This window comes from Pedobacter sp. AW31-3R, from assembly GCF_052180285.1.
Lineage (GTDB): Bacteria > Bacteroidota > Bacteroidia > Sphingobacteriales > Sphingobacteriaceae > Pedobacter.
Map to the genome: position 1 here is coordinate 2,710,563 of NZ_CP197475.1, position 115,343 is coordinate 2,825,905.

Annotated in this window: 95 protein-coding genes and 1 riboswitch (2 of these 96 cut by a window edge); of the genes, 65 read left to right on the plus strand and 30 right to left on the minus strand. The window is 43.1% G+C overall.

The genetic code is table 11. The annotated features are described in order from the left end of the window. The 3 genes from ACSBL2_RS11100 to ACSBL2_RS11110 form a co-directional block, all read left to right on the plus strand. Positions 1 to 570, plus strand: partial view of a GNAT family N-acetyltransferase gene (locus ACSBL2_RS11100; protein ID WP_442591763.1) — the 3' portion only. The gene continues 12 nt to the left of window position 1, outside the view; 570 of the gene's 582 nt are visible here — the last part of the coding sequence; its start codon lies beyond the left edge, outside the window; its stop codon occupies positions 568 to 570. Between the two features lie 216 nt (positions 571 to 786). Beyond that, positions 787 to 1,419 carry an ABC transporter ATP-binding protein gene (locus tag ACSBL2_RS11105; RefSeq protein ID WP_442591764.1) on the plus strand — a complete coding sequence of 211 codons (633 nt, stop codon included), beginning with the start codon at positions 787 to 789 and terminating at the stop codon, positions 1,417 to 1,419. Between the two features lie 26 nt (positions 1,420 to 1,445). After that, positions 1,446 to 2,546, plus strand: coding sequence for a hypothetical protein (locus ACSBL2_RS11110; protein WP_442591765.1), 1,101 nt, complete (start codon positions 1,446 to 1,448; stop codon positions 2,544 to 2,546). A gap of 35 nt (positions 2,547 to 2,581) precedes the next feature. Here ACSBL2_RS11110 and metE read toward each other — a convergent pair whose 3' ends face one another. Continuing rightward, entirely contained in the window at positions 2,582 to 4,888 is a 2,307-nt protein-coding gene (gene metE / locus ACSBL2_RS11115; RefSeq protein ID WP_442591766.1) for a 5-methyltetrahydropteroyltriglutamate--homocysteine S-methyltransferase, read from the minus strand. Between the two features lie 190 nt (positions 4,889 to 5,078). Next, positions 5,079 to 5,261, minus strand: a riboswitch (cobalamin riboswitch). Positions 5,262 to 5,436: 175 nt separating this feature from the next. Between metE and ACSBL2_RS11120 the strand changes: the two genes are divergently transcribed. Further along, positions 5,437 to 5,898: an Lrp/AsnC family transcriptional regulator gene (locus tag ACSBL2_RS11120; RefSeq protein WP_442591767.1), complete on the plus strand. Its 462-nt coding sequence runs from the start codon at positions 5,437 to 5,439 to the stop codon at positions 5,896 to 5,898. On the opposite strand, the gene ACSBL2_RS11125 is transcribed toward ACSBL2_RS11120, so the two are convergent. Continuing rightward, positions 5,888 to 6,613, minus strand: coding sequence for a Crp/Fnr family transcriptional regulator (locus ACSBL2_RS11125; RefSeq protein ID WP_442591768.1), 726 nt, complete (start codon positions 6,611 to 6,613; stop codon positions 5,888 to 5,890). The two genes, ACSBL2_RS11120 and ACSBL2_RS11125, sit on opposite strands and share 11 nt — an antisense overlap. Before the next feature lie 432 nt (positions 6,614 to 7,045). Next, positions 7,046 to 7,651 (minus strand): Crp/Fnr family transcriptional regulator, encoded by a 606-nt coding sequence (locus ACSBL2_RS11130; RefSeq protein WP_442591769.1) that lies wholly within the window; start codon positions 7,649 to 7,651, stop codon positions 7,046 to 7,048. Between the two features lie 194 nt (positions 7,652 to 7,845). Here ACSBL2_RS11130 and ACSBL2_RS11135 point away from each other — a divergent pair, with 194 nt between their 5' ends. After that, a complete protein-coding gene (locus tag ACSBL2_RS11135) occupies positions 7,846 to 8,433 on the plus strand; it encodes a hypothetical protein (RefSeq protein ID WP_442591770.1) in 588 nt (195 codons plus the stop codon). Positions 8,434 to 8,516: 83 nt separating this feature from the next. On the opposite strand, the gene ACSBL2_RS11140 is transcribed toward ACSBL2_RS11135, so the two are convergent. From ACSBL2_RS11140 to ACSBL2_RS11160, 5 genes are all read right to left on the minus strand, one after another. Then, positions 8,517 to 9,692, minus strand: a complete 1,176-nt coding sequence (locus tag ACSBL2_RS11140; protein WP_442591771.1) for an NRAMP family divalent metal transporter — start codon at positions 9,690 to 9,692, stop codon at positions 8,517 to 8,519. After that, positions 9,676 to 10,449, minus strand: coding sequence for a 5-oxoprolinase subunit PxpA (locus ACSBL2_RS11145; RefSeq protein WP_442591772.1), 774 nt, complete (start codon positions 10,447 to 10,449; stop codon positions 9,676 to 9,678). The genes ACSBL2_RS11140 and ACSBL2_RS11145 overlap by 17 nt, the downstream gene beginning before the upstream one ends. A 6-nt stretch (positions 10,450 to 10,455) precedes the next feature. After that, positions 10,456 to 11,445, minus strand: coding sequence for a biotin-dependent carboxyltransferase family protein (locus ACSBL2_RS11150; protein WP_442591773.1), 990 nt, complete (start codon positions 11,443 to 11,445; stop codon positions 10,456 to 10,458). Between the two features lies 1 nt (position 11,446). Then, entirely contained in the window at positions 11,447 to 12,157 is a 711-nt protein-coding gene (gene pxpB / locus ACSBL2_RS11155) for a 5-oxoprolinase subunit PxpB (protein ID WP_442591774.1), read from the minus strand. 190 nt (positions 12,158 to 12,347) lie between these two features. Beyond that, on the minus strand, positions 12,348 to 13,295 hold the full coding sequence (locus tag ACSBL2_RS11160; RefSeq protein WP_442591775.1) for an ornithine cyclodeaminase family protein: 948 nt from the start codon (positions 13,293 to 13,295) through the stop codon (positions 12,348 to 12,350). 298 nt (positions 13,296 to 13,593) lie between these two features. On the opposite strand from ACSBL2_RS11160, the gene ACSBL2_RS11165 reads away from it, so the two are divergent. The 4 genes from ACSBL2_RS11165 to ACSBL2_RS11180 all read left to right on the plus strand — a co-directional run bounded on the left by ACSBL2_RS11165 (position 13,594) and on the right by ACSBL2_RS11180 (position 17,200). Then, entirely contained in the window at positions 13,594 to 13,974 is a 381-nt protein-coding gene (locus ACSBL2_RS11165; RefSeq protein WP_442591776.1) for a DoxX family membrane protein, read from the plus strand. Between the two features lie 356 nt (positions 13,975 to 14,330). Beyond that, positions 14,331 to 15,500 carry a hypothetical protein gene (locus tag ACSBL2_RS11170; RefSeq protein ID WP_442591777.1) on the plus strand — a complete coding sequence of 390 codons (1,170 nt, stop codon included), beginning with the start codon at positions 14,331 to 14,333 and terminating at the stop codon, positions 15,498 to 15,500. A 51-nt stretch (positions 15,501 to 15,551) separates the two neighbouring features. Continuing rightward, positions 15,552 to 16,697, plus strand: a complete 1,146-nt coding sequence (locus ACSBL2_RS11175) for a cytochrome-c peroxidase (protein WP_442591778.1) — start codon at positions 15,552 to 15,554, stop codon at positions 16,695 to 16,697. Next, entirely contained in the window at positions 16,694 to 17,200 is a 507-nt protein-coding gene (locus ACSBL2_RS11180; RefSeq protein ID WP_442591779.1) for a molybdopterin-dependent oxidoreductase, read from the plus strand. Before ACSBL2_RS11175 ends, ACSBL2_RS11180 begins: the two co-directional genes overlap by 4 nt. Positions 17,201 to 17,355: 155 nt before the next feature. On the opposite strand, the gene ACSBL2_RS11185 is transcribed toward ACSBL2_RS11180, so the two are convergent. From ACSBL2_RS11185 to ACSBL2_RS11205, 5 genes are all read right to left on the minus strand, one after another. Beyond that, positions 17,356 to 18,345, minus strand: coding sequence for an aldo/keto reductase (locus tag ACSBL2_RS11185; protein ID WP_442591780.1), 990 nt, complete (start codon positions 18,343 to 18,345; stop codon positions 17,356 to 17,358). Between the two features lie 78 nt (positions 18,346 to 18,423). Next, positions 18,424 to 19,314: an AraC family transcriptional regulator gene (locus ACSBL2_RS11190; RefSeq protein WP_442591781.1), complete on the minus strand. Its 891-nt coding sequence runs from the start codon at positions 19,312 to 19,314 to the stop codon at positions 18,424 to 18,426. A gap of 266 nt (positions 19,315 to 19,580) precedes the next feature. Beyond that, the gene (locus ACSBL2_RS11195) at positions 19,581 to 21,740 is read right to left on the minus strand and encodes a molybdopterin cofactor-binding domain-containing protein (RefSeq protein WP_442591782.1); all 2,160 of its coding nucleotides are present in this window, start codon (positions 21,738 to 21,740) and stop codon (positions 19,581 to 19,583) included. Between the two features lie 24 nt (positions 21,741 to 21,764). Further along, positions 21,765 to 22,322, minus strand: coding sequence for a hypothetical protein (locus tag ACSBL2_RS11200; protein WP_442591783.1), 558 nt, complete (start codon positions 22,320 to 22,322; stop codon positions 21,765 to 21,767). Positions 22,323 to 22,429: 107 nt separating this feature from the next. Next, positions 22,430 to 22,903: a (2Fe-2S)-binding protein gene (locus tag ACSBL2_RS11205; RefSeq protein ID WP_442591784.1), complete on the minus strand. Its 474-nt coding sequence runs from the start codon at positions 22,901 to 22,903 to the stop codon at positions 22,430 to 22,432. 419 nt (positions 22,904 to 23,322) lie between these two features. Between ACSBL2_RS11205 and ACSBL2_RS11210 the strand changes: the two genes are divergently transcribed. Further along, entirely contained in the window at positions 23,323 to 24,354 is a 1,032-nt protein-coding gene (locus tag ACSBL2_RS11210; RefSeq protein WP_442591785.1) for a sulfite exporter TauE/SafE family protein, read from the plus strand. A gap of 28 nt (positions 24,355 to 24,382) precedes the next feature. Here ACSBL2_RS11210 and ACSBL2_RS11215 read toward each other — a convergent pair whose 3' ends face one another. Then, complete coding sequence (locus ACSBL2_RS11215; protein ID WP_442591786.1) at positions 24,383 to 25,276, minus strand: helix-turn-helix domain-containing protein; 894 nt, start codon at positions 25,274 to 25,276, stop codon at positions 24,383 to 24,385. A gap of 258 nt (positions 25,277 to 25,534) precedes the next feature. Between ACSBL2_RS11215 and ACSBL2_RS11220 the strand changes: the two genes are divergently transcribed. Together ACSBL2_RS11220 and ACSBL2_RS11225 are read left to right on the plus strand one after the other, a co-directional pair. Next, positions 25,535 to 26,659 (plus strand): alpha/beta hydrolase, encoded by a 1,125-nt coding sequence (locus ACSBL2_RS11220; RefSeq protein ID WP_442591787.1) that lies wholly within the window; start codon positions 25,535 to 25,537, stop codon positions 26,657 to 26,659. A 396-nt stretch (positions 26,660 to 27,055) separates the two neighbouring features. Then, entirely contained in the window at positions 27,056 to 27,535 is a 480-nt protein-coding gene (locus tag ACSBL2_RS11225) for a cupin domain-containing protein (RefSeq protein WP_442591788.1), read from the plus strand. A 106-nt stretch (positions 27,536 to 27,641) separates the two neighbouring features. Here ACSBL2_RS11225 and ACSBL2_RS11230 read toward each other — a convergent pair whose 3' ends face one another. The 4 genes from ACSBL2_RS11230 to ACSBL2_RS11245 all read right to left on the minus strand — a co-directional run bounded on the left by ACSBL2_RS11230 (position 27,642) and on the right by ACSBL2_RS11245 (position 31,163). Beyond that, positions 27,642 to 28,562: a helix-turn-helix domain-containing protein gene (locus ACSBL2_RS11230; RefSeq protein WP_442591789.1), complete on the minus strand. Its 921-nt coding sequence runs from the start codon at positions 28,560 to 28,562 to the stop codon at positions 27,642 to 27,644. Between the two features lie 73 nt (positions 28,563 to 28,635). Then, positions 28,636 to 29,472, minus strand: coding sequence for an SDR family NAD(P)-dependent oxidoreductase (locus ACSBL2_RS11235; protein ID WP_442591790.1), 837 nt, complete (start codon positions 29,470 to 29,472; stop codon positions 28,636 to 28,638). Positions 29,473 to 29,608: 136 nt separating this feature from the next. Then, on the minus strand, positions 29,609 to 30,070 hold the full coding sequence (locus ACSBL2_RS11240) for a nuclear transport factor 2 family protein (protein ID WP_442591791.1): 462 nt from the start codon (positions 30,068 to 30,070) through the stop codon (positions 29,609 to 29,611). Between the two features lie 10 nt (positions 30,071 to 30,080). After that, on the minus strand, positions 30,081 to 31,163 hold the full coding sequence (locus ACSBL2_RS11245) for an alkene reductase (RefSeq protein ID WP_442591792.1): 1,083 nt from the start codon (positions 31,161 to 31,163) through the stop codon (positions 30,081 to 30,083). Between the two features lie 250 nt (positions 31,164 to 31,413). On the opposite strand from ACSBL2_RS11245, the gene ACSBL2_RS11250 reads away from it, so the two are divergent. The 11 genes from ACSBL2_RS11250 to ACSBL2_RS11300 all read left to right on the plus strand — a co-directional run bounded on the left by ACSBL2_RS11250 (position 31,414) and on the right by ACSBL2_RS11300 (position 46,694). Further along, the gene (locus ACSBL2_RS11250; RefSeq protein ID WP_442591793.1) at positions 31,414 to 31,794 is read left to right on the plus strand and encodes a winged helix-turn-helix transcriptional regulator; all 381 of its coding nucleotides are present in this window, start codon (positions 31,414 to 31,416) and stop codon (positions 31,792 to 31,794) included. Positions 31,795 to 31,967: 173 nt separating this feature from the next. Then, on the plus strand, positions 31,968 to 33,920 hold the full coding sequence (locus ACSBL2_RS11255; RefSeq protein WP_442591794.1) for a glycoside hydrolase family 97 catalytic domain-containing protein: 1,953 nt from the start codon (positions 31,968 to 31,970) through the stop codon (positions 33,918 to 33,920). An 83-nt stretch (positions 33,921 to 34,003) separates the two neighbouring features. After that, positions 34,004 to 34,576, plus strand: a complete 573-nt coding sequence (locus ACSBL2_RS11260; protein ID WP_442591795.1) for a TetR/AcrR family transcriptional regulator — start codon at positions 34,004 to 34,006, stop codon at positions 34,574 to 34,576. A gap of 325 nt (positions 34,577 to 34,901) precedes the next feature. Then, positions 34,902 to 35,909 carry a saccharopine dehydrogenase family protein gene (locus ACSBL2_RS11265; RefSeq protein ID WP_442591796.1) on the plus strand — a complete coding sequence of 336 codons (1,008 nt, stop codon included), beginning with the start codon at positions 34,902 to 34,904 and terminating at the stop codon, positions 35,907 to 35,909. 203 nt (positions 35,910 to 36,112) lie between these two features. Then, positions 36,113 to 36,940 carry an SDR family oxidoreductase gene (locus ACSBL2_RS11270; RefSeq protein ID WP_442591797.1) on the plus strand — a complete coding sequence of 276 codons (828 nt, stop codon included), beginning with the start codon at positions 36,113 to 36,115 and terminating at the stop codon, positions 36,938 to 36,940. Between the two features lie 46 nt (positions 36,941 to 36,986). Next, the gene (locus tag ACSBL2_RS11275; protein WP_442591798.1) at positions 36,987 to 37,904 is read left to right on the plus strand and encodes a helix-turn-helix domain-containing protein; all 918 of its coding nucleotides are present in this window, start codon (positions 36,987 to 36,989) and stop codon (positions 37,902 to 37,904) included. A gap of 63 nt (positions 37,905 to 37,967) precedes the next feature. Next, positions 37,968 to 38,306, plus strand: a complete 339-nt coding sequence (locus ACSBL2_RS11280; protein WP_442591799.1) for a nuclear transport factor 2 family protein — start codon at positions 37,968 to 37,970, stop codon at positions 38,304 to 38,306. 193 nt (positions 38,307 to 38,499) lie between these two features. Further along, the gene (locus ACSBL2_RS11285; protein WP_442591800.1) at positions 38,500 to 40,446 is read left to right on the plus strand and encodes an LTA synthase family protein; all 1,947 of its coding nucleotides are present in this window, start codon (positions 38,500 to 38,502) and stop codon (positions 40,444 to 40,446) included. A 171-nt stretch (positions 40,447 to 40,617) separates the two neighbouring features. Beyond that, positions 40,618 to 43,071, plus strand: a complete 2,454-nt coding sequence (locus ACSBL2_RS11290; RefSeq protein WP_442591801.1) for a TonB-dependent receptor domain-containing protein — start codon at positions 40,618 to 40,620, stop codon at positions 43,069 to 43,071. 189 nt (positions 43,072 to 43,260) lie between these two features. Beyond that, positions 43,261 to 43,983 (plus strand): hypothetical protein, encoded by a 723-nt coding sequence (locus tag ACSBL2_RS11295; protein ID WP_442591802.1) that lies wholly within the window; start codon positions 43,261 to 43,263, stop codon positions 43,981 to 43,983. 305 nt (positions 43,984 to 44,288) lie between these two features. Next, the gene (locus ACSBL2_RS11300; protein WP_442591803.1) at positions 44,289 to 46,694 is read left to right on the plus strand and encodes a TonB-dependent receptor domain-containing protein; all 2,406 of its coding nucleotides are present in this window, start codon (positions 44,289 to 44,291) and stop codon (positions 46,692 to 46,694) included. A gap of 190 nt (positions 46,695 to 46,884) precedes the next feature. Here the strand turns inward: ACSBL2_RS11300 and ACSBL2_RS11305 are convergent, their stop codons facing one another. Next, positions 46,885 to 47,520 carry a hypothetical protein gene (locus tag ACSBL2_RS11305; protein WP_442591804.1) on the minus strand — a complete coding sequence of 212 codons (636 nt, stop codon included), beginning with the start codon at positions 47,518 to 47,520 and terminating at the stop codon, positions 46,885 to 46,887. A gap of 543 nt (positions 47,521 to 48,063) precedes the next feature. On the opposite strand from ACSBL2_RS11305, the gene ACSBL2_RS11310 reads away from it, so the two are divergent. The 10 genes from ACSBL2_RS11310 to ACSBL2_RS11355 all read left to right on the plus strand — a co-directional run bounded on the left by ACSBL2_RS11310 (position 48,064) and on the right by ACSBL2_RS11355 (position 60,783). After that, a complete protein-coding gene (locus ACSBL2_RS11310; protein WP_442591805.1) occupies positions 48,064 to 48,678 on the plus strand; it encodes an RNA polymerase sigma factor in 615 nt (204 codons plus the stop codon). Positions 48,679 to 48,808: 130 nt separating this feature from the next. Then, positions 48,809 to 49,849 carry a FecR family protein gene (locus ACSBL2_RS11315; protein ID WP_442591806.1) on the plus strand — a complete coding sequence of 347 codons (1,041 nt, stop codon included), beginning with the start codon at positions 48,809 to 48,811 and terminating at the stop codon, positions 49,847 to 49,849. A gap of 353 nt (positions 49,850 to 50,202) precedes the next feature. Continuing rightward, positions 50,203 to 53,394 carry a SusC/RagA family TonB-linked outer membrane protein gene (locus tag ACSBL2_RS11320; protein ID WP_442591807.1) on the plus strand — a complete coding sequence of 1,064 codons (3,192 nt, stop codon included), beginning with the start codon at positions 50,203 to 50,205 and terminating at the stop codon, positions 53,392 to 53,394. A 10-nt stretch (positions 53,395 to 53,404) separates the two neighbouring features. Next, a complete protein-coding gene (locus tag ACSBL2_RS11325; protein ID WP_442591808.1) occupies positions 53,405 to 54,811 on the plus strand; it encodes a RagB/SusD family nutrient uptake outer membrane protein in 1,407 nt (468 codons plus the stop codon). Between the two features lie 70 nt (positions 54,812 to 54,881). Beyond that, positions 54,882 to 55,370, plus strand: a complete 489-nt coding sequence (locus ACSBL2_RS11330; protein WP_442591809.1) for a TlpA disulfide reductase family protein — start codon at positions 54,882 to 54,884, stop codon at positions 55,368 to 55,370. Next, positions 55,349 to 55,909 (plus strand): hypothetical protein, encoded by a 561-nt coding sequence (locus ACSBL2_RS11335; protein ID WP_442591810.1) that lies wholly within the window; start codon positions 55,349 to 55,351, stop codon positions 55,907 to 55,909. Before ACSBL2_RS11330 ends, ACSBL2_RS11335 begins: the two co-directional genes overlap by 22 nt. Before the next feature lie 8 nt (positions 55,910 to 55,917). Further along, positions 55,918 to 57,327 carry a redoxin domain-containing protein gene (locus ACSBL2_RS11340; protein ID WP_442591811.1) on the plus strand — a complete coding sequence of 470 codons (1,410 nt, stop codon included), beginning with the start codon at positions 55,918 to 55,920 and terminating at the stop codon, positions 57,325 to 57,327. Positions 57,328 to 57,474: 147 nt separating this feature from the next. Continuing rightward, entirely contained in the window at positions 57,475 to 58,587 is a 1,113-nt protein-coding gene (locus ACSBL2_RS11345; RefSeq protein ID WP_442591812.1) for an acyltransferase family protein, read from the plus strand. A gap of 167 nt (positions 58,588 to 58,754) precedes the next feature. Continuing rightward, positions 58,755 to 59,957, plus strand: coding sequence for a glycosyltransferase (locus ACSBL2_RS11350; protein WP_442591813.1), 1,203 nt, complete (start codon positions 58,755 to 58,757; stop codon positions 59,955 to 59,957). Between the two features lie 13 nt (positions 59,958 to 59,970). Next, positions 59,971 to 60,783: a galactosyltransferase-related protein gene (locus ACSBL2_RS11355; RefSeq protein ID WP_442591814.1), complete on the plus strand. Its 813-nt coding sequence runs from the start codon at positions 59,971 to 59,973 to the stop codon at positions 60,781 to 60,783. Here the strand turns inward: ACSBL2_RS11355 and ACSBL2_RS11360 are convergent. The 7 genes from ACSBL2_RS11360 to ACSBL2_RS11390 form a co-directional block, all read right to left on the minus strand. After that, positions 60,773 to 61,831, minus strand: coding sequence for a glycosyltransferase (locus ACSBL2_RS11360; RefSeq protein WP_442591815.1), 1,059 nt, complete (start codon positions 61,829 to 61,831; stop codon positions 60,773 to 60,775). The genes ACSBL2_RS11355 and ACSBL2_RS11360 overlap by 11 nt on opposite strands. Continuing rightward, the gene (locus ACSBL2_RS11365; RefSeq protein ID WP_442591816.1) at positions 61,821 to 63,167 is read right to left on the minus strand and encodes a bifunctional PIG-L family deacetylase/class I SAM-dependent methyltransferase; all 1,347 of its coding nucleotides are present in this window, start codon (positions 63,165 to 63,167) and stop codon (positions 61,821 to 61,823) included. The genes ACSBL2_RS11360 and ACSBL2_RS11365 overlap by 11 nt, the downstream gene beginning before the upstream one ends. Continuing rightward, a complete protein-coding gene (locus tag ACSBL2_RS11370; protein ID WP_442591817.1) occupies positions 63,160 to 64,302 on the minus strand; it encodes an acyl-CoA dehydrogenase family protein in 1,143 nt (380 codons plus the stop codon). Before ACSBL2_RS11370 ends, ACSBL2_RS11365 begins: the two co-directional genes overlap by 8 nt. Then, positions 64,299 to 65,393: a glycosyltransferase family 4 protein gene (locus ACSBL2_RS11375; protein WP_442591818.1), complete on the minus strand. Its 1,095-nt coding sequence runs from the start codon at positions 65,391 to 65,393 to the stop codon at positions 64,299 to 64,301. Before ACSBL2_RS11375 ends, ACSBL2_RS11370 begins: the two co-directional genes overlap by 4 nt. A 353-nt stretch (positions 65,394 to 65,746) precedes the next feature. Further along, positions 65,747 to 66,937 carry a GAF domain-containing sensor histidine kinase gene (locus ACSBL2_RS11380; RefSeq protein WP_442591819.1) on the minus strand — a complete coding sequence of 397 codons (1,191 nt, stop codon included), beginning with the start codon at positions 66,935 to 66,937 and terminating at the stop codon, positions 65,747 to 65,749. 295 nt (positions 66,938 to 67,232) lie between these two features. Continuing rightward, positions 67,233 to 68,390 (minus strand): zinc-dependent alcohol dehydrogenase, encoded by a 1,158-nt coding sequence (locus ACSBL2_RS11385; protein ID WP_442591820.1) that lies wholly within the window; start codon positions 68,388 to 68,390, stop codon positions 67,233 to 67,235. Between the two features lie 142 nt (positions 68,391 to 68,532). Continuing rightward, entirely contained in the window at positions 68,533 to 68,712 is a 180-nt protein-coding gene (locus ACSBL2_RS11390) for a hypothetical protein (RefSeq protein WP_442591821.1), read from the minus strand. A gap of 877 nt (positions 68,713 to 69,589) precedes the next feature. On the opposite strand from ACSBL2_RS11390, the gene ACSBL2_RS11395 reads away from it, so the two are divergent. The 6 genes from ACSBL2_RS11395 to ACSBL2_RS11420 all read left to right on the plus strand — a co-directional run bounded on the left by ACSBL2_RS11395 (position 69,590) and on the right by ACSBL2_RS11420 (position 76,533). After that, the gene (locus ACSBL2_RS11395; protein ID WP_082035969.1) at positions 69,590 to 69,667 is read left to right on the plus strand and encodes a potassium-transporting ATPase subunit F; all 78 of its coding nucleotides are present in this window, start codon (positions 69,590 to 69,592) and stop codon (positions 69,665 to 69,667) included. Positions 69,668 to 69,675: 8 nt separating this feature from the next. Next, positions 69,676 to 71,394 carry a potassium-transporting ATPase subunit KdpA gene (kdpA, locus tag ACSBL2_RS11400; RefSeq protein WP_442591822.1) on the plus strand — a complete coding sequence of 573 codons (1,719 nt, stop codon included), beginning with the start codon at positions 69,676 to 69,678 and terminating at the stop codon, positions 71,392 to 71,394. Between the two features lie 6 nt (positions 71,395 to 71,400). Beyond that, the gene (kdpB, locus tag ACSBL2_RS11405; RefSeq protein WP_442591823.1) at positions 71,401 to 73,431 is read left to right on the plus strand and encodes a potassium-transporting ATPase subunit KdpB; all 2,031 of its coding nucleotides are present in this window, start codon (positions 71,401 to 71,403) and stop codon (positions 73,429 to 73,431) included. A 75-nt stretch (positions 73,432 to 73,506) separates the two neighbouring features. Continuing rightward, the gene (locus ACSBL2_RS11410) at positions 73,507 to 74,073 is read left to right on the plus strand and encodes a K(+)-transporting ATPase subunit C (RefSeq protein ID WP_442591824.1); all 567 of its coding nucleotides are present in this window, start codon (positions 73,507 to 73,509) and stop codon (positions 74,071 to 74,073) included. 126 nt (positions 74,074 to 74,199) lie between these two features. Continuing rightward, a complete protein-coding gene (locus ACSBL2_RS11415) occupies positions 74,200 to 75,270 on the plus strand; it encodes a porin (RefSeq protein ID WP_442591825.1) in 1,071 nt (356 codons plus the stop codon). 132 nt (positions 75,271 to 75,402) lie between these two features. Continuing rightward, positions 75,403 to 76,533: a sensor protein KdpD gene (locus ACSBL2_RS11420; protein WP_442591826.1), complete on the plus strand. Its 1,131-nt coding sequence runs from the start codon at positions 75,403 to 75,405 to the stop codon at positions 76,531 to 76,533. Positions 76,534 to 76,623: 90 nt separating this feature from the next. Here the strand turns inward: ACSBL2_RS11420 and ACSBL2_RS11425 are convergent, their stop codons facing one another. Further along, positions 76,624 to 77,511, minus strand: coding sequence for a LysR substrate-binding domain-containing protein (locus ACSBL2_RS11425; RefSeq protein WP_442591827.1), 888 nt, complete (start codon positions 77,509 to 77,511; stop codon positions 76,624 to 76,626). 109 nt (positions 77,512 to 77,620) lie between these two features. Between ACSBL2_RS11425 and ACSBL2_RS11430 the strand changes: the two genes are divergently transcribed. Further along, positions 77,621 to 78,172 (plus strand): hypothetical protein, encoded by a 552-nt coding sequence (locus ACSBL2_RS11430; protein ID WP_442591828.1) that lies wholly within the window; start codon positions 77,621 to 77,623, stop codon positions 78,170 to 78,172. Between the two features lie 10 nt (positions 78,173 to 78,182). Here the strand turns inward: ACSBL2_RS11430 and ACSBL2_RS11435 are convergent, their stop codons facing one another. Then, on the minus strand, positions 78,183 to 78,533 hold the full coding sequence (locus tag ACSBL2_RS11435) for a winged helix-turn-helix transcriptional regulator (protein WP_442591829.1): 351 nt from the start codon (positions 78,531 to 78,533) through the stop codon (positions 78,183 to 78,185). Positions 78,534 to 78,626: 93 nt separating this feature from the next. Between ACSBL2_RS11435 and ACSBL2_RS11440 the strand changes: the two genes are divergently transcribed. The 14 genes from ACSBL2_RS11440 (at position 78,627) to ACSBL2_RS11505 (ending at position 95,341) form a co-directional block, all read left to right on the plus strand. Continuing rightward, complete coding sequence (locus ACSBL2_RS11440; RefSeq protein WP_442591830.1) at positions 78,627 to 79,391, plus strand: MBL fold metallo-hydrolase; 765 nt, start codon at positions 78,627 to 78,629, stop codon at positions 79,389 to 79,391. A gap of 49 nt (positions 79,392 to 79,440) precedes the next feature. Then, the gene (locus ACSBL2_RS11445; RefSeq protein ID WP_442591831.1) at positions 79,441 to 80,304 is read left to right on the plus strand and encodes a helix-turn-helix domain-containing protein; all 864 of its coding nucleotides are present in this window, start codon (positions 79,441 to 79,443) and stop codon (positions 80,302 to 80,304) included. Between the two features lie 203 nt (positions 80,305 to 80,507). Then, positions 80,508 to 81,104 carry an NAD(P)H-dependent oxidoreductase gene (locus tag ACSBL2_RS11450; protein WP_442591832.1) on the plus strand — a complete coding sequence of 199 codons (597 nt, stop codon included), beginning with the start codon at positions 80,508 to 80,510 and terminating at the stop codon, positions 81,102 to 81,104. Between the two features lie 111 nt (positions 81,105 to 81,215). Then, entirely contained in the window at positions 81,216 to 81,530 is a 315-nt protein-coding gene (locus ACSBL2_RS11455) for a hypothetical protein (RefSeq protein ID WP_442591833.1), read from the plus strand. Positions 81,531 to 81,654: 124 nt separating this feature from the next. Beyond that, positions 81,655 to 83,280 (plus strand): PAS domain-containing sensor histidine kinase, encoded by a 1,626-nt coding sequence (locus ACSBL2_RS11460; RefSeq protein ID WP_442591834.1) that lies wholly within the window; start codon positions 81,655 to 81,657, stop codon positions 83,278 to 83,280. 188 nt (positions 83,281 to 83,468) lie between these two features. Next, positions 83,469 to 84,032 carry an RNA polymerase sigma factor gene (locus tag ACSBL2_RS11465; protein WP_442591835.1) on the plus strand — a complete coding sequence of 188 codons (564 nt, stop codon included), beginning with the start codon at positions 83,469 to 83,471 and terminating at the stop codon, positions 84,030 to 84,032. A gap of 92 nt (positions 84,033 to 84,124) precedes the next feature. Next, positions 84,125 to 85,255 (plus strand): FecR family protein, encoded by a 1,131-nt coding sequence (locus tag ACSBL2_RS11470; RefSeq protein WP_442591836.1) that lies wholly within the window; start codon positions 84,125 to 84,127, stop codon positions 85,253 to 85,255. A 303-nt stretch (positions 85,256 to 85,558) separates the two neighbouring features. Then, positions 85,559 to 88,915 carry a SusC/RagA family TonB-linked outer membrane protein gene (locus tag ACSBL2_RS11475; protein WP_442591837.1) on the plus strand — a complete coding sequence of 1,119 codons (3,357 nt, stop codon included), beginning with the start codon at positions 85,559 to 85,561 and terminating at the stop codon, positions 88,913 to 88,915. A 116-nt stretch (positions 88,916 to 89,031) separates the two neighbouring features. Further along, positions 89,032 to 90,468 carry a RagB/SusD family nutrient uptake outer membrane protein gene (locus tag ACSBL2_RS11480; protein ID WP_442591838.1) on the plus strand — a complete coding sequence of 479 codons (1,437 nt, stop codon included), beginning with the start codon at positions 89,032 to 89,034 and terminating at the stop codon, positions 90,466 to 90,468. Positions 90,469 to 90,493: 25 nt separating this feature from the next. Next, positions 90,494 to 91,252 carry a DUF4843 domain-containing protein gene (locus ACSBL2_RS11485; RefSeq protein ID WP_442591839.1) on the plus strand — a complete coding sequence of 253 codons (759 nt, stop codon included), beginning with the start codon at positions 90,494 to 90,496 and terminating at the stop codon, positions 91,250 to 91,252. 26 nt (positions 91,253 to 91,278) lie between these two features. Continuing rightward, positions 91,279 to 92,793: a PKD-like family lipoprotein gene (locus ACSBL2_RS11490; RefSeq protein WP_442591840.1), complete on the plus strand. Its 1,515-nt coding sequence runs from the start codon at positions 91,279 to 91,281 to the stop codon at positions 92,791 to 92,793. A 69-nt stretch (positions 92,794 to 92,862) separates the two neighbouring features. After that, positions 92,863 to 94,107 (plus strand): redoxin domain-containing protein, encoded by a 1,245-nt coding sequence (locus ACSBL2_RS11495; RefSeq protein ID WP_442591841.1) that lies wholly within the window; start codon positions 92,863 to 92,865, stop codon positions 94,105 to 94,107. 130 nt (positions 94,108 to 94,237) lie between these two features. Beyond that, positions 94,238 to 94,630, plus strand: a complete 393-nt coding sequence (locus ACSBL2_RS11500) for a cupin domain-containing protein (RefSeq protein WP_442591842.1) — start codon at positions 94,238 to 94,240, stop codon at positions 94,628 to 94,630. 87 nt (positions 94,631 to 94,717) lie between these two features. Beyond that, complete coding sequence (locus ACSBL2_RS11505) at positions 94,718 to 95,341, plus strand: carbonic anhydrase family protein (RefSeq protein ID WP_442591843.1); 624 nt, start codon at positions 94,718 to 94,720, stop codon at positions 95,339 to 95,341. Between the two features lie 56 nt (positions 95,342 to 95,397). Here the strand turns inward: ACSBL2_RS11505 and ACSBL2_RS11510 are convergent, their stop codons facing one another. Further along, positions 95,398 to 96,063, minus strand: a complete 666-nt coding sequence (locus ACSBL2_RS11510) for a hypothetical protein (protein WP_442591844.1) — start codon at positions 96,061 to 96,063, stop codon at positions 95,398 to 95,400. A gap of 261 nt (positions 96,064 to 96,324) precedes the next feature. Between ACSBL2_RS11510 and ACSBL2_RS11515 the strand changes: the two genes are divergently transcribed. The 11 genes from ACSBL2_RS11515 to ACSBL2_RS11565 all read left to right on the plus strand — a co-directional run bounded on the left by ACSBL2_RS11515 (position 96,325) and on the right by ACSBL2_RS11565 (position 114,659). Then, positions 96,325 to 96,912, plus strand: a complete 588-nt coding sequence (locus ACSBL2_RS11515) for an RNA polymerase sigma-70 factor (protein ID WP_442591845.1) — start codon at positions 96,325 to 96,327, stop codon at positions 96,910 to 96,912. Positions 96,913 to 97,047: 135 nt separating this feature from the next. Then, positions 97,048 to 98,175: a FecR family protein gene (locus ACSBL2_RS11520; RefSeq protein ID WP_442591846.1), complete on the plus strand. Its 1,128-nt coding sequence runs from the start codon at positions 97,048 to 97,050 to the stop codon at positions 98,173 to 98,175. Positions 98,176 to 98,392: 217 nt separating this feature from the next. Continuing rightward, positions 98,393 to 101,734, plus strand: a complete 3,342-nt coding sequence (locus ACSBL2_RS11525; protein WP_442591847.1) for a SusC/RagA family TonB-linked outer membrane protein — start codon at positions 98,393 to 98,395, stop codon at positions 101,732 to 101,734. A 1-nt stretch (position 101,735) separates the two neighbouring features. Further along, complete coding sequence (locus ACSBL2_RS11530; RefSeq protein WP_442591848.1) at positions 101,736 to 103,127, plus strand: RagB/SusD family nutrient uptake outer membrane protein; 1,392 nt, start codon at positions 101,736 to 101,738, stop codon at positions 103,125 to 103,127. A 21-nt stretch (positions 103,128 to 103,148) separates the two neighbouring features. After that, the gene (locus ACSBL2_RS11535) at positions 103,149 to 105,215 is read left to right on the plus strand and encodes a TlpA family protein disulfide reductase (protein ID WP_442591849.1); all 2,067 of its coding nucleotides are present in this window, start codon (positions 103,149 to 103,151) and stop codon (positions 105,213 to 105,215) included. Between the two features lie 293 nt (positions 105,216 to 105,508). Next, complete coding sequence (locus ACSBL2_RS11540; protein WP_442591850.1) at positions 105,509 to 107,164, plus strand: M16 family metallopeptidase; 1,656 nt, start codon at positions 105,509 to 105,511, stop codon at positions 107,162 to 107,164. Beyond that, positions 107,165 to 108,343, plus strand: coding sequence for a M16 family metallopeptidase (locus ACSBL2_RS11545; protein ID WP_442591851.1), 1,179 nt, complete (start codon positions 107,165 to 107,167; stop codon positions 108,341 to 108,343). A 407-nt stretch (positions 108,344 to 108,750) separates the two neighbouring features. Further along, the gene (locus tag ACSBL2_RS11550) at positions 108,751 to 110,412 is read left to right on the plus strand and encodes a hypothetical protein (protein WP_442591852.1); all 1,662 of its coding nucleotides are present in this window, start codon (positions 108,751 to 108,753) and stop codon (positions 110,410 to 110,412) included. A gap of 325 nt (positions 110,413 to 110,737) precedes the next feature. Next, positions 110,738 to 112,036, plus strand: coding sequence for a paraquat-inducible protein A (locus ACSBL2_RS11555; RefSeq protein ID WP_442591853.1), 1,299 nt, complete (start codon positions 110,738 to 110,740; stop codon positions 112,034 to 112,036). A 34-nt stretch (positions 112,037 to 112,070) separates the two neighbouring features. After that, on the plus strand, positions 112,071 to 113,384 hold the full coding sequence (locus tag ACSBL2_RS11560; RefSeq protein WP_442591854.1) for a paraquat-inducible protein A: 1,314 nt from the start codon (positions 112,071 to 112,073) through the stop codon (positions 113,382 to 113,384). Positions 113,385 to 113,441: 57 nt separating this feature from the next. Then, on the plus strand, positions 113,442 to 114,659 hold the full coding sequence (locus tag ACSBL2_RS11565; RefSeq protein WP_442591855.1) for a glycoside hydrolase family 130 protein: 1,218 nt from the start codon (positions 113,442 to 113,444) through the stop codon (positions 114,657 to 114,659). Positions 114,660 to 114,757: 98 nt separating this feature from the next. Here ACSBL2_RS11565 and ACSBL2_RS11570 read toward each other — a convergent pair whose 3' ends face one another. Continuing rightward, positions 114,758 to 115,343, minus strand: the end of a protein-coding gene (locus ACSBL2_RS11570) for a TonB-dependent receptor plug domain-containing protein (protein ID WP_442591856.1). Its footprint extends 1,280 nt past the window's final position; 586 of the gene's 1,866 nt are visible here — the last part of the coding sequence; the start codon falls outside the window, past its right edge — the gene reads right to left on this strand; the stop codon is at positions 114,758 to 114,760.

A 115,343-nucleotide genomic window follows, 5' to 3' on the forward strand; every position in this document is an offset into this window, starting at 1 on the left:
GCCTTAAGGGAAGATAAAGATTTGGTAATTGATATCTTGTCGAAAGCCTTTGAAGACAATCAAAGTGTAAATTATATCGTTCTTCAGGACCATAAGGGACTTCGGCGTATTCGTTCTTTGATGGATTATTCCTTTGAAGTTTGTTACCGCTTTGGTGATGTGTGGTTAGCTGAAAATAGAAAATCCTGTGCACTGGCATTATATCCTTATCAAAAAAAAACCTCAATTATTTCGATTTGGCTGGATATCAGGCTCATTCTTCAGGTTGTCGGACTGAGAGGAATCAGTAAAATGCTCAGGAGGGAAACCAGAATTAAACACCTAAAATTCAAGGGGAAAATGCTCTATCTCTGGTTTATTGCTGTTGACCCTTTGTATCAGCATCAGGGAGTTGGAAGTCGGCTCCTGACGGAAGTCATGACAATAGCAAAAAAGAAAGATTTACCAATATGTCTTGAAACATCTGTTAACCGGAATATGCTCTGGTATCAGCATTTTGGTTTTCAGGTATATGGAGAATTAAAATTATCCTACTCACTGTACTTTTTGAAACGAGAAACAGACAAATAAAGCTTATGTTCAATAGCAGGACAAATACCATTTATTGGGTACTTCGTCAGGAATATTTTAGCACGATTCATTATACTGCCTGATAATTTACAGCTTTTAAAAGACTAATTATTTGTAATATTTTTTGAATTTTAGACTCTAAGTAACTGAAAGGGAACGATATCTTTGATTCAGGTCTCTTCTCTTGTTATTAACTGAGTTAGGAAACAACCTTGTATGCTACATTTTAATAAGTTCCGGAAGTCATATGGTCATCAAACGATATTGAGCATTGATGATCTGATTATACAAACAGGTATTTACTGGATCAAAGGAGTAAACGGATCGGGTAAGAGCACCTTATTGAAATCTGTGGGTGGTTTTCTCTTTTTTAATGGCGAAATATTGCTGGATAAGATTAGCCTTAAAAAGAATGGGGTTTCTTATCGTAGAAAAGTAAACTTCGCTGATGCTGAACCTGTTTATCCGGAGTTTTTAACCGGCTGGGAATTGATAAAAATGTTCAGGGATGCGAAAGGTGGGCGAGCACATCAGGAGGATTATTTTATTGAAAGTATGAATATGAAAGAATACTTATCCCATCCTTTAGGTACATATTCAAGTGGGATGCTGAAAAAACTTTCCCTGGTCCTTGCTTTTTTAGGCAAGCCCAGGCTAATTTTATTGGATGAACCTTTAATTACGATTGATGAAAATTCATTAAACACTTTATATGAATGGATAAGAAAAAAGAATAAAGAAGACAATATCACCTTTTTCCTCTCATCCCACCAACCTTTGGATACCCATATGTTATCCGGGCTACGGGAAATTTCCGTACAACAGCAAACACTAACACTTGAATTTTGATGTTTTCTTCGCTGACGAATATATTAATGAAGATATTTGCAGCCGGTTTCTACCGGATGCATTCCGGTATGCTTGTATTCCTGTTTGGTACAGTAATCTGTTATTGTTTTTTTATCAATACGCTTGGTAGTGTCCCGGTCTGGGCATTCGAAGAATGGAATCTGGTGATCACTTTATCTTTGGTTAGAAATCCGTTGATTGTCACTATTTTTTTTCTGATTTGTTTGGGATACGCATTCAAAAGTGTGCAGTATATTGCAGGGCAGCTGAACTTAAATAATAGTGAATTTTTGTATTACAGCACTTCTTCATTTGGTCTCATCCAGCAATTCAAAAGCTGGTTTGTGGTTCAATTTAATATTTTTCTTCCACTGTGGATATATACCTGTTTTGCAGCTGTTATTGGTATAAATTATGGACATTATTTCATTCCTGCTGGTTTATTTATCTTTCTGCTGGCCCTTACCTGTACCTGTGCATTCATTTATATAAAGTTGGTCAATAGACAGATTGAGCTCAGCAAGCATACGGTGGTGATGAAGTTGATGAAAAACTGGAATAAGCCCTTCATTTTCCTATATACTTACCATGTTTTTAATAACCTGAAGCTGACTTATCTAATGACCAAGATAGTTTCCTGGGTTTTTATGATCGGGATATTTTCTTTGTTTATTCAGGAGAGGAATGGAATCCTTGTTCCTGGAATGATCATGCTAGTTGTGGTGACTGTGCATAGTATTCTTATCTATCAGGAATACCGGTTTAATGAGACTTTTTTATATTTTTCTCATAATTTCCCCTATTCCAGGGGTAAATTATTTTTAAGCGTTTGTGTTAATTTCCTTGTATTGATGCTTCCGGAATTGTTATGGTTTGTTACCACCTACCCGCTGTTTCAAACTGCCTTTTTATTATACTTTGGACTTTCTGCATTACTGCTTTTTAGAAGTTTGATGTATTGGTTCGGTTTAAACATGAAACGTTTCTTATGCTGTGTATTTGTATTGTTTAATATATTTTTTTTAGGGATTTTATACAAGATAATGTGGGCTTTACCATTGTTCAATATGGTTATAGCCTACCTGGTTTTTGATCGGAATTATTTAAATCAGTATTTGAAAGATTAACAACTGCGGGCGGTTCCGCCCGCAGTTGTTATCCATTAAATCACACCTTCTACACTGATTTGCTCTCTTGCCAGTTTTGCGGCAGCAACCATGTTTTCCAGTGCGGCTTTTGTTTCCGGCCATTTACGCGTTTTCAGTCCGCAATCCGGGTTCACCCATAAGTTCTCCGCTGGCAATAAATCGGCCGCTTTGCTCAACAGTGCAACCATCTCTTCAGTAGTGGGTACCCGTGGTGAATGGATATCGTATACTCCAGGTCCGATTTCATTCGGATATTCAAAGTGGGCGAAAGCCTGCAGTAATTCCATTTGCGATCTTGATGTTTCGATCGTGATGACATCAGCATCCATTGCAGCAATATGTTCAATAATATCATTGAATTCACTGTAGCACATATGTGTATGGACCTGTGTTTTATCCTGAACGCCACCTGCGGTAATCCTGAATGCGCGTACTGCCCAATCCAGGTAATGCGGACGTTTTGATTTCCTTAAAGGAAGACCTTCACGGATTGCCGCCTCATCAATCTGAACAATGCCAATGCCGGCTTCTTCCAGGGCTAAGACCTCATCACGAATGCCCAATGCAATCTGGTTGGTGGTCACCTCACGTGGTTGATCGTCACGTACAAACGACCACTGCAGAATCGTTACCGGACCGGTCAACATTCCTTTCATCTGTTTTTCTGTTTGTGCGGCGGCAAACTTGCTCCAGCGTACCGTCATATCTTTTGGGCGACTCACATCACCATAAATCACCGGTGGTTTCACACAGCGGCTTCCGTAACTTTGTACCCAGCCATTTTTGGTAAACAGGAACCCATCCAGTTGCTCACCGAAATATTCTACCATGTCATTGCGTTCAAATTCACCATGCACAAGTACATCAAGACCGATTTCTTCCTGCCAGCGGATGGCTTCAATGGTTGCCTGTTCTATGGCCTGCTCATATGCTTCAAGGCTAAGGTCGCCTTTTTTGTACTTTGCACGCAGCTGACGAATGTCATCTGTCTGTGGGAATGAACCTATCGTTGTGGTAGGGAAGGCAGGGAATTTAAAGCGTTCCCGGTGTAATTGCTGGCGTACAGGGAAAGCACTGCTACGGGTAGCATCAGCTTCGGTAATGGAGGCAATACGATCTTTCACTGCTTGTTTATGTACCTTTTCTGATGATCTTCTACTGGCTATAGCCGCTTTATTCAATTGCAGTAAATCCGCATTCCCTTCAGTGATTTGTTGGAGTGCTGCCACCTCATCCAGCTTTTGACGGGCATAAGCCATCCAGTTTCTGATCTCAGGATCAATCGTGCTTTCCAGTTCCAGGTCTATCGGACAATGTAATAGCGAGCAGGAGGGAGCAATAATTACCCTGTCTGTACCTAGTTTTTCTACCGCTTTATTGATCAGCTGCAATGATTTTTCGTAATCATTCTTCCATACATTACGTCCGTCAACTATACCCAGCGAAAGCTGAAGATGGTCTGGTATTAAGGCAAGAACTTCATCCAGTTGTTCCGGTGCGCGTACCAAATCTACATGAAGTGCCGCAACAGGCAGGTTCACTGCTAAAGCTGTATTATCCAGCAGGGATTCGAAATAGGTAGCGACTAAAAGTTTAACACCACTTACGCGGTTGGCAATGCTGCGGTATGCGAATTCGAATGCTTCTTTTTCCTTTTTAGAAAGATCAAGCGCAAGGCAAGGCTCATCCAGTTGTATCCATACCGCGCCCTGTAACCTGAGCCGGTTGATGATCTCCACATATACAGGGACCAATTGTTTGATCAGGTCAATGCGTTCAAATCCCTGTTCTTTTTCTTTACCCAGTAAGAGGTAACTTACCGGGCCAATTAATACAGGTTTCGCCTTTGTACCCAGTACCCGTTTGGCGGCATTGTATTCGCCGAATACTTTCTCAGAAAATATACTAAACTTTTGTTTTGCCGTAAATTCCGGTACCAGGTAATGGTAATTGGTATCCAGCCATTTCGTCATTTCCATGGCGGTGATGTCCAGGCCATCTTTCTGATAACCGCGTGCCATGGCAAAATAGAGGTCGGTTTCCTGGTTGGTTTTTACTTCCGTAAGGACCTGTGAATAGCGCTGCGGAATCACACCCAGCAATAAGCTCATGTCCAGCGTCTGGTCATAAAAACTAAAATCGTTGCAGGGAATAAGGTCAATTCCGGCATCCAGTTGTGTCTGCCAGTTTTCTTCTTTCAGCTTGCGGGCTACCTGGTTCAGTTCATTCAGGTCAATTTTGCCCGTCCAATACTGCTCACAGGCTTTTTTTAATTGTCTTTGGCTACCAATCCGCGGGTAGCCCAGGTTTTGTGTTTTCATGCTTTTCAACTTTTTAAATGGTTAATAATCATTGTAAAAATCTCCTGGTTGATTTCTGGATGTGCTGCGGAAGATTGCCGGGAAAGAAACATACGGATGTAACGAACAGCATTACAAACACCTGACAAAGGGTGTATGGCTGCAGCATACGTAGCATTTCATTCTGACAATAGGCTTCAATCGCGAAAGCATCGTCAATTCGAAATAGGCAGGTATCCTGACTTGTAACAGCTGCTATCTTCCTTCCCGCTTGCGCCTGGACGTACATGGATAGCTTTATTGATGTTACTTACAGTTGCGCGACAGTCCGTGATTTACACACGATTCCCCTTTTCATTTACAGCCAAGTAAAACCATTTCCGATTGTTGAAATATGTAAAGAAATTAATTATTACAAATCAGTTTTTAATTCCTTACAAAGGTATAAATGAAGATTTTAATTCGATACATATCTCTTTTAATAAGATAAAATAACTTTTATATTAGGAAATCGAAGCGAATTTTGCTGTTTATGTAGTATTTTTACATGTGTAAACAAAAAATATTCTATGAACGAGTTAGATGAGACGGATTTATTGCTGTTAAAAATCCTGGGTGACAATTCAAATCAGACGACGAAGGAGCTGGCCAGGCAGGTCAATCTTTCCCCTTCTCCGGTCTTTGAACGGGTAAAAAGACTGGAGAGCAATGGATACATCAAAAAGTATATTGCGGTATTGGATGCCGAGAAATTTAATCAGGGATTTATTGTTTTCTGCAATATCAAGCTTAAACAGCACGATAAGAAAATAGGGCATCATTTTGTAGCGGACATTATGAATATTGAAGAAGTTGTGGAATGTTATAACATTTCCGGCGATTATGATTTTATCCTTAAAGTTTATGCCAGGGATATGAAACATTATCAGGATTTTGTGTTTAATAAACTTGGCTCAGTAGAAAGTATAGGAAGTACGCACAGTACCTTTGTCATGGCTGAAATCAAAAATACACATAACATTAATTTTTAATATTTTCGAATGGAGCGTTGGCAAGATCAATCAGTTTTGGAATGTCCAGCAACCTTATTTTACTGCCTGTGCTGGTAATCAGCTGTGAAGCTTTAAACTGGCCTAAAATGCGGCTTACATTATCCCCGGCAATATCGATCAGATTAGCCAGATTGTGTCTGGAAATGCTGATCTCCATTACACGCTTATCAGTGTTGTCATAATTACATTTATAGCCAATAACGAGCAAAGCTCTGGCCAGATTTGCTTCGGAATGACCTGATTTCCCAAGGGAAGCATAATTGCCGATAATACTCAGTTCCTGGCCCGATAATCGATTATAGGCCTGTGCGAATGCTGCAGAGCTATTCTTCATGTGATAGAAGGCTTCCAGGGGAATAAAAGCAATTTTACTTTTCTCCATCGCTATTGCAGAATCCGGATAAGGGTCGCCAGTGGGGATGCTGTGGTAACCCAACAACTCACCGGCTGTAGCAATATAAAGGATCTGTTCTTTACCTCCTCCTGCATCTTTAGATTTCTTGACCATTCCGTTCAGCATCAGGTATAATCCATCCAGAGAATGGCCTTGCTGAAAGATTACTTCTCCCTTTTTATAATCCTTGATATGTTGCTCAATGACCAGAAAATTGTATTGATCCGGAGATAAGGTCTCCATCACATTCCTGGTGGCAAAACTCCATTTTTCATATGGAAATTTTTCAAATAGGATCATATAGGTTTAGTTTAGCGGTTAGAGATTTAAATTTAAGATTATTTACGGTGATTGCTATAGTTTGGATCAGTCAATTTTCTTAATTAATTCGGCGGATAAGATACGCTTACTGATACCCAAACTTAAATTTACATTGCCTGGATCTTTAAATGTTCATCTTTATCTGTTTTTCATCGGCTCTTATTGTTCTTTATTTGTATTCAAGAACTCGCAAGCTCGGTTTTCATTGCTGGTTGTAAGCGGTAAGCTTATGATGGTTTCATGATACAAATGGTATAGCCGCGATCCTTCCTAAATTGCTTTTTTTACCGTTGTGCATTTGTTATGCTTGCATGGGTATGTCCTATGGTAAATAATGAATTTAAAAGCCAGTCCACTTTTGAAAATGGTCCTCATCACGCTTGATGAGGAATTTAGCAAGGGGATCCTTATTTATTTGCGATCATTGCCCTTTTCAAGTAACCGTTTTCTAATCCGGCTAAGGGAAGGGTTTTTAATTCCCAGGAAAGAAGCGATATGATAAGACTGCACACGGTTCAGGATATTGGCATGCATTTCCACCAGATTCAAATACCTCGCTTCGTGACTGAGGAATAACAGATCTTCTGTGCGGCCCTGCGATTGGTTAAAGAAATGTTCTGCCAATAACCGCCCGAATTTTTGCCATTCTTTAGATTGATCGTATAATTGCTGGAGATCCTGATAAGGGATATACAGGATCTCGGCATCCTCAAGGGCTTCTATATAGTATTTGCAGGGAAACTGATAAATGAAACTACGGAAGGAGACGATAAACTGGTTCTCCGAAAAAAAGAAAATATTTTTCTCTTCATTCGTCGTTTCATCATAATAATATACCCTGAAAATGCCACGGATGACAATACCCAGATCTTTGCAAACTACGTTTTGCTTGTTATAAAAATCACCCTTAAGGATCTTTCGTTTCTTCCAGTAGGAAGAACCCATTGACAAATCCGTATCCCTAAACCCCGTTAAATTCTTTGCTGCCTCCTGCAGAAGTTGTAGTCTATCAGGCATATTCGTCTTATATATTTAAGGTTTAAAGGTAATTAAATTTGAACGTTTCTTATCGCTGGGTATTTAGATACAGAAAAAGCTTCAGGGTCATTCCAAAAAAAATGAGCTTATTTCGTTATATTTTAACTTAAGTGAAAAAGCGGCTTGTTTATACTGTGGATCTTTGAATCAGGAAATTTTAAAAAATCAAAATCATGACTTCAACTCTTCAAAAACACACAGAAACAGCTGGCCAGGTCGCTGAAACTGCCAAATCATTACGTAGACTTTATTTTTTGAGGGCTATATTTTCGATTACCTGGGTGATCCTTGTAGCTCTGTTCGCTAAAACGTCATCTGGTATCGCCTTTGCGTTGCTGATTATTTATCCTGCCTGGGATGTGGTAGGAACTCTGCTTGACCTCCGGGCAAACAAAGGGAGTTTATCAAAAATGCCGCAATATGTTAATGCTGCTATTAGCACAATCACCACTGTGGCGGTAGGTCTGGCCTTACAAAAAGGAGTTCCTGAGGCGCTGATTGTTTTCGGTTCCTGGGCGATCCTCACAGGGCTGATCCAACTGGTACTGGGCTTAGGCCGCAGAAAATTGTTGGGCGGCCAGTGGCCGATGATCATCAGCGGTGGGCAGTCAGTTCTCGGTGGAACTTCATTTATTCTGCTGGCCCATGATCCGACAATGGGCATCACCAGTTTGGCGGGTTATGCCGCTTTTGGTGCCTTTTATTACCTCCTGGCTGCATTCCGTTTGGGCAAAAAGGCAAATGAGATTGTTGCTGAATAACAAAGAAAGGCTAATGGTTAGCCGGCTTTTTAACAGTCTCTGGTTGAGTTTATTGTGGTTCAGCCAGAGACTGTTGGTCCTGGTCATATCATCTGCATCATTGTTCCATACCCCATCCAGACCATTATTGCCACGACACCTATACCAGCAATGGTTAGCCACAGGGGTTGTTTATAATCGGCAATGATCTTACTGCGGTAAGCAGCGACCAGCATCACACCCAGTGCGATAGGTAGAATCAGGCCATTAATTGCGCCGACAGCCAACAGGATCTTTACGGGTTTGCCAATCAGGATAAAGATGATACAGGAAATCAGGATAAATATGATAGTAATCGCCTTGTTGTATTGCAGGATTTTTGGGTGAAAGCTTTTGATGAACGAGATCGACGTATAGGCTGATCCTACAACGGACGATATTCCGGCTGCCCATATGACAACGCCAAATACTTTATAGCCAAACTGACCTGCGGCAAGTTGAAATACAGATGCTGCAGGGTTGTCCGGATTAAGCGTTACACCGGTACTCACCACGCCCAGGGCAGCAATGAACAATAACAACCGCATCAGGGAGGCCAGGCCAATGGCAGTAAGTGCGCCCTTGTTTACCGATCCAAGGTTTTCAATGCCTGTCTGCCTGGCATCAAGTAACCTGTGTGCACCAGAAAAGGTAATGTATCCCCCTACAGTTCCACCGACAATGGTCAATACCGCGCTGAAACTGAACTGGGTTGGGTTAACCGATCTGATGGCTGCTTCGGCAATTGGTGGATCGCTCACGTAGGCAATAAAAAGTGCCAGTCCGATTTTGAGCAGGCCCATTGTCTTGGCAAAGGCATCCATCGCTTTACCCGCTTCCCTGTAGATAAATATTCCGACAGCAATGACAGCACTGATCATTGCACCTTGTGAGATACTGATGCCAAAGAGTACATTGAGGCCTAGTCCGGCTCCGGCGATGTTTCCTATATTGAAGGCCAGTCCGCCCAGGAATACCAGGAAGGAGAGGAAATATCCCGTACCGGGGAATACCTTATTGGCAATGTCCTGTGCAGGTTTATCTGCCACTGCGATAATTCGCCATATATTGAGCTGTGCCACTGCATCCAGGACAATAGAAAGCAGGATCACGAAAGCGAAACTGGCACCCAGTTGCTCGGTAAAAACGGCTGTCTGCGTTAAAAAACCAGGGCCGATAGCTGAAGAGGCCATGAGGAATGCTGCGCCGATCAGGACGCTCCAGTTATGCTTTTTCTTCATGCCCTGCAGCCTTTAAAACTATTCCATCATTCTTTAATGTATCTGCTACCATTTTTGCAAATTCCAGTGCATGTCTTCCATCCCCATGCAGGCAGATGGTCTCTGCTACAAGTGGAATATTCTTTTCACTGACCGTTCTTACCCTACCTTGCTGGACCATCATCAGCAGTTGTTCCTTTACCGCAAACTCAGTGCTTAATACCGCATTCGGTTGATTTCTGGGAGTAAGGGATCCGTCATCCTGATAACTCCGGTCTGCAAATACTTCAGCAGCTGTTTTAATTCCTGCCTGCTGTGCAGCAATGATCATCTCGCTTCCTGACAAGGCATATAAGATCAGGCTGTCATCAAAATCTTTGATGGCCTGAACAATCGCCCCTGCGAGAAGGATATCTTTTGCCGCCATATTGTACAATGCTCCATGTGGTTTCACGTGATTCATCCGCCCGCCTGCAGCTCTGATAAAGCCCGCTAAGGCACCAATCTGATAGAGTGTCATCTGGTAAGCCTCTGATGGGGTGATTTTGATTTCTCTTCTGCCAAACCCTTGCAGGTCAGGAAGTCCAGGGTGCGCGCCGATAGCTATTCCTTTGCTGACCGCAAGCTCAACAGTACGCTGCATCACTCCGTAATCGCCGGCATGGAAACCACAGGCAATATTCGCAGAGGTAATATAATCCATCAATTTCCCATCATTCGGCATCTGGTAGTTGCCAAATGCTTCACCCATATCGCAGTTCAAATCTACTGTTTGCATCTTATTTTATATTTTAGTGTGTATAGCCCGGACAAGTCTTTTCAGTTCTTCCTCCTGTTCGGTGTATAAATCTTCCGCTTCCTTAAGGTCAATCAAGTGGAAACAGATCTGGTCATGCGGCTTAAGTTGAGCACACAAAGGGAGGTCGGCCATCGCAACATGGGCTATCCTTGGATAGCCGCCGGTGGTTTGGCAATCTGCCATGAGCAGAATCATTTCCCCATTTCCTGTTACCTGTATGGTTCCCGGGCACACTGCGGTACTCAGCAGTTCCTCTCTAACTTTTCTTTTCATTTGAGGCCCTTTGAGAGCCATGCCCATTCTGTTGCTCCGCAGGTCCATCCGGAATGGTTCGGCAAAGAGACTAACGATTGAGTTTGCCTCGAACCAGTTGATTTCCCTGCCTGGAAATACCCTTAGAGTATTTTTTTCTCCGGGTTTTAAAAACCGGTCGGATATGCCCCATGAGGTACTCCTGACAGATTCACCCCTGAGTTCATGGAGCATTCTTAACGTGGCCGAAGTACAAGTATTGCTGCTGCTCAGCAGGTCATCTTTTTTTAACAGCCTGCCCTCATATCCGCCAAATGCTGCAGGCAGATAGGTACTCCTGCTACCAAGAACCTGTGGAACATCCCAGCCACCGGCTATGGACAGATAGGTACGGACTCCGTTATCGTTATGGACAAGGCTGACTACAGTACCTGCAGGAAGAAATATTGCCCTCCTGGAAGGAAGTTTTTCCCCAGAAGCCATCAGTACAGCGCCGCCGCCGGCATAAGCGATCAGTATATCCGTCAGGCAGCTGAATGAAGCATTTGCATAGCTGAATTCCAAAACAGCAGTAGTCTCCGGATTGCCCAGGGCTAGGTTGGCTATCCTTGCTGATAGGGGATCCAGTGCCCCGGAAATAGGTACGGCCTGTGATAAATATTGAGTCCTGCCCAAATCCTGTATCGTCGTATGTAATCCTGGCTTTAGTATTCTAATCTGCATATCAAGACAATAAAGAGTAGAATTCTTTAACAGAGACCGGAATGAAGCTCAGCTCGTCTCCGGCCTTTAGCAAAGAGGGCTCCGGACGAGCGGCATCAAAAAGACGCAGGGGAGTCTGTCCGATAATCTGCCATCCCCCGGGGATATCAAGGGAATAAATGCCTGTCTGCCCACCCGCAATCCCAACTGAACCGGCGGAAACATTACTCTGTGGCTGTTCTTTTCTAGGGGTCGCGAGACGTTTGTCCATTCCACCCATGTAAGCAAATCCCGGTACGAAACCAATCATGTAAACCATATATCTGGCAGCACTGTGAATGCTTATAAGTTCTTCCCTGTTTAAATTACAATGAGCAGCTACCAGATCTAAATCCGGCCCGAATTCGCCTCCGTAACAAACTGGGATAGCCATCTTTCTTCTGTTATTTTGCTGTTTTAAAGTACCAACAGTCAGCGTGGAAAGGTACCTGGCTACCTTTTCATAACCAGACTCAGCTCCTGGCAAAGTATTAAAAACGATTTTCGGGTCATAACATACGGTAAGTGTAGCATAAGCAGGAATTGTGGTCATAAACCCCTCAAAAGGTGCCGCATGTATAGCCCTGTCAAATAATAAGACCTTTTCCGCAAGATCCTCACTGATGGTATTTCCGAAGACCATGGTCAGGGAGCTTTCATTCAGTGCATAAATTTCGGTATACTGCGCTGTCATTTTTTGAGGTAATTGGCTTTTTGTTTTTTAACTGGTGTTCCAGGGCAATTTCAACAACATTGCAGATAAAAACAAGTGAATATGAAATACAGTTAATCTCTGCTGCTTTAAATCTCATTTTTAACTGCAATGCAATTCTAAAGTTGACCGAGCTCAGGCAGTACGCTATCTAACCGGAATTGAAAAAATGTTACGCTGGTTTGGGATTGAAATTCCTGTACACTAACAATGCTGCTGCAAGATCCTCCACGGCTAGTCCGGCAGATTTGAATAAGGTAATTTCTTCCGGTGTTTTCCTTCCCTGATGGGTACCTTTTACCAGTTCCACTATATCGGCCTGTACATCATTTTCAGTGATAATACCGTCAGCGATAGGCAATGCAAGCTCTCCGGTTTCGTGCAGTGCACCCATCCTGGAGTCTACAAATATCAGGCTTTTTCGTATTGCATCATTGTCTGTCTCACGGGTATCGGGCTTGTGTGACCCAATCATATCCAGGTGTGTTCCCGCTTTGATCCATTCTCCGCAGATGACCGGCGTTGCAGCTAAGGTGGCACAGGAAATCACATCTGCATTGCGGGCGGCTTCTTCCAGGTTTGTTACCGCCTCTACCTCAATACCCAGGTTTCTGTGCAGTTCTGCATAGGCAGCCAGCTTATCCGGATTTCGCATCCATATACTCACTTTTTTGAATTTTCTAACCGCTAAATGGGCTTGAACCAAGTGCATGGCTACGCTTCCGCCACCAACGACCAGCAGATTTTCGGCATCCTCTCTGGATAGGAAAGAGGAGGCAAGGGCAGAAGTGCAGGCGGTTCTTCTGGAAGTCAGCTGAGCAGCATTCATCAATGCCAGTGCCTGTCCGGTTTTGGCATCGCTGAGAATGTACTGGGCAAGGACGGCCGGCAGGTTTTTTTCCTTGTTTCCAGGAGCTACCGTTACCTGTTTCATCCCTATGTATTCTTCATTCCATACCGGCATGAGAATAAGTGTATTCTGGTTACCTTCGGCATTGGTATAGAAATGATGATGACGTAGGGGTAAAGTATAATTGGAAAGGAATATCTCACGCAATGCCTCAATCAATTCCGGATAGGTTAAATATTCGCTTATTTTATCTTCAGGTATCACTAACATATTTGCAGGCTGGTTAAAATGTAAATTTCAAATATACTGTAATAAGCCTGACAGGCTATTCGGTTTTTAACCATTAACAACCCTATTTTGTCTAATGAGGACATTTCGATGCAGACCCTTGATTCGCATACCATCTTCAGCACTTTTTACAGCATGGGGATATGACACGAACTGAAGAAAAACAAACAGGGACACATGAATAATGCACTATCATTTTGAATTCATTATTGGGACATCAGGTCTCTTTATAACACATGAATTAAAATAGATGTGACAAATTATACTATAGCTGCAAATTATGAAAAACAAGATCACCTTCCTGCTGAGTCTTTTGTTTGGAATCATGTTCATCAATGCCGGACTGAACAAATTCTTTAATTACATGCCTGTTCCAGATGACCTGCCCGGGAAAATGCTGAAGGTGATGACAGCAATGATGGAGATAGGCTGGCTGATACCTTTAGTTGCAGTGGCAGAAATCCTGGGCGGCATATTAATTATTATTCCTAAGACCAGGGCATTAGGAGCATTAATCATTTTTCCTGTAATGGTTGGGATTATACTGATGAATACCTTAATCGATACGGGCGGATTGCCAATTGCACTGGCATTCAGTGCAGTTTTACTCTGGATTATTTATGATAACAGGGCAAAGTTTCTGGCAGTAGTCAGGGGATAAAATATTGTTATAGTGACTGAAGATCCTGAATGCAAAAATCAATGATACGCTGATGAAACCATCATAGGCCTACCGCTTACATAAAGTAATGAAAACCGAGCTTGCGAGTTCTTGAATGCAGATGAAGAACAATAAGAGCTAATGAAAAACCAAGCCTTAGCGTAGTTTGGCTGAGATTGATTTTGTCCCAAACCATACCAATTGATGATGGTTACAGTTTCGATAGCTGATTAATTATAAAAATTTGCATATTCAGGTGTGATAAGATGGTGAAACTTGGTTATATTGGACCTTAAGTTTCATAGCATTATTGCATAGATACCTCGCAGGCTTTATATTCCCTTTTTTTTAATTTTATGGAACAATGCATTTGTACTAAAGAAATCGCAGAAGCGGCTAATCGTTGTTTTGAGCGGGAGGTTTTCCACTTTCTGCTGGAATGGGTCAGCAGCCATGAAGATAAAACACTGCTCCAGTTTGAACAGACGCTGGATGAGTATTTGGCAAATGATGCCTTGCGGGATTTCTTTTTAAATACGCAACATCCTGTCCAGAAATTGTTGAAGAACAGGTTCATTGCCTGCCATTTGGGGCGACGTGTTGAAGCGGTTTACTTTGATCCCATTAGTGGAGATCCATTATTTGCTGCTACGGAACAGCGGATTTATAATCTTTCCCGCAGGATGGAGAGCGAACGGATGCATGTTCCGTTCAGGTCGGTTTATCCCAATAAGCAGACGGAAGCAGGTGATACTGCAGATATCAGTACCTATCCCATCGAATCAGAAGAAATCCGTTACAATAGTGGTAATCACTTTAGCAGCCGCCCGGCAAATGGAAATGTCTTCGATGAAAATAGTAAGCGCTGTACGGCGAAATCGGCGGGGCATCTCCATGTTCTTTTCAGGCGCGGATTTTTGGAGGACCGCTTAAAGGAGGTAAAAGAACTGACAGCAGCCCTGTATGAGGCGGGGGAGAGGGGGGCACAATTTTTCGTCATCTATAGCAGACATTCTGCAAAAGAGGGTCATTTTGGCACTTCATTGGTCATCATGGATCCTGCACACCCTAATTTCCCAAAGCGGGTGATGGTCTGTGATACTTTACTCAAGGAACTGCCGCAACATCCACGCTGGTGGAATCATTTTATGTCGGAATATACCCATGTCTTTGGCGATGCCATAGTGGAGATCATCGAAGATCTTTCCCATCCCTTACAGAAGGTAAATGTAAAAGGTGATGATCCTTACCGCCATGATTGGAATTGCCCTTATTATGCAGCCAGTATGGCGGATGCACTGGCGGATTTAGCGAAGAACAATCCGGAATTTACATTACAGGGAAGTGCACATGAAATCCATCATGCGATGAAAGATATCATGTCTGATTATTACCTGCACAACCACGAAATTAAAGACCGTACCGGTATCCAGCAAGCCAATAGGTTAAAACGCTGGAAGAGCGGACGCGAAGTGATTAAAGATCTGCTGCTGGAAATTAGTCGCAAATCATCCTACGAACTTTAATTGGGTTTAAATTGGGTACCTGATTTTTAATGATTATCTTGAGGGGGTAAAATGACAACAATTGAAAAAATCGGTGAAAAACAGTCGCATAAACTTAGAGGTTTTTGTCTTCTGCTGATGTTTTCAATCTTTATTCTTGGGCTTTCCTCCTGGAATACAGCGGAAGAAATTCCAAAAACTGCATATGTACTCCGGTACCCATCTTATTTCGGAAACCGTATCAATACGACAGCTGATAATCCAATGACTGAGGAGGGGGTGGATCTGGGGCGACGGCTCTTTTATGAAACTCTTCTTTCAGCCAATAATTCACTCTCCTGTGGAAGTTGCCATATGCAGGAAAAAGCATTCACCGACGGAAAGAAATTGAGCAGGGGGGTAGATGGTGAACTTTCCGAAAGAAATGCAATGTCTCTGGTTAATCTGCTTTGGGCAAGGAAGTTCTTTTGGGATGGTCGTTCTGTTTCACTGGAAGAACAGGCCAGTATTCCTATGGTTAATCCACATGAGATGGGGCAGTCACTATTGGTTTCTGCCAGTAAATTGCAGCAGACAAGTGCATATCCGGAGCTTTTCAGCAGTGTATTTGGAGATGAACAAATTACAGGAAAAAGAATTGTTATGGCAATTGCCCAGTTTGAGCGTACGTTGATTTCAGCGAATTCCAATTATGATAAATACCTGCAGAAGTCCTACCAGCTATCCAGGGAAGAGATGAACGGTATGATCTTGTTTAATACGGCACCCAATCCGGAAAAAGGGATAAGGGGAGCCAACTGTGCGCATTGTCACGGGGGACCAAAAAATTACCTTGAACTTTTTCATAATAACGGACTTGACCGTGTTTCGGCAGACCCTGGAATCCAGCAACTCAGTGGACAAAGAAATGACCATGGAAGATTTAAAGTTCCCACTCTTCGTAACATTGCATTGACCGCTCCTTATATGCATGACGGCCGCTTCAATTCCCTGGAGGAAGTGATCGATCATTACAGCGAACATGTGCAACAATCGGAATCGCTGAGTGCTTTTTTGCAGCATGAATCAAATATCAGGAATGGTACTTCGCTAAAATTAAGGCCACAGGAAAAAAAAGAGCTTTTGGCATTTTTACATACCCTGACAGATACAGCCTTTATTTCCAACCCTAAATTCTCCAATCCTTTTTTAATCAGAAAAATAAATAAAACCAAATGAAAACATACCTCATCCAGGCTGTTGTGGGATTATTCCTGCTCTCTGTTTATCCATCCAGAGTAAAAGCGCAAACTTCAGCTGAGCCGGGCATTACAATAAGTGGCGAAGTGGATACTCCCCTTGTTTTTCATGCTTCAGATATGCCAAAATTCAAAAGTACAGCCGTGGTAAGGAAAGACCGTGATGGCAAGGACCATATCTACTCTGGGGTAAAGATATCTGATCTTCTCTCCAAAGCCGGGGTAACAATGGGGAAAGATCTCCGTGCTGAAAACCTGACAAAGTATGCCTTAGTAGAGGCCAGTGATGGCTATCAGGTTATTTTTGCATTGGCAGAATTCGACCAGGAGTTTACAGACAGGGTAATTATTCTCGCCACGGAGATGGACCATAAAGCTTTGCCCGTTGCTGACGGGCCTTTCCGGATTATTGTTCAAGACGAGAAAAAACCTGCACGGTGTATTAAGCAGGTTACTTCCATCCGTATCTTATTTGCTAAATAGAGCGATTTCTGGTACTTTCCATACAGTTTGCTTGAACAGTGTTTTCGATTTTTGGAGAATACGTTGTCCAATGAGGGCTGAGGTAGTTTCGATGGATATCTCCTTGAGAGCGGTGTTCAGGGGATATCCATTCTAAAACAGCAGCCACTCAAAGTTTAGTCTTCTGACATGGATAATAGTCCCTCGTCAAGTCTTGCACCTTGTACCAGTATTTTTGCCATTTTACGATCGATTTCACTGAGATCTTCTGCAGTTAATTCTACATCAATTGACCTGAGGTTATCTTCAATATATTCGATCCTGTCCATGCCCGGTATCGGAACAATCCATGGTTTTTGTGCCATCAACCAGGCCAGCGCTACCTGAACGGGCTTGGCATCCTTCGCGGTTGCTATTTGGCGAAGCATATCTACCACAGGCATGTTTGCTTTCATCGCCTCCGTGGTAAATCTCGGGAAGTTTGCACGCAGGTCGGTTGCACTGTCAAATTTAGTATCGGCGGTGATATTGCCGGTAAGGAAACCCGTACCCAATGGTCCCCATGGTACGAAACCTATGCCGAGTTCTTCACAAACAGGTAATACCTTTTCTTCCGGTTCCCTTGTCCAGATGGAATATTGATTTTGGACGGCTGCAACAGGATGTATTCCATGTGCTTTGCGTATGGTCTCAGCACCTGCTTCGGAAAGTCCGTAATGCCTTATTTTTCCCTCCCAAATCAATTCTTTCAATGTGCCTGCAACTTCTTCAATGGGCACATGCGGGTCAACCCGGTGTTGGTAGTAAAGATCAATGTAGTCGGTTCTGAGTCTTTGCAAAGATTCTTCTACAACTTTTCTGATATGTTTTGGACGGCTGTTGATTCCTGTCTTTGAGATCATACCAAATTTGGTAGCTATGATGACATCTTTACGAAAGGGTTGCAACGCTTCGCCAACTAACAATTCATTAGTGAATGGCCCATAGGCTTCGGCAGTGTCAAAAAAGGTGATGCCTTTTTCAAATGCAGCGTGTATGGTACGGATACCATCCTCTGTATCTACAGCTTTGCCGGTACCAAAACTGAGATTCATGCAGCCCATGCCTAGCGCCGATACTTCAAGTCCGCTTTTTCCCAATTGACGTTTTTCGATTTTCATCATCATATGTTATAAATTACAGGTGCAAAATTACCCCTGCGGCAGACCCGGCTATAACGAAAATGAAACGATTGACTACGAAAATCAAATATTTCTATATTTGAGCGGACTGATTTTCTGATGTTTTTTGAAGAAATTATTGAAGTGTGTAAGCTCGGTGAAACCCAGGGAATAGGCTATTTCAGAAACTGTCCATCGTGTTTTTTTTAGCAAGATCCTGGATTCCTGCATTATTCTTTCCGCAATAAGCTGTGTGGTAGTTTTATCCCCCATTTCTTTAATGGCACGGTTAAGATGATTTACATGTACATTAAGTTTTTCGGCATAGTCTGAAGGCGAACGAAGCTGGACAGTCTGATGGATATTGTCAATGGGAAACTGACGTTCCAATAGTTCCATAAATAATCCGGAGATCCGCTGAGAGGCGTTGGTATAGTGTTTTTCAAGTCCTTCTGATGGATTCATTTTTAAGGCAAAATGAATCAGTTCCTGTACGTGGGTCCGTAATACATCACACTTGTGTACATAATCTGAACTGATTTCCTCAAACATTCGGTTAAATATGCCCTTTATCTGAAATTTCTGTATATCAGTGAGTTCGAATACGTGGTTGCCATCGGGTTGGAAGAGTGAATACTGATGAATGTGACCATATTGATGAAAAAAATTCTGATCAAAGATGCAAAAGCAACCACTGGTAATCCGGTCTCTCTGTTCCCAGCTATAAGGGATTTGCGGATTTGAGAAAACAAGGGCCTGCTTCTGTACCTCAATTTCTTTATCGGCATACATGAACTTACCACTCCCTTCAACAAGTACAATCTTATAATAGTCCCTTCTCTGGTAGGGAGTAGGTCTGGCACCTTCGCCAACATAGGGATCCAATGTGAAAACATTGAAACGACCTGGTTCATCAGGAAATTTTTTGTGGACTAAATCATGTTTACCTTCGTAAAGGTCCTGTAATGTTTCCATTTTAATCATAGGTATAAGTGACGAATTGTTGATAGGATGATTAAATTTTCAACAGGTTATCCCTGATGCGGATCTGGCTTTTACCAAAATTACATCATCAGTTTCAGTTCTCCTTACACTCATCCCCAGATCAGTAATAATGGTAGATAAAACAGTAATTTGTATAATTTGAAAAATATGGTCTTGGACATTTCCCAATCCTAACAGGCTTCTGTTGGCAAGCCCGTTAGATTGGAGGGGTAACATTGGTGTGTAAATTAATGCTTTTACACTTCGTTCATGTCAAAAGGAAGTGTCCTGATTCTTTTTCCGGTGAGATCGTAGATGGCATTGGTCAGTGCCGGGGCAAAAGCGGGCAATCCTGGTTCCCCAACTCCGCCAGCATTGGCATCATTTTCCATGATGTGTACTTCAATGGGAGGGATGTCTGTAATTCTCGGCATCTTGTAGGCATAGAAATTCTTCTGTTCAACCAGTCCGTCTTTAAAAGTGATTTCATGGATCGTAGATGCACCCAATGCCATGACGATACTTCCTTCTACCTGTGCGCTGATAATATCAGGATTGACATACCAGCCACAATCCATTACGGCCCATACCTGGTCAATCTTAACTTTTCCGCCGGCATCTCTGGATACTTTCACAACCTGAGCTACAGTACTCGAAAAACATTCGGTGATGGCTAGCCCAAAGCCTTCATTCGGTTTCCTTCTTTTCCATCCGGATACGGCTTCTATCTTATCCATAAGAAGTTGAGAACGCTCATCTTTCAGATAGGTTCTTCTCAGGTCTAATGGATCCTTTTCTGCTGTTATGGCTACTTCATCAAGGAAACTTTCGTAGGCAAATCCATTGGTTGAGGCATAAACAGATCTCCACCACATGGTGGGAATTGGCGTTTCAAACTGTACCTCAGCAAAGCTGATATTTTTGATGCTTTCATAATAAGGTTGAAGAAAGCCCTCCGATGTACTGCGATTCGCCTGATCTGTTTTTCCGTTTCTCCAGTGGTCGTTGTTCTGACCAGCCATACGAAATTTAAGTGCGGTAATTTGTCCGTCATTCACAGCAGCCTGACACCTGTAGGATATTCCCGGACGATAAGGGCCCTGGGTAGCATCATCTTCACGTGTCCAAATCACCTGTACAGGCGCACCGATTTCTTTTGATATCATGGTAGCCTCATGGGGATAATCCATGAATGCTTTACGCCCGAATCCGCCACCAAGGAAAGTCATGTTTACAATCACCTTTTCCCTGGGCAGCTGGAGTTGTTCTGCTATATAATCCTGTACCCATTCAGGAGCTTGTATCGGCCCCCATATTTCCACCTTGTCACCCTGGAAATGCGCAATGCAGTTTACCGGTTCCATTGCGCTGTGCGACTGATAGGGAGTCTGATAAATGAGGTCTAATGTTTTTCCAGTATGGTTTAGGAACTCATCAGGATTGCCCTGTTTCTTTAAAATCAAGCCTTCCTTGGTATGGAGTTCTTTCTGCTGACGCTTAAAAATGTCGCTGCTATTGATATGTTCAAAACCACTGTCGTCCCATTCCACTTTCAACGCTTTTTTGCCCTGTAAGGCGGCCCAGGTAGAAGTAGCAACGACGGCTACCCCTTCACGGAAAGTCTTGAATACGCCCATACGGACTTTAAAAACGCGTTTTACTCCCGGTACTTTCAATGCAGCACTGGCATCAAAGCTCTTTACTTTTCCACGCAGGCGTGGATTTCGTTCTACTGCTGCATACAGCATGTCCGGCAATTTTTTATCCAGGCCAAAAACAGCGGTTCCGTTTGTTTTTAAAGGGGTATCCTGACGGTGTAAAGGCTTTCCAATGATCTTGTAATCAGCCCTGTTTTTCAGTACAATATGATCAGGTGTTTCAAGTTTTGAAGCCTCAGTAACCAGTTCGCCATAGTGGAATTTTTTACCTGAAATGCGGTTTATGACATGACCTGATTCCGCATAACAGTCCGAACTGGAAACTCCCCATTTCTTGGCTGCTACGGAAATCAGCATGATACGTGCGGTAGCACCCAGCTTTAACAAATTCTTATAAGAGCCTCTGATCGTAGAACTTCCCCCCGTTACCTGATTGCCATACTTATCTCTGTTGCCCTGGGCAAAAACAATGTTGACCTCTTTGAGGTCTACTTCAAGTTCTTCTGCTATAATCTGCGGAACAGACTGATAAGAACCCTGGCCCATTTCTGCACGGTGGTTGAATAAGGTTACCTTTCCATCCGTATCAATATGCATCCAGGCATTAAGTTCTATGTTAGATTTTGCTGCATTACCGAGTCCGTTGACAACCTCAGGTTCTTTGGCATTTGAAGGAAAATAGAAACCCAGGCAAAGTGCTGTGCCTGCAAGACCTGTAACCCTAAGGAAGTCTCTTCTGGATACCTGTTTATTGCTCATAAGTATACATTTTATGGTTAAGGATTACTTTTCCGGAGCATAAGCCCCTGTTTTGATCCATGTAATCCATGCTTTTTTAAACTCTGCATGAGTCATTGGCGGCAAAGTGCGGCCTTCTCCCGGATTCCAGCCAGACAATACTAAACCATCGTCAGCATGTTCGATGAGTTGCTTCATATTTTTATGGCCATTTTGTTTGGGATCTACGATCTGTTTGGCGAGCTCATGGGCAGTTTTTCCCTGGAAAACCATTTTCATGTTTGCAGGCGGCAAATGCCAGTTCGGATTACCGGGAGGCGTATTTAAACCTGGGGTATGGGTTGGCTGGTGACAATTTGCACATTTCATAGCATAAAGACCTTTACCTTCCACACCTCGTTTGGGCAACATGGTATGTAAATGACTATCATCTCCCTGTAAGGGAATATCACCTGAAGGGTGACAGTTCATACAACGCGGACTCATCAGCACTTTGTATACCTCATTAAATGCTTTTACAGATGCTACGCTATCTTTTTTGATTTCAACAGTTTTGGCAGAAACTACAATTGTCGCACTCTCGTCGTTTAGTGCGAAAGCCATTATTGCTATTAGTGTAAGAATAGTCCCCATTACCGTTAAAGATTTAGAAGGACTAAGAAAACGTATCAATTTTTTTGACCGACTGTTTATCATTTTCATCTGATTCTTCATTTTGCACCACCTTCCTTTTTTTGCATCGCTGCTGCAAGATGGATGGCTTTCCGGACACGCAGATACGTACCGCATCTGCACAGGTTTCCTGACATTGCATTGTCGATATCTTCATCAGTAGGAGCAGGGTTTTCCATTAGAAGAACTGCTGCCGACATCAGCTGACCGGAATGACAATATCCGCATTGCGGTACATTTGCCTCATTCCATGCCAGTTGTAAGGGGTGATCATTGTTTGCCGATAATCCTTCAATCGTCACGACCTCCTGATCTGCAACACGGCGTAGTTTTGTCACACATGACCGCACAGCTTCCCCATTGAGGTGAACAACACAGGCACCACACTGTGCTACGCCACAGCCGTATTTTGTTCCTGTAAGTCCGATGATATCCCTTATCACCCATAATAGAGGCATGTCAGGATCTGCGTCGACTTGATAGGATTGTTTATTGATCTTTAAGGAAATCATAGGTTTAGAATTTGATCAATGATCGGTTTGGTAGTCTCAATAGTGGATGGATTTTCATCTTTTACCGCTATTACCAAAGATAAAGTCATCAACACAGCTTTCTTTACGAGAATCAAACATTAACTTACAATATTCAAACTAAAAGGTAACAATTATAGTGTACTTCTGCAGATCCTTGTCAACAAATTTGTAGGTTAACCAACGTACATTTACCTCACCAGGACTGGAATAACTTTTTGGGACAGTGAAAATGGTGCTTTTTACAGGCTCCAGGTTTTCTACAGATTCTATTATTTTCTTTGTGAGGATCTGAATGTATAATGTGGCTGGATGGGACAGTAAAAAGGTGTAAATAAACTGGTGCACCTTATCGTCTTATGGCATGTATAACAGATCTCCTGTTTTAACGATTTGTTTTTATGCTGACACATTATATTCTCCTTTTTCTTATCGCTGTTGTTGCTTTCGCATTAAGTGCCATTTGCGGGGGAGGGGCAAGTTTTTTATTGTTGCCTTTGTTGAATTGGGTATTGGCTGCCGGACAGGTGCCGGCTGCTTTGTCGATCGGAACAGCAACAAGCAGTATATCTAGAATCGTCATATTTTACCGCAATATCCGCTGGGATATTGTAGTTTGGTTTGTACCCTCAGCATTGCCTGCTGTATATTTTGGTGCTAAACTTTTAAGTATTACCGATCCGGTTTTGCTGGAGTTCATTATCGGAATTTTTCTGGTCATCAACTTGCCTTTTATTTTTAGATCTGATATTAAGGCTGATACTACTTTAACCAGGGGGAAATGGGTATTAAGCATTATTGGATTGGCAACGGGATTTTTGTCAGGACTGACGGGAGCCGTTGGGTTGCTTTTTAACAGGTTTTATCTTACCTATGGGATGACTAAAGAGCAGATCATTGCCACCAGAGCTGCCAATGAATTGCTGTTGCATATACTCAAGATTGTGCTTTACGGACTATTTGGACTTCTCACCGTAAAGGCAGTGAGCGTAGGACTGATTCTCTCTGTTGCGGCTATTGCTTCAGCTACGCTGGTAAAGTACTTAGTTAAATTCCTCAGCGAACAGTTATATCAAAAAATAGGCTTTATTGCCATGGTCGTTTCCGGATTAATCATGCTGATCAATTCCGGGTTCACCCTTTATAAGGATCCTACAGTCCAGTTCTCCATTCAAACGGCGGGCGACAAAGTGGACAGTAAAATCAAATGGAAGAAGACAACACTTTTTCTGGAATTTGCATTTCAGGAGGGCTTTGAAATAGAGCGGGTTATCGAATTAAAGGACTTGCCTGTACACCACCACAAAAAAGTGTCGATTTTGAGCAAAGGAGCCGATCAGGTGATTCTGGAAAAGGTTTATAAGTACAAAGATCATTATTATGAACTCTATGTCTATCACGATACCAGATTAACGAAATACAAATTAAGATAATGTCATCCACGCAGACTTGAGGATACAATCAATTCTGCATTCTATATTCATTAGGCGAAATACCCACCTTTTGCTTAAATAACCTTGTAAAGTGCTGCGGGTATCTGAATCCCATATCATAAGCTACTTCACTGATGGATTTATGATAATCGAATAGTTTCTCTTTGGCTATATCCATCGTTTTTCCTTGTATGTACTCCTGAGCCGGTCTTCCGGTTTCTTTCTTAATCAGGTCACCGAAATAATTGGCAGATAGTTGGAGCTGTTCAGCACAATAGGCTACAGTAGGAAGTCCGTTCTGCCGCGGATAGTCTGAATGGAAATAATCGTTCAATAATTTCTCAAACCGTTCCAGAATTCCACTGTTTGCGCTATCCCTCGTGATGAACTGGCGGTCGTAAAAGCGAATACAATAGTCAAGGAACAACTTAATATTGGCGAGGATAAGTTTTTTACTGTGCTTGTCAATGGAACGTTCCAGCTCAAATTCTATTTTATCGAAACAGTCCAGTATAATCTTTCTTTCCCTTTCAGATAAATGGAGAGCCTCATTGACTGCATAAGAAAAGAAAGTATAATTGTTCATACTTTTCCCCAGTGCCGTGCCATGTATCAGGTCGGGATGGAAGACCAGGGCAATGCCCTGGGGCTGGTAGTATTCCTCTCTGTTTTCGCCTATCACCTGTCCCGGAGCGAGGAATATCAGCGTGCCTTCCTCATAATCGTAATTTTTTAATCCGTAACGCAGGTCCCCGCATTTGATCTGTTTGAAGAAAACAGTATAAAAACTGTAACGCAAACGTCTTGCCTGCCGTGGATCTGCCTTGTCCAGATTCACTATGCTCACAAGAGGATGTAGTTTTTCATTGTTATTGAAGGCATTGTATTCCGCTATAGTGTTGAAATTTATGATATCCTCCATTGCCATATTTTTTTAAATTATACTTCTCAAATGTAGTAAAATAGAGTCCATGTGTGATCGAGCTGTTTTCAAATCAGTGATATTGGTAGTCAATCGGTAATAGGGATAATCATTTCAAGAAAAAATAACTGGACTTTTGTAGAGATGAAATCATCACAGTTATCCATATTACCGTCAAGAAAAAGAAAGTGACAAATGCAGTGCTAAACAAGGTATCAAGTAAACAGATGTAAAACTAATCTATACCATCAAAGAAACATGAAAAATATAAGAATTTCAATGATTGCCCTGACAATAATGATTGCAGGTTTCAATACCAGTAATGGACAAACGCTCAAAAAACAACAAGAAAAAACAACAATTTCAAAAGGAAATGTTATGAAAAATGAACAAAAAACAGTTCATGCAAACCCATTCACATTGGTGTATGAGGGTGCAATTACAGAAAACGTAGCAGGAAAAGTAAACATCCATCCTGTCAGCTATAAAATAAACGGAATTACTATAGCAGCCAATGTGTATACGCCAGCCAATTACAATCCTGCACAAAAATATCCTGCGGTTGTAGTCGCTCATCCAAACGGAGGAGTTAAGGAACAGGTTGCAGGTCTGTATGCGCAAAGATTGGCAGAACAAGGTTACATCACAATTACTGCAGATGCAGCTTACCAAGGCGGCAGTGGTGGTTTTCCAAGAAATGTAGATAAACCTGCAAATAGGATTGAAGATATTCATGCGATGGCTGATTTTATTTCGCAGTATAAGGGTGTAGATGTGCAAAAGCTAGGGTTGTTGGGTGTTTGTGGCGGAGGGGGATATTCTTTAAACGCAGCTCAATCAGATAAACGTTTTAAATCAATAGCTACTTTAAGCATGTTTAATTCAGGCGTAGTCAGAAAAAATGGATATGTAAATTCAGCGGTTAATACCATTCAGGACAGGCTTATTCAAGCAGCGAAGGCAAGGGAGCAGGAAGCAGCGGGTGGAGAAGTTGTCTATATAGGAGACATTAAAACCCTCCCAACGGACGAGCAAATTGCAAAGATGCCTTTTGATTTATACAGAGAAGGTACAATTTATTACGGCAGAACTCATGCACACCCAAATTCCTCGGGAAAATATACAGCAAGCAGCCTGATGGATTTAATGGTGTTTGATGCAAGTGCGAATATGGACTTAATTCAACAGCCTTTGTTAATGATTGTTGGTAGTAAAGCTGATTCGAAATATATGACTGACGAGGCCTTTGCTAAAGCAATAAATGCAAAGGATAAAGAGTTATTTGTAATTGATGGTGCAACACATATCGAAACGTACTGGAAACCCGAATATGTAAATCAGGCTGTTGATAAGCTTTCAAAATTCTATTCAAAATCTTTATAAACCAAATCCTTTGTTCAAGGATTCGCGTTAAATTTTTTTATATTCAGGATGAATATGTGATAAAAAATGAGCTTATTGTGAAGGCAAGACTGGAAAAGAAAAGCATAGGGTAACTGCTTACAAACCGTAATGAAAACCGAGCATGCGAGTTCTTGAATGCAAATGAAGAACAATAAGAGCTAATGAAAAACCGAGCATGCGAGTTCTTGAATGCAAATGAAGAACAATAAGAGCTAATGAAAAACCGAGCATGCGAGTTCTTGAATGCAAATGAAGAACAATAAGAGCTAATGAAAAACCGAGCATGCGAGTTCTTGAATGCAAATGAAGAACAATAAGAGCTAATGAAAAATGCTTATGATAGCTTCATCACCTTTAAAAAATAATTATATACTGATGAAAAAGAACTTATTAATGATCGCGGCGGGATTATCCCTATTGTTTATATCGTCCTGTTTCAGTACCAGGAAAGCAGGAAATACTGCCCTTCAGGACAAAATCTTTCCAAAAGGAAATCCGGTAACAGGTGATAATTTTCATGGCAAAGTCTGGTTACAGCCTTTGGTGCAAAGTGACAGCCTTAACCAGGCAGATCTGGGATGTGTCACATTTGCCCCGGGAGCAAGAACCCGGTGGCACTCACATCCAGCTGGTCAGATATTGATGGTTATTGGCGGAACAGGCTATTATCAGGAAAAAGGAAGTGCAAAGAAAATACTTCACAAGGGAGATGCCATCAAATGCCCGCCTGATATCCTGCACTGGCATGGGGCAAGTGCTGATGATGAGTTTTTACAGGTTGCTGTAACCGGCCGGCAAAATGGCCCAACGGTCTGGGCTGAAAAGGTCACTGAAGAAGAGTATAACCATCCATAGTTAAGTTTCTTAAGCCGGCCAGGTTCATGGTGAACCTGTGATTCCATACCCGAATGAAACCGGGGTAGCATAGAAATGATTAATGTGATTGAAGATCAGATACCGGTCAGTTAAATGACCGTCTGTATTCCAGCGGCGAAAGATCGGTCTTGGTTTTAAATAATTTGCTGAACGACTGCGAATGCTCAAACCCCAGGGCATACGCCACTTCACTGACAGAAAGGCTTGTGGTTGATAATTTCTCCTTGGCCTTTTCAATGAGTTTGTCATGAATATGCTGCTGGGCATTCTGACCGGTAAGGGAGCGTAACATATCACTCAGATAATTTGGGGAAAGGTGAAGCTGTTCTGCAAGAAAGTGGACCGATGGTATTCCCTGACTCAGGGAGAGTTCATTGTTGAAATAGTTTTCCAGAACTTCATGCAACCGTTGCAGTAAGTCGTTATTGGCAGCTTTGCGGGTAATAAACTGGCGTTTATAAAAACGGTCTGCATAGTTCAGTAATAACCCGATCTGAGAGATAATGACATTCTGGCTAAAGTCATCCGTCCGTCCGTTCAGCTCTTCCTCCATAAATTTAAAGATCGATAGGACCGTTGCCTTTTCATGATCTGAAAGATGGAGTGTCTCATTTACTGAATAAGAGAAGAATCCGTATTCCTTAATCGTTTTCATTAAGGAAGAACCAATCAAAAAATCCGGATGCATGAGTAAAGTATATTCGGAGCAAACCGCAGCCTCATTGTTATGGCTTCCAATAATCTGTCCTGGGGAAGCAAAGAATAAACCACCCTCATCGAAATCATAATAACTCTGGCCATATTTTAATTTTCCATTGAGTTTTGGTTTGTAGGAAATTTTATAGAAACCCAGTACATGCTGTTGTGGGAGATTATTCAATCCGACCGGAGTATGGGCTCCATTGATCAGACTAATCAAAGGATGTTGCGGCGTTGGTAATCCGAATGCCCGGTGCGCATCTGACAACGATTCAAACCTTTGCAGGCTGTTAGTTTCTTTCTTCATCGGTATGAATTTGAGATTTAAAGATATTAAAATGGTGGCCATTTACACAATGGCCACCATTGATTTACACCAGTTAGCCCTGTGCTGAGCTGGAAAGGTCGTCCCAGGCCTCCCAGGTAGCCAATCTTTCTGCATAAGCCTCACGTACCCAGGGTAAGTTATGGCTGCCAAGATGGAACCTCAGAGGTGGATTTTCTGAATCTACTATTTTGAAGATCGCCTGGGGCGTAGCATCCGGATTTCCTCTTTCCAGTGTTTTTAAACTTTCTATGAATTGTGCTTTGAAATCTGCATAGATGTCCAGGCCTGCTGCAAATTTTAGCGATTCCTGGCTACCGAATTCAGTGGCATAGGCACCAGGTTCGATGATCGTAACGCTGATGCCAAATGCTTTGACCTCTGCCGCCAAACTCTCATGGATAGCTTCAAATGCCCATTTTGAGGAGCAGTAATAGCCAATTACGGGCATCGTTACATGACCCAGGTTACTTGATGTTCCTAGAATATGGCCGTATCCCTGTTTGCGAAGGAATGGTAAAGCTGCTTTAATGACAGCCAGTGGACCGTGGACATTTGTTTCATAAAGTGCGCGGACATCATCTGCACTCGCTTCTTCAATTGTGCCCACCAGGGAATAGCCTGCATTATTGAGTACAATGTCCAGTCTGCCGAAGTGATCATAGGCTTGTGCGATAACTGTTTTTACCTGATCGTGATTGGTAACGTCGAGTTCAAGGGTTAAAACATTCTCGCCATATTTCTCCTTCAGATCGGTTATACTGCTGAGTTGCCTGGCTGTTGCCGCAACAAGATCACCGCGCTTCAGCACAGCTTCTGTCCATACGCGTCCAAATCCACGGGAAGCACCTGTTATAAACCAGACTTTATTTTTTTCATGTTGATTAGCCATCGTGTTATTTTTTAATATTTACCCTACAAATGTCGCCCAAGAGCAGTTTCCTTTTGTAGTCCAATTCAGGGTTTTTGTAGTCTAAACAAGAAAACGCGTTTGCGGGATTTAAGGAAATAACAGGTAACTGTTGGCATTACACATCCATGAAAATGTTATTCCTTTCAGGCCAAACCACGTCTAATCTGCTTTTGCTTATATACCACTTGTTACCGATCAGTACGTATTCATCAGCGTACAAGCCTAAAAGTAGTAAGGGCTTTTCATTTTTCGGCCTGCCCGTTACTAAATCAATGAGGTAACATTTACCTTGTGCCGTGGTCGGACTGGTTATTTCTATCCAATGATTTGTAACCGCATGAAGAAAAGGGTAATTTCCATGATTATTTCGGTCATATTCTTTGAATGCCTTGTCAAGTCCTGCATAAATTCCGGCACGGCCATGCCAGGGATCACGGTCAGTCTGAACAGTCGCATCTTCTGTAAATAACATTGTCAGCTCCTCCAGCTGGTAACTATCCAGATAATGGCTGTATTTTATGCGTAAATTTCTGATCTCTTCGGTATGAAGTAGTTTCTCTATCCGCTCTGTATTCATTAGCTAATAATTATAAGGTTGGATAATCCGTGAATCCCATTGCTCCGGGGGTATAGTAAGTTTCGGAATGGTTACGGTTCAATGCTGCACCAGCAGCAAATCGTTCCACCAGATCAGGGTTCCCTATATACAATTCACCAAAAGAAACCAGATCCGCGATCCCTTCCGCTATAACCCTATTGCCACTATCTGCTGTAAAACCCTTATTGATCATTAAAGTACCTTTATAAATCGTGCGAAAATGTTTTGCCGTGTCAATGACCAGTTTCATTGGATCTGCAACTGAAGCCCGGCTGAATCCCGATAAGTGAAGATAAGCCAGCTGGTAGTCATTGAGCTGGTTGACCAGCCTATCGTAAAGCTCATCTGCCTCATCGTCCCTCGTGATTCCAAAGGTCTGGTCTAATGCCGGGGCAAGACGAACTCCGATCTTAGCAGCATCCATTTTTTCAGTAATCGCATCCAGCACCTCAAAGAGGAACCTGATCCGGTTCTCAATCGCCCCACCGTAATTGTCTTTCCTTAAATTGGAACATTTCGCAAAGAACTGATGAAACAGGTAACCATTGGCTGCATGGAGCTCAACACCGTCGAAACCGGCTTCTATTGCATTAACAGCGGCTTTTTGAAAATCTGAAACCGTTTGCTGAATGTCCTCCCTTGTCATTTCACGTGGAGTAAGGGTTTCTGCAAAACCATTTTTCGTATAGGCCGTGAAGTGAGGATTAATAGCAGAAGGGGCTAGGGGTAACTGACCATTCAATAAATCGGGATGGGAGACCCTGCCTACATGCCATAATTGTGCAAATATTTTTCCACCTTTTTCATGAACTGCGTGAGTGACCTTCTTCCAGGCATCCACCTGCTCTGCCGTATAAATGCAGGGGACGTGGATATAACCATGTGCCAGATCATTAATAAAAGTGCCTTCTGAAATTAGTAAACCGCCTGATGAACGTTGTGCATAGTATTCAGCAATCAGGTCTGTAGCTGTATTGCCGGCATTGTCTGCCCGGCATCTTGTCATTGGAGCCATCACCACACGGTTTTTTAGTTGTAAGGCAGCTGACTTGTATTTTTCCAGTAATTTCATATGCTTATTTTGTTAGGGCACAAATCTACCTGCATTCAGGAAGGCTGGCAATAATGGCATAACGATTCTAATAGGGCATAATTTTGCCATATAACTTTTCCCTACCTGACGCGCAGAGAGGAGCAGGCTTTAGTTTTTTTTATCTTATTTTTGCAGGCGAAGCAAAAATCCTTTAAAGCAATTCCGGATTAATTATAATCCCTGTTTGATCAGCAGGGTATTATTATACATTCACCTTACTGGCTTAGACATGTACGAAAGAAAAATTAAACGCACCTATATTTGTGGTTTAGACATTATTAGTGAAATTATCGGGGGCAAATGGAAACCCTGTCTCATTAACCTGATTCATAAAAACGTATTACGTCCAAGCGATTTGCAGCGTGCTATGCCGCGCGCCTCACGAAGAGCTTTAACCATTCAGCTGAATGAACTGGAAGCACATGGCATTATAACGAAAACCATTTATCCCGTTTTGCCACCTAAAGTGGAGTACCGTTTAACAGAGATTGGGGAGTGCCTTTTGCCGATAACAATAGCAATGGACAATTGGGGAAATGAATACATGGATCAGTTTAAACATCTTCTGGAAGGGAAAGAAACTGAACAAGATGAGGGGGCCAATCCATAAAAAATTCTGTTAAACGTTAGTATGACATTTAATTTATTTTCTATATTTGGTTCTTTAGTGCCTAACCAAATAGTTAATGGACCCGTTATGAACAGCTGATTTTAGCCCAAAGGGCTATAATTTTCAATCATCACAGGGCTTCATCTGACAATTATAAACCCAAGTGTAAATTGATGAAAATTCCTGTAGTACTCCTGTCATTCCTATCTTTCTTTACTTTAGAAACATCTGCTCAAACAGCCGTTTATGCCCATAGTCCTGATAAAAAGATCCGGTTGAGCCTGAATATGCTAAATGGTTCGCCTGTATACAACATATCCTATGCGGGAACTGAGTTCTTAGGCAATTCCCCATTGGGACTTCAGAGTTCTATTGGTGACTTTTCCCGGAATCTTCGGCTGACGAGTCAGAAAACAAGGAAAATAGCTGAGTCTTACACGCTCAACAGATCGAAGGTAAGTGAGGTGAATTATCGCGCCAATGAGTTAACCTGCAGCTTTGTCAATCAGGCAAAAGATACCTTGTCTATCGTATTCAGGATATCGGATTCCGATATAGCTTTTAACTATCTCATCCATGAAAATGGGAGGGGTAAGGTCAAATGTACGATTGAACATGAAGTGACCGGTTTTAAACTCCCTGCAGGAAGTACTACTTTTATTACTCCGCAAGCTCCTGCTTCAACAGGCTGGGAAAAAACGAAACCTTCCTATGAGGAAGAATATACCATAGAAGAGGCTGTTGGTAAGCCGTCGAAATATGGCTTGGGTTATACCTATCCGGCATTGTTCCACTTGGGTGAAAAAGGTTGGATGCTTATCTCTGAGACAGGTGTTGATGCGGACTATGTAGGAACCAAATTAACTGAGGCTTCGAGCAGTGGCCTTTACACGGTAAGTTTTCCTGAAAAAGGGGAAAATGGCAATGTTGGGCCGGTTACAGCAACTGCGACCTTACCTATGCAGACCTCCTGGAAGACCATTACAGTTGGAAGGGATTTAAAACCTATTGTTGAAACCACCAGTGCTACCGATGTTGTCAAGCCATTAACCACGTCTTCAAAGGTATTTCAAACTGGCAGGGCCAGCTGGAGCTGGATTGTATGGCAGGATGAAAGCTGTAATTATAATGACCAGATCACCTATATTGATATGGCTGCTGCATTGAAATTTGAGTTCGTACTGATAGATGCCCTTTGGGATGTTCAGATTGGCAGAACTAAAATGGAGGAACTGATCAGCTATGCGAAGTCAAAAAATGTAGGTGTATTGTTGTGGTACAATTCTAACGGAAAATGGAATACGGCACCGCAAACACCTAAAAACCGCATGGATACCAGAGAAGCAAGGCTGGAAGAAATGAAATGGCTGCAAAAGGTAGGGGTAAAAGGGCTGAAGATAGATTTTTTCGGAGGTGATAAACAGGCAACGATGAAACTCTACCACGATATTTTGATGGATGCGTCGGTGTACGGCCTGTCGATAAATTTTCATGGAACGACTTTACCACGCGGATGGGAAAGGATGTACCCCAGCTTTGTTACCAGTGAGGCTGTTCTTGCTTCAGAGAACCTTGTTTTTCAGCAGTCTTTTAATGACAATTATCCGGTTACAGCAACCTTGTATCCTTTCACAAGAAATGCGGTAGCTGCAATGGATTTTGGTCCGGTTTTTTTGAATAGCCGTATGGACAGATTTCAGAAAGATGGTAAAATCCGGCGCACGACTGATGCTTTTGAGATGGCGACTGCGGTTATATTTTTCTCTGCTGTCCAGCATTTTGGTATTACCCCGGATAACCTAAAGGAGAAACCAGGCTATTTATTTGATTACCTTAAATCTGTTCCTACTGTCTGGGATGAAACCCGTTTCATCGATGGATATCCTGGGAAATATTGTGTCATTGCCCGACGCAAGGGGGAAAATTGGTATGTTGCTGCAATTAATGGAGAATCCAGTGAAAAAATACTGAAGGTCAAACTGCCAATGTTAAAAGGGAAAAAGGTTTCCATCATCAGCGATGGACAGAATGCATCATCGGCTTTCAGTACCTCAGTGTTGGGGAGCAATGCTGATTATGAAATCAAACTGGCAGGAAACGGTGGTACGGTACTGTACTCCTTCTAATTTATAAAGATCTTACCACAGAAATTGAAAATGACATTAATCTAAAACATACATTTCAGATTAATACTATCTTTGAGGAAAAAATGGCGCGTAACGTTGAATTTGATGAAAATAAGGCAATTCAAAAAGCAATGGAGGTTTTTTGGAAGAAAGGTTATAATGGCGCCTCAATGCGTGACCTGACAGAGGCCATGCAAATTAACAGTAGTAGTCTTTATAACACGATAGGTGATAAACATCAGCTTTTTTTAAGGTGTATCACTAATTATGTGCATGGCAGGATGGAGGAAGCTTCAGCACAGGCATCAAAAATTAAGTCCCCCTTAAAAGCAATCATTGGTATGATCAACAATTGTGTCAACACAATTCTTTACAGTGATAACCATTGTCTGGCCATAAAAACTACTTTTGAGCTTGCAGCAACTGATCCGGATGTCATGGCTCTTCTCAAAGAAGACAGTGACTTTACCCATCGATTTTTGTCGGATTTAATTCAGGATGCCATCGCACAAGAAGAGATGGCTGACAGGGTAGAGGCTCATACAATAGCTGATTTCATCATTAGTGCATTTACTGGCTGGCACGAATCTTATATTATTTATAAAGACCCAATCAGAATAAAAAAAATGGCCAGGTATCTGATTTCCCAACTTTAAAGATAAAATTTCTGTTGAGCATTCATCAACGCATCCGGGGTATCGGCGCACTCCTAGCACAAATCCTAAAATGACATTAATCTGAAACGTTTGTTTTATAAAAGATCTACGTTTGTAAAAGAAATGCAGCAATTTTAAGTTTTCTGAAATAGAGGAAATGTTTACTTTGTTTTTATTTTGAAATGAATATTACAGAATTAACTGAATACTCACACTCCTTTTAAAGGATGGATTGACTGATCTGTCAAAAGTGAAGGAGTTATTTTGGTGGATTTATATAATGGCTGAGCACATGTCAATAACAAAAAAATCTTAAAAAAAGTATATGATAGACTTAGAAGTTACCCAGCAGGGGAAATTATTAATCTACGGAGCAACCGGGTACACCGGTACCCTGATTGTGCATGAAGCGGCCCGAAGAGGTCTTGACTTTGAAATTGCCGGCAGAAATGAAGAGAAGTTGGCTGCCCTTTCCACAGAACTAAATGTTCCTTACCATGTGTTTCCCGTTAATGATCTGGGAGGCTGGAAAGCAAGTCTGGAAGGTAAAACTGCTTTACTGAATATAGCCGGGCCATTCAGTGAAACTGCTGAGTACGCGATGGAGGCTGCTATTCTATTTAAAGTGCATTATTTTGATATTACTGCAGAAGTTGATATTTACCGTCTCGCCGAATCTAAAGATGCAGCTGCCAAGGCAGCAGGAATTATGCTGTTACCTGGGGCTGGGTTATTTGCTACCTACGATCCATTGGTTGTACATACAGCCAAGCGGGTGAAAAATCCGATTGCTATGCGTGCGGCTTTTAAATATTCCGGAGGCTTTACACCTGGTTCTGTCGCCAGCAGTTCTAATATAATCAATGCAGGAATGTTAGTTAGAAAAAACGGAAAAATAAAAAAATTAAATGAGGCTCCTTCTGCCACTTTTGATTTAGGCAACGGCCCTGAAGATTTTTCACTTATGCCATTGGGTGGGGTAGTGCTTAGTTTTAAATCGACAGGTATTCCCGATATTGAAGAGTACTTTAAATTGGCACTTTCTGCTGGCAGTAATGTAGAAGGTGCTGTGAAATTTGAAGAGGGACATCCAAAAAAAGAGCTGATTACAGTACGAAGTCAGATCCTTATAGAAATTACAGATGAAGATGGAATGGTAGTCCGATCCATGGCCGACATGCCGGAAGGTTACCTTCCGACAGTTACTTCTGCAGTTGAAGTGGTTAACCGTGCTTTGAAAGGATCTTATCAAATCGGATTTCAGTCCCCCGCCTCTGCATATGGTTCGGCATTGATGACTTCACTATTGGATGTGGTAATTACTGATTTTTAAGCCCATAAGAAGTGGTGGTGTTTCATGAGGAATGAGCAAACCCTGTCTGTTTAAATTAGATCATATTTGTACAGCAGTTGATACCTGTAAAATTACTTACAGCAGATGATTGCTGTTCTCCATTTTGGTTAATACACCATCCATTTTGGTTATTATTCCGATGGTGCTGAACCCCACCTTTGTACGGTAAACAAACAGGAATTATGAAAACTATTTTTATTACCGGTGCATCTACCGGATTAGGCAAAGCCACTGCATTCTTATTTCAGGCTAAAGGATGGAAAGTTATCGCAACCATGCGCAAACCCGAAAATGAGAAAGAATTAAATTTACTGAAAAATGTGATTTTGTTACCTCTTGATGTGACAAATGTCGACCAGGTTCGTCTGACTGTACAAAAAGCAATTGACCTGGGTGATATTGATATTGTTTTCAACAATGCAGGGTATGGATTGATTGGTCCTTTAGAGGCGCATACGGAAGATCAGGTCAGGGCACAGTTTGAGACTAATTTTTTTGGGACGGTTTGGGTGATCCAGGAATTTATTCCGTACTTTAAAAATAAAAAGGCTGGCTTGTTCATTAATACGACATCACTGTGCGGTTTAACCTCAAATCCGCAATCAGCCATTTATAATGCCTCTAAATGGGCGATGCAGGGGCTTGCGGAAAGCATGTCGTACGACCTTGCAGAGTTTGGTATTGGCATCAAAAATGTAGCGCCAGGCGGGATTAAAACTGAATTTATGAAAGGCATGCAAGTGACAGCGGATGAGGGCTATGAGGCAACGATGGCTAAAATGATGGAAGGATTCCAGGATGGTACGCTCATGGAATTTACAACACCTGATCTTATCGCTGAAGTGGTATATCGTGCAGCAACAGATGGGGAAGATCAGCTGATCTATCCGGCTGGGAATGACTCCGTACGACTGTATGCCAAAAGACTTGCGCAGGGACCAGAGACTTATCGTAAAGACTTGACTGCCTACCTTAACCTGAAAAGCCCCTATCAAAAAACTGCTGTTTAAACCAATAGCATGAAGAACAGTCCTTCATGCTATTCAAATATTTAACATGAAATCATCATCAAAACAACCGGTTATTTTCAATTCGATATCGGAATTGCATAAGGCACTTGGATTACCAAAACCACTTCATCCATTAATCAGCCTGGTTAACTATGGAGATGTGACAACTGATACCGCGGAACTTGAAAAAGGAATGGTATTTAACTTTTATAAAATTTCCTATAAAAAGAGTTTTACAGGAAAAATTAAATATGGACAGAATTATTATGATTTTGATGAAGGAGGATTGTCATTTTTCTCCCCTCATCAGGTGATTATGGCAATGGAGGACGAGGCCGATTATGGTGGTTATACCTTGCTTATACACCCGGACTTTATTGCAGGCCATCCTTTGGGACAAAACATGAAGCATTATGGTTTTTTTGCTTATTCGGTTACCGAAGCTTTATACCTGTCCGACAAAGAGAAAAAAGTGATCATCGCATTATTTGATAACATCGGAACTGAACTGGATTCCCCGATTGATCAGATGAGTCAGGAAGTCCTGATTTCACAGGTAGAACTTTTATTAAAGTACAGCAAGCGTTTTTACAGCAGACAATTTATCACACGGAGAACGGCAAGCAATGATCTGCTGATTCGTTTTGAGGCATTGCTTGCCGACTACTTTGATAGTGATCAGCCATCGTTAACAGGATTACCGACAGTCGTCCAGCTGGCCGGTCCCTTAAATGTTTCCCCTCATTACCTCAGCGACATGCTGCGGACGATCACGGGACAGAATACACAGCAGCACATCCATCAGAAGTTAATTGAAAAATCGAAGGAACTCTTATCGACAAGTCAACTGACAATAAGCGAAATTGCTTACAAACTAGGTTTTGAACATCCACAATCGTTTAACCGCACATTTAAAAAGAAAACTAACCAATCTCCACTTGATTTCCGGCAGTCATTTAACTGAAATGGGTGCTACACAAGATTTATTATAACATAGGCGTATACAGCACAGCTAAAACTAATGGACATGGATATAGAAAAATTTATTGAAGAATGGATTGCGGTTAGCAATCGTTATGATACTGAAAAGTATTTGGCCTTTTATGCCGAAAAGTCCGTTCTGGACGATCCGTCCGTTGGAAGAAAATTTAGCGGGAGGGAGGGCATCAGGACCTATTTCGAAAACTATTTCATCGGTTACAAAACGCAGACTAAACAAGTAAATATAACAGTGAGCGATACCAATCGGGCTCATCTGGAGGTTGAATTTACTGGTGATTTTCCCGAAGGTAAGCTTGGTGGGACTTTTGATTTTACCTTCAAAAATGGAAAAATTGAATTTGTATCAGCAGATTTAATCTTGTAAACCATACAATTAATTGTGATCAATGGAGATGAAACATTCCCGATCAGTTTGGCAGAACTTCCGTTTTAGATCGGGTGAATTAATGAATCAGCCTTCTTGTTGATCCGTTAATTTTTAAGCCCAGCAGCCAAAATCCAGAATTCGTACAGAATCAGATAATACCTTTCCCTTTTAATCGATTTAATATTATTAAATGATGTTTAAAGGCAGGTATAGTGTACTGTTTTCTTTTATCGCAATCTTCATTTTATTCTCCTTCCTTATCCGTACGGGATTGCTGATCTTCTCTTTATCTAAAACAGATTTTAGTTTGCTGTCTGTGCTGCAGCTGTATGGCTTAGGTTTTAGCTATGATGTTACCGTTGCCTTATTTTTTGTTGCCCTGTTCAATGTTTATCTGTTGCTGCTGCCTGCCGGATGGGGCAATAGCAAAACAAACCGGGTAATTACTTATGGCTGGTTTTTTCTAATGCTGCTCATTGCTTTCTTTTCTTTTTTTGCAGAACTCACCTTTTGGCAGGAGTTTGAAAGCAGGTTTAATTTTATTGCGGTAGATTATCTGATCTATACCTATGAGGTGATCAGCAATATCAATCAATCTTATCCTTTACCCTTACTGATAGGGGGTATACTGCTGCTGGTGGTGATTACCATCTGGTTTTTTGCCAGAAAAAATGTCTTTGTCCATAGCTTTCAGGACCGGCCACCTTTGAAAAAAAGATTGTTGATATCTGGCGCTTTGCTGCTGCCCACCATTATTTTTCCATTTATCCTGAATAATTCTACCGCAGAGTTCAGTCACAACAGGTACCAGAATGAATTATCGAAAGCCGGTATCTACTCCTTTTTTGCGGCCTTCAGGAACAACGAGCTGAACTACAATGATTTTTACCCAATGTTAAAAAAAGCGGAGGCTTATCGTATCATCAGGAATGAATTGCAGGAAAATAACAGCCATTTTATCCATACGGGATTTTCCATCAAAAGGGAAATTACGAATCCCGGAACCAGGTATAAGCCGAATGTGATCATGATTACGGTGGAAAGTCTGAGTGCAGACTTCATGGGGCATTTTGGGAATACACAGCAGCTGACGCCAGTGCTCGACACTCTGGCCGATGGGAATCTGCTATTTACCAATATGTATGCTACGGGTACCAGAACCGTGAGGGGAATGGAAGCCCTAACCCTGTCTGCACCACCAACTCCGGGGAGTAGTATTGTGCGTCGCCAGGGAAATGAAAACTTAGCTACAGTAGGTTATATCTTCCAGAAACAAGGTTATCTGCGTACATTTTATTATGGCGGAGATGGTTATTTTGATAACATGAACGAATACTTCGGGAGTAACGGTTTTGATATTACCGACAGGGGAAGAAATATAAAAATGGGCGACAGTTACCTGACCAAAAGAACTGTCATAGGCGACGGGCAGGTTCACTTTGAAAATGCCTGGGGAATCAGTGATGAAGATTTATTTGATGCAGTCCTTCGCGGCGCCGATGCACAGTATAAAACCGGCCGCCCATTTTATAATTTCGTGATGACTACGTCGAACCACCGGCCTTATACCTATCCTTCGGGAGCGATCGATCTGCCATCTGGCAGTGGCAGGGAAGGGGCAGTGCGGTATACGGACTATGCTATCGGGAAGTTTATTGCACACCTGCAAAGCAAGCCCTGGTATAAAAATACAGTGGTGATCATTGTAGCCGATCACTGCGCCTCCAGCGCAGGTAAAAATGAAATAGACATCAGCAAATACCACATCCCATGTCTGATATTGAACCTTCCTGTAAAAGGTAAACAGGTGATCAGTAAGATGTGTTCACAGATTGACCTTTATCCTACGTTGTTCAGCTTGCTGGGATGGACTTATCAGAGCAACCTCTATGGGAAAAATGTGCTGGATCCTGGCTATCATCCCAGGGCCGTTTTGGGCACTTATCAGCAGCTTGCCTTTTTGAGCCAGGATAGCCTGGTGATTTTAGGTCCACAGCAAAAGACAGAAACTTTTATCTACAACAAAGAAAAGAATACACAGATCCCTTCAGCGCTGCCTGCAGCCACTATAGCCAAAGCCATTGCGAATTATCAGACAGCATATGATTTATTTAAAAGTGGGGGCATGCACCAATAATCCGCTATACGCCGCTTAAAAAATTAGGTGTCAGCAGAATTGTTCAGTGCAAAACATGATCGGGATTAATCTACATCTAATTATTATCTTTTTTTTGCCACTAATGCCTTCTGTACAGAATGCCTCCAGTTTTGTGCTGTTGATTTGCAGGGTAAACAATATACCCCAAGCATGAAATTTATACTGAGCTCCTTATTCATCGCCTTTTTTTTTCTGACGCTCCATGCCCAGGAAAAAGCAGCAGACGGAAAAATATCCGGAAAAATTATTGATGCAGTGAGCAAACTGCCGGTTGACTATGCAACTGTTAACGTGTACGTACAGGGAGGCACTACCGCCATTCGGGTAGTTTCTTCAGATCCTCAGGGTAATTTCCTGATCACCGGTCTTTCTTATGGAACCTACCGGATGGTGATTGGTTTTGTGGGATATCAGCCATATATTGCTGAGCATGTGTCGCTCAGCCTTCAGCAACGCAAGATCGTGGTGTCAGACATTTTGCTCGTCCCTACGGAGGAAAATTTAAAAGCTGTTCAGATTACCGCAAAAATCCCGGCTGTACAGAATAAAATTGACAAATTGGTTTATGATCCTGTGAACGACCTGAGTGCCCAGGGCGGAACAGCCATTGATGTGCTGAAAAAGGTACCTACCCTTACCGTTGATATTAACGGGAATGTAGAATTGCTGGGTAGTCCTGGGATCAACTTTCTGATTAACGGAAAACCTTCCAGCATTTTTGGATCGAGTGTAACCGAAGCCCTGGCCTCCATTCCCGCAAGCCAGATCAAAAATATAGAAGTCATTTCTAACCCCGGCGCAAAATATGATGCCCAGGGAACAGCGGGTGTGATAAATATTATCTTAAAAGACAATAACATCAGCGGGATAAATGGCACTGTAAATCTTTCTGCGGGAAGCCGTCTGAACAATGGTTCATTTAACCTCAATGCAAAAAAGAAAAACTTCGGTATCAGTACTTTTTTCAGCGGGAATGCCCAGCTGAATACCACTTCATTGAATAGTAAACAGCTGAGCAATGCTGAAGGAATAGAATTACTGGATCAGCATGGAAGCAGCAGGATCAAAAGAAATGGGTACCAGTCGGGGATCAGCGGAGAATGGAATATCAGCCCTCAGGATAATGTGACTGCTTCAATAGGCTATAGTCAGTTTAGCAACAATTCCGCTGATCTGGCCAGTCAGTTGCAAACCAGTTTCGATAGCAATAATCAGTCTTCATCCGTTTATTCCAATCGTGATGCAGAGAATAGCGCCCATGCAAATAACTTACAATGGAGCCTTGGGTACCGAAAGAAATTTAAAAAGGAGAACCAGGAACTCAGCTTCCTATATCAGTCTAATATAGACCATAACAATGCGGCTTACCGTCAGTTTCAGCACTATGAAGATCCGCTTGTTGCAGGTTCCGGCACCAGCAGCAGCAGTCCGGGTAAGGTAAAGGAAACAGGACTGGAGTTCAATTATGCACAGCCCCTGGGCAAAGACTTCAGCCTTGAAACAGGGGGGAGGGCTTTTTTCAAAACCATCAGCAGCCTGGTTAATGCCCAACGCTATGATGGCCCCTCGCAAGACTACCTGCCGGATCCGTCCCAGTCTTACCATTTTAGATATGACAGGAATATCTTTGCCGGCTATCTGTCGGCCAGCTTTAAGGTTTTTGATTTTTTGGCAGTTAAAGCAGGTGCACGTTATGAATATACGGTTAACCATACTGATTTTGCCAACACAGTGATTCCGAATTATGGTGCCTTGAGTCCATCTTTTGTGATTTCCCATCAGTTAGACGACAGCCAGTCGCTCAAACTCAGCTACAGCCGCCGGATTGAGCGTCCGGATTATGATGAACTTAATCCTTTTGTGAACCGCAGTGATCCCTATAATCTTTCAGCAGGCAATCCCATGTTGAGGCCAGAACTGGGCAATAACTTTGAGATTGGTTATAGTAAATCCTTTAAAAATGGGACTTCGTTAAATTTAACCTCCTTTTTAAGGCATAATGGTGATGATATCAAAAGTTATACTGATTTCTACCCCACCTATCCGGAAGGAGAGCTCACTTATGAAAATGTAACTCTCACCAGGCGCATCAATACCGGTGGAGAAAACAAGATTGGTGGGAACCTCTATGTCAACCTGCCCCTTAGCAGTAAGCTCAGCCTCCGAACTAATGTGCTGATCTACCATAAATCAATCGCTTTCGATTACAATGGGTTAAATCAGGATGCCGGAGGAATGGAATACCGGATGAACCTGAATGTCGCTTATGAGTTTCCCAAAAACCTTTCTGCAGAAATATTTGGCAATTATAACACGCCGAAGGTTGGTGTTCAGGGCAGGGGAAATTCTTTTCTTTTTTACACCCTGGCATTAAGGAAACAGTTTCTGAATCGCAACGCCAGTATTGGCTTGAGTGCAACCGACCCCTTTAACCAATATATCAATCAGGGCAGCACCATTTCCCAGTCGGGAAACAAGCAGTATACCTTGAGAAAGGTTCCTTACCGTTCATTCGGCATTACTTTTAGCTATAAGTTTGGTAATCTAAAATTCAGCCATAAGAATGAGGTTAAAGAAGAACCGAATATACCACAGGAATTATAAGATTATTTCTTTGACGGCTTTATACAGGATTTCTCCAAGAAAAACAAAATCATGCCAACAATCCTATTGAAGTTGTAAATCTTCCGAATGACATCTTTGCCATTCGGGCAACAACCTAAAGGTCTTGGCTCTAAATTCAATCAGTAATTACACCTTAAAAAAAAATAGGATATCCTATATTTGTGCCCCATGAAACTCACTCCTTTCTACCTGTTCATATGGCTTATAATTTTTCCGCTTTTAAGTCGGGCCAGTGCATACTGGATGGAGGTAAAAGGATCGGGTAAACTGAATGAGCCTGTGTCCATTAAGCTATATTATGGCAATATTGATGAATCGGGAACCCGTAAACCATTGGCCGGTCCGGAATTGATGCTGACCGGGGAATTTAAGCTCTTTGTGGTAGATGTAAAAGGCAAACGCCTGAATATACCTATTGCGCTGCAGGGAGATTGTTGGGAAGGAACCTTTACACCACATGAAAAAGGTCTTTACCGTGTGCTGGGTATCAATGACAGCCACCCGGTAGTAGACCGTTCAAAAACTGGGGGAGAAAATGTTTTGCCCATCGATTACCTCTGCGCTGCCTATCGGGTAGAGTTCCCTGATGGGCTTGAAAGTCCTTTGCAATTTTTGGATATCATCACTGCTCAAAAAAATCAATCAATTGTTGTTCAGGCTTATAATAATCAGATTAAAGCAGTTAAAGGGACTAAAATAAGAGTTTTTAACCCGGAAAACTGGGAAAAAGAACTTTTGATAGATGAAAACGGAGAAGCTGTTTTTCAACCCACCATGAAAGGTCTGTATATCATCAGGGAAGATTGGACATCCGCTGTAACCGGTACTTATAAAGGTGTTTCATATACGAAGATCAGACATCGTTGTAACTATTTTAAACTGGTTCAGTAAATTTTGTTACGGTGGCTATCGCCAATTAGCGCTCCATCTTTAATCCTGCACACTCTTTCAGTCTAATTTTTTTAATTCAGAATTTCTTCAGAATTCAGCTGAATATTTGCCGCAGCGAAGTCAAAACAGGACGGATTGCAAATTAATCTCATGTTATTTATTCAATTGATGCTAATGCAGTTGTAATACCAGGCCTTAAAATTTACAGGGAAAGCATATTTAATCCGGTTAGGTATTTAGACTTATTATAAATAAAGATGCTACATTTGTGGGCAGATCAGTTAAACTAAAATTCTTTATTATTGATGAAATCTCTATTTGTTATTTTTATCGCCTGTATTTTATCAGGCCCTTTAAGTTCCTTTGCCCAGGCACAGGGAAAAATATCCGGAAGGATCACGCTGGTGGATGGCCAGCCTTATGGATCAGCTTCAGTGTCTTTACTGGAGGTCAACAAGATTACCCTTACAGATGATAAGGGCAATTATTCTTTCGACAACATTCCAGCGGGCAATTATACCGTTAGGATCCAGGTATTGGGAGCGGCACAACAAGACCTGAAAGTTACATTAACCGAGGGACAACATGCAAAATTAGATTACCAATTAACCAAAGAAAACGTACAGGCCCTGCAGGAAGTCATCATTGGTGGTAACAATACCAACAAGTTCCGCAGAAAAGAGAGCGTTTATATTGCACGGTTGCCTATAAAAAACCTGGAGAATCCTCAGGTATATGCCTCGATCCCTAAAGAATTGATTCAGGAGCAAATGGCTACTGATTTGGGGAGTATCGCTAAAAATGTTGCCGGAGCAGGTATTCCGATGATTGCCAACCAGGGCAGGGTTACCTTCCGTTCGCGTGGTTTTGATACGGAACCCAATGCAAGAAATGGAGTAGCTGGTGCTGCTTTCGCGATGATTGATCCGGTTAATCTTGAGCGTATGGAAGTGATCAAAGGTCCATCGGCTACCTTATTTGGGAACAGTATTTCCAGTAGTTATGGTGGTCTGTATAACCGTGTGACCAAAAAACCATATAATGGTTTCGGTGGAGAGGTTGGTTACACCGGGGGAAGCTGGAATTTTAATCGCTTGACGTTTGATATCAACTCGCCTATTAATGAAAGTAAAACAGCATTGTTCCGTTTAAATGGTGCAACAAGTTTTGAAAAAAGCTTTCAGGATTTGGGATTTACCAACAGTGTTACACTTGCCCCAAGCTTCTCTTACCAGATCACAGATCGTTTGTCGCTGTTACTTGATATAGAATTCGGCCAGGCTAAAGGAACTTCCGTAGTTCGGTTTAATCCTTTTGTAAGTACTGTAATCTCCTCAAGAAAGTCAATTGCAGATATGGGATTCCCCTATAACAAAACTTTCCTGAGCAACGATCTTCCTTATACCACACAACTGCTGAATATTTTTGCCCAGGCAAACTATAAGATTTCTGAAAGCTGGACTTCCCAAACGATTGTTTCCCGTGCAAGATCATCTATTAACGGATATATTACTGCGCTCGCAGGACGTACGGATTCTACCATCCGTCCAAATGTGATCACAGGTTACACGCAGTTTATCGCGACCAATATCCAGCAGAACTTTATCGGTGATTTTAAAGTTGCCGGTTTACGCAACCGTCTGGTAGTTGGCCTCGATTTTTATAATAACTATAATGATTTTGACCGCGTACAGGTGAGTACTACTGCCGGTACCGTGGCTTCACCGGATATTAATTTTCTGAAAAGTTATACTGGCCGTATCAGCAAATTCAAAGTGGATTCACTGGCAAGCAGGGGAGGTGCGCTCCGTAAAGAAACCAACAGGGATAATACTTACTCCATATATTTTTCTGATGTCATTAACCTGACAGACCGTTTAAACATTATGCTGAGTCTCCGTGGGAACCGTTTCAAGTACGGAGGCGTATACGATGTGGTTACCGGCATTACTGCCGGTGGTTTAGGTGTTGGCGGGATACAGGCTGGGCCTTATAATCAGAACTCCTTATCTCAAAAGCTTGGTGCAGTGTATGAAATCGCTAAAGACCGTGTCTCCCTGTTCGGGAATTATATGAACGGCTTTTTTAACAAAAGCGGTCAAACAGCTGATGGAACAGCGCTTAAGCCGGAACACGCTAACCAGCTTGAGTTTGGTGTGAAGGCAGATCTGTTTGATCACAAGTTAGCTGGTACAGTGAGCTATTATGATATTCAGGTGGAAAACTCTACCTACAACGATCCCAGTGGCAATGGATACCAGATTCAGGATGGAACACAATTGAGTAAAGGGGTTGAAATTGATTTGACAGCCAACCCTATTGCGGGTTTGAATATCGTTGCTGGTTTTGCTTATAATAACAGCAAACTTACGCAGGCTGCCCCTTTATTAACAGGAAGACGTCCAGGCTTGTCTGGCCCACCGCGCTCTTATAACTTCTGGGTGAGCTACCGTTTTCCTGAAGGTGAGTTGAAGGGACTTGGTGCTGGTTTTGGAGGTAATATCGCAAGTTGGCAATACCATACCAATACATCAGTTACACAGATCATCATTCCGTCTTATGCCATGTTTGATGCCACTGTATTTTATGATCAGCCGAGATACCGTATAGGGTTGAAGGTGGATAACCTGACCAGTGAAAAAACATGGTCAGTACGATTAACCCCGCAAGCTCCGGCAAGGTTTCTGGGCAGTGTGGCCTTGAAATTTTAAACAGAGATTTCTAATGCACTTCAAGCAGATTGTTTTTGCCCAGGGGACACTGAAGATTGAAAAAGTGGCAACTTAAGCGATATGTCTTGTAATGTGTACAGAGGAAATCTACAGCCACAGTGCGACTAACCGAAAATGTCAAAACATACAAAAAACCTGCAAAGTCATTTGCAGGTTTTTTTGTGCTCAACTACATCCCATCAGCTTTCATGGCAACTACCAGTTGTATGTGTCTGGCTGCATTTGTTTCTGACCACTCATTGTCATAATTTAATCCGTAGGGCCAGAAATGTCCCCCGCCAGTGTAAATCACTGCTCCTGCACCATCAAATGAAGCTAAGGTGGCTACGGCATTTGCACCGATAAATTGTCCCCCGGAGATATTTGCTGTCCATCCGGAAGATAAACCAACCCCATAGGTATGGGCTATCTCATGCATTGCAGTTCTGACACCCTGATAGCTGGCGGTTGATCCGAAACGGATATTTCCATTTGTACTTCCGTCTGCAGTGGCCACTCCTGTATTGTACTCGACAGTTAAGGTGCGCGCCGGCCAATTGTAGGCGGCATTGTAACGGGCACAGGCGTCATTCATTGCTGTAGTTATCCTTGCCAATGCAGCGGAAGGAACATTCGTGCTGGTCAGTGTCCAGCTGAGTTGTCCGGCAAGGATAGCATTTACAACATCTGAAGACTGTGGAGTTGAGCTTACTGCTGCAGAAGCAGGTATTGCTGAAATAGTTTCTTCTTTTTTACATCCTGCAATGGCGAAGATGACCAGTAATACCAGTACCGATAAGCGGTGTGTAGTTGATTTGTTTGTCATAATGGTTAGGGTTTTGTTTAGGTGGATATATACATGTTATATATCCTGATTGATGATTTGTTAACAGGTACATGTAGGGATTCTTCTGAAAGGATCCACCTGTTATTTTTTTGTTAATGAATGAGAGTTAATGGTGTTAAGTAGTATTTAATATGTTATGTGTTTTTTACAAAGGCAGATCATTGGTTTAAAATTAGCAACTTGAATATTAAAATATAGGGGGTAATTCCTTATAAAACAGGGGGTATATAGGAAAAAAAGATGTGTCAGGTCAATCTTTTGTAGGTATGTAAATTATTAAATGTTCAATAGGAGTTTATTTTGAATTAATCCCGTGAAGATATTGTCTTTGATTAGTGGTTATTTTCATTAAATTTTTGAAGAATTACTAATGTGGTTTGCGTGTCTTTTATATACTTTGTAAGCTATTCAACAATTACATCAATCCTTGCTGACTTCTGTCATGGGAAGCATAGGGATGAATCTGCAGAATGACGTATCTCCGGCATTTGGAGTAAGAAATTAGTTTATATATTGCTCGGCATGCCCTACCTTAGTATCATGCAGTTTAAAGAGTTGGCAGAGGAAAAAGTATTGTTGATGAAGATAGCGAAGGATGACGAAATTGCATTCGGCCGGCTTTTTGATCATTACAGAAACCGTGTCTATACGTATGCTTTTCGCTACCTGAAATCCAAAGAGCTGGCTGAAGAAATTGTACAGGAGGTTTTTATCAAAATCTGGAGAAAGAGGTCAGAGCTCAGGGAAGTATCCAATTTCGGAGGCTACCTGAGAGCGGTGAGTGTTAACCGTACTTTGGATGCACTGAAAAAAATTAAACTCGACCAGGTAAGTAATACCCTTAGTCTTTCTGGCTGGACTGAAGCAGACCATGAGTCAGAAGCCAATATTATATTAAAAGATACCCAGGATTATATCCGTGTCGCAATTTCTAAATTGCCGAAACAACAGCGTCAGGTATATCAAATGTGTCATGTTCTTGGCATGAAACAAAAGGAGGTCGCTGATCAATTAAATATTTCTCCAAATACAGTGAAAGTTCATCTTAGAGAAGCAGTGAAAAACATGAAAATAATGTTTAACAACAGAGAATCTCTCCCATTGATTTCTTTTTTGTTCCTTGGAATGCTTAAGTAGATGTTTTATTTGCATTTTTTTTTGAAAAAAAACCTTTGATATCTTTTTTTTTCAATGTTGACTAATCCTTTTTTGTTTTCCAGTCGTCATTGTGGTATAGGGCATCACTAAACCTGGCCAACCAGCACATATGGAAAATGAAAAACTCATTTATCTGATAAAAAGACATGTTCAGAACCTGAATACCACCGAAGAACAAACGGAGTTATTTCAGCTGATCCATGAGGCGAATAACCTCACGGAGTTCATTCGCCATATGGAAGAAGTATGGGAGGAGGAGCATGAACTTCTGGTGATGGATGATGCGCTTTCAAAGAGAATCTTCAACAATGTTCTCGCTGCCGACCCAACCTATTCCCAAGGCCAGGATGTACAGCCTATTCAGGTTAAACAGGAGCGTACTGACAGGAAAATGCTGAAATGGTTGACTTGGGCAGCAGCTGTGCTGGTCATTGGATTCTCCATTTTATGGTATCAGTATCCTTCCCACAAGAATCAGGGAAGCATTCCCGCAACTGGTCTGACTAAAGCCGTTGCTGCGCAGGAGCATAAAAAGATTTTTCTTCCCGATGGAAGTACCGTTATTTTAAATGTAAATAGTACGCTGGAATATCCTGAACATTTCAATGGAACAACAAGGGAAGTAACTTTAAATGGAGAGGGGTATTTTGACATCAAAAGAAAACCCGGACAACAGTTTATTGTGCATGCAGGAAAATTGCAGACTGTGGTATTGGGAACCGCTTTTAATATCCGGACCATCAATCATAATAAACAAATTACCGTGACTGTTACGAGGGGTAAAGTCAGTGTGCAGCGTGACCAGGAGGTGTTGGGGGTACTGACCCCTAACCAGCAGATTGTCTTTCATGATGAGCAGAAGGTCACCAAGTCCATGACAGTGAAGGCCAAAGAGGTGGTGGCCTGGCAGGAACATGATCTGTTTTTCGAAGATATCACGATGGAAGAAGCGGCCTCTTTACTCGCACAACGATTTAACGTTACAATCAGATTTAAAGGAGATGAGGGCAAAAAATGCAGGTTCTCTGCCGTATTCCTGAAAAGACAACAGTTGAAAGAAATTCTGGATGTGATCACCGCTTTTAATAATGCCAGTTATATAACCGAATCGGGTATAATTACCATATCCGGAAAGAATTGCAGCAATTAATCATCAATATACCTAAACACTAAACCCAACCACATGAAGAAAAGCTACTACCTGAAGATTTGAGAATAAACTCCCTGTCGCGAAACAGGGAGTTGGAATTTGCCTGCAGAGTCGCCACTCTTACAGGTTGAATTAAACAATTTTTTCCGAATCATTTAATCCCCTAAATTATGAAATTTTCTGCACAACCAGCAGGAGGGATAACCGGTATTTTCCCGTTGTTATGCCAAGTTATGTCCAAAAATGTAATCCTTAAGATAATGCGTATAAGCCTACTCACGGCTGTTTTTCTTTTTTCAGTGATTCAATTGTTATTTGCATCGAACTTAAAGGGGCAAAATTTGTCTCAAACCATGCTTTCTATTGAACTGAAGAATGAATCGGCCGTTTCAGCAATTAAAAAGATCGAAGCACAGACCAGCTTCAGATTCGTCTTCAGGAAAAGTGAGATTGATGAAGTCAATAAACTGACCCTCCAAAAGGGAACCTGGTCACTGGAGAAATTACTCAGCCTGATATTTGATGAGGCCAGATTTAAGGTGACCCGCTTAGGTACCAATATTCTGATCGCAACCCTGGAAAAGTCAGTAGTTGATGCTGCAGAGGTACGCATAACAGGTATGGTGAAAGATGAAGGTGGACTTCCTTTACCGGGAGTTTCCGTGATCCTAAAAAACAATACCAAATATAGTACAGCAACAGACCAGAATGGCCATTTTGGTTTAAGTGTGCCAGAATCAGAAAAGCATGTTCTGGTATTCAGCTATGTCGGCTTTCGGTCGAAAGAGATTGCCCTGGGCACGGAAACAAGTGTGTCGGTGGTTTTGGAACCCAGTTCCAGCAGTCTTGAAGAAGTTCAGGTGATTGGTTATGGTACAACCACCCGTCGTCTCAACACCGGTTCTGTTGGTTCTATTACTTCAGCAGATATTGATAAACAGGTGGTCAATAATCCTCTACAGGCACTGGCAGGTAAAATAGCGGGGATGACGGTCGTGCAGGGAAGTGGTTTGCCTGGGAGCAGTGTGAATATACAAATCAGAGGGAACAATACCCTTGGAGTGAATGGCCTTTCTGGCGCTGTTCCTCTGTATATTGTTGATGGTGTTCCTTTTACAAATTTCAATAGTTCCCAGCCGATCAATGACAATTTAAATAGTACAGGACTAATTGGTGCAAATGGTGGAATGAGTCCTTTCAGCACGATTAATGCAAATGATATTGAACGTATCGATATTCTCAAAGATGCTGATGCCACCGCAATTTATGGGGCTAGGGGCGCAAATGGAGTGGTACTCATTACCACAAAGAAAGGAAAAAGCGGGAAGTCGCAGGTGAATGTAAACCTGTATAAGGGTGTCGGAACGGTAGGTCATTTTATCGATATGATGAATACCGAACAGTATCTGGAACTGAGAAAAGAAGCCTACAAAAATGATGGTGTGGCTCCTAAGGTCACTGATGCACCGGATCTGTTGTCCTGGGACCAGAATGCCTATACCGATTGGCAGAACCTGCTGATCGGGGGAACAGCGAATGTGACTGATGCACAATTGAATTATTCCGGCGGGAATGACAGGGTTAGATTTTTCACTAGCGGAAATTACAGGAAAGAAGGCACGGTATTTCCTGGTGATATGGGAATGGAACGTATCTCAGGGAGGATGAATCTCCAGACTACTTCAGCAAATAACAAGTTTAATTCATCATTTATGGTGAATTATGCCAATGACAATACCAACCTGATTAGTGCTGACCTGACTTCTGCACTGAGTCTGCCACCCAATTATCCATTATATGCAGCGGATGGTAAGTTGTTCTGGGGATCAGGTTTTACGAATCCGTATGCGAACCTGCTAAAAACATTTAAAAATACCACAGGAAATTTTATAGCCAGTGCAGATCTGAAATATACCCTGGTTAAAGGATTGAATCTGAAGGCCAATCTGGGATATACCCGAACCAATTTAAGTCAGAGTCTCCAGAATCCACTTTCTTCGCAAGACCCAAATCTTACCGGAACTTCCAATAGCGCCCGTTTTTCGAATACTGTGACCACCAATTATATTGTGGAACCTCAGGCGGAGTATAGCTTAAATGTGAAAAACAGTACGTTTACAGCCCTTGTCGGAAGTACATTTCAACAGAATGTAAGTGATGCAAATACGGTAAGCGGCAGTAATTACGCTTATGAGGCCTTGTTGAATACCATCAACGGAGCCGGAACAGTGACCTCAACAAATAACTATTCTATCTATAAGTATGCTTCAGTTTTTGGGAAACTGAACTACAACCTGAATAAAAAATACCTTCTTAACCTTACTTTCAGAAGGGATGCCTCTTCCAGGTTTGGCAGCAATTATAAATTTGCTGATTTCGCAGCAGTGGGTGCCGGATGGATCTTCTCAGATGAGAAGCTGATCAGTGAAAATTTTAAATTCCTGAGTTTTGGTAAACTACGTGCCAGTTATGGTACGACAGGAAACGACCAGCTGCCCAACTACTCCTACATGAGTCTGTTTAGTGTAGGTGGCAGCGCTTCAGCTTATCAGAATATTGCTTCCCTGGCTTTAAACAGACTTCCAAATCCAAATTTAAAATGGGAAACTACCCGTAAGATGGAGTTTGGGCTCGACCTGGGCTTTTTGGAAGATAAGATCCTGTTTAAAACCGCTGCCTACTGGCACCGTTCGTCTAACCTGCTGACTTATGCGAATGTTCCGCTGCAAACAGGATTCAATTCCCTCAATGAAAACCTTGGTGCATTGGTGCAAAATCAGGGTTTGGAATTTGAGCTGAATACCACAAATCTGAGTAGAGGTGATTTTAAATGGACTACTGCATTCAATATTTCCTTCCAGACAAACAAATTGCTGAAGTTTGATAATATTGCTGCTTCATTTTATGCCACCAGTTTTGCAATAGGCTACCCCATAACAGTGAATAACCGGTATTTGTATACAGGATTTGACCCTGCAACGGGTGTGCCTGCTTATGCCGATACGGATGGCAATGGTACAATTACACTTGCCGATCGTCAGTTCTTGCCTATAGGAACGCCATATTTCGGAGGATTAAGCAATACTTTCAGCTATAAAAATTTTAGTCTCGATGTTTTCTTCCAGTTTAACCACAGAATGGGGGTGATCAATAGTGTTTTTGGGAGCAGACCAGGAAGTTTAAATAATCAGAATACCTCTGTATTATCAAGATGGAGAAATGCGGGGGATGAAAATGTAGCATTTCCTGCGGCTACAGCTGTATCGGGACCGGTTTACCAGGCATACAATAACTTCGGTCAATCAGATTATTTTTATGGGGATGCCTCATTCATTAAGTTCAGATCGGCGAACCTTTCCTATACCTTACCGGAACGCTGGACCAGATCGCTGAAGCTGGCAAATGCCAGGATTTATACCCAGGGACAAAATCTATTTACCTGGGCTAAGAATAAAAATGCCCTTGATCCAGAGGCTGCAACTACCGGAGGCGTAACACTTCCTCCCTTGAGAACAATTGTTTTTGGCATTAACCTTACTTTATAATACTTTAGCTATGAACTCCTTAAAAATATATTATCAATTTATTCTTTGTTTACTGGTCATCTTCATGCTCTCTTCCTGTGGGAAATTTGTGGAGCTGGATACACCCAATGGAACTATTCCGGCAGCGGCTGTTTTTGAAACCGATGCTTCGGCAACTGCCGCTGTAATGACGCTGTATAATAATGGAAACTGGCGTGATGCGATGCTGTATACGACCTTTCTTTCGGGGATGTCGGCAGATGAACTGGTCTATTTTTCCTCCGGAAATCTTCTGGAATTTCAAAACAATACAATTGATCCCGGAAACCTGAATGTGGCAAATTATGCCTGGTTTTTTCCATATAGTGAAATCACCAATTCGAATATCAACATTGAGGGACTCACGAAATCGCAATCGCTAAGTCCTGCTGTAAAGGATCAGCTGATTGGCGAATCAAAATTCTGGCGGGCAATGGCTTATTTTCAGCTGGTGAATACTTTCGGAGGAGTGCCTCTGGCACTTTCGGCTGAACCCATTGACAATGCCTTTTTACCAAGAAATACTGCACAGGAGGTATTTGATCAGATATTTGCTGATCTGAAAGATGCAAAGGCATTGCTAAAACCAGCATACCCTACAACCGAGCGTGCAAGGGTTAACCAGTATGCCGTCTCGGCTCTGCTGGCAAGGGTGTACCTTTACCAGAAAGACTGGGCGAACGCTGAAGCGGAAGCATCATCGGTAATCGCCTCCAATACCTACAGTCTGTCAGATCCGGCGAATACTTTTGTGAAAACCAGTAATGAAACTATCCTGCAGATTTTTACCATCAATGGATTTACGTCCTGGGGAACAAACTTTGTCCCTGCAACAGCAACGAGCGGTAACCCGAACTATTTTTTGCGTACAGGATTTGTGGATGCTTTTGAAGGAAATGATGCCAGGAGAGCAAATTGGGTGTCGCCAATTGGTACAGGTGTTAACCCGGATTATGCAATCAGAAAGTATAAACTCAGATCGGGTACTACGGCGGGAAATGAATATTATGTAGTGCTTCGTCTGGCGGAGCAATATTTAATCAGGGCTGAAGCCCGTGCCCGGCAGAATAATCTTTCAGGGGCAGGCGGTGCTGAAAGCGATCTGAATGCGGTGCGTTCAAGAGCTTTACTGGAGCCAAGACTTGACCTTTCCCAGTCTGCAATGCTTCTCGCCATTGAACAGGAACGAAAGGTCGAGCTTTTTGGCGAATGGGGACACCGTTGGTTTGACCTGAAAAGATCAGCTGGTATAAGCGATCCTTCGAAAACAAGAGCAGATGAGGTATTGTCTGTTGTTAAAGGTGCGAATTGGCAATCTACCGATATCCTGTTTCCAATTCCGGCAGGAGAAAGAACAAAAAACACGGCCCTGACGCAAAATCCTGGATACGCCAATTAGTCGGTTACCGGAGTTTGCTGAACAGGAAACTCCGGTGAGTTTTACAGTATTACATTTAAAATATATAGTGATGAGACAAATAATTTTATCGATTTCTTTATTAGCTGTTACCTTCCTTGGCTATAGTCAGCATAAGCCTAAGATGCTGGTTTATGGAGATGCTGCTCCGGAATTGAAGGTTGGTGCATGGCTTAAAGGGGCACCGGACGGAGGATTGGAAAAAGGAAAGGTATCTGTTGTAGAATTCTGGGCAACCTGGTGTGGCCCTTGTATTGCGAATATTCCGCATTTGTCTAAACTGGCAGCGCAATATGCACCAAAAGGCGTAAAGGTTTTTGGAGTAAGCATACTGGAACGAAAAGGGGTTGGTATTGATTCTGTACGCAAGTTTGTGGAATCGCCTAAAGGAATGGGCATGCATTATATTGTTGGGGCGGATGATTCGACTGGTTATATGGCCAGCAACTGGCTGAAAGCATCGGGCAGGGAGGGATTCCCTATGCCATTATCGTCAATGAGGAAGGCAGGATTGCCTGGATGGGCCATCCCGTTACCATAGATGAGCCACTGGCACAGATTGTAGCCGGAAAATGGGACATCGCAAAAAGGGCCCTTGAAGTAGAAGAGGAAAAAAGACTGAAAAAAATTGACGGCAGTATCATTCCCCAGTTTAATGCCTATCTCCCCCAGAAGCAGTACACATCTGCCCTGGCGGCGATCGACAGTTTACTGAAAAAAGAACCAGCGCTGAAGTATGCCTATTATACCGGGCATTATACTTTCCTTTCCCTCTTGAATACAGATCCGGAGAAAGCGGTAACCTATGCACGTGAAGCCTGGGCAGCCAATGCTATCCCCAACTGGAAGTCTGTCAGTGATGCCATTTATACCGCAAATAAAAGAGAGGTGAAACTACCTGCACCGGCTTACCTGTTAGGTGTGGAAGCATTACAAGCACAGTTGGATAATTATCCATGGAGTATGAATTTCCCGGAAACTTATAAGGAAATCGCCGGACTATACCTGAAAGCGGGAAATCAGGAAAAATATAAAGCATTTATGAAATTATCAGTAAGTACCACCAACCAGAAGAAATAACTCAATTTATGAAAAAATTATTTATCGCCGGACTTCTGTTGTTCAATACAGCACTCATGGCTCAGAGAACACCAGATCCAAAGGTCGTGGCCCTGCGGAATGAAAAGAATCCTGTATTGTTAAAAGCAAGTCTCCGAAAACTGAGTAATGGCACTGAGGATGACATGAAAACGCTGGTTTTATATTTCAGTAATGATCCTGCAAAACAGGATTCGCTGGTAGAGGTGATTATCAAAAGATTTCCGAAGGGAAACTTTGCTTTTAACCGTGCGCAGAATACCCTCTTTGTAACCAGCAATGCCGCTGAACAGGAATCACAGCTGAAGGATATCATAAAGCGCTTTCCCGCTGAAGAACTAAGCCAGTCAAATTACTCTGTTGCTTATGCGTATGCCCTTGAAAAAAACAGTGCAAAGGCTGTGCATTTTGCTGGAGAGATCAAAAATGCCGCTTTTAAACCCATGGCTATCGGTATCATCGCCAACGAAATGACAAAATTTGACCTTTCTGCCGCGGAATTGATGGTGGCGAAGGAATTGGAAAATGCGAAAAGGTTAATGGCTGATTCCGCTAAAACTAAAGCTGATCCGCTGGCGAAGCCTAAACAGGCCTATTATGATTTTGTGACATTGTATGGTACGATACTGATGAAACAGGGAAAATCGGCTGAAGCGCTGACTTACATGACCGATGCCTTTACCCATGCAGACAGAAAGAATCCGGATCTGGTTCGCCATTACAATTATTTGCTGAGCAAGAATGGTAAATATGAGGAAGCTTTTCCTTTTTTAGAAAAAACCGTAAAGAATGGCCAGGCTGATGAAGACCTTAAGTCTGAATTGCAAAAGGCCTATGCTGCACTTTATCCGGGAAAAGATGTCGCTCTCTATATGAAATCTATGGAAGATACACTGAGGATTAAAATCAGTGCTGAGGTTGCGAAAATGGAAGTCGATGAAACTGCTCCTGATTTTGTGATCACGGATGTCAATGGTAAAAAGGTATCGCTTGCAGACTTTAAAGGCAAAACTATTGTCCTTGATTTTTGGGCAACCTGGTGTGGACCTTGTAAAAAGTCTTTCCCTACCATGCAGATAGCTGTAGACAAATATAAGGATGATCCAAACGTAAAATTTCTTTTCATCCATACCTGGGAGAAAACCGCAGATCCACTAAAAGATGCGACAAGTTATCTGACGGAGAACAAATACAGGTTTGATCTTTTCATGGATACCAGGGATCCACAGACGAAGATGAACCCGGCTGTGTCCGCTTTTGGGGTAAAAGGAATTCCTGCAAAATTTATCATTGACGGGAAGGGACATATTCGCTTTAAAGTAACCGGTTTCTCTGGTGGTCAGGATGCTGCGGTAGAGGAGTTGACAGCGATGATTAACAGGAGCAAACTGGCATCTTAGGTTTTTCCTGTACTGGCGTGTCAGGAGTTTTCATGGACTTATTGTTATAACTGTAATTTTGATTGAAGCATTAATTTAGATAGCTTAGGCAACAGAAGAACAAGACTATTACGATCATCAATTTAATCTGACATCATCATAACGTTAATGGATACGAAGAGAACCGACGCGACAATTCTGCAGACAAAACATCATTTTGAAATTCTCGACGGCTTAAGGGGCATTGCAGCCCTGGCCGTCGTCGTGTTTCATTTTATGGAATGGGTGTATACCGATCCCAGCAAGAACTTTATCGGACATGGTTTTTTGGCTGTCGATTTCTTCTTCTGCCTTTCGGGATTTGTGATCGGATACGCGTATGATGACCGCATCGCAAAAATGGGTGTTTTCAATTTTCTGATATCAAGGATCATCAGGTTGCATCCGCTTGTTGTCGCAGGATCAATACTGGGCCTGCTTGCATTTCTGCTGGATCCTTTTGGCGGGCATCCTGAATTGTATAGTACAGGTAAGGTTATTTTAACTTTTTTTTGTTCGTTATTCATGATCCCCCTGCCGGTCATAGCCGATCGTGGTTTTAATCTTTTCAGTTTCAATGCCCCGGCATGGTCCTTATTTTGGGAATATGTTGCCAATATTGTTTACGGCTTTGTGCTTTACCGGGTAGGCCGAGTTTACCTGTTGGCATTGACGATACTCTCGGCTGTGGCCATTTGTTTTGTAGCTTACCGTTCCGGAAATTTATTGGGTGGCTGGAGCGGACCTACTTTCTGGGACGGCAGTGTCCGGATATCGTATTCTTTCCTCGCAGGATTACTGATTTACCGCTCCAATTGGATCATTAAAACCAAGTTGGGATTTAGCAGTCTGGCTGTATTGTTATTCCTGGCCTTTTTAGTGCCTTTCTCTACGTGGAACTGGTTGTCTGAACCCCTGATCGTATTGTTTTACTTCCCTCTGCTGATCGCTTTGGGTGCCGGGGCTTCGTTAACGCCTGGTTTAAAAAAAGTATGCATCTTTTCGGGGAAAATTTCTTACCCATTGTACATGACACATTATGCTGTACTGTGGATGTTCGGAAATTATTACACCAGCCATAAGCCGGGTATTGCTCAATTGGTACTCATTATCCTGTTTGCGGTGATTCTGCTGCTGGTGGCAGCATACCTGGTCATGGTGCTTTACGATATCCCCTTGAGGAAATATTTAACGGATAAGCGGAAAAAAAGGATGGCCCGGAAAATTGCCGGCAATGTTTAGTGTTATTGTCTTTCTAACTATTTATCTAATGTCAAAAGGATTCTTTAGAATCAAAACCTGTTGGAGCGGTACATAGGATAAATCCTTAGATAGTGATGAAGAACGTCGATTATCAGAACTTTTATAAGATGAGCTTGTTGCATAGGTAGATTAAAACAATCATACTTATGGACAAATATCTTTCCCCAGATGCCTCTTTTCTTTTCAATGTACCTGTTCATCCTACCCTGAAACTTTCGGTGATTGTTCCGGCAAAAGATGAATCTCAGGATATCTCCATGACCCTCGACGCATTAAGGAACCAAACGGACTTGAAAGGGAATCCTTTGTGTCCAAATTCCTATGAGGTACTGGTATTGGTCAATAACTGTAGCGATGATACCTTACAGGTTTGTAAGTCCTATCAGAAAGATTATCCATTATTTGTTTTACACCTGGAGTACGTAGCACTTAATACGGAGGTTGCCCATATTGGCACAGTAAGACGGATGTTGATGGATGCAGCTTATCGTAGGCTGAACATGAGTGTGGGAGAGAGAGGAATCATCGTTTCTACTGACGCAGACAGTCAGGTGGACAAAAACTGGATACAACATATTTTGGTGGAGATGGAAAAGGGCGCAGATGTAGTTGGGGGAAGAATCCTTCCCCGTGATGTTCCACTGCTTTCAAAGCAACACCATCTGCAGGATGTAACTTACAGGTTATTCCAAACCCGTCTGGAAGCGGAAATTGATCCATGCTCTTCGAATCCATGGCCCCGGCATTTCCAATGTTTTGGTCCTAGTTTAGCGGTGACCTGTGATATTTATGACAGGGCTGGTCGATTACCTGTTATTCCCTATCTGGAAGATGAAGAGTTTCGTAAAGCACTGAAACGCATCGATGCAAAAATTAGACATGCACCTGAAGTCAGGGTCTTTACTTCCTCCCGCCTTAAAGGAAGAGTGGAATTTGGGTTTTCTGTACAACTAAAGCATTGGACTGATATGAGCAGTAACCATGAGGAACAAATGGTGGATACATTGGATACTTTAATTTTTAAATTCAATCTTAAAAGCAGCCTGCGTAATATCTGGTTAAATATCGATAATTATAGTGTATTGCATGTAGAAGTATTGCGTCTTGCCCAACTAATGAATAAAGAGTCTTTATCTCTATTGGATTCGCTCAGGTCATCTCAATTTTTTGAATCTTTCTGGGAGCAAATTGATGTTGATTTCCACTCAGTTGGAGCGCAAAAGGATGCTTTGCGGCCAATTTCTGAAGTCATTCGGTCTTTTAGAGTATATTTTTCCGGTTCAGGGAATACTATCATTAAAAAAATAATGGTTGCGCCAATATCAACTGCTGATGCAATTGCAGTTTAAACCAGTATTTTAAATGACATCGGTATTAACATTAGTAAAAGGAAGGGAAATAGCATTAGAAAATCTGTTGAAAGGCTTATCAGCAAATCAGGTAATGCCAGATGAGGTGATCATTGTTTTTATGAATGAACCCATCAGAAAATTACCTTCAATGCCTTTTCCAGTAAGATGCTTTGAAATCTATGCTATGGAGACTCTTCCTCTTTCTGCAGCAAGGAATCTCGCTGCTCATAAAGCATCAGGTGATTTCTTGATTTTTTTGGATGTGGATTGTATTCCGGCAGTTGATCTGATAGGGATATATGAACAGCACCAGTGGAGTGGGCAATTATTGAGTGGTCAGATAAGGTATTTGGGCAAAGAGGTTATGCAGGATAAATATCTCCTGAAAAATCTACACGACCTAAGTATTCCGGATCCGATCAGATCGCATCTGACAGAAGTTCCATTTGAACTTTTCTGGTCGCTGAATTTCGCCTGTTCCAAGCTGGTATATTTTCATATCGGAGGTTTTGACGAAGCTTATAAAGGTTATGGTGCAGAAGATACCGACTTTTCTTTTGCTGCAGAAAATAAAAAGCTAAGTATTCAAGGTGTTCAAGCTTTTGCATATCATCAATACCACGATAGTTATTCGCCGCCACTAAATCATTTTGATGATATCATCAGTAATGCCGGTAGATTTTTTGCCAAATGGGGTGTGTGGCCAATGGAGGGCTGGTTGAAAGCTTTTGAGGATCGGGGATTAATTGAATGGCGGCCAACTGAGATTATAACGATACGTTTCCCTGATCTGTATGAAATTCGGCAGGTACTTAAGCGTTAACATTAAATAATCTATTTCCGGTGTTGATAATAGCGGTAGTGAGGATATCAATTGCATCAAAAGCAATCACACCTTCCCAATCCGGTGCTTGTGACCGCAATTTTTGAAATACCAGATTCCAATCTGTTTTGAATAAATTCTCGGGTAACAAAATGTAAATACCCTGACGGTTTTTGATTACTTCCGCCTTTTCGAGTTGTTCATCAAACGGACGTTGTTCCGGGATGCCAATGAAACGCTTATTGAGGTTCGCCATCTCCATCACCGTATTGTGACCTGTATTTCCAATCACAATTATGCATTTTTCAATCACCTGTTGTGGATTTTCAAGATGACCATGCCATTTTAGATTAAATGGTCCATCAGGTTCAGTGCTTACATTTCCCAATAGATGAAAAAAGTAATCAGGGAAGGTGGATGCAAGTGAAATCACAAAATCACTTGTTAAAGAACTGCCACCCCCACCAATAATTATCGCGATATGATTTGTAAGTTCTTCTACCGGATTTAATGAGGTAGTAAATTTCGAAAAGCCTCCGGTAAATACAGTTTTAGCATATGCTTCATCTTCTTCCCCATGATATAAGGATCGGGGATAAGGAGCAATGAGGAGTTCAGCACTTTGATAGGCCAGTAAGTGCGGCAGATCCGTACGCTTTCCATGCTGACGCATAACTATTGTGGGAATACCGCATAACCTGGCAAGTAAAGTCACTTCTACTGACACATCAACAATCAGTATCATCGGAAATTCATTTTTAAAAACGTCGGTAATTATCGCTGAACGGCTTCTTATACCATGGACATTTAGAGGGGAATAATGTAAACTTTCTACCATATGACCTCTCTTATAGTGAGTATCATCTGCATCCGGTAAATCGCTAGGTAAATGTACCAAACGTACATGCGATGGTAGTGGAGTTTGAATGGGTAACTTACTTCCCATAAGAATGAAATCATAATCTGGAAGCGCATTGACGATGGTCATGGTACGCATGAAATGACCCAGACCATGATGGTGGATATAAATCGCTATTTTAAAATTCATTTGCAATCCGCTCTTTAACGTAAATTTCAAGCCTGTAATCGGCCGTACGGCTGCTACTCTGAAGTTTAAGCTTTGTTTGACCAAAACAGTCGTGTACCTCATCTCCAGTCAGTGGATAATCTACCACAAAATGTGTCCAATGTACGAGTAGTAGCACTCCATCTTCTTCTAGTGCTTTGATTACCTGATCTCTTAGTCTAAGCAAGTCTCCCATACAAAGATAATAACCCACCTCACTGATCACAATGAGATTATATTTTCCATATGGAAAGTCGGAAGGAACACCACCAGCTATAAAATTCACTTTTGGTGAATCCTTAAGCCTTATTCTGGCCTTTTCCAATGCAGTTTTGCTAATGTCCATAGCAGTCAGCCGAATGCATTTTGAAACCAACATTTCAGTCAGTACGCCAATTGAACATCCTATCTCCAGTGCGGATGGATATTGGCCATCCGGGATCGCATCTATTGTTGCCAAGTATTTATTTCTTTCATATGCACTCGTCTCAAAATTCCAGGGATCGATATTTTTCCTATAGAGTTTTTCAAAATAATCACTGGAGAGGGTAGTGCTGGGATTGAGTTTTTCTCTCTCCATAAAATATTCTTTTCCATTGGTAAAATTGGAAATCATTTCTGCAGAAAGCATAAATCCCTTGGGATCATCGCCGATTAGTTTGGTCGTTTGGGATTGATGTGCGTATATGCAGGCTTCTTTTAGGTGGGAGTGACTACTTACATCTACCACCAGTAGCTCATTTCGTTTGAGGTCGGGAATATCATCTACTGAAGCGTTAGCATATAACCAAATGGGATATTCCCAGATCTTTGGCCTTTCAATCTTGTTACGTTCAAGTGCTGCCATCAGAAGCTGCCAGGTTGCCCTGTGGTCGCGGTGCGGATCAAGCTCATAAGGCACAAGGATCAGTTCTGGACAAAAATCCAGGAGGTCTGAAGCTAATCTTTCCTCCAGATCTTCAAAGCCGGCTTCGCCCTTGCCAGGCATGGATGAATCCGTGGAACCATAGCTAATCAAGTGATCTGAAGTCAGACCCAGCAATGTTAAAGCACACATCAATTCAGCATGCCGTAATGCTGAAAGCAACGCTGCGGGATAAGTGTTGGAATTAGGGTGCGACATGCTTCCATCTGTGGTTAAAATGATCTGTATTTTACATTTCTGTGCTATCAATAAGGCGATGAGGCCAGCGCATCCCAGAGATTCGTCATCGGGATGAGGCACAAGCACCGAACAACGCTTTACAGCACTAATGTCCTCTGCAGACACAGGAATAGCTGCTGCCCTGAAGGCGATTTTGTCAAATGGGCTATTCATTAAATGCTGAATTATCTTCGATAAAAAATTCTGCCACTTTTAGTCTGGTTGCATCGGGAGCCGGCTGACGCAGATAAAAACTGAGGTCTCTATAGATTCGTTCCAGCTGATAAGGATGCATCAATCCCCGCGCTCCTACACAGCGGTTGCTTTCATCCATAATCTTCAGGCAAATCTCTTCAATGCTGATCCTTGTCATATTAGCGAAGGTAATTAACTCCTCATCGTGCGTACCACTATTGGCCCATTTATCATAATAAACAGCCGCCTGATTGAGCCATATTCTTCCAGAGATCAGCAGCGTCATGATATTCGATATTCGCATTTGCTGAATCTGATCGGCACTGCGGTTCAGTTCTTGCAGATAAGCAAGTGTGTGTGCTGCGATGGCTTCAGCACCACCGAGTTGCACAGCGGCAAAACGGATTGCTCCTCCGTTGAAATAAGGCTGTCTCAAATACATCCCCGGATCCGCAAGAAATTCATCTTCAGTAATTTCGTAACCACTAAAATCAACTTTATAGCTTCCCGAAGCTTTCATACCTAAAGTCTTCCAGCTATCTCGGTCAATGTTTTGACTATCAACGGACTTCATGTCAAGGATGGCCATTTGCCAGCCGCTTCGATCAGATAAAGAAATGTTGCCAGTGATCAATGCCCGGTTGACTAAAGTTGCTCCGGAACAGAATGTTTTGCTCCCTTCAATGCTGATGATGCCTTCACTTTCAATGAATCTGACGCCATCATTTGCTTGCGTATTCCAAATGCCGAAAAGGTAACCGTGATCCCTCACTTCCTGATACCATTTTTCGCGTTGCCTCTCTCGCGCATATAGGTGGATAAGGTATAATGCATTGATATGTCCCTCAAATATTCGTCCCACAGATAAGTTTGCTTGTCCAATATCTTTCAGCAACTTTAAAAGTTGCAGCGTACGTCCTGCATTAAAATCCATCAGCTCTCCTGGAAGAACAATGGCAAGTGCGCCACAATCCTTGAGCCACTGAAATTCTTCCTGTGGTCCCTCCGGATGATGTTCTGATTTGGAGGAGCGTTGCGCAATTTTTTCCAGCACCTGTGTTAGCATTCCGTTGTCGAATTTCTGATCCTGTCTTATAGTATTCTTTTCTCTCATGAAATTGCATAATTAGAATGTTGCGTTTTGGTGGCAACCGTGGTCAGTAGCTGTTCATATTGTTCGACCATTAAATTCAGATCGAATTTTTCCCTGGCATAGTTGCCAATTGTTTTCCTGTCGAGTTTCATGGCTTTGTCTATCGCTTGTGCCAGTGCCTGGCAGTCGGGATAGTCCACCAATACACCAACTTCTTTAGAAATCAGTTCTGGTAATGCGCCCATATTGAATCCTGCAACCGGCGTACCACAGGCCATGGCTTCCGCTAGTACAAGGCCAAAGGGTTCCTGCCAGCATGGCGTGACCAAGCAAACACGTGCACCGCCGATGAGTTGATTCAATTGTGGTTGTTCCTGTAAACCCAGCAGCGATACGTTCTCATTCAGTAACGGTGTAATACGCTCCTCGAAATACCGTTGATCGGCGACCCTTCCTGCCACCTTTAATTTGATGCCTGCAAGTGTCGCTGCTTCAATCGCGAGATGTAATCCTTTATCAGGATGTATCCGGCCAAACCAGACTGCATATTTTTCCACAGAGGGCTCAACATAGGTTTCCCATTTTTGCAATGATATTCCATTTGGTATGACCTGGCAATTGGGAATGTAATCCTCCCAGTTTATAGCACTCTGGGCAGAGATTGTTACATAATTCACTTTGGGGGAGCTTCTTTCTGCACGAATAGCTAATCCAAGTTCATAAAAGGGTGGGGTGTGAAGGGCTGTAAGCATTGGTGTCTTTAACACGTTTGCCATTGTAATGGGGATATAGTGTAGACTGTTGTTAAATATCACATCCAGATTATAACTGTCAATCTCCTTCATCAGACGGAAGTAAGCATGGTGTTCCGCGATATACTCTGAGGGTAAATCCCGTCGTTTCATACGAATACCGGTATGGCTGTCATAATCCTGATCGGATAAGATAGATATCACAGGAAGTAATGAATCTGAGCTTGAGCTGGCAAATAAGTACACTTCATGACCACGTTCCACAAAAGCTTTTGTAATTTGATGGGTAAACACCTCCAGTCCACCTGCAAAAGGCGCAATAATAGGATGCTTTAGATGGGCGATAATTCCGATTCTCATATAGTAGATTAGGATGTCCTTGAATACATTCCTCTATAGATAGACAGTAAATTAAAAGGTATGTTTTAAAATAGGATCAATAAAATGAAATCTGTCAGTTTTGTTGCCCCTAGGATCATCTTCTATTTTGCATAACTGTTTTAAAATAAAGATCGACATACCTCTATATTTGGTCTAGGCATTCTAATGTTCTTGACCATTAAATTATAGGAAAAAAGATTTACACCAATCCAAGCTTTGAGTTGTGATCGAATGATATGCAGATAAATTCAATTATTTCTACCAGTAGAAATAGCCTTTAGAAATGTAGCGGACAAACTTTAGCTAAAGGGAAAAAGGAGACTAAGAAATATTTATTCACAAGGGATCCGTAAACTAAAACAAGTTTCCTTGTCGGTCGAATTTACTTCTAGTGTACCACCATGTGCCCGGGCAATTTCGGCTGAAATATATAACCCTAATCCCAGACCATTTTTATTGTTCTGATTTGAGCCTGCTCTGTGAAAAGGTTCGAATAGATCTTTCAGCGTTGCTTCCGGTATTTTTTCACCCTCATTATACACTGCCAGTTGAAATTCAACCTCATTGGATATGGCTTTTACAATAATTGGTGCACCAGGCTTTCCGTAACTTATTGCATTTCCTAGAAGATTTGAGAATAACTGTGCAATTCGCTTTGTATCGCATTTAAAATCTGTTTCAAATACAAATTTTGGTACGATTTCTTTTTCAGGTGAAATGATAGACAATTCTGAAATCACCTGATTTAAAGTTTCTTCGAGTTCCTCTGAAGACTCTAGATGAACAGCAATGCCATCTCCTAATTTTCCACGTGCAAAATCAAGCACATTTTCTATAATTCCGTTAATTCTAAAGGAGCTATCTAAGATGATTTTGGTCAATTTTAGTCCCCTTTCATTCAAAGACAATCTCTTCAGCAATTGAGCACTATTTTGAATTGCCCCCAATGGATTTCTTAAATCATGTCCCAGAATGCCAATAAACTGGTCGCGTAGTGTAGAAATCTCTTTTTCCTTTTTCAGTGAATCTTCACTAATTACCAGTTTCCGGGTGGTATCCAGATGAAAAGCAATCATACTGGCATATAGCTGAAACATGGAAAGAATCTCAGGTTTATCAAGTTCGGCAGGAGAGGGGTCTATTGCACAAAGTGTCCCAAAAAAAGACTGGTCTTCCAGGATAATAGGAACAGAAATATAGCTTTTAAAGCCATATTGTTTTGGTGTATGATGATTTGAATATTTAGGATCTTCTTCTACATTGCTGATGACTACAGGATTCCTCGAGCTTTCAATTTCATAACATATCGTGCTTTCAAGTTGCAGTTCATCTCCTGGCTTTAGTCCGAAATTAATTTTATCGACGGTGACACAGGTGATCCATCGTTCTTTGGTAACCCTGGCAACGGCTGCAAATCCCATATGTGTGATTTTTGAAATGACATCAAGGATACTATTTACTTCTTCAATTCTGGATACTGCCTCGATATCTTGTTTGAAGTTATCTGTTAAGGTTTCAGTCATAAGTATAGTCCTTCATGAAATCCAGATTTAGAGATCAGCGTGGTTACTCAAAGATAGAATAATTTTTGGAAGTATGGGTTTCAACAGGTAATCATTCAGAAGTACGCTAGTCTTTTAGGGGAGATTCTGATATACTATCAATCAACTGTCAAACCCATAAGTCGGATGTTGGTGTCATGAGCAAATTGAGTTAGGTGCACAAGAAACTATTGTGATATCCCTACCAAAAAATCTATAAAAATGCAATAATTACATGTTCCAGTTAAAGAACAGGGCATGTAATTATTGAAAATGTTTAAGGTTTTAAAACCACTTTTACACAGTCATCTTTCTTCTCATCAAAGATTTTATATCCCTGAGCCACTTCACTCAATGGCAGGCTATGGGTGATGATATCGTCTAATACTACTTTTTCTTCCTTAACCAAAGTAATCAGGTGGTCAATGTAATTAAGGACTGGTGCCTGACCCTGTTTGATGGTTATCCCCTTATCAAAAATGCGGTACAGCGGAAAATTGTCATAAGGACTGCCGTATACACCAAGAATAGAGACGGTCCCACTTCTTCTTACTGCTTCAAAGCACATTTCCAGTACTTTCATACTTCCTTTCTCAAAGTTGATAGTCGCTTTCAGTTTATCTACAAGCGAGCGTTCCGGTTCAAAACCTACTGCATCAATGCAGACATCGGCACCCCTCCCATTTGTCATTTCCCTTAATGCAGCAACAACATCTACCTGATGAGGATTAAGTGTGTCTACACGATTTACTGCCTTTGCTTTTTCTAAACGATAGTCCAGGGGATCTATGGCAATTACCCGGCCAGCGCCATTGAGCCAGGCTGCCTTCTGTGCCATTAATCCTACAGGGCCTGAACCAAATATCGCTACCACTTCTCCGCCCTTTAGTTGCGCCCAGTCTACACCAGACCAACCGGTAGGGAAAATGTCAGTAAGAAAAAGTGCCTGTTCGTCTGTTAAGTTTTCAGGGATAATTCTTGGGCTTACGTCTCCATAGGGGACACGGACGTATTCCGCCTGTCCACCGGAATATCCGCCGTACAGATCGGTATAACCGAATAATCCTGCGCCTTTCTGATCCATCAAATCACCATTTGGACCGTAGTGTTTGTAATTTGAGTTTTCACAGCTCGGTGAAGCACCATGGTTACAAAAGAAACACTGACCACAGGCAATAGGAAACGGAACAATTACGCGATCGCCTTTTTTAAGGTTCTTCACTTCAGCACCGACTTCTTCAACGATACCCATAAACTCATGGCCCATGACCATGTCTGTCGTTTGTGGCACAGCACCACTTAAGATGTGAAGATCAGAGCCACAAATAGCTGTGGAAGTGACTTTAAGAATGATATCTGTTGCCAGCTCAATACGGGGGTCGGCAACTGTGGTGTAACTAATGTCACCAGGTTTGTGAAATACTGCTGCTTTCATAGAATGGATGTTTTTATAAGTAGATGTGTTGAAAGAACAGGTCGTTTGCTGAGAATGTTTCGAAATCTTGTACCTAAATTATTAAAACAGATTGATGCCTGTCCTGAAAGCTACAGCAAGTCAACAAGGATTAATCTGACTTTCAGTTATCGGTGTATGATTGATCGTCATGGTGCAGCAGTTCTCTTGTGCGTTCCCGAAGATCATCTAGTTTACGGTTGGAATCGGCCGTCTTTTCCAGGAGTTCAATTTGTTTCTTTAGAAGGTCATCGGTAACTTCTTTTAGCTTCTGAGGATTATATTCTTCGTTCGATTCAATCATATCTCTGGATATAGGATAACTTAAAACTATTGTGATCGGTCACTCAATAGGAGGATTGGTCGCCCGGTTGCTTGTGAACAGGAACGTCGCGAGAATTGGCGTTGCCATCAATATTTACGGATGAGGAAAGGTTTCATGGTTCTTTTGCCAACCGTAGCCATTTCATTTGCAATGAGCTTGGTTGTGAAGAAGTAGCTACCTAATGTATACGACTGGTTGCAGCTCCAGGAAGCAAGTATTGACAATAGTGACTTGCGAACGCATATGATATAAATAACCGTTCAAAATACTTTAAAGCACCCTTCCTACAGCCGTGGAAAGGTTTTTTTGTCTTATTAGGGGGCTGATTTAGTAACATATTGTCATGTTTCGTTCCCCCTGGGACCACCATGTATAAAAATCAATGGCGGGTTTTTGCGATCCCCGTAGGCTTTGCTGTATACACTTTGAGCAGATGACGATTGGAAACAGGTGTATACGGTAAAGATGAGGAATAGAGATATTCTTTTAGCAAGCATGAAATGTAGTGTAAGTTGTTCTATTTCCTCATGTCAATAGAGAAACAAGAGGTGTTTATGGGCAGTACCTTTTTTCAAAAATAGCCATAAATCATGAGAAGAATGATTCCAATATGGTAAAGACCCTTCCATTATGGAAAGGTCTTTACCCTGTAAAAGCAGCTGTGATATTTTTTAAAGGCATTAATTGTCTGATAATTAGTGTGTTGTTGTGGTGTTGTGTAAGGTGGCATTCCTATTGGCATAGGGGGATTATAAAATTAAATAATCATGTTAACAACCGTACTATTTCTGGCCCTGCTGATCCTCTGCTGGGTGATTTACAAATCCATCGACTGGTTCGAAAAAATCTAAAATTTATGATCGCACTATTTATTATCGCCATCGCCGTCTTCATTTACATGATCTACGTGCTGATTAAACCCGAAAAATTTTAATTAAAGTTATGAACACAGAATTACTTGGAATTGTAGCGACCTACCTGCTCACGCTGGTCATCGCTATTCCACTGGGCAGGTACCTTGCTAAGGTATTTGCAGGAGAAAAAGTCTGGACGGACTTTCTGAAACCTCTCGAATCCGGAATCTACAAGCTTTCCGGGATAAACCCTAAGGAAGAAATGAACTGGAAGCAACACATGAAAGCCTTGCTTACGATTAACCTTGTTTGGTTAGTTTATGGTTTTTTTGTCCTGATTTATCAGGATAAGCTCCCTCTAAACCCAGACGGAAATCCGGGCATGACACCCGACCTTTCTTTCAATACGATCATCAGTTTTGTGGTCAACTGCGACTTGCAGCACTATTCGGGGGAAAGCGGGATCACTTACCTTACGCAGCACGTGGTCATGATGTTTCTGATGTTCGTGAGTTGTGCTACCGGTATTGCCTCTGCTGTTGTTTTCTTTAAAGCATTCAGGGATAAAACCAGCGTGAAACTTGGAAACTTCTGGGATTTCTTCGTGAAATCAATTACGCGTTTACTGTTGCCTTTATCATTGGTTGTTGCCCTTATACTTGCTTTTAATGGTACCCCAACCAGCTATGAAGCTAAAGACCAGTTTATTTCCCTGCAGGGCGATACGGTCAATGTATCCAGGGGACCAGCTGCCGGTATGATTGCCATTAAACATTTGGGAACAAATGGTGGTGGCTGGTTTGGTGTCAATTCAGCACACCCGCTTGAAAACCCTAATTATATCACCAATACGGTAGAACTGATCGCACAGGTGATAATCCCTATTGCCATGGTGATCGCATTTGGGATTTTTGTCAGACGCAGGAAACTGGCCTGGATTATCTTTGGGGTAATGACCATTGGGATGTTCCTGCTCCTGATTCCAACCATCAGCTCAGAACTGGGCGGAAATCCTGCCCTTGCGAAGATGGGTATCTCACAGACTACAGGTGCAATGGAAGGTAAAGAAGTTCGTTTCGGGCCTGCTATTTCCGGCTACTGGAGTACGGTAACGACGATTATTTCCACAGGATCTGTGAACAGCATGCACGATAGTACAATGCCGCTGACCGGGGCATGGCAATTACTTGGGATGATGATCAACTCCTTTTACGGAGGATGTGGAGTCGGATTGCTAAATTATTTTATCTACCTGATTATTGCCGTATTTATTTCAGGATTGATGGTGGGAAGAACACCTGAGTTCCTGGGACATAAAGTTGAAGCCAGGGAAGTGAAAATTGCAGCACTGATTACCTTGTTAAGTCCATTTCTCATTCTGGCGGGTACAGCCATTGCCAGTTATGTGTTTACGAACCATGGAGATGCGGCATGGGCTGTCCAGCCTCAAAACTGGTTAAACAATCCCGGCTTCCACGGTTTCTCAGAAATGTTGTATGAGGTGACCTCTTCAAACGCAAATAACGGATCTGGTTTTGAAGGGCTGGGCGACAATAATATCTTCTGGAACGTACTTACCGGATTTGTTCTGCTCATCGGACGCTTTCTGCCAATTATTGGCCCGGTGGCCATCGCAGGATTACTGGGAGCGAAAAAATATATTCCTGAATCTGCAGGTACGCTGAAAACCGATACGCTGACATTTGGTCTGATGACCTTCGCTGTGATTATTGTGCTGAACGCACTTTCTTACTTCCCTGCCCTGGCTTTAGGTCCACTGGCAGAATATTTTACTATGCTTAAATAGATTATCATGAAATCTTCATCAAATAAATTATTTGAACCTGCTTTAGTGCAAACCGCACTGAGACAGTCCTTCATCAAGCTTGACCCTCGTGTGATGATCAAAAATCCGGTGATGTTCACCGTTGAGATCGGCACGGTCATTATGGCTTATGTTACTGTTTATTCTTTCAGCAATAGCGGACAAGGGTCTCCGGCATACAATTTTCTAATTTTCTTAATTCTGCTGCTGACGGTATTGTTTGCGAACTTTGCCGAAGCCATTGCCGAGGCGAGGGGAAAGGCACAAGCCGACTCCCTAAGGAAAACAAGGGAAGAGACACCGGCCAAAGTTATTCTTTCCAATGGAAAGATCGAAGTACGCTCATCGAGCCTGCTCCAAAAGGGTGATGTATTTATCTGCGAGGCGGGTGATACCATTCCTACCGACGGGGAGATCATTGAAGGTATCGCTACGATTGATGAGTCTGCCATTACAGGGGAGTCTGCCCCGGTAATCAGGGAATCCGGAGGTGATAAATCTTCTGTAACAGGAGGTACGAAGGTGTTATCTGATCAGATCAAGGTGCAGGTAAATACGCAGCCCGGCGAGAGTTTCCTCGATAAGATGATTGCTTTGGTGGAAGGGGCTTCGCGTCAGAAGACCCCGAATGAGATTGCCCTCACCATTTTACTGGCCAGCTTTACCCTGGTGTTTATCATTGTCTGTGTTACCTTAAAACCATTTGCCGATTATGCAAATACGCCAATTACAATTGCCGCATTGATTTCCTTGTTTGTCTGTCTGATCCCTACAACTATCGGTGGATTGCTGTCTGCAATCGGTATTGCCGGTATGGACAGGGCATTAAGGGCGAATGTCATTACCAAATCAGGTAAGGCCGTAGAAACTGCGGGTGACATTGATGTGTTGCTACTCGATAAAACCGGGACGATCACTATCGGTAACCGTAAAGCAACAAACTTTTATCCTGCACCGGGAATAAGTTTCAATGATTTTATGGAAGCCTGTGTGATGAGTTCCCTGGCAGATGAAACCCCGGAAGGAAAATCTATCCTGGAACTGGCCATCGCTAAGGATTACCAAGTGATGCCTGCGCCAGCCCGATCAACATTCATTAAGTTTACTGCTGAAACACGTTCCAGCGGACTCGATACTGCCGATGGTAAAAGAACACGCAAAGGTGCATTCGATTCCATCCGGAATATGGTCCTTCATGCAGGAAACTCTTTTCCTGTAGAAACTGAAGAGCAGGTGAAAGCCATCTCCAGTAACGGGGGTACGCCACTTGTGGTGGCCCTGAATGAGAAAACAATGGGGGTAATCGAATTACAGGATATCATCAAACCGGGAATTAGCGAACGTTTTGAACGCCTTAGGAAAATGGGCGTAAAAACGGTAATGGTGACCGGAGATAATCCCTTAACAGCGAAGTTTATTGCTGAAAAAGCTGGTGTGGACGATTTTATTGCAGAAGCAAAGCCGGAAGATAAAATGAATTATATCAAGGAAGAGCAGGCCCTGGGTAAATTGGTGGCAATGATGGGTGATGGAACCAATGATGCACCGGCGCTTGCCCAGGCAGATGTTGGTGTAGCGATGAACAGCGGTACACAGGCAGCAAAGGAAGCCGGTAATATGGTAGACCTTGACAATGATCCGACCAAGCTGATCGAGATTGTTGAAATTGGTAAACAATTGCTGATTACCAGGGGTACACTGACGACCTTTTCCATTGCCAATGATGTGGCCAAGTATTTTGCTATTGTGCCCGCTCTGTTTATTGCCTCCATTCCGGCATTGCAAAGCCTGAACATCATGGGCTTACACAGTCCGGAGAGTGCAATCCTGTCGGCTGTAATTTTCAATGCGATCATCATTCCAATCCTGATTCCGCTGGCACTTAAAGGTGTGGAGTACAAACCTATCGGAGCCAGTGCCTTACTTCGCAGAAACCTGCTGATCTATGGTGTCGGCGGGGTGATTGCGCCCTTCATCGGAATCAAGGTGATAGATGTAGTGGTGGGCTTGTTTGTGTAAAACAGCTTTTGATCCCACCATCAGTGGAAAGTCCATTTGAAATAGAATGGAAACATTTATATAACTCATAAAATCATGAAAAAATACATCTTACAATCCATACGTTTAACAGCTGTCTTATTGGTCCTGCTGTGTGTCATCTATCCCCTTATTGTCGCCTTTGCCGGAGGCTTCGCTGAAGGTGGGGGAGGTGGTGAGAAAATCACAAAAAATGGTAAAGTAGTGGGCTATGCCTTGCTTGGCCAGTCTTTTACCAAACCGGAATATTTCTGGGGAAGACCCTCTGCAGTGGGGTACAATGCAGAGGGATCTGCGGGTTCTAATAAAGGCCCTTCAAATCCGGATTACCTGCAACAGGTATCAGACCGGATTGATACCCTACTGAAATACAATCCAGGCCTCAGCAAAGCAGACATTCCGGCCGATATGGTCACTGCCTCAGGAAGCGGACTGGATCCCAATATCTCTGAACAGGGTGCAATCATTCAGATCAGGCGTATAGCGGCTTACCGTAAACTGGAGGAGAGAAAAGTTGCTGAACTGGTCGTTGAAAATACGCAGGGACCATTGCTGGGTCTTTTTGGTCCCAGTTCAGTGAATGTGTTAAAACTCAATCTTGCCCTGGACAATTTAAAAAAGTAAAAAACAATAAACCTTTATACCCTATTCCGGCCTGCTGCCTGGTCCACATGCGTTTGCCAACTCCAGGAACAGGAAGCTTAACGGAAATCGGAATCTTATTTAAGCATAAATAATTACAATAAATATATGAAAAAACTATTAGTACTGGCTGCAGCGTTGACAATTGGATCTGTTGCTTATGGACAGGATGCACCAAAGATCAAAGTAACCGGATACCTGGAAGCATATTATGGATACGATTTTAACAAACCCGCTGATAATAACAGACCTGGCTTTATCTATTCACATAACCGGCATAATGAAATGAACCTTAATCTGGGTTTCATTAAAGGAAGTTATGAGAGTGACAGGGTAAGGGCCAACCTTGGTTTGATGGCAGGTACCTATACCAATGCCAATCTCGCAGCTGAACCAGGCGTATTGAAAAATGTATTTGAAGCCAATGCCGGACTTAAACTTTCCGAATCTGCGAACCTTTGGGTTGATGCGGGGATTTTTTCTTCTCATATTGGTTTTGAGAGTGCAGTTTCTAAAGACTGCTGGGTATTGACCAGGAATATTTCTTCTGAAAATACACCTTATTATGAGTCGGGTGCAAAGATTACCTACGGTACCAACGATGGTAAATTTACTGCGGCTGCATTTTACCTGAACGGATGGCAAAGGATAACCCGTCAGAACGGAAATAGCCAGCCTGCAGGTGGTGTGCAGTTGACCTGGAAACCAACCGGAAAGATTACCCTTAACTACAGTAATTATTTGGGTACCGAAGGAGCTGATTCTATCCGCGTCCGACGTTTCTATCACAATATCTATGGAATATTCCAGCTGACAGACCAGTTTGGATTAACTGTTGGACTTGATTATGGAACACAACAGAAAGAAAAAGGAAGCGATGACAGGAATGAAGTATTATCGCCTGTTGCAATTGCGCAGTATAAAATAAACAGCAAATGGGCAATGGCCGGAAGAGTGGAATATTATGAGGATAAAAACGGCGTTTTTATAGCTACCGGAACAGCAAATGGCTTTAAGACTACCGGTTACTCTTTGAATATAGATTATGCTCCGGTTAGCAATGCGGTACTGAGGCTGGAGGGTAAGGTGTATGACAGTAAAGACCAGGTGTTTGTCAGGGATATGAGTCCTGTAAACCATAATGCGACACTGACTGCCAGTATTGCGGTGTCATTTTAATAACAGCAATAGGATACCCGGGTATTTAAAGACACCTCGCGTAAAAATAATCCTATGCTTTTGCATAGGATTATTCGTCATTGCGGTAGCTTATCTCGTGAGAGAAGGATATGTGATTATAAAATGGTAATTATGGAAGAAGACGATAAAACAGGATCTGTAAAAAAATTCCTTGATCTGGTCAAAAAATCAAGAAGGGGGAAATTTAAAGTGTATATCGGAATGAGTGCAGGCGTGGGTAAAACTTACCGGATGCTGCAGGAAGCTCATGCGCTTTTGAAGAACGGGATTGATATACAGATCGGTTATATTGAGACCCATAACCGTGTGGAAACGCATGCCCTTTTGGAGGGGATTCCAATGATTGGCAGGCGGAAAATATTTTATAAAGGTAAGGAACTGGAGGAAATGGACGTGCAAGCCATTATCAACAGACATCCGGAGGTTGTTATTGTTGATGAACTTGCCCATACCAATGTGGAAGGCAGCAAGAATGGGAAACGCTGGCAGGACGTGGCAGATATCCTTGATGCAGGGATCAGTGTGATCTCCGCCGTCAATATCCAGCACCTGGAAAGCATGAACCAGGAGATTGAAACGATCACAGGTATCCCGATCACGGAACGCATACCCGATAAGATTTTGGAGTCGGCCGACGAGATCGTGAACATCGATTTAACTGCTGATGAACTAATTGACCGCCTGAAGGCGGGTAAAATCTACGACCAGACCAAGATTAAACTGGCCCTGGATAATTTTTTCCAGCCGGAAAGGATCCTGCAATTGCGTGAACTGGCACTTAAAGAGGTGGCGCATCACCTGGAAAGAAAGATCAGTGTAGAAGTGCCGAAGCAAATCAAGCTGCGGCCGGAGAAATTCCTGGCCTGTATTTCCACTAATCACCATACGGCGAAGATCATTATTCGCAAAACGGCAAGACTGGCTTCTTACTACCGCTCTCCATGGATCGTATTGTATGTACAACGCAGCAGTGAAGGCGGCGACAGGATCAAACTGGATTTACAGCGGCACCTGATCAATAATTTCAAGCTGGCCACCGAGCTTGGTGGTGAAGTGATCAGGATTAAAGATGATGATGTGACACAGACCATAGCGCGGATTGCTGCGGAAAAGGAGGTCACCACAATTTGCATTGGTAAACCCCATCTGAACCTCTTCCAGGTGATTATGCGCACAGCTATATTGAGTAAGCTTTTAAAAAACATCGCTGAAACGGAAACTGATCTTGTGATTCTTTCCTAAAACAGGATTACAATACCAACATCATGAAGATAAAATGTGATTGGATAGCTGCACATCATGCCGTGGGTTGTTCCAGACCGACCCCTGTTGCTAAACAGGAAAATCCTTAGCATGATCGGTTAACATGCCTGAAAGTGAAAGTGCAGATTTTTTGCGGTAGGCTCCGGAAGGCCAGGTTATCGTTCCCAGCCGGGTCATGCCCTCTCCGGTAATTTTGATCGCCTTTAAGTCGGGGTGATTAAATATAGACGAGCCCATCAGTACCGTTGCCCACTTTCCACTGTTTACCAGCTGTAACAACATATTGATATCATTTACTTCCATCTTGATATCAAGCAATAAATCGTGTTTCTGCAATATGGAATCCAGGTAGTTTCTGATGCTGTAACCTCCGGAAGGCAAAAGTAAGGGCAGATGCGCTAAGTTCTTAAGATTGATTTGTTTACGGTTGGCCATTGGATGACTTTGATGGACAACAAGTGCTAGGGACGAAGAAAATAAAGGCAGGGTGTGGTAGCTTCCATTCTTCTCTTCCTGGGAGAAGGATAACATCAGGTCAAGATGGCCCTGTTCAAGTTTGACCAACAGCTCCTGAGTTGTTCCGAAACCGATTTGCAGCTGGATATTGGGATATTGTGCGGAAAAATCAAGCACAGCCTTGCTGAGCAAATTGCTGAGCCCGTAGGTCACTCCAATAATTAAGGTACCGGTGTTCAGGTTCATCAAGTCCTTCAGCATACTCTTCCCGTCATCGGCATCTTTTACGGTTTTTTGGGCAAAGGGTAGAAAAGCCTTTCCTGCTTCTGTCAATCTTACCCTTTTGGCAATCCGGTCAAACAGCGGTATGCCCAATTCTTCTTCCAGTTGCTTAATTTGCTGAGACAATGTGCTTTGGGTGATAAATAAAGAATTGGAAGCCTCAGTGAAGTTTTGTAATTCGGCTGCCTTAATGAAGTATTTGAGCTGGCGTAGTTCCATTCCCGAAGGTAAAAAGTTAATCGGAATTTTCGATCAACTATATCGAAAATTAGAGTTTAGACGATAATATATTTAAGCTGAACTTTGGGGTATCAAATCAAAAAGAATTATGGAAATTAAACAAACACCCGAAAATGCGCTTTCACATTCCACCGTAAAAGCGATCATTAATGCACCGATAGAAAAAGTAGATATCGCCGATTGGTTATTCAATCTTCCCGATGCAGAATACCAAAGATGTTCCCCAGCGCATATTGCAGCCGGATTTACACGCACGCTGGACGGTACACCCATGTCGATCAATGTGGAAACCATTGGCAATGCCTTAATTATTCAACACTACGTGGCTACGGAGTATAAGGCTGACTATTGTCGTATGTTATCTGTGTCTGATTCCATTACCGCAAATGGCCGCAGCAAAGTTCAGGTGCTTTGGGAACTCCGCGCCACAAAATTAGACGACAATAGCTGCGTGTATACCAATGAAATTCATGCAACGGCTACCCCCGAATTTTTTGAGTTTATGAAAGTTCATCACCTTAGCCTTGCACAGGCTGCGCATGACCGCCAGCTGGCCTCAGATGCCCACAACCAGGAAGAGACGCCTCTTTTTGCTGCAAGCATAGCGAAGAAAGCACTTACAGGGAACTATGGTATTTAATTGAAATTCGCTATTTTCGACTGCGACGCATCAGGTCTACTTCTTCTGCCGCATGTTCATTTGCCCAGCTTTCCATCGCCGCAAGAGTTGGCCCCAGTGTCCGGCCTTTTTCAGATATCCGGTAATAAACTTCCGGCGGGAAGGTGTGTTTCTCCTCCCTTATGAGAAGACCATGCTGTTCCATTTGGCGCAAATGTTCTAAAAGCACTTTTTTAGCGACTTTTGGAATAATGCGCCAAAGTTCGGTAAAGCGCATTTCCTTGTTATGAAAAAGATGGTAAAGTATAATGGGTTTCCATTTACCCGAAAGCATGCTGAGTGTCACATTTAACCCGCAATGTCTGAACTGCTGATAACTCATAGTTACTTGATGGTGAACTGGTCACCTAAAGGTAACCTGCTTGTTGTTTAAGTGTGATTGATTCATCTTTGCTATCAAATATAAATTATTTCCATGAAACTTCAACTTTTGCGAAACGCTACACAGGTACTCAGGGTGAATGACAAGGTGATACTTATTGATCCGATGCTGGCAAATAAAGGGACTTACGAACCTTTCAGCTTTACCGGGAATGCAGTAAGAAATCCGACAGCGGATTTCCCATTAAATCCTGCAGCTCTTGAAAAATTAATTGATCGTATCGATGCTGTCATTTTAACGCACCTGCACTTAGATCATTGGGATCTGATCGCACAGGAAATGATCAGGAAGGATATTCCTATAATTTGCCAGCCCTGGGATGTACCGCAGATAGAGAAAAACGGTTTCAGCAATTTTTTTCCGGTCGACAAAAAGCTGAATTGGCAGGGAATAGAGATCTTCCGTACAGATGGAAGGCATGGGACCGGCGAGATTGGGGATAGGATGGGACTGGTGTCAGGTTTTGTGATCACTGAAAATGATAAAAAACTATACTTGGCTGGTGATACGATCTGGTGTGAACAGGTTCAGGAAAGTATAGCGACGTATCAGCCGGACTATATTGTTGTGAATGGTGGTGGTGCAGGCTTTGTGACAGGTGATCCGATAGTAATGGATATGGCTGATGTCATTGAAGTTTGCCGGTATGCGCCAAAATCAAGGGTGTTTGTGGTGCATCTGGAATCGGTGAACCACAGTAAGGAAAGCAGGCAGACCATAAAAATACAGTTATCTGCGGAAGGATTATCGGATTATTGTTATGTACCTGAGGATGGTGAAGTTTTCCTGCATACTTAAAATCATCAGGATTTGGATAATGGAGTTCAAAAAAAACTAAGTTTGTACCATGAAACAGTTCAAAGATTTTATTTCATACAACGCATATGTTGGCCTTAATAAACCCCTGGACAATGACCTCGACATCGGATATTATGATCCGCCAAATATGTTACTGAAATCTGAACCTGTAATGGTAGATTTTTACCGCATTTCCATTAAAGTAAATTTTATTGATCAATCCATTCCAGATGCTAAGCCAGTCACAGCGGTTTTTTTCAACAGTCCAGATATCGCTACAGGCTGGAATGCTGCACCTACCTACTCGGGAATGTATGTGCAGCTTTCAAAAAGAATAATTGAAGAACACCGCTTCCTGTTTAAGAATTACCTGGATTATGGGCAGCATGAAGCATTGTACCTGACAGCACAGGAAGTGCAGGAAATCAATACTGTTTTTCGGTTCATGATGCAATACTATAATGGTGAAAAACTGCAGTTCAATGTTCTGCTCTCCTATGTAAATCTGTTGGTCTCACTGGTGGAAGAATTCTATAAACGACAGTTTTCCAATGATCCAAGACAATATAATCGTATTCTAACAGATTTTTTGCAATACCTTAATGAGTATTACAATACACCTGTGCGAAAATTACCCAATGTTCAGTACTTCGCTGATAAACTTGGTCTGACACCCAATTACCTTGGTGATATTATCAAGCATTTTACCAATAAATCCGCTCTTGAGAACATCCATGAGTTTGTGATCAAAAAGGCAAAGGAATTATTGGAAGAAAAGAGGTCAATGAATACGACCCAGGTGGCTTATGAACTGGGATTTGAATACCCTAATTATTTTGCCAGATTCTTCAAAAAGCAAGTTCAGCTCACACCGACCGAATACAGACGCCTGCTCCTCAATAAATCACAATAAATGCCTTTATGAAAGGACATGTATTGTGATCGGTAATTTGTCTCTTTTTTACAGGTAGTCTGTTTCCTTCCCACACCTGACCAGTTTTTAATTTTGTCCCATAAAATTAAGAAATTGTGAAACCATCATAAGCCTACCGCTTACAAACAACAGTGAATAGGCGCATGATCGCTTCATTACCTTTAAAAAACAACTATATTCTAATGAAAAAAGTATTATTGATCAATACACACTTAACTTATCCGAACTGGTCGGAAGGTAAATTGAACAACGCATTTCAACAGATTGCGAAGGAGTTCTTTACAACTATGGGATATCTTGTAGAAGAAACTAGAGTTGAAAAAGGATATAATGTGGATGAAGAGGTGGCAAAGCATCTGGAGACGAATATCATTATTCTGCAGACACCGGTGAATTGGTTTGGCGCTCCCTGGATTTATAAGAAATATGTGGACGAAGTTTTCAACTACGGACTGCATAGCCGTAAATTTCTGTCCGGCGATGGAAGAACCAAAGCTGACCCTTCAAGGCAGTATGGAACCGGGGGACATTTACAGGATAAGCGATTTATGGTCTGCGCTACCTGGAATGCACCTGTTGAGGCATTCAACGATAAGAAGCAACTTTTATTTGAGGGCAGAAGTACTGCAGATTTTTTTATTCAGATCACCAGTAACTACCGGTTTTGTGGTGTAGAGGTTGTAGCAGATTACAACAGTTTTGATATTTTCAAAGATGAGGATGCCTCAGCTGATTTGGCCAACTACCCAGCACATCTGGAAAGAGTTTTTGGACTGTAGAAATGTTCTTCCAGCTTCAGTGAGGTGAAATTTTTTGATCCCTGCTGCTTCAGATCTCGTATGACTATTGAAATGTTTTTATATTTGTAATTAAAAATTAAAAAAAATCCCATGTTTTACCTTCTGATATCAGTATCTATCATCTTTTTTATCATCCATGTGGCTTTGTTACTGACCTCTTTTCCTCAATCACAACTCGCCCGCACGCGTTATTTCTATTCACATCTTACCTTATGGATAACAGGAATTATCGTTTTTGTACTCGCCCTATTGTATAGTGGTTCCGGCCGTTCTTCTTTTCTTGACTATTTCGATAGTACCACTAAAAAAGTGATTATCCTCGGATTTACAGCGGCGCTTTCATTGGTTGCACATAGTATCGTTAAATTCGTGGTGGTGCCGATGTTGGGCAAAAACCATTCATAGGCCTTCATTTCCAATTGGTCAGTAGCTGAAAATAGCTGAGTTTTAGTTGTAGAGTGAGGATAGCGTAAAAAGATCATTCACTTTACGCTATATTTATCCAAAACTTTTTCCAGCCAGATTTTAAATGCAAACCTATAATGCACCATCATCAGACACGCTAAGAGCACTGGAGACTGCGCCAAGCATGTTTCTGGTGCTTTCTCCTGACCTCTATATCCTCACTGCCAGCGACCTTTACCTTGAGGCTACAAAAACGGAACGTGAGTTGATCATAGGCCGGTATATTTTTGATGCCTTTCCTGAAAATCCGGAATTGCCGGATGCTGATGGGGTAAAGAACATTAGCGCGTCTTTGCAAGAGGTATTGCGGACTAAAAAGCGCCACGTGATGAATTTCCAGCGCTACGATGTGCCGGATGTTTCAGCTCCCGGAAAATTTATGACCCGTTACTGGGATCCCAGCCATACACCTGTTCTCGATGATGAGGGGGAGATCAGCTATATCGTGCAGCTGGCAACGAATGTGACCGATCAGGTGCTGCTGGGAAATCAGCTGGCCCAGAGCAGGAGTGCCCAGGCAGAATCTGCTCTGGAAGTATCCTCGCTGACCTCAAAGCTGGACCTTGCCGAACAGGAGCTGCTGTCGCTCAACTTTAATCTGGAAAAGCAGGTCGGACAGCGTACGGTGGAACTAAAAAATAGTGAGGAGAATTTACAGGCGGCTTTTGATGCGGCCGACCTGGGCAGCTGCAGTTTGGACCTGAAGACCGGTCAGGCAGAAATGTCTCCGCGTTACAGGTCTTTATATGGACTTCCTACTTCCGGGGAGATTACCTGGGAAATGGTTACCGCCGCAGTGGAACCTGAGTTCCTGGACGAAGTGAACCTGGCCATGAACAATGCGATGAGGAATGGAACGCCGGTAGACAGCACGTATGCAATCCGTCACTTACAGACCGGAGAAAGGCGATGGATGCGGGTGGCAGGAAAGGTACGCCCTGATGGCGGGGGTGGTTTTTCGCATATCTATGCAGTGGTGATGGATGTAACTGTACAAAAAGAGGATGAGCAACGTAAGAATGACTTTATTGCCATGGTGTCCCACGAGCTTAAAACTCCTTTAACTTCAATCACGGGGTATGCACAGGTGCTGGGAAAAGTATTTGAGAATAGTGGTGATGAGCTGACTTACAGGTTGTTGGAAAAGATGCAGCGACAGCTGAAGAAGATGTCTGTAATGATTAACGGATTTTTGAATGTCTCCAGACTGGAGGCAGGCAAGATCAATCTGGAGGTGCAACGCTTCGATATGGCCGGGTTGATGGCCGAGATCGCCGAGGAATTTGCTGCGACCATCTCTTCCCATGAGATTGCTTTTGCCGATGTGCAGCAGATTTTGGTCGATGCCGACCGTGATAAAATTGGACATGTGATGAACAATCTCATCTCTAATGCGGTAAAGTATTCCCCTTTGGGGGCGCCAATAGTGGTAAATTGTAAAGTGCAGGGCAAGGAAGTGGTTTTTTCGGTCCGTGATCAGGGAATTGGTGTGAATACGCAGGACCTGCCCAAACTGTTCGACCGGTACTACCGGGTGCCAGGGAAACAGATCGATATGGTTTCGGGTTTTGGTATCGGACTCTACCTTTCTGCCGAGATCATCAGCAGACATGGAGGCAGGATCTGGGCAGAGAGCGAAATCGGGAAAGGTTCAACCTTTTATTTCAGTATACCCAGCATCAAAATATAATCCCCATCGCCCCAGGATTGTTATTGGGCCTTATAATCGCCCTAACAATTGTCAATATCTGCTGGTTAACGGAGGAAAGCAGTCAGATTTTTGCGCTTATGCAGGATATTTCCGGTTTTTATTGGAATATCGTTACATTTGGCCTGAAGCCGGGAAGGGATTGAGGTTGTTTTTTGTCAAAAATGGAAATGTATATCACACTTAATGATCATGAACTGTCCTTATTGTTGAAACAGGGGAATGAGCAGGCATATTCAGAAATTTATACCCGTTACTGGCCCTTACTTTTCCGTCATTCTTATAGGATGCTTGCTGATGAAGATCAGGCCATGGATGTGGTTCAGGATATCTTTACCAGTCTTTGGTTGAACCGTGAGGCCATAGATTTTAAAATCTCACTTTCTGCTTATCTATATACTGCTGCAAGAAACCGTACCGTAAATGTGATCAATAAAAGTAAACTACAGCTGACTTATATGGAGTCGTTGCAGAAGTTTATTGATCAGGGAGCTTACGTAACCGATGAATTGGTTCGCTACAATGAGCTGTCTGCCGAAATAGAAGCTGAGATTTCCAAATTACCACCCAGAATGCGGGAAATATTTGAACTTCGGCGCAATGCCGGGTTGTCCTACAAACAAATTGCAACACAACTCGGGCTGAGTGATGAAACTGTAAAAACACAGGTTGCCCGCGCACTAAAGGTGTTAAGAACAAAGTTTGGAGTACTGTTCACCCTTCCATTTATATAAAATCAATAAACTTTAATTTTTTTTTACTGCTTGTCCCCCAAATCATTTTCAGTTTTGTCCTATCATTATAAAGCGATAAAATAAAATTAAACATGGATACCAGGCAGGCGCAGGAATTGATACAGAAATATATAGAAGGAAAATGTACGGAGAGTGAAGCAGCATTGTTCGAAAGCTGGTACAATATGCAGTCGGCCGACAATCCGGAGCCTGAAGAGATTCATCATTATGATGCATTGTATGCACGTTTGATCACCTCATTGCCGGCGGGTCAGCCGATGCCGAAATCATCTTCCCTCAGCCTGAACTGGAAAATGGCATCCGCCCTGGCTGCGGCCATAGCTTTTATTGTCGTTGGTATCTATTTTTTCAGCCCTGCATTGAACAAAAAATCAACGGTTGTGCTTCGTTCGTCGTCCGATCTGATGCCGGGAAAAAATGCAGCTACACTCACACTGTCAAATGGTAAAAAAATCTATATTTCAGCTGCCACCTCAGGTAAATTGGCAGAAACACAGGGAGTGGCTATCTCTAAAACAGCCGGCGGACAACTGTTATATGAGGTTAAATCAAATGATGCGGGTGTTGCAGGTTTCAATACACTGGAGACGAGCAATGGAGAGCGGATGGAAGTGATTTTGCCTGACCATTCAAAAGTATCTTTAAATGCTGCATCATCCATCAGTTACCCATCAAATTTCTCGAACCTGAAAGAAAGAAAGGTCCGGCTTTCCGGAGAGGCCTATTTTGAAATAACAAAAGATAAAATGCACCCTTTTATTGTTAGCACAGTGCATCAGGAAGTAAGGGTCCTTGGAACTCATTTTAATGTGAATGCTTATCCTGATGAACAATTGACCAAAACCACATTGCTGGAGGGCGCTGTGCTGATCAATCAGCAACAGCGGTTAAAACCCGGACAATTGGCGCTGAATGAGGGAGGGAATATTAAAGTCACTCAGGCAAACCTGGAAATGGAAACCGCCTGGATAAGGAATGATTTTTATTTTGACGGGGAGGCTACCGAAAGTGTGATGCGGAAAATCTCCAGATGGTACAACATCTCAGTCATTTATTCAGATAACGATTTGAAATTGATTCCCTTAAGTGGCCATATCTCCAGTACCCGAACCCTCGCATCAGTGCTGGAGCGCATCGGCAAGGCCGCTAACCTGAACTTTGTAGTCTCCGGAAGACAGGTCACTGTAGAAAAGCCCAATTAAATATCACCAAACAAACCCTATCAATCAACTTACAACCAAACCCAAACTCACATGAAAAAATATTTACAACAGGAAAGTTAATAGCAGCAAAGGGAGTTCAAAAATGAAGGAAGGAGGTGCTACCAACACCTCCCTCCAGAGTTTGAGCTAACCTTTCCCATTATCCTGATACAATCAGGCCGGGAAGAACTTATTAGTGCCAGTACACCAAGCTTCAACTCAAACCATTACAAAAGTATGCAACTATACGCTTTTAACCAAGGCATGTCACGGCTGTGGCTGCCACCTAAATTGCTATTAATTATGAAACTCGTCATAATTATGATGATTGCTGTCCTGACGCAGGTGTCTGCAGCAGGATTCGCCCAGAAAATTTCTTTGCATGAGAAGAATATTTCAATTAAAGCTGTTATTGAAAAGATAAGAATCCAGACCGGTTATGACTTTGTTTTTGATTCCAGGCTGATCAACCCACAGTCCCGGCTCAACCTAAACCTGCAGCATGTGGAACTGGAGGATGCCCTGACTATAGTATTCAGAAATCAGCCTCTTGATTTTACCATTAAAGACAAGATCATCGTCATTGAAAGAAAGGAAAATAAGTTCCTTGACCAGCTCATGAGTAGTTTTAGTGCGGCCAATACGATCAGCGGGATTGTCCTCGATGAAAAAGGGAATCCGCTGTCGGGTGCAATCGTATCAATCAAAGCAACGAAATTTAAACTGGTCACCACTGCCGATGGTAAATTCACGCTTACCGGTGTAACGGATAAAATGGTACTGGTCGTTTCCTATATCGGCTATAAAGATAAAGAGGTGGAAATCAATTCCAAACAAACAGAGCTGACCATCCAGCTGGAACCTGACGTGAAATTAATGCAGGATGTGGTGATCACCGGTATCATCAACAGAAAGAAGGAAAGTTTCACGGGAACCAGCAAAACAGTTACCGGAGAAGAGCTTCGGTCGGTCGGTAACCAGAACGTGATACAGAGCCTTCGCACCCTGGATCCATCTTTTCTGGTCATCGAGAACAATCTGACTGGCTCAGATCCGAATACCCTGGCTACGATTGAGCTCAGGGGGAAAACGAGCTTACCCGGTTCCGGATCGGGCAGCTCGACCGAGCTTGCTGACCGTTTTGCTACGGATCCCAATGCACCGCTGTTTATACTGAACGGATTTGAAGCATCGTTGCGGCAGATCACCGATCTTGATATTAACCGGATTGCCAGCATCACGGTATTGAAAGATGCCGCATCTACGGCTATATATGGTGCAAGGTCTGCCAATGGAGTAATTGTGGTAGAAACAGTGAAACCAAAGGCAAGTGCACTTTCCCTGCGTTATACCGCCGACTTCCGTATCGATGTACCAGACCTGAGTGGATATCACCTGATGAACGCCAGGGAAAAGCTGGAATTCGAGAGACTGGCAGGCCGCTACACCGTAGAAGATGATAATCCAGCTTACAATACGCTGGCCAGTTTTTATAATATTCGCCGCAGGCAGGTGGAAAGAGGTGTGGATACCTATTGGTTGAATGAACCATTGAGAACAGCTGTGACCCAAAAACATTCCATTTATGCTGAAGGTGGGGCAGAGGAGTTTCAATATGGCGTAGGGGCCAATATCCAGAAGATTCCGGGAGTCATGAAGGGATCCGGCAGGGATAATTGGGAAGGGGTTGCGGATCTTTATTACCGTAAAAATAAACTGAATATCTCCAACAGACTCCTGATCGGAGGATACAAATCTACGCTGTCCAATTATGGAAGCTTTTCCACTATTGCAGGTATCAATCCTTACTATGAAAATGGAAACTACAATAAATACCTGGAGTCGATTCCCATACCATTTACAGGAGTGGGCAGCAGTGGTGGTATAATTTATCAAAACGTTCCGAATCCGCTCTACGATGCACAGCTTAATTCTGAAAGTTACTCAAAGTCTACAACGATCCAGAACAGTACCAATCTCATCTGGGATATCAGCCATGAACTGCGGCTGACCAGTGCCTTTCAATTGACAAAATCGTTTGGTAACTCGGTAGATTTTATCTCTCCACTCCATACCATGTTTGATGACGTGCCCCTCTTGCAGAAAGGTACTTACGCCGATACACGCGATGAAAGCATGAGGTATACCGGAAATGTAATGATGAGCTATTACAAGGTTTTGAAAGAGAAGCACGCCATCTCATTGAATGCAAGGGCGGAAGTTCAGGAAGATAGCGGCAATAGTATCCGTAACAGTACGGTAGGCTTTCCTGTAGGAGTAGAAGGTAATCCTGCATTTGCCTACAGTTATGCGCCTAATTCAAAGCCTTCTGTTTACTTTTCGCCTACCCTGAGAAGAATAAATGCACTGGCATCCATGAGTTATATTTATCACTCAAAGTATTTCCTGGATGCAAGTTACCGTATTGACGGCTCTACCGCCTTTGGATCTGCAAAAAAATACTCGCCTTTCTGGTCGGCAGGGATAGGCTGGAACGTGTACAGGGAAGCGTTCCTCAGCGATGCAAAATGGATCAACAGTTTGCGCCTGACCGCTAACATAGGTTCTACAGGAAACCAGAACTTTGGAAGTTTTGCCTCCGCCACCGTTTACAACCTGGAGCAGAATACCAATGTATACGGCCAGGGCTATTATACCAGGGGACTGGGTAATCCGGATCTGGAATGGCAGAAAACGCTTCAGACCAGTATCAGTACCGACCTGACCGCTTTTGATAACAGGTTGTCGGCTTCGCTAAGTGTGTATGAGAAGTATACCTCACCATTGATTGTTACAGTTGATCTGCCCTCTTCAAATGGGATCAAACAATATCCGCTCAATACAGGAAATCTTAAGATCAGGGGGATAGAGGGTACATTTAGCTATTCACCCATTTATAATCTTTCCAGCAGGGTGATCTGGACAGTGGGGATCAACGGAAGTATCCTGAGATCTAGATATGGTAGTCTTGGTAGTTCTCTCGCCAGTCTCAACCAGGCCAATCTCAGTCAGACGCAGCTCAACAGCAATTCAATCAGGCGTTATACCGATGGAAATAGTCCGGATGATATCTGGGCAGTCCGCTCTGCGGGCATCGACCCGGGTACGGGGGAAGAGATATTTATCAAACGTGATGGCAGTTATACATTCGACTATGACCCTGCTGATATTACTGTAGTGGGCAATACCATGCCGGCTTTGCAGGGGGTGTTGAACACCACTTTGAGGGTGAAGAACCTGACTTTCGGCGCCTATTTCCGCTACCGTTTTGGCGGATCGGTACTGAACAGCGCACTTTATTCCAAGGTGGAGAATATCTCATTTGCAGGTCTGAGCGTCAACCAGGACAGGCGTGCCCTGTCCGACCGTTGGACAAACCCTGGTGATGTGACAGAATTTAAGAGTATATCACTGACCAATACCACGCCGATCTCCTCCAGGTTTGTTCAGGAGGAGAATGTGGTGACCGGAGAATCGATTTCAATTGGCTATGATGTTCAGTCCAGAACCAGCCCATGGATAAAAAAGGCCGGTCTCGGCAGCTTAAGGATATCATTGTTCAGCAACGAGATCTTCAGGCTTTCGAATGTGGTGTTTGAACGGGGAACCAATTATCCTTTCACCCGAACCGGGTCAATTACACTGAATGCGACGTTTTAATCTTTCAGAATATATTAAAATATAGAATAATGAAACCCTCATACGCTTACCGCTCACAAACAGCAATGAATACGCTTATGATCGCTTCATCACCTTTAAAAAACAATTATATACGCATGAAAAAATATATATTTATCATCGGTTTCCTCCTCATGGCCAGCCTTGCTGCATGTAATAAATTTCTTGAGGTCACACCGGAGGACAAATTCCTTTCTGATCAGCTTTTTCGCAGTGAGGCCACCATCAACGGGGTATTGAATGGCATATATATCAATATCGCCAAACCGGCACTGTATGGCCGCCGGATGGGCATGGGGACTGTAGATATCCTGGCACAATACTACCGCGCAGAGCAGACGAGTGACTGGCTGCAATATGCTACCTATAACTATGCGGATCAAGATTTTCAGACCCATTTGGATGGGATCTGGAGTGCCTCGTATACCGCTGTCCTGAATGCGAATAGCTTTATCCGGCAATTAAGCGCAACTGACAATACCATTATCGCCGAAGACCGCAAGCGAATTTTACTGGGGGAAGCCTATGCCATGCGGGCTTACCTGCAGTTTGATATGTTAAGGCTTTTTGGTCCGGTTTACCTTACAGACTCTACGAAAATTGCGATACCTTATCTCAGCATGGCTACGCCAGCCGTAAAGCCCCTGCTGCCTGCAAGGGCAGTGGTAGACAGTGTCATGGCCGACCTCAAACGCGCAGAGGTCCTGCTGGAGAACGATCCGGTAAGAACTGGGGGGATAACAAGCATATTGAATACGGATGATCCCGCCCAGCTATTTTACAAGCTGAGAAACCGCAGGTTCAATTACTATGCGGTCAGGGCGATCCAGGCGAGAGTCCAGTTATACCGCGGCGACCGTACAAGTGCATTGGCCACTGCAATAAGTGTCATTGGAGAGGGGAGTAAATGGTTTCCCTGGTCACCTGATGGTGCTTCGCTCCCCGGTTCTTCCCTGGGACCCGACCGTATGTTCTCCTCAGAAGTGATACTGGGGGTACAGAATTATGATATGTACAGGCAGCAGGATTCCCTGTTTAATGTGGGCTTAACCGAGCCCCGTATACTTGCACCAACGGCCACCAGGCTCAGCGAGGTATATGAGAATAATGAGAATGATTACAGGTTGCGGGTAAACTGGGTGTCCGGAGCTTCAGGCGGTAAGAATTACAAGGTCTTCGTGAAATATGCTGACGTGGGGGAGACTTTTGCCTTCAGAAATTTTCAGCCCATGCTGCGCCTGTCAGAGTTGTATTACATTGCTGCTGAATGTGATCCTGTAGCAGAGAACAAGCTGCGCTATTTAAATACTGTTCGCCAGCACAGGGGACTTACTGACCTCGCAGCGGGCGCAAATATTCCTAATGAGCTTTATAAGGAATACCGCAAGGAATTTTGGGGTGAAGGACAGGCTTTCTTCTATTTCAAAAGGACAGGACGCGCCAGCCTCAGTAGTGGTACCACTACCTCTACGGTAATTATGAATGCGGCTAAATATGTTGTGCCGCTCCCACTTTCAGAAACTGTAAGCAGATAATGCCCAAACCTAAAATTTAAACAAGATGAAAAGAATAATATACCTCATCCTCACTATCGTTCTTCCACTCTTTATCTTTTCCTGCAAAAAAGACGGACTGGAAAACTTTGGGGATAGAAATGCCCTGTATTTTGATGGCATCTCCGAGACCTCAACGCTGGATTCCACAGATATCAATTTCAGCGCTGGGGCTGACGATAAGAAAGACAGTATTGTTAAAGTTCCAATTCTGTTGATGGGACGTCAGTTGACATCAGCAGCGCCTTATGAGATCTATATTGATCCCTCCAGTACAGCGACAGCTGGTGTAGATTATGAATGGAAGGGCAATCAGTTCTCTTTTCCTGCAGGGGTCAGTTCGGATACTTTACTGCTAAAAGTATTGCGGAGCAGCAGAATGCTTTCCAGCAAGCTGAGCATGAAGCTGGAAATCAGACCTAGTGCCAAATTTGATATCCGGCTTCTGACTCGTGAGGACAAGCGCAAAGGCCTAACCATGAACCTTTACCTCAGTGATATCCCTATGCCACCAGATGGCTGGGTAACTACACCTCAGCTGCGGGGTTATGATTATTATTTTGGAACTTATTCCAAAAAGAAGCTCTCCACCACTGTGCTCGCTTCGGGGTATGCAGAGGATGATATCCTGTACTTCCTGCCATTAGGCTATTCTGGCTTTTTTGCCGACAGGTTAGTCGCCTACCTGAACAGGATGAAGGCTGCCGGAACACCCGTCCTGGAAACTGACGGCTCAGAGATGAAAGTTGGTCCTTATTACCTGTAATGAATTAAACGTAATTGAAATAGAAAATGAAATCATTAAACATATACAAAGTGGTATTGGCCATAGTGATGGTGGCCAGCCTCTTCTCCTGCAAGAAAGATCCGGGCAATTATGATTACAAGGAGGTGGCAGAGGCCATGGTCAGCAATCTGGACCAGGCTTATACCGTATTTCCCGGGGATAGCCTGGTGATCAAACCTGAGATTACCTATGCCAACGATACACAGGCTGATACCTCGAATTATAACTATGAATGGCTTTTGATCGGACAGAAAAACTTAAATGCAGGGAAGCCAACAGTAATGGGGACAGGAACAACCTTCAGGGGGAAGCTGCCAACTGCATTGGGGCTGTATAGTGCAGCTTTCAGGATCACTGATAAGCGTTCAGGAGTGTGGAAGCAATATCCGTTTAATCTTTTGATATCCAACCGGGTATACCAGGGCTGGTTTGTGCTATCCGAGACGTCGGGACAGAGCAGCCGGCTGGATATGCTGAGCTTCTCTCTTGCCGACAGTACGTATACCCATCTGACGGATGTGCTTGCTGAAATGGAGTCGCCCCTTAAATTACAGGGAAAGCCAAATTTCGTAAAATTTATGTATCCAGGGTATTTCTTAGGGGTGGATGTGGATCAAAGTGCACAGGACCGCATTGTCGTAGGTACCGCAGGAACCGCTGCAACGCTGGGAACCAATACGCTGAATTACAGTAGTGTGGCCGATCTGGATGTGCTGATGCCTTCCGGGAATAGTCTCCGGGTTCCTGGAGTAACCTTTCAGTATTCATTGATTTATGGGGCAATGTCAACTGCCGCTAATAATGTTTACTATAGTGCTCAGGGTTTTTCCAACATCAACTTCAAAAAAATAAATGTCCTGCAAGGCAGTTCAACGCCTTTCAGGGCATCCGGTAAAGCCGCCCTCAACACCACTACAAATGATTGTATTGTTTTTGACGAAGATAAATCTGAGTTCCTATGGTCTTATGCAGGTGCGCCCTGTGTGAAAATGGCAGATGTGTCACTGTTCCCAAATCCCATCAACAAAGATCTGCTGTTTATCAGGCATAGTTCTTATTCCGGGGGTGGTTACTTTGCGATCCTCAAAAACAAAACGGATGATAAAGTATTCCTGGCACGCTTCACAGTGAGCAGGCAGATTTACTTCTCTGAACTGACCGGATCGATGATGGACAAGGCGGATCATTTTGAAGTGAGCGACGATTTTGGCTATATCTTTTATAATGTTGGCGGAAAGCTGTATGAGTATGATTTTATCACCAAAACCAACAAGGAAATGGTGGATTATGGCAACAAAAAGATCAGCCTGATTAAATTTGAACCCCGAATCTTCATTACCGATCCGCGCTACCAGGCCATTACGAAACAGCTTATCGTTTGCTCCTATGCGGAGGATAATCTGGAGACTTCAGGCACAATGGAACTTTTTACTGTGCCGGCACTCAATGCCCAGATTGTAAAGCGGGAGTCCTACACAGGGTTTGGGAAAATTGCAAGCGTGACCTACAGGTTTAGGTAAATATTCTATGTTGCTGATAAATAGTAAATTAATAAATCATTGGATTTTCAAAAATATATAAATAACCACATGAGAACACCCATCTATATCGCGATGCTGTCTTTTTGCCTCGCAGGATTATCCCTCTCAACTCGTGCGCAATCTGTAGCACCAGCAGTGAAAGCTACAGGCCTGGCTAAAGACTTTACCAACTCGATGTTTGCCCAGCAGGACATCAGCAAACTCGAAGGGATGCTGGAAACCTTTAAGCAAAAATTTCCAGACGAGAGCCTTGACGGACCGTATTTCGCATTGTCTTATATGATGGCAAAGAATGGAAGTCAGCCAGAGAAAGCCATCAAATATGCAGAATTGATTGAAAACAAAAAGCAGAACCTGACCTCGGCTTATTATACAGGGGAGACGGTGGCTGCAGTTGACCCCAAATTGGCGCTGCCTTTTTTGAAAAGGGCCTTGAAAAGGCATCAGTATATCTTAACAGACACCACTGCTGATCTTTCAGGCCGTTTCGCATACTGGCGAATGGAATATACCTATGGGATGATTGCAAAAAAGAATGGGAAAATGAAAGAAGCCCTGGAGTACCTGGGACGTGCCTATAAGGCACAGGAGAATGACCAGGAGGTAGTAATTGCTTATGCGGAATTGCAACAGGATGCAGGAAACGACCAGTTGGCCTTTCCAATCCTGGACAAAGTTGTAAAGAGCGGACAGGGGAATCCTGCGCTTAAAAAAAGGCTGGTCCAAAGTTATGCCCGACTCCATCCTGCTGAGGATGCCAATGCGTATGTTTCGGCAATCAGTGAGGAAATCAGGCAGCAGGTACAGCAGGAGTATTTGAAGAAAGTGCTGAACAGCCCGGCACCTGCATTTATCTTGCAGGATGAGAAAGGTAAGACGGTTTCGCTTGCGGATTTCAAGGGTAAAACTATTGTGCTAGATTTCTGGGCTACCTGGTGCGGCCCCTGTAAAAAGTCATTTCCTGCCATGCAGCTGGCCGTTGACAAATATAAGGATGACCCTGAGGTAAAATTTCTGTTCATACATACCTGGGAAACTTCCAATACCCCACTTCAGGATGCCAGGAAATATTTGAATGATAACAAATATACTTTTGACCTTTACATTGACCCTAAAGAGGCTGGCGGAACAAAAAACCAATCTGCAGCAATGTTCGGCTTTAAAGGGATTCCACAAAAGTATATCATCGACAAACAAGGCCATATTCGTTTCAGTGCTGCCGGCTTCTCCGGTGGGGAGGATGCCGCAGTAGAGGAACTTAGTGCGATGATTGAATACGCAAAGAAGAATTAAAGCTGAACCGGGGCAGATAAATTGTTTGCCCCGGTTCAATAAAACTCATGGCAGGATCCCATATCTCTTTTAGCCCTGCCTATACGAATTATGAATTGGGATGCGTATTTTTATTTGAAATAATACAGTGATGAAAAGATGTATACTCCTCGGGGCAATGGCCATATTCAGTTGCACAGTTACCCTCGCACAGCAGAAACAAATTTCCAGAAAAGATCTTCTCCAAGCAGATCTCCATCAGCAGGTAGCCAGCGCTGATATAAAAGAAATTACGATGACAGCAGGACAGGTTGCGCCTAAACACCTGCATCCTTGTCCGGTTGTCGGGTATTTAAAATCCGGTAAGGTTCTTTTTCAGATAGAAGGAGAGGAAAAGGTGATTTTAAGTGAAGGTGATGCCTTTTACGAACCGAAAAATAAAAATATACTCCATTTTGATAACCTGTCAGCAGATAAGCCGCTGACGTTTGTGGCAATATATTTGAAGGAAGGGAATGAAGATTTGATCCGGTTGATCAAATAATTGTTGACCAAGCCCTAGGAGACCGAGGTATCACAGGTAGAAGCTTCAAATTCGTTATATATTTTTAAACATCGATAACAATTAAGTATGCGTACACATTCAAAAGAAACACAAAGTAGTTTAACGCCTGACCTGGCACTTGAAATCCTGAAAGAAGGAAACGAGAGATTTGTAAATAATTTAAAAGCAAACCGTAACCTTTTACAGCAAGTGAATGAGACCTCTGCAGGTCAGTTTCCATTTGCTACGATTTTAAGTTGTATGGATAGCCGTACGTCCGCAGAATTGATTTTCGACCAGGGACTTGGTGATATCTTCAGCATCCGGATTGCCGGCAATGTGTTGAATGATGATATTTTGGGAAGTATGGAATTTGCAACCAAAGTAGTAGGGACCAAAATTATAGTGGTATTGGGGCATACCAAATGTGGGGCTATAGTTGGTGCCTGTAATAATGTAAAAATGGGGAACCTGACAGGACTACTGGAAAAGGTAATGCCAGCAATAGAAAGTGAACAAGTTACGCTGGTCGATAGAAATGGTTCAAATGCATCATTTGTAAATAACGTGTCTGAGCTAAATGTAAAATTAACGATTGACCGTATCAGAAAAGAAAGCCAGATTGTACAGGAGTTAGAAGAACAAAATGCGATTAAAATCCTGGGGGCCTTGTATGATGTAGATAATGGAAAAGTGGACTTCTTTGAATAGTTGATCATTGATCAATCCTCCATTCAAAGCGCCCATCTTTCCACCGTTCTTCATGCTTATTTCTCCAGACAATCCTCGCCTGACTTATTTCTGAAGGCCCGTAGTCTGGAGAAATCCTTCATGAGCGCTTGAACTGACCCATAATTAATTTCCCTGCTTTGTATCTGCTCCGGTCGCGGCTGAGCTGACTGATCAGATCGTTTCTCATATTTTTTTTCCAGGCAGCGCAGCGCTTTTCCCCCAGCCAGATAAACCCGTCGTTCGGTGATGTGATCAAGGGTGCTTCCCTCGCTTGCTTTTCCTGATACGAATGACCATGTTGTTTGCTGAAGATGTGCGAAAAACAGCGTGTCATTGGATAAAAAATAGGTATCAGTAGCGGAGAAGTGATCGTATTCACTATACACATGTTTAATGGTGACTATTTTGCCCTGGTCAGTATAATAGGTGATCGTTCCTTTTTTCTCTTCATGGCAATTATAGGTAGCTACAGATGAATCCAGTAATTTGCTTTGCAATTTCTTGTAAATGAGTTCATATTGTTTTTTTATCGCTGGAATGGATTCGGGAGCGGTGTTTTGCAGTACCGTATCAGACTTTACTGTAGTGTCAGCAAGGGTAATTCCTTCAACTTTTAAGTTGGATTCGGAAGAGGACTTCTTCTTCTCCTGTGTGCAGGAAAGCAGTAACAGGGACAAAAGAAAATAAGTGTATTTTTTCATCTGGCAGAGATTTGGTTTGTGATCAGAACAATCCGGCTGAACTTTTGGTTTTATAGGATGCAAGTTTTCCGTTAAATCTGCCATTTCCTGTTGGATACTGGGCAGTTTTTATCCACATGGGCTTAATTTAATTAGGAAAGAGTTTAGTTTTTTAAGAAAGAGGGGTGGTGTTGATTAAATTCATGGAGATATATACATTTAATGCGGGTAAATCTGCTTTTTTTGTAGAAATGCACCAATTATTTCTAACTTTAAGGGACAATGACTTCATATGGTTCACTTACTGATGCCCAGCTGATCGATCTTCTAAGAACCGGCGATCACTTTTCCTTTACTGAAATCTACAACCGCTACTGGAGGTTAATGTATAGCCATATCTATAAAATGCTGCAGAATGAAGAGGAAGCCAAGGATGTTTTGCAGGAACTCTTCAGCAATCTCTGGATAAAAGCTGCTCAGATTCCTGAGCAGAAAAATCTTGGAGGTTATCTGTATATCAGTGCCAGGCATGATGTGTTAAATGCAATCCGCAACCGTAAGTTCCGCAATGATTACCTTCAGTCGCTGGCCAGCTTTGCGGAAAACAGCAGCGATGCTACCCTCCAATACCTGGACGAAAGGGATTTACAAAGACAGATAGAGAAGGAAATTGAAGCACTTCCCCCCAGAATGCGCCAGGTTTTTGAGATGAGCCGTAAACAGAATCTTTCCAATAAAGAGATTGCAGCGCAACTTGGAACGTCGGCCGAAACGGTTAAAAAACAGATCAATAAATCACTCAGAATATTGCGGCACAACCTGAAAGAATCAGGAGGGGCTGCAATGGTTCTCCTTGCGGTGCTGCGTTAAGATGCAAAACTGCCACCTGCCGAATCTGACAGAAAGGTATATTGTTAAATTATTATTGTATTTTTTTTAAATCCTGATACCCCCTGGCGGCTTTTCATGTGCTTTAGCTTTAATTGACCTTTAAAGTTCGTTCACATGAATCAACAAGACGCAGACCGGCTGCTGCAAAAATACCTGGATCAGACCGCAAGCCCTGGAGAACAGCGGTTGATTGAAAGCTGGTATGCCCATGAAGCTACAATTAGGAAATTGAATGACAAGGATAACTTCGAGCATCTTGCGGAGGTACTGTGGCAGGGCACACGCAGACGTGCCGGAATTCCTATCCTCAAAAAAGTCATTCCCATACGGTACTACTGGTGGTCAGCGGCAGCCATCCTGCTGCTGGGGATGTCCATAGCCTACCTTAGCTTCCGGGAGATCCCGTCTATCACTACCATAGCCCGTGCAAAGGATATCAGACCAGGAACCAATAAAGCGATTTTAACCTTAGGAAATGGAAAACAGATTGCCTTGTCCAATGATAGGAGTGGCAAACTGGCTTCTGAAGACCATACCACGATCAGTAAAACCGATTCCGGGAAAGTCGTTTATGAACCTGAAAAAGGATTGCATCATGATCAGGTCGTTTACAATACGATCACCACGCCGGCAGGCGGACAATTTCAACTCAGGCTGGCGGATGGAACCAATATCACGCTGGATGCTTCCTCGTCTATCAGCTTCCCGGTGGTTTTCAGTGGAAAACAACGCGCGGTAACCATGACCGGACAGGCTTATTTTGAAGTTGCACATGATAAGGATAAACCTTTCATCGTAAAAACAGCCGCTCAAAACATAGAAGTTTTAGGTACACATTTCAACGTCAATGCGTATGAAAATGAGCAGGCGGTGAAGACCACCCTGTTAACAGGCAGTATACGGTTGAAAGCAGCAGGGCATCAGGCTATCCTTAAACCTGGCGAACAGGCACTGGTACTGCCTGCAGCACAGCGCCTGGAAGTTGGTCCCGCCGATATGGAGGAAAGCATAGCCTGGCAGCAGGGGTACTTCAGGTTCCGTCAGGAAGATATACATGCCGTAATGCGTAAAATCTCCCGCTGGTACAATATTGAAGTCACTTTTGAAGGAGCCGTACCAGCAGAGAAATTCAGCGGAACCATCTCCCGGTACAAAGATATCAGCCAGGTGCTGGGCATGCTGGAATATTCAAAATCTGTTCACTTTAAATTATCAGGAAGGAGGGTCACCGTGTATAAATAAATACCGATTGGTGATACTGAAAAATTCAGAGACCCGACAGCAATCGGACCCCTGAATCAGCTGAGTCATCTCAATAATCTAAATTATCAACTAACCCTGCAGTCCCTGCCCATCTCGACAATGAAAGGAACTGCAAATAACAAAGCCAAAACAAATGTACAAATTTTACCTAAAAAAATTTGCGCAGCCGCCCGGCCGCGCCGCTAAACTATTGTTAATGATGAAGCTCAATATGCTGCTGTTCTTTTGCTGTATGATGCAGGTAAGTGCCGCAACGCTTGCCCAAAAGATCACGCTGAATGAGAAAAATGCGGCTATTGAGACTGTATTTGAAAAAATACGTACACAAAGCGGATATGATTTCATGGTTACCGCCAGTATTCTGAAGAATGCCCGTCCTGTAAATATCCAGGTGAAGAATGCCGACCTTGCAGTGGTACTCAGCCGAATTTTTGAATTTCAACCACTGGAGTACCAGATCAAAGATAAAGCGGTACTGGTCAAAATCAAGATCCCCACAACTTTCGAAAAAATCAGGTCTTTTTTTACCGCCATGGAGGTGAGCGGAAGCATTGTAGACTCCAACTTTGTACCACTCGGAGGAGTATATGTGAAGGTCAAAGGGACGAATAAAGGAACAACGAGTAACAATAATGGTTTTTTTACGCTGAAAAATGTGGAAGAAGGATCAGTACTCGTTATTTCTATGATGGGTTATGAACAAAAAGAAGTAACCGTCACTAAGGCTGTTCTGGGTAATATTAACCTTGTTGTTTCCACTTCTAAGCTGGATGAGGTACAGGTTATCGCCTATGGGACAACAACCCAGCGTACCAGTGTTGGATCTACCTCGAGGATAAGCAGTGAGGAGTTGTCGTCACAAATGGTAATCAATCCGCTTGCCGCGCTGGAGGGCAGGGTACCGGGATTGCTGGTGACTACCGGAAGTGGTATCCCGGGTGCAGCTTTCAAAATCCAGATCAGGGGACAGAATACATTGGGCTCTGTGGTGGGGTCCAGGGTGCCAGACATGCCTTTGTTTATCATTGATGGCATTCCTTTTGCACCCCAAAATACAGCGATTAACCGTGTGCAGACGGTAAATGACCGCACAGGTACCGGCCAGCCTGGAGAGGGGATCAGTCCTTTCGACAATATTGATCCGGCAAATATTGAAAGTATAGAAGTACTGAAAGATGCGGACGCGACTTCAATTTATGGTGCCCGCGGAGCCAATGGGGTGATCTTAATTACCACCAAGCAGGGCAAGATGGGGAAAACACAGGTCACCGCAAGGATTTTTAACAGCATCAATACCATTTCCCGCAGTATGCCATTGCTCAACACAGCGCAGTACCTGCAAATGCGTCAGGATGCACTCCGCAATGATGGCTTTACCGCCAACAACAATCCTGGTACCCCCGGCTTTGCTCCTGATTTGCTCGTGTTTGACCAAAATCGCTACTCAAATTACCTGAATGAATTCTTTGGTAAAAGCTCGGCTACTCAGAATGCAAGTGTGGCGATGTCCGGAGGCGATTTTCTGAATACCTATTATGTGGGCACGAACTATAGTCGCCAGTCTTACCTTTTTCCTGGCGACTTCTCTACCAACAGGATAGACGGAACGATGAGGCTGCACCACAATTCACTGAACAGAAAGTTTAGTATTGACGTATCCGCAGGTTACACCTTCAGCGTAAATAATGCGCCCGGATCACCTTCAACCGTGAACAGCTATACACTTGCACCCAATTTTCCGGAGCTGAGAAATGCTGACGGAAGCCTGAGATGGGACATCAACGGGGTAAACCTGTTCAGCTATATCAACAGTGGAATGAACCCTTTGGCGTATCAGCAGCTGAAAAACCGCCTGGCCTCTGCAAGTTTCAATACCAGTATGCTGCTGGGCTATGAAATCCTGCCGGGACTAAAATTCAAAACGAATCTCGGTTATAACAACTTCAATACCAATGAATATTCAATAAACCCCAAAGGGGCGCAGAATCCTATGGTAAGCCCGCAATCCGGGGCCAATAAAAGTGTAAGCAATACATTTGCCTGGAGCATTGAACCACAGCTGAGCTACGATAAACAGTTTGGCAGGAACAGACTGGGTTTTCTGCTGGGCGGAACTCTCCAGCAGCAGAATACTGCGAATGTCAGTGTTGCAGCCACAAATTTCTCTAACGACCTGTTGCTGAACTCTATTTCTTCCGCGGGAACGATCACGGTGCAGGATTCCAATAATCCCTATAAATACAATGCAGGTTTTGCAAGGGTAACCTATAATTATGACAGCCGTTATCTCCTCAGCTTAAATGGCAGGATGGATGGTTCGAGTAAGTTTGCGCCTGATAAACAATGGGGTAAATTCGGTTCTGTTGGTGCAGGATGGGTGATTTCTGAGGAGAAATTTTTCAGGCAGCTCCTGGATTATGTCAGCTTTGCGAAGCTGAGGGGAAGTTATGGATCTACCGGAAGTGACAATGTAGGCAACTATCAATATTCTTCAAACTGGTCGCAGGTAGGAGCAGGTTACCTGTACAACGGACAGCTGGGCTATATCCCTAAGAATCTGGCTAATCCCGATTTTAGCTGGAGCACGACCAGGAAACTGGAAGCCGGACTTGAACTTTCGTTCCTTAGGGACCGGATGTATTTAACAGGATCCTGGTACCGCAACAGGAGCAGCGACCAGCTGATTGGATACCAGTTGCCCATGCAATCCGGTTTTCCGACGGTAATTCAGAATTTTCCGGCAGTGGTTCAAAACACCGGATGGGAGTTTGCCTTATCGGGTAATGTGCTCAAAGGCAAAGGACTCAGCTGGAAAAGTGCCTTGAACATTTCAATTCCCAAAAATAAACTACTGGCTTTTCCTGGGATAGAATCAACGCCCTATGCCAACTACCTGATGGTTGGCCAGCCGGTGAGCCTGATCAGGGGGTATAAGTATGCAGGAATTAACCCAACCACGGGAATCTATCAGTTTGAAACGGCAAAAGGGGAGATCACCTCAGCTCCGCAGGCGGTTAATCGCGATAACCTGTTCAATATAGGCACACAGGACCCTAAATTGTATGGTGGCTTCAGGAATACCTTTGATTACAAAGGATTTCAGCTGGATGTATTTCTCGAGTTCAGAAAGCAGAAGGGCTATAACTATATGAAGGAACAGAATAACCCTACGGGTTATATGAACAATGTACCTGTAGATGCATTGGATACCTGGACAGAAGCCGGGGATGACGCGAGGTATCAGCGCCTGACCACCCAGTCTTTTGGTACCGCTGCCACCAATGCGTTTGTGTATTATAAACTATCCGATGCCGTATTGACGGATGCATCGTACATCAGGTTGAAAACGGTTTCCCTGGCTTACAATTTTAAACCTACATTCCTGGAGAAATTGCATGTGAATGGCTTCCGGGCGTATGTAAATGCACAAAACCTGCTGACCATTACCAATTACAAGGGGAATGATCCTGAAACCCAAATTTTCTACGCAGTTCCGCCGCTCAGAAACCTTTCTTTCGGCCTGGACTTTAATTTTTAAGATGATGAAGCATAAATCTACATTTACTATATTTTGTGCACTGGTCGTAGCCACTATCCTGTTGCTGAGTACTTCCTGCCGGAAATTTATTGAGATACCTGCACCGACAAATTCGATTACCTCTGATCAGATTTTTATCGATAGTGTAAATGCAACTGCCGCGATCAACGGTATCTATATCAATATGATGGGGAACGGATTTACAAGTTCCTTTGCCAACAGCATGACCACAATGCTCTGCGGGCTGTCAGCTGATGAGCTGGACAATTCCAGCAACGTGGCGAACTACAAGGAGTTTTTTGCAAACAATATCAATGGCACAAATGCAAATAACCTCACCTATTGGAATAATATCTACACTTACATTTATGAAACGAATGCGGTGATAGAGGGTGCTGCAGCCAGTACTACACTCCCTATCACGGTTAAAAACCGTATTACCGGTGAAGCGAAATTCCTCCGGGCATTCTATTTCTTCTACCTGATGAATCTGTACGGCACAGCACCATTGCCCCTGACAACAGATTACACGATCACTTCGCGTTTGCCAAGAGCCGACAGGGCAGTAATGACTACGCAGGTGATGGCCGATCTGACGGATGCCCTGCAGTTACTCAATGCCGACCGTGCTGCGATTACAAAAAACAGGGTAAACCGGTTCGCAGTGAATGCCATGTTGGCCCGTGTAAATTTATATCAGCAGGAATGGGCGGCCGCTGAAGCGGCGGCAACAACGGTTATTACCGCAGGCTACAGATTGGAGCCTGTGCTGAACAATGTATTTCTCACCAACAACCAGGAACAGATCTGGCAAATGACACCTGCCGCCCCCGGGGTGGAAACTACCGAAGGGCAGACTTTTATTCCCGCTGCGCCAACGCTGGTGCCTTCTTTTATCCTGACTGCCAGTTTGAATACTGCATATGAAACAGATGATCAGCGCAAAACTTCCTGGTTCAGATCTGTTACCATTGGTGCAAATACCTATACTTATCCTTACAAATACAAGCTGGTACGGGATAATAATACCAGCCCGCGTGAAGCCTATTCGGTTTTGCGCCTGGCAGAACAATACCTGATCAGAGCTGAAGCAAGGGCGGAACAAGGCAATCTTACCGGTGCCGCTGACGACCTGAATGTCATTCGTAGCCGTGCAGGTTTAGCGCATACGACGGCTGCAACGCAGACGGATCTCCTGAATGCCATTCTGACGGAAAGGCGCTTGGAACTGGCCTGTGAATGGGGACACCGATGGTTCGATCTGAAAAGAACGCAGACCGTGGATGTTGTCCTTGGCTCCAAACCAAACTGGAAAACAACTGCCGCACTGTTTCCGGTACCTAATGCACAAGTTGTACTTAATCCATTCCTTACTCAAAATCCGGGCTATTAGTCCGGTGTAAAAAAACACATCATGAAAAGTTTCAAAAACAACCTGTTTACCAGGATGGCGGGAATTGCTGGCCTAATTTTTTACGGCCTGAGCAGCACCGCACAAATGACGAATGTTCCACAAACGGCTCCACAACAGCCTGCTGCTCCACAACGATTCAGTTATCAGCCCTCGACCATTAGCGAGGGGCAGGAGATGAAAGTTACTTACCGGCCGGAGGATGTCCATGCCAAAGTTTCGGGTGTGGTATACCTGTTCAAAAATTACAAATGGGAAGGTCATGACCTCAGCATGGCGAAAACTGATACGGGCTATGTGGCGAACTACAAAGTTCCTGAGGGAACAGCTTTACTGAGCTACAGATTTTGGGTAGGTGATACCGTAGATGCTGGCGGAAGATTTCCGTATGCGGTGATCCTGCACCAGAAAGACCCGAAGAAAATGATGCCTGGCGGACTGGCAGAATGGGGCCTTTTCCGAACCAAACAGGCCAACTATATGCTGCTGCCTATGGTCTCCTCGTCCGCTGAAATTGAACCCCGCACACTGGTGTCACTTTGGATCGCGAAGGAATATGGCAATATCGAAGTGAGAAGAAATATGTTTTTTGATATGGCCAGGGGCATCAAAAGCTATGTCCCTCCCGCAAAAGCAGATTCAATGATCCTTCGGGATGGCAGAGATTTACTGCAGCTGAATGGGCTGACCGAACCTGAAATGATCAGGGTGGAACGGACTTTCCGTACAGTACTGCGGAATACGGCCCTCGCAGATTCCGTTAAAGCCCTGGTACTGGCGAAATATCCTTCAGGCCTTCGACACCGTTTTGTGCAGCTGGACAGTGTATTTATGGTTGGCGATCCGGCAATGCTCATGACCAGGTTAAATGCCTTTGTCAAACAGTATCCGTTTGACAAATATCCAACAACGGATTATACGGATCTTAGTCTCAACGATCCACTTTTCTACATGAAGGGTTATACAGGGGCTATGAACTTCGCATCGCAGAACAAAGACGCAGTGACGATCAGCAATTTGCTTAAAACTGCACCTTACGAGCTATTGAATTATTACTATCTAAAGGTGGTGGAGTATCCAATGCGCTCTACCACTCCATTTATTACGGTAAAACAACAGATGGATTATTCCAACGGGATTATTGCCGAAATGCTCAGGCGTTCGGTAAGTTCAGATCCTTCGCTGTCGGGCCGCGGTTTTTACAGCCCTCTGGAGTGGAAGCGACTGGTCATTATGCAAAACAAAGTCCAGTTGAGTTACCATGCCGCACTCTTGTACCAGGCAGGTGATTTTACCAATTCATTGAAGTTTGCCAATATGGTAAAACCTTACATCGGGGATAGAAATATTGATTTTAATACCTTGTATGTGAACCTTCTTGATCATAATAAAAAATATGAGGAGGCGGAGCAATATATAATCAGTGCAATCAAGGCTGATGCCGTAAGTCCGGCAATGCTAAAACTTTTCAAAGCCTATTATGTAAAAAAGAAAGGTACTGAAAGTGGATATGATGAGTATTTCCATGCACTGGAGCCAGCAGAAAAGCTGACGCAGATGTACACTAAATTAGAAAAGTCCATGGTAAATATCCCGGCTCCGATGTTTAACCTTAAAAACCTGAAAGGCGAAAGTATTGACCTGAGTGCACAAAAAGGCAAAATCGTTGTGCTTGATTTCTGGGCGAGCTGGTGCTTTCCCTGCAAAGCTGCAATGCCAGGGATGCAAACGCTGGTTACCCATTATAAAGCAAACCAGGATGTACAGTTCTATTTCATTGCCACACTGGAAGAGAGCGAGGACTATAAACAACTGGCAGCCGACTTTATCAAGGCGAAGAAATATGATTTCAATGTGCTGTTCGATGAATATGATCCTTCAGTTAAACGCATAGGAATGACCTACTCTGATTACGCTAAACTGCTTCACCTCAATGGCATTCCTCAGAAAGTAGTGATCGATGGCAATGGGAAAATCCGCTGGGTGTCCGACGGTTACAACGGTGACCTCGTGAACCTGACCAGAGAAGTGGAACATATCATCTCGGTGATTCAGAATGAAAAATCATAGGGTATTCTATTGATAAACAAAATCAGCGGTGCAACAAAATCGGTGCAAAAAACAAATACTTACGAATGAAGCGATCATAAGCCTACCGCTTAAAAACAGCAATGAAAACCGAGCTTGCGAGTTCTTGAATACAAATAAAGAACAATAAGAGCTAATGAAAAATGCTTATGATCGCTTCATCACCGATAAAAAACAAATATTTACTAATGAAACCATCATAAGCCTACCGCTTACAAACAGCAATGAAAACGCTTATGATCGCTTCATCACCGATAAAAATCAATTATAATCTAATGAAAAAGCAACATATAATGATTGCAACGGGCTTGTTATTTTCGGTTTATACCGGAATAACACGCCCGGCCTTCGGGCAAATCAAAAAAACAGCTTCTGCAAAATTATTACCGTCAGACCCTGAACTGCGAACAGGTAAACTGGCCAACGGATTTACCTATTATATCAGAAGAAATGAGCAGACAAAAAACCGCGTGGAATTGTATCTGGCCTGTAAAGTAGGCTCGGTTCTGGAAGATGATGACCAGCAGGGCCTGGCGCATTTTGTTGAACACATGAATTTCAACGGCACCAAACATTTTCCGAAAAATGAACTGGTAGATTATCTGCAGAAGGCTGGTGTGAGGTTTGGGGCTGACCTGAATGCGGTCACCAGTTTTGATGAAACCGTATATCAGCTGCCCATCCCGACAAATGATCCCTCGCTCCTGAAAAATGGATTGATGATCATGCGCGACTGGGCACAGGAGGCGATACTGGACTCTCTCGAAATAGAGAAAGAGCGTGGGGTGATCCTGGAAGAAGAGCGGCTGGGGAAAGGTGCGCGGGACAGAATGTCACGCCAAACACTGCCGGTTTTGCTCAACCATTCCCGTTTTGCAAACAGGCTGCCCATTGGAAAAGACGAAGTCCTGACGACCTTTAAACCAGCAGCATTAAGACGTTTTTATCACGACTGGTACCGTCCGGATTTGCAGGCGCTTATCGTTGTAGGGGATGTGGATGTAAATGAGGTGGAACAGCTGATCAAACTGCAGTTCAGCGATCTTAAAAATCCAAAGCCCGCTCGCCCGCGGCTGACTTATACTGTACCACTGACCGGTAAGGAACAATTTGTGCTGGTTACAGATAAGGAAGTGCCCCTTACAAGCATAGAGATGATGTTTAAACGGCCTGCTTCGGTGGTGAATACAGAAGCAACTTACCTTGAGGCAATGAAAATTGACTTACTTACACAACTGCTGGCCAACCGCAAATCTGCTGAAGCCAGCAAAGAAAACAACCCTTTATTCATCAATAGCAATGTCGGTGTGACAAGTTTATTTGGCAAGGTTAATCTTCTTGATCTGGCAGTTGTTCCGAAAGCTGGACAGCTGAAAGAGGGATTTAAGCAGGCCTTTCGCTCACTGGAGCGCATCAAACGCTTCGGCTTTACAGCGGAAGAGCTGGAAAATGTAAAGAAGATGATGCTGAGTTCTTTGGAGGAAGGGTATAAGCAACAGCATCAAATTCCCTCTAAAGTATATGTTAAGCAATATCAAAACATGTTCCTGAATGGGGAGACGGCTCCTGGCATTCCCTGGGAATATCAGTTCAGGAAAGCGAATATGCCGGCTATTACTTTAAAGGAAATCAGCGCTGTGCTCAATAAGTATTTGTCATCCAAAGATGTGGATATCATTGTCGCAGGACCAGAGAAAGATAAGGCCAGTCTGCTCACTGCGCAGCATATCCACCAATGGATAGACGAAGTGAAAGGGGAAAAAATCCCTGCTTTTACGGATGATACCAAAGCCGGTATTTTATTGGCCATCAAACCGCAGGCTGGTAAAGTGGTTAAAAAGGAGCTCACGGCCGCCCTGAATGTAACCACACTGAGGTTGAGCAATGGATTAACAGTGATCCTGAAGCCCACAACCTTTAAAAAAGACTAGGTGACCTATAATGGATTTTGTCCGGGTGGCACCGCATTATATGACAACAGTGACTATGACGCGGCTTCCCTGGTTTCGCAAATGGTCAATAGTATGGGGGCAGGAAATCTTGATCCTCAACAGTTAGCCAGAACCACCATGGGGAAGCAGGCGGGATCGGCCGTAGGGATGACCCTGGACGCCTCTATAGTTACTGGCGGCGGATCTTATGCGGATCTTGAAACAGCCCTGCAGCTCAGCTGGCTGCAAATGACCATGCCGCGGCAGGATTCCATTATCTTTAATAAACAACGCAACCAGTTGCTGGAAAATCTGAAAACTCAGGGCGTAGATCCTAACTCGGTATTCAATGACAGTATTGGATACATCACAGGAAATTATAACTATCGTTTCGCACCCATGACAGCGAAAAGGTTAAATCAAATCAGCATGAAACGCATGTTTGATATTTACAGGGAAAGGTTTGCAGATGCTTCCGGCTTTACCTTTGTCTTTGTAGGGGATTTTAATGTTGATGCCATTACGCCTCTACTGGAGCAATATCTTGGGTCATTGCCTTCCACACCTAGAAAGAACATCACCAGAAACCTGGATATCCATGCGCCGCGTGGGGTACTGGTAAAAAAGATTTATAAGGGGACTGAAGATAAGGCCAGTGTGCGGATCATGCTGCATGATGATTATCAGTACACTGCGCTGAATAACCTGGCCATAAAAGCTTTGGGAGAAATTCTGGAGGTCAGGATCATACAGCACCTGCGTGAACAGGAGAGCGAAGTATACAGCCCGGGAGTGCAATCAGCTTACCATAAATTGCCTGACAGCCGCTATGCTTACATGATCAATTTCGGTTGTGCCCCTAAAAACGTAAACCATCTGGTTGCAATGGTAGAGAAAGACATGAAGACTTTGGCTGAAGATGGGCCCGATGCAGATGATTTGCTGAAGTTTAAAGCCGCCTACGAGAAATCTCAGGAAACAACACTGCTGGATAATAGTTTCTGGAGCAGATATCTTGCCGGCCAAGTACAGGATGGCGAGAATATTTTAGCTGTGCTGAATGCAAAAAAGGACCTGGAGCAGTTAACACTGGCATCACTCAAAGAAGCGGCAGGAAAGTACCTGTCGGGCAAGAATATGATCACTTTTGAATTGCTGCCTGAAGAGACCGCGAAATAAGTTTTCCATTTTTGCAAGATAATAGCGCCCATTCCCGAAGAAGATGATTTCCATTTCTGCTTCCGGAATGGGTTTGTTATTTTCCCTCAGCAGAAGGTTCTGTCGCAGGAGAAAATAAGCTGTTTCTTTTATCTGATACCGGGGCTATTTGAAGCCCTGTTAAACTTAATTTTTAGACAGGATGCTAAATTAGCATGCTGATCAACAGTCAGTGCGCTAGGTGTAATCAGGTTTTCTTTAGCCTATGTATTGGTTTGCTCATTAGGATAATATCCTGCTCTATTTTGCTAATATGCTGTATATTAGGAACCTGTGTGTTTTTTATATTTGATATAACAAGCTTGCCTATGATATAGCTATCTAAATTTCTCGCCGCGGAGATCATTTTTTCACTTAAAACTACAATTATGAAAAGAAGGTTATCGATTACAATTGTAAGTGCAATACTCTGTTTGTCACTTGGTGGCTGCAAAAAACTAGGCATGAATGAAGCTCCGGCCACTGTCGCAAATCTGACTGCTGTTGGGGATCCTTTATCATGGCCTGTTTATTCTCCTGGTATCAGTTATGATTTCTCCAGCGAATACCCCGCATTGGAGCCACCTACTCAGGTGCTCAATGATTGTTCAAATGTAGCCGGTACGCTCACCGGCGATTGGTGGTGTTTCAGATGGGGGCCAAATGCCAACTCCCTCGTTACTGAGGCGGCCATTCGTCCGATGCTGGATTATTTCGATTCCGAGTTTACCTATTTTCGCGAAACCATGGGCTGGCCAATGGATTTACGTGCCCGGAATGGATATTATAGCTCGATCTATCTTTTCGGTTCTGGTTTATGTACAGATAATGCGCCCAATACGGCGCTGGGTGGCTGGCAAAGTGCGGTAAACTACCAGGGACAGAACTGGCCCATTGTTCTGGCATCTTATTATCCCGTATATTCATTCGATCCTGCCTGTCCTTATCCGGATGCCGCTGCCCAGCGTTCAGCCATGATCCATGAGGGGATTCATGCATTGCTGGCCGATTATCAGGGCCTGAGAAACGCAGCATGGTTCCATGAAGGTGGAAATGTCTGGTTTCAGCAGACTGCCGATGCTGCGAGGAGCCAGGATTACAGTACACTGGGTTGGTTAGGTGCAGGTGATGCGATTGCCCCCTTTATTCCCATTGAATGTTACTCCGGCTGGTTGCTTGATGGCAGTTTCGGAGGACCCTCCGCAGAAGGGGTGAATATGTTCAACGGAAATCAACAGATTTGCACCTGGCGCAGGTTACTGGGAGGGAAGCAATACAGCAGCGTTTTCCCTACATTCCTGGGACTTGTTTTAGGAAATAAAGCTGTGCCATGGTTATGGAGATATGCTGAAGACAGGGTGCTGGAAGGGCTTTCAGAAGGTATTGGTGAAAACGAGACGCGAAGGTTGATCACTGAATACCGCGCGAAGCAGGCAACGGTTGACATGGGGGAATGGAGTGCTGCGTACACCGCACTGATCGATAATAATTTTGGAACTTCCATTGAAGAAGAATGGCAACCCTATTCGCACAATGTTAACCCCTGGATTGCTACACCCTATGTCAGTACAACAAACAACAATGGTGTGCTCAGGCCGGATACCCTGACTCTTCCCGGCTGGTCTGGTGCCAACCAGATTCCCTTGGTTGTAGAGGATGGGGCTACACAGGTAAAGGTTAATTTTCAGCCTATTGGTCAGCATATGACCTGTCAGTTGGTTTACCGTTCCACCACGGATAATGCAGTATATAGCCAATATGTATCTCAGGGTGAATGTGTGTTGAATCTGACAGCTGCCCCTGCGAATGGGGTGGTGATTGCAGTGATCACAAACAATGATTTTCTGTATAGCGGAGAAAGCACAAGGACTGCTAAGTTCAGCTACCGCTTACAGCTTGTTGATGGATTGTCTGAAGCTGCCGATATCTATACAAAATGGTATAAATGGAATTCATTCAATACCATTTCTAATTTTATGGGATCGGTATCCAAAAGTAAAACAGGGATGGACTGGTCTAAATACTGTGTCCGGCCTATACCCAAATCTTAATGGGTGCAGCTCTGAGAATAAGGCTCATCTGTAAATAAGCCATAAGGTCCTTTGTATAAGGACATGTAAAAAGCCTGGAATGACGATTCCAGGCTTTTTACATGTCCAGAGCAATTTGTACTGGATAAGAAAGATCACTGAACAATAGGCCGAACCACAAAATTAACTTCTCCTGGCTTCAGCAATAGGCCTAAACAGCGGGGAACAACAACTGGAATCACACAACGTTTACACCCGCTTTTCTAAATATTTAGCAATTCACAAACATTTTTCAGGCTGCAGCGGTTGTATGACAAAATAAACCCTCAACTATCCAAATATAAGCGTGAAAAAATTAACCGTCTCCAGACTTGTATTGATATTCGGTCTTGGCATCATGTTATGCCTGGAAGGCTATTCCGCTTATCGGCTTCAGCAGCTTTCCAAAGAACAACATGAGATCAAGACAGATTATTCCAATGTAAATAACATTACTTTTGGTTTATTTTCAGTAGATCAGTGGCGGGATAAGGTCTCAGGCATTGTGCATCACCAGGTACGCAACTTTGAACTGACCCCACAACAAAAAAAGCAATTGCGTATGGAAGTGCAGCAGGTCATGCTGGCGCTGATCGATAAGGCAGAAGCATTGGTCAATAAAGAGAAAAAGACACTCGACGGAAAGGTCAAGAAGTTTGTGATCAAAACTTTTGTCAAAACAGATAAGATAAAGGAGAAAGTTCCCGGATTTGCAGATCAGGTAATGGTGAAAATTGACAATCCTGCCAATAAAAAGAAAATGAGCAAACTTGCGATGGCGAAGTTTGACGATCTGCAGCATAGCGATTATGTAGACAGTGCAATGGCGGTTACCCAGGCAGAAACACAGAAAGTATTCAAAAGGTACAAAGCTTCATCTACTGAACAACTGAACCAGATCCTCACCAAACGCTTATCCAGCATCAAAGCTGAAACGTATACCCATTCTTTTATCATGATGGGCTGCATTGCCTTGGTGCTTGTCCTGTGGTGGGTGATGAGGGAAAAGAAAGACCTCCATGGCACATTGTTTATCATGTCGTTATTGTTTGCCTTCATTTTATTGGTTGTCGGACTCCTGGCTTCTATGATTGAAGTGGATGCACGCATTGAATCTTTTGATTTTATGCTGCTGGGGGAACATGTCGTTTTCGAAAACCAGGTGCTTTTCTTCCAGAGTAAAAGTATCATGGATGTGGTGCGGGTATTGCTTAAACAGCCTGCTATTGATTCTATTTTAGTCGGTGCCCTGATTTTTATGTTCAGCGTAGCCTTTCCGGTGATGAAACTGGCCTCAACGGGTATTCATCTGCTGGGGAATAAGAAGATCGCAGAAAACCGCTTTATCAGATTTTTTGCCTTCCGGTCGGGCAAATGGAGTATGGCTGATGTGATCGTGATCGCCATTCTGATGGTGTATATCGGCCTGAACGGATTGCTGGAAAGTCAGCTGAAGAGCCTGAACATCAAGAGTGACTTACTCACTGTCATTACCACCAACAATACCGCCCTGCAACCTGGATATATCATTTTTATCTGTTTTGTACTCTTCGGCCTCATCCTATCTACCATACTCAAATATATTACGCCGCATGACGCACATTAGCTGTAAATCTCTAAACCCATTAGCTTATTAAACCATGAATTCATCCTCCACAAAAGACAAAATTGGCCTGCCCGGAATACTGGTGATGCTTGCGCTGGTCCTGCTTTTAGTTGCGGAAGGCTGGGCAGGACTAAGGGTTTACCAGCTTTCCAAAGAAAGGGAACAAATCAAGATCGATTACAGCGTATCCAACAACATCACTTTCGGCGTGTTTTCGATCGACATGTGGAGGGAAAAGATCACGGAGATTGTAGACCATAAGATTGGCGACTTTAAAGTGACCGGCAAACAGAAGAAAGAATTGCAGGAGACGATAGAGTTGCAGCTGAATGCACTGATTACCAAAACGGTTAAGGATATCAACAAGCCGCAGAAGGGCCTGGGGGCTAAACTTAAAAAGTTCGCTTTCAATACCCTTGTGGATGAAGAAGAACTACGGGCACCTGTACCTGAATTTGCAAGGACGATTGTCAACAAACTGAGCAGTCCGGCAAGCATGAAAAGGCTGAAATATATTGCAAACAGCAAAATAGACTCCCTGGAAAGCCAGACCTATGACAACAGTGAGCCCGCCAGTGTAACGGTAAACCGGAATGTTTACAAAAAATATCAGGTAAACAATGCGGCACAGTTCGATCAGACCATCGGACGGAAACTTCAGGCGATCAAAAAGATGAGTACCCAATACGCAGTGATCATGGCCGCTGCGGTGATTCTGGCGCTGGGATTGTGGTGGCTGGTCAGATCACAAACCCGGCTTTATACCCCGGCTTTCCTGATCTCCATCCTCTTTGCCCTGGTGATCCTGGTGGTGGGTACCTGTTCTACCATCATTGAGGTAGATGCGCGTATGGAAAGTTTGAAATTCACCCTGCTTGGTGAAAATCTGTCTTTTGACAACCAGGTCTTGTTTTTCCAGAGCAAAAGCATTTATGACGTGGTATTGGACCTGTTGAGAGAGCCGAAGCCGGATGCGGTGCTTGTCGGTATCTTGCTGTTATTGTTTGTCATCATACTGCCTTTACTGCGGCTGATTGGTAAGGGGATGTATGTATGTTACCGGGAACAAAATCCCGAAGACCGTATCGCTAAATTCATGGCTTTCGACCTGGACAAATGGGATATGGCAGATGTCATGGTGGTCGGGATTGGCATGACTTACATTGGTTTGAATGGCATCTTAAAAAGCCAGCTTTCCGGCCTGAATATCCAGGAAGATATTTTGTCGACCACCACCTCAAATGCGACTTCCCTGCAGGCAGGTTATTTTGTTTTCACCGGATTCGTTGTCTATTCTGTCATCCTTACCCTGATTTGCAGGCGGATTAAAAAATCAGTTCCTCTTTAAGGAGGGGGCTGTTTCATAGGTTTTGTACACAAGCAACTTCACATAAACCAGCACCATATGGCCCTAAAACATACAAATACCAGAGAACATCAGGTTTGGAAAAATCCGTGTAACGGTAGTCATTTGCTGAAATTCATCTGCGTGATTACGCTCTTTTTATGTGCCCGGCTTGCAACCGCACAGGATAAAAATGTATTGCCCTCATGGGCATTGGGTGGTTTTGCCAGGCCTGTAGGGATAAATCCAATTATATCTCCAAATCCCGGTTCCAGGTTTTTCGACCCTATGCATAAAAAATTGGTTTATTGGGAAGCGAATGACACCTTTAATCCGGCTGCGGCAGTTAAAAATGGCAAAATAATAGTATTGTACCGTTCTGAGGATAAAAGCGGGAAAGAGATTGGTATGCGCACATCGCGTCTGGGCTATGCCGAAAGCACAGATGGCTTACACTTTACACGAAAAACCAAGCCTGTATTGTTCCCGGGGGAGGATGCGCAAAAAGAATATGAGTGGCCCGGAGGATGTGAAGATCCGCGTGTTGCGGTTACGGCCAATGGGACTTATGTTGTTTTTTACACCCAATGGAACCGCAAAACACCCCGGCTTGGGGTGGCAACATCAAAAGACCTTATTCATTGGAAAAAACACGGCCCCATATTTCAATCTGCTTATAAAGGCAGGTTCTTTTCTATTGCCCACAAATCGGCCTCCATAGTAACCCGTGTCAGTAAGGATAAACAGGTCATTGCAAAGGTGAATGGCAAATACTTTATGTACTGGGGAGAAACCCATGTATACGGGGCAACATCTGCCAACCTGGTCGACTGGACACCACTTGTAGATGAGAAAGGCGAATTAAAGATCCTCGCCTCCACAAGGCCGGGCTATTTTGATAGCGATCTTACCGAATGCGGTCCGCCGGCTATTCTAACCGATAAAGGCATCATCTTATTGTACAATGGCAAAAACCATCCCGGGGAAGGGGGCGACCGGCGTTTTAATGGTAATTCTTACTGTGCAGGCCAGATGCTGTTCAGTAAAACAGACCCGACAAAGTTGCTGGACAGGCTGGATGTCCCATTTTTACGCCCGATGCAGTCTTTTGAAAAAAGCGGACAGTATGTGAACGGTACGGTATTTATTGAAGGCATGGCCTGGTTTAAACAAAAATGGTATCTATACTATGGCTGTGCTGATTCCAGGGTAGGGGTAGCTATTTATGATCCCGCGAAACCAGCAGAGCCGGATCCCATAAGCGGGAATGGCGAGTGATGTATTTTCTGTGTTGGAGGTTGATCTGCTTTCAAAAAAAACGCAGCCGGTTCGGATTGATGATCCGGCTGCGTTTTGGTAGGGATTTGCTGGTGATTTTACAAACTGACAAATTTTACACCTAAACTGAACCAGCGTGAAGGAAGTGGAATCGCGCCGATCTCAAAATAGGTGGTATCAAAAATATTCTGTGCATCAATATATACGGTAAATTTGTCTACCGACTGACTTAACCTGAAGTCATTGATCCAGTAAGACGGACCGGATACCCTTTCGTTAAAACGTGTGGCAAATAACACCGAGAAACGTTTAAACTGGTAATCGGTCGTTTGGGTCACCTGATGTTTCAAAGAAGAAATGAGGTATTTGGACTGAAGATCCGGTTGTCCGTCTCTGAATTCAGAATCCAGGTAACTGTACGCAAGGCTAAAGTTCAGTTTCGATTGGTCATTTACAGGCAAGCTGTAATTTGAGCGCATGTTCAAGCCTCCGGTGACCATTTTCCCCAGGTTATTACTTTGCCATGGATCGGTGCTGACCGATCTGGTCCAATCGATATAGTTGGATATCCTCCTGTTAAAATAGTAAGCATCCAGACTGAAATTCCTGTAAACGTATTTGAATCCGATTTCTGCCTGAAAGGCATTCTCCGGTGTCAGTTCCGGATTACCAATATTGCCAGGC

Excerpts from the sequence above, each read along its gene's own strand:
- metE (WP_442591766.1), bottom strand. The coding sequence starts at position 4,888 with ATGAAAACACAAAACCTGGGCTACCCGCGGATTGGTAGCCAAAGACAA.
- ACSBL2_RS11420 (WP_442591826.1), top strand. The coding sequence starts at position 75,403 with ATGGAAGAAGACGATAAAACAGGATCTGTAAAAAAATTCCTTGATCTG.
- ACSBL2_RS11280 (WP_442591799.1), top strand. The coding sequence starts at position 37,968 with ATGGATATAGAAAAATTTATTGAAGAATGGATTGCGGTTAGCAATCGT.
- ACSBL2_RS11355 (WP_442591814.1), top strand. The coding sequence starts at position 59,971 with ATGACATCGGTATTAACATTAGTAAAAGGAAGGGAAATAGCATTAGAA.
- ACSBL2_RS11450 (WP_442591832.1), top strand. The coding sequence starts at position 80,508 with ATGAAAAAAGTATTATTGATCAATACACACTTAACTTATCCGAACTGG.
- ACSBL2_RS11375 (WP_442591818.1), bottom strand. The coding sequence starts at position 65,393 with ATGAGAATCGGAATTATCGCCCATCTAAAGCATCCTATTATTGCGCCT.
- ACSBL2_RS11255 (WP_442591794.1), top strand. The coding sequence starts at position 31,968 with ATGAAAATTCCTGTAGTACTCCTGTCATTCCTATCTTTCTTTACTTTA.
- ACSBL2_RS11540 (WP_442591850.1), top strand. The coding sequence starts at position 105,509 with ATGAAAAAGCAACATATAATGATTGCAACGGGCTTGTTATTTTCGGTT.
- ACSBL2_RS11395 (WP_082035969.1), top strand. The coding sequence starts at position 69,590 with ATGATCGCACTATTTATTATCGCCATCGCCGTCTTCATTTACATGATC.
- ACSBL2_RS11350 (WP_442591813.1), top strand. The coding sequence starts at position 58,755 with ATGGACAAATATCTTTCCCCAGATGCCTCTTTTCTTTTCAATGTACCT.
- ACSBL2_RS11480 (WP_442591838.1), top strand. The coding sequence starts at position 89,032 with ATGAAAAAATATATATTTATCATCGGTTTCCTCCTCATGGCCAGCCTT.
- ACSBL2_RS11330 (WP_442591809.1), top strand. The coding sequence starts at position 54,882 with ATGAGACAAATAATTTTATCGATTTCTTTATTAGCTGTTACCTTCCTT.
- ACSBL2_RS11250 (WP_442591793.1), top strand. The coding sequence starts at position 31,414 with ATGTACGAAAGAAAAATTAAACGCACCTATATTTGTGGTTTAGACATT.
- ACSBL2_RS11455 (WP_442591833.1), top strand. The coding sequence starts at position 81,216 with ATGTTTTACCTTCTGATATCAGTATCTATCATCTTTTTTATCATCCAT.
- ACSBL2_RS11305 (WP_442591804.1), bottom strand. The coding sequence starts at position 47,520 with ATGACAAACAAATCAACTACACACCGCTTATCGGTACTGGTATTACTG.
- ACSBL2_RS11140 (WP_442591771.1), bottom strand. The coding sequence starts at position 9,692 with ATGAAGAAAAAGCATAACTGGAGCGTCCTGATCGGCGCAGCATTCCTC.
- ACSBL2_RS11425 (WP_442591827.1), bottom strand. The coding sequence starts at position 77,511 with ATGGAACTACGCCAGCTCAAATACTTCATTAAGGCAGCCGAATTACAA.
- ACSBL2_RS11490 (WP_442591840.1), top strand. The coding sequence starts at position 91,279 with ATGAAATCATTAAACATATACAAAGTGGTATTGGCCATAGTGATGGTG.
- ACSBL2_RS11300 (WP_442591803.1), top strand. The coding sequence starts at position 44,289 with ATGAAATCTCTATTTGTTATTTTTATCGCCTGTATTTTATCAGGCCCT.
- ACSBL2_RS11285 (WP_442591800.1), top strand. The coding sequence starts at position 38,500 with ATGATGTTTAAAGGCAGGTATAGTGTACTGTTTTCTTTTATCGCAATC.
- ACSBL2_RS11205 (WP_442591784.1), bottom strand. The coding sequence starts at position 22,903 with ATGATTTCCTTAAAGATCAATAAACAATCCTATCAAGTCGACGCAGAT.
- ACSBL2_RS11445 (WP_442591831.1), top strand. The coding sequence starts at position 79,441 with ATGAAACAGTTCAAAGATTTTATTTCATACAACGCATATGTTGGCCTT.
- pxpB (WP_442591774.1), bottom strand. The coding sequence starts at position 12,157 with ATGACAGCGCAGTATACCGAAATTTATGCACTGAATGAAAGCTCCCTG.
- ACSBL2_RS11175 (WP_442591778.1), top strand. The coding sequence starts at position 15,552 with ATGACAACAATTGAAAAAATCGGTGAAAAACAGTCGCATAAACTTAGA.
- ACSBL2_RS11460 (WP_442591834.1), top strand. The coding sequence starts at position 81,655 with ATGCAAACCTATAATGCACCATCATCAGACACGCTAAGAGCACTGGAG.
- ACSBL2_RS11340 (WP_442591811.1), top strand. The coding sequence starts at position 55,918 with ATGAAAAAATTATTTATCGCCGGACTTCTGTTGTTCAATACAGCACTC.
- ACSBL2_RS11500 (WP_442591842.1), top strand. The coding sequence starts at position 94,238 with ATGAAAAGATGTATACTCCTCGGGGCAATGGCCATATTCAGTTGCACA.
- ACSBL2_RS11385 (WP_442591820.1), bottom strand. The coding sequence starts at position 68,390 with ATGAAAGCAGCAGTATTTCACAAACCTGGTGACATTAGTTACACCACA.
- ACSBL2_RS11270 (WP_442591797.1), top strand. The coding sequence starts at position 36,113 with ATGAAAACTATTTTTATTACCGGTGCATCTACCGGATTAGGCAAAGCC.
- ACSBL2_RS11160 (WP_442591775.1), bottom strand. The coding sequence starts at position 13,295 with ATGTTAGTGATACCTGAAGATAAAATAAGCGAATATTTAACCTATCCG.
- ACSBL2_RS11430 (WP_442591828.1), top strand. The coding sequence starts at position 77,621 with ATGGAAATTAAACAAACACCCGAAAATGCGCTTTCACATTCCACCGTA.
- ACSBL2_RS11565 (WP_442591855.1), top strand. The coding sequence starts at position 113,442 with ATGGCCCTAAAACATACAAATACCAGAGAACATCAGGTTTGGAAAAAT.
- kdpA (WP_442591822.1), top strand. The coding sequence starts at position 69,676 with ATGAACACAGAATTACTTGGAATTGTAGCGACCTACCTGCTCACGCTG.
- ACSBL2_RS11360 (WP_442591815.1), bottom strand. The coding sequence starts at position 61,831 with ATGAATTTTAAAATAGCGATTTATATCCACCATCATGGTCTGGGTCAT.
- ACSBL2_RS11310 (WP_442591805.1), top strand. The coding sequence starts at position 48,064 with ATGCCCTACCTTAGTATCATGCAGTTTAAAGAGTTGGCAGAGGAAAAA.
- ACSBL2_RS11435 (WP_442591829.1), bottom strand. The coding sequence starts at position 78,533 with ATGAGTTATCAGCAGTTCAGACATTGCGGGTTAAATGTGACACTCAGC.
- ACSBL2_RS11535 (WP_442591849.1), top strand. The coding sequence starts at position 103,149 with ATGAAAAGTTTCAAAAACAACCTGTTTACCAGGATGGCGGGAATTGCT.
- ACSBL2_RS11530 (WP_442591848.1), top strand. The coding sequence starts at position 101,736 with ATGATGAAGCATAAATCTACATTTACTATATTTTGTGCACTGGTCGTA.
- ACSBL2_RS11245 (WP_442591792.1), bottom strand. The coding sequence starts at position 31,163 with ATGAAATTACTGGAAAAATACAAGTCAGCTGCCTTACAACTAAAAAAC.
- ACSBL2_RS11260 (WP_442591795.1), top strand. The coding sequence starts at position 34,004 with ATGGCGCGTAACGTTGAATTTGATGAAAATAAGGCAATTCAAAAAGCA.
- ACSBL2_RS11440 (WP_442591830.1), top strand. The coding sequence starts at position 78,627 with ATGAAACTTCAACTTTTGCGAAACGCTACACAGGTACTCAGGGTGAAT.
- ACSBL2_RS11240 (WP_442591791.1), bottom strand. The coding sequence starts at position 30,070 with ATGAATACAGAGCGGATAGAGAAACTACTTCATACCGAAGAGATCAGA.
- ACSBL2_RS11560 (WP_442591854.1), top strand. The coding sequence starts at position 112,071 with ATGAATTCATCCTCCACAAAAGACAAAATTGGCCTGCCCGGAATACTG.
- ACSBL2_RS11505 (WP_442591843.1), top strand. The coding sequence starts at position 94,718 with ATGCGTACACATTCAAAAGAAACACAAAGTAGTTTAACGCCTGACCTG.
- ACSBL2_RS11520 (WP_442591846.1), top strand. The coding sequence starts at position 97,048 with ATGAATCAACAAGACGCAGACCGGCTGCTGCAAAAATACCTGGATCAG.
- ACSBL2_RS11320 (WP_442591807.1), top strand. The coding sequence starts at position 50,203 with ATGCTTTCTATTGAACTGAAGAATGAATCGGCCGTTTCAGCAATTAAA.
- ACSBL2_RS11185 (WP_442591780.1), bottom strand. The coding sequence starts at position 18,345 with ATGATGATGAAAATCGAAAAACGTCAATTGGGAAAAAGCGGACTTGAA.
- ACSBL2_RS11180 (WP_442591779.1), top strand. The coding sequence starts at position 16,694 with ATGAAAACATACCTCATCCAGGCTGTTGTGGGATTATTCCTGCTCTCT.
- ACSBL2_RS11220 (WP_442591787.1), top strand. The coding sequence starts at position 25,535 with ATGAAAAATATAAGAATTTCAATGATTGCCCTGACAATAATGATTGCA.
- ACSBL2_RS11225 (WP_442591788.1), top strand. The coding sequence starts at position 27,056 with ATGAAAAAGAACTTATTAATGATCGCGGCGGGATTATCCCTATTGTTT.
- ACSBL2_RS11515 (WP_442591845.1), top strand. The coding sequence starts at position 96,325 with ATGACTTCATATGGTTCACTTACTGATGCCCAGCTGATCGATCTTCTA.
- ACSBL2_RS11130 (WP_442591769.1), bottom strand. The coding sequence starts at position 7,651 with ATGCCTGATAGACTACAACTTCTGCAGGAGGCAGCAAAGAATTTAACG.
- ACSBL2_RS11150 (WP_442591773.1), bottom strand. The coding sequence starts at position 11,445 with ATGCAGATTAGAATACTAAAGCCAGGATTACATACGACGATACAGGAT.
- ACSBL2_RS11265 (WP_442591796.1), top strand. The coding sequence starts at position 34,902 with ATGATAGACTTAGAAGTTACCCAGCAGGGGAAATTATTAATCTACGGA.
- ACSBL2_RS11390 (WP_442591821.1), bottom strand. The coding sequence starts at position 68,712 with ATGATTGAATCGAACGAAGAATATAATCCTCAGAAGCTAAAAGAAGTT.
- ACSBL2_RS11275 (WP_442591798.1), top strand. The coding sequence starts at position 36,987 with ATGAAATCATCATCAAAACAACCGGTTATTTTCAATTCGATATCGGAA.
- ACSBL2_RS11475 (WP_442591837.1), top strand. The coding sequence starts at position 85,559 with ATGAAACTCGTCATAATTATGATGATTGCTGTCCTGACGCAGGTGTCT.
- ACSBL2_RS11190 (WP_442591781.1), bottom strand. The coding sequence starts at position 19,314 with ATGGAAACATTACAGGACCTTTACGAAGGTAAACATGATTTAGTCCAC.
- ACSBL2_RS11210 (WP_442591785.1), top strand. The coding sequence starts at position 23,323 with ATGCTGACACATTATATTCTCCTTTTTCTTATCGCTGTTGTTGCTTTC.
- kdpB (WP_442591823.1), top strand. The coding sequence starts at position 71,401 with ATGAAATCTTCATCAAATAAATTATTTGAACCTGCTTTAGTGCAAACC.
- ACSBL2_RS11230 (WP_442591789.1), bottom strand. The coding sequence starts at position 28,562 with ATGAAGAAAGAAACTAACAGCCTGCAAAGGTTTGAATCGTTGTCAGAT.
- ACSBL2_RS11550 (WP_442591852.1), top strand. The coding sequence starts at position 108,751 with ATGAAAAGAAGGTTATCGATTACAATTGTAAGTGCAATACTCTGTTTG.
- ACSBL2_RS11295 (WP_442591802.1), top strand. The coding sequence starts at position 43,261 with ATGAAACTCACTCCTTTCTACCTGTTCATATGGCTTATAATTTTTCCG.
- ACSBL2_RS11410 (WP_442591824.1), top strand. The coding sequence starts at position 73,507 with ATGAAAAAATACATCTTACAATCCATACGTTTAACAGCTGTCTTATTG.
- ACSBL2_RS11170 (WP_442591777.1), top strand. The coding sequence starts at position 14,331 with ATGGAACAATGCATTTGTACTAAAGAAATCGCAGAAGCGGCTAATCGT.
- ACSBL2_RS11135 (WP_442591770.1), top strand. The coding sequence starts at position 7,846 with ATGACTTCAACTCTTCAAAAACACACAGAAACAGCTGGCCAGGTCGCT.
- ACSBL2_RS11125 (WP_442591768.1), bottom strand. The coding sequence starts at position 6,613 with ATGATCCTATTTGAAAAATTTCCATATGAAAAATGGAGTTTTGCCACC.
- ACSBL2_RS11345 (WP_442591812.1), top strand. The coding sequence starts at position 57,475 with ATGGATACGAAGAGAACCGACGCGACAATTCTGCAGACAAAACATCAT.
- ACSBL2_RS11195 (WP_442591782.1), bottom strand. The coding sequence starts at position 21,740 with ATGAGCAATAAACAGGTATCCAGAAGAGACTTCCTTAGGGTTACAGGT.
- ACSBL2_RS11145 (WP_442591772.1), bottom strand. The coding sequence starts at position 10,449 with ATGCAAACAGTAGATTTGAACTGCGATATGGGTGAAGCATTTGGCAAC.
- ACSBL2_RS11365 (WP_442591816.1), bottom strand. The coding sequence starts at position 63,167 with ATGAATAGCCCATTTGACAAAATCGCCTTCAGGGCAGCAGCTATTCCT.
- ACSBL2_RS11465 (WP_442591835.1), top strand. The coding sequence starts at position 83,469 with ATGTATATCACACTTAATGATCATGAACTGTCCTTATTGTTGAAACAG.
- ACSBL2_RS11510 (WP_442591844.1), bottom strand. The coding sequence starts at position 96,063 with ATGAAAAAATACACTTATTTTCTTTTGTCCCTGTTACTGCTTTCCTGC.
- ACSBL2_RS11165 (WP_442591776.1), top strand. The coding sequence starts at position 13,594 with ATGAAAAACAAGATCACCTTCCTGCTGAGTCTTTTGTTTGGAATCATG.
- ACSBL2_RS11200 (WP_442591783.1), bottom strand. The coding sequence starts at position 22,322 with ATGGCTTTCGCACTAAACGACGAGAGTGCGACAATTGTAGTTTCTGCC.
- ACSBL2_RS11105 (WP_442591764.1), top strand. The coding sequence starts at position 787 with ATGCTACATTTTAATAAGTTCCGGAAGTCATATGGTCATCAAACGATA.
- ACSBL2_RS11415 (WP_442591825.1), top strand. The coding sequence starts at position 74,200 with ATGAAAAAACTATTAGTACTGGCTGCAGCGTTGACAATTGGATCTGTT.
- ACSBL2_RS11470 (WP_442591836.1), top strand. The coding sequence starts at position 84,125 with ATGGATACCAGGCAGGCGCAGGAATTGATACAGAAATATATAGAAGGA.
- ACSBL2_RS11235 (WP_442591790.1), bottom strand. The coding sequence starts at position 29,472 with ATGGCTAATCAACATGAAAAAAATAAAGTCTGGTTTATAACAGGTGCT.
- ACSBL2_RS11215 (WP_442591786.1), bottom strand. The coding sequence starts at position 25,276 with ATGGAGGATATCATAAATTTCAACACTATAGCGGAATACAATGCCTTC.
- ACSBL2_RS11380 (WP_442591819.1), bottom strand. The coding sequence starts at position 66,937 with ATGACTGAAACCTTAACAGATAACTTCAAACAAGATATCGAGGCAGTA.
- ACSBL2_RS11110 (WP_442591765.1), top strand. The coding sequence starts at position 1,446 with ATGAAGATATTTGCAGCCGGTTTCTACCGGATGCATTCCGGTATGCTT.
- ACSBL2_RS11120 (WP_442591767.1), top strand. The coding sequence starts at position 5,437 with ATGAACGAGTTAGATGAGACGGATTTATTGCTGTTAAAAATCCTGGGT.
- ACSBL2_RS11325 (WP_442591808.1), top strand. The coding sequence starts at position 53,405 with ATGAACTCCTTAAAAATATATTATCAATTTATTCTTTGTTTACTGGTC.
- ACSBL2_RS11335 (WP_442591810.1), top strand. The coding sequence starts at position 55,349 with ATGGGCCATCCCGTTACCATAGATGAGCCACTGGCACAGATTGTAGCC.
- ACSBL2_RS11485 (WP_442591839.1), top strand. The coding sequence starts at position 90,494 with ATGAAAAGAATAATATACCTCATCCTCACTATCGTTCTTCCACTCTTT.
- ACSBL2_RS11370 (WP_442591817.1), bottom strand. The coding sequence starts at position 64,302 with ATGAGAGAAAAGAATACTATAAGACAGGATCAGAAATTCGACAACGGA.
- ACSBL2_RS11495 (WP_442591841.1), top strand. The coding sequence starts at position 92,863 with ATGAGAACACCCATCTATATCGCGATGCTGTCTTTTTGCCTCGCAGGA.
- ACSBL2_RS11315 (WP_442591806.1), top strand. The coding sequence starts at position 48,809 with ATGGAAAATGAAAAACTCATTTATCTGATAAAAAGACATGTTCAGAAC.
- ACSBL2_RS11525 (WP_442591847.1), top strand. The coding sequence starts at position 98,393 with ATGATGAAGCTCAATATGCTGCTGTTCTTTTGCTGTATGATGCAGGTA.
- ACSBL2_RS11290 (WP_442591801.1), top strand. The coding sequence starts at position 40,618 with ATGAAATTTATACTGAGCTCCTTATTCATCGCCTTTTTTTTTCTGACG.